The following is a 94,371-nucleotide window of genomic DNA, read 5'->3' as shown; positions in this document are numbered from 1 at the left end:
AGTGGTGATCACGATGCTCTGGAATGGGTGATCACGATCGCCTGGAATCGGTGATCACGATCGGCTGGAACGCGCACGTTGTCTTACCCGCGTTAGTCTGGCCCGTCATGGAGTACAGGAAGCGGCGCTGTAGGACCCCCTCGATCACATACTCCGGCGGCACGAAGTTTGAGATGAACTCACGACTACTGATGATCAGCGCGCGCCCCGGAGGCGGAGCAGCCTTCGCGCGGCTCTGATCTTCGGTAGTGACCCCAGCCTTGCTTTCTGAGCCGCCCGCCTGTGGCAGCTCAGCTGACGCGGCGGAAGTTTCCGCGCCCTTAGTGCTGAGGCTCGCCCGCCAGGCTGGATCGGCCTGGTGGGCGTGATAAAGCAGAGTGCCGATCGTCTTCGAGTAGCCGCCGGCGCGATTGATGCTTTCCCACTGCTTTGCCATCGCCGCCTGGCCCGGGTACTTCCTCCCCCTGCGTGACCATTCGTTCCACAGCTCAAAGCCGACATCGTCGCCCTGATCATTGAACAGGGCGCAGCCGATATCGAACCAGGCCTTGCGGTCGATGTCCGGGTCTACGGCGGCAAGGGCTGCTGCAATCTTATCCTTGCTAGCGCGCTGCCAGCTGTCTGCCGGGTCGGTCGAGACGCCCTTTCCGGCGTCGTCCAGTGCCATCGCTGCCATCCAGTCGGGCATCTTTGCGGGCCCGGATCTGGGCGGCGTTGCTGCACGTTGTCGCCCATTAGCGTCGTTGTCAGGCCGCGCCTTGCCCTTCGGCCGCAAATCCTCCGGCCAAGGCGGCAGGGCCGAGAAGTCCGACCCATTGACCCACTCATAGCCGGGACTTGGCGGGACGATGACGTAGCCGCCGTTGCCACGCGTGTCCACCCCGAGTGCGATGACGTCTGACGTGCAGTGCGGCGCTCCATCGGCTCTGAAGTAAAGATGCGCACCGCCGCTGCCCGTCTTGGCGATCACCGGGGACAGCTCTTGCCAGTTCGGGACGTTGGTATAGCCGTTTTTGCCGTTCTTGACGTCGAGGTCGAGCACCGCGATACCGGATGCAGCTCCGGTCGGCATCCCGATGAGGGCGTTGGGCCATCGATGCCACCAGCTCTCGATATCACCAGTGTCCGATGTCGCGTCCTTGAAGCCGTGCTTTGTGAGTGGTTTCTTATGCAGCTCCTTATCACCAGGCTTGTTTAGGCATGGGAAGATCGGGACGCCGCGGGCAGCAAAGTGCAGCGCCGCCTCTAATAGGCTCCTGTCGTCAGCAGCCCTGGCATCGTTCTCGGTTTGGCGGTATCTTTTACACATGGCGCCCTCCGCGGGTGCTATGGCTGTAAGCGGTACCTCCCTCGAAGGCGCCTCGGCTCTGCCGGCCGGGGCGCCTTGTCACGTTGATTTTCCGTCGCCACCTTGACGAAGTTTCGTCCTCCTCGACGAAGCTCCAGCCGTCACCGCGCGGGCGGAGGCGCGCCCATACTATCCGCGAACCACACTTTGGTAACCGCGGCCAGTCCTCGACCGTGAACCGGCCGTTGTAGGTGAGCGTTTCCTCGAAGTTGCTCCCTGTCTGCCAAACCGTCAGCGTCGGCACGTGGCTGGGCTCGACGTCGAACCACTGCTCGGTCCCGTCAGCGGCGACGTGGAGCCAGAGGCGCGGTACATCCGGCATGATGATCATCATGTCCCGCCCCCGGCGTACTCGGCAGTGGAGGCGTGGGTCCTGCTCTCCAGCCAGCGGATGACGTCACTCTTTCGGTAGCGAACCCGGCGCGGCGCGAGCTTAATGAACGGCGGGCCGAAGCCCTTGCAGCGCCCAATCTCTAACCACTGAGTTGAGACACCGAGCCAGCTCGCAGCCGTCGGCGTGTCCATCAAACTATCGGAATCGCCGGCAGGAGCCTGATGAGCGATCAGGTCGGCCTTTCTGTCGATGCGGTGATGATGTGGCTGAGCATCGCGAGCGTCGGCAAACTTCTTTGTGACCTTCTTCTTCGCGGTCTTCATTCGAGGGGTGTCCTCTCGGTCGGCCGAGGGGAGTCCTTCTCGAAAATGAGAAAGGGCCGCCCCGGCGCAAAGTGTCTTGCGCATGGGACGACCCTGTCGTGCAGGTTAGAGATCAAGCCCTGCAGCGGCCGCTTCACGTATCGCGGGCGCCAGTGTCGAGGTTCGCGTCGGAAATTTCGGCACTCTCTCCTGCTGGGCTTTCCGACGTGCCCCGGAGGCCGATGCTATCGACGGCGGGTTGATCTACCGCCGCATGAGGGTGGTGAAATTCTAACTTAGCTCTCCTAAAAGTCCAGGGGGTTCAGAACCCCAATTACGTTCTAGCTCTTCGCCTCCCTCAGCTTCGCGACATTCTCTCCCGCAATAGGCACGACGCCGCAGAGCCCCTTAAGCTCGTCGGCGACCCGCTGGGCGGCCCTGCGAAGGCGCTCGGTGCTCATGATGATGTAGCCGGCAGTCGTGTCGCTCTGGGACTGCTGCGGCAGCCTGTGGTTGATAAGGGCCTTGAGCGCGAAGGCGGACAGGTCGCAGCTCTCGGCGACGGTCTCGAACGTCCGCCGCAAGTCGTGCGGACTGACCTTGATCCCAGTTACCTTCTCGATAGCGTCGAAGGCGAACTTCGGCTCCTCGACGTGGCCGCTCTCACTGTTGGCCGGGAAGACGTAGTCGCCATCGGTACCAAGGGCGCGCCTCGCGACAAGAAGATCGTGGACGTAGTCGGACATCGGAAGCACGAAGTGGTCGTCGTTCTTCGTCTCCTCGCCCTGGAGCGTGATGGTCTTGGCTACGAGGTCGATCGCCTCCCACTTGAGGCCGGCCGCCTCGCTCCTCCGCATGCCGGTGAAGAGCACGAAGCGGATATAGTCGGCCACCAGCTGGTTCTCCAGCGAGCCGAGAGCATCGTAGAAGTTCTTAAGCTGATCGAACTTGACGAGCCGGGTGCGGCGGCGAACTCTGAACCACACTCTCTTCAGTCTTCGAACCGGGTTGTCCGGTAGCTCCGGGTCACGCTCGTGAGCGAAGTTGTAGACGGCGCGGAAGGCCCGCATCACCTGATTGGCAGTGGCGTGACCGGAGCGCGGCGTTTTCGTCTGCTTGGTCTTCTCGGCGATCTCGCTCGCGATCGAGGCGTGCCGGACCTCGACCATGTCTGGGGTGATTGAGCCCATCGGCGTGTCGAGCCAGGTGGTCAAGTACTTCTCGACCGAGTCGCGATAGCCGTCGACGCTTCGCGACCGGAGCGACTTCCTGCCGGCAAGGTAGAGGTCGAGCGCCTGCTGGAGCGACAGCCTCGTGCCCTTAAACTTCTTGGGATCGTTGCCGAGGTCGAGGTTAGCCAGGACCTCGCGGGCCTTGTCGCGCGCCTCGGCAACCTTCAACCTGTCGCAGCGACCCACGGTTACGCGACGGGTCAGCCCGCTGCCCTTGACCTTGGCCTGAGCGACGAAGGTCTTTGCGGTCGTCGTGCCGGAGCAGAGAACGCCGAACCCCTTCAGCTCCTCGTCCCAGAACAGTTCCTGTTTTTCCGAATCAGTCGGCGCTGCCAGCTTGGCGACGGAGCGTTCGGTCAGCTTGATGGTGGCCACGGGGTCCCCTCCAAATAACCCGGAATGGCCCTCGGCGGCTGCCCTATGGTCTTTTAGAAGCCAAAAGAGTCAGAGGGTGTATGCCTAAAAAGCCATGTAATTTCAATTATTTAGAGGATAGTGTAAAACTTATTAGAAGTCCATAGGGCTAGTGGGGCATAACTCTTAATTAGCCGCTCTTTCGGGAGTTTCAGATGCTTACGTCAAGGCGCTATCGATGCCCGATAGCGCGAGCGCCATGGCCAAGTGAATTCGACAACAGGGTTGCTCAATCGGTTCGTTTCAAGCTGCCCGTGACGCTCTTTTTCATTTGGAAACACCAACCAACCTATTGAAATTACTGGATCGGGAATCGACAATTTTTTCCAAATGCGCGTTGAAATCGTTGAATAATCAAGCTGATTTTGATTCCGCCATTCTGGCGTTCGCTCAAGGCATACGTTGGTGCGGAGCTCCTGGACTTAGCGCTCCACTCGGCTGTTCATTTGGAAACTAGGGATTTGGAAAGGCGCCGCGTTGCCGGCGGCCAGGACCTAGCCCGCATCCAACTATCTCAGATCTCCCGCAAGCCCCGTTCTCGTCCAGGACGCCGCAACGAATTCGCAACGAATTGGGTGAAACGACCGTGAACAGAACGCGACCAATGCGGTCCCCACATCAAGAAAGATCAATAACTTAGAAGATGCTCACTGCGTTCGGGACGCAGGGCATCCCTCAGTCAGATCGCAACTTGAACCGAATGTCGGTATCGGTGGTTGCGTCTCCCCGATTTGAACCTATGCGCGTTCAGATGACTCGCCACGCGATTTGGATGACGGGTTGAGTGATCGCTTATTTATCTTGCGGTCTCCCAAAAGGATAGCAAGCACGAATTTCGGTGCCGTGATTCGCAAGGTAGTCCCCGCACGCGCGTTGGCCCTCACTCCATCCACTCAAATGCTCGGACGAGGTACTCTCTGCCGTTCCGGAATTGGCATTCACCGTGCGCCATCACCACCATCGAAGGATCCCAGGACAGCATCTTTTCCCTGGCCACGCGGAGCACTTTCCGTCGCAGAAAAGTGGAGCGCCAATCATGAGGGGCATAACCTTTCCCTTCTGTAATGCCTGAAACATGGGCGAGCCAGCGTTGCCAGGGTTGCCAATGTTCGAAAAGCCACTCGTTCGAGAAGTTCTCTGAAAGATCCGCCAGTATTACCGTGCGAGATCTCCGGTGAAAGAAAACAATCTCATCCATCATAAACGAACCTCGGACCCAGCATTGGTCGATTTGGTCGGCCCAATGGCATGGTGGATCATCGACAAGGGCTAGCTCGAAAGAGAGATCAGGCCGCTTTCTCACGGTAGAGGCTGGCCCCCATAGTCTTGCGTGAGGGAATTCCTTCTGCCAGTTCTCCAAGTAGAGATGGTGTAGTTTGTTGGGGCTGACCAGGTGCATTGGCGGACCAATAGCGGTAACCTCCTGCCAAACATGATTGGTCAGCTTTACAGGTGACCAAATCCAAACGGTCCCATTTTGCAGCCTGATGACCACGCTCCGGGTTGGATATGGAAACCCGTAAAAGCTGACAATATCGCCTTCGATGATCCAGATATTCTCGCCGATTGAAACCAGGGAATTGTCCTCCATCAGTGAGCGTGAGGCCTGCTCAGCGCGCCTGGGCTACACCGACATGAGATAAATGATCCGGCCAAGAGCCCCCAGGAGCAGCGCGAGTGCCGCCATGGCTTGAATGAAGAAGCCCGGAAAACGCCGCTCAGCGGCCGACGCGTAGCCTGCAAAATAGATGACACGACCAAGGATCCATACGGTGCCGAAAGCCGCCGCCCATGGCGTGCTCCAATACATTGCGAACAACCATAGAGCAGGCAGGAAAATCGGCATCCATTCGAGCGTGTTCTCGTGGGCACGCACCGCACGTTCGAGTGCTGCATCGCCGGTCATCGCCGGTGGGAAAATGCGTGACTTGACGTGCGCTCGCGTAACGGCAATTCCCATGCCGGAACATAGCAGGCCCGACAGCAGCGTCACGATTGCGACGGGATAATAAGTGCTCATGATATGTCTTCTAGGAAAACTAGATTACGCCACGCCAAGGGGCTCGAGCCAGTACGTCAACGACGTGTGAGCGCGCCACCCCGTCGGCGACTGCTCGTCCCGTTTGGCGGAAAACTCAGCATACCCCTTCAGACCTTCGAGCTCGCCGGTCCCTGAACCGGCGACGACCTCCCAATGGCCGTGCACAACGGCGCCGGGCTCCATGGCGCCTTTGGCTTCGAGCAAGAACGAACCCTGGCGCCCGCCGACTGAACCCGTGATCCGTTCGTAACAAATTAGTGTGCCAGTCCCATCAAAACGTTCGAGCCTCAGGTGCGTGGCGTCGCCCTCGCCAATAATGCCACCCGCGAATTTTTCGACAAGGCGCGTTTCAACAATGGCAAGGCCGCTCGCGTCCGGCTTATTGAGAACCGACCTGTCGTACTTTTCGACTTCGACGTTGCTGTCCACAATGCGCGGCTCGGCATCCTTGTCGCCAGCAATGTTCGAGCCGCTTAGCGCGTCGGGCACGGATCGCATTATCCGGTCGAGAACAATAGCCGCCTCCCAGGCCTTTACCGTCGAGTATTCGGCGATCACATCGAGTGCTTCGTTGAGCTCGGCGCGAGTAATGCCCGCACCGGCTGCCATGCGAATGTGTGCAGCGAAAGCCTGCCCGAGCGTGCCGCCTGCGATATCGACAGCCAAGCTCGCAAACAGCCGCTCGCGATGGCTCAATCCAGGTCGGACCCAAAGCTCAGCGGACTGCTTTCCAATAGCCTCTGCGAGCTTGGGATCCGCAACCCGCAAGCTCCCAAGTGCATCTGCAGGATAGGGTGTGAGGGGATATGGCGCTGGCGTGCGCGTTGCAGCGCTGTCTGAGTCTTGGCCCAGTTCTGCGACGACTGCTGCCAAGCGCTCGAATGCGCGTGAGGTAGGGTTGAGACCGGCTGCCGGTGCGACGTGACGCAAGAGCTCACGAAGGTCCTCGACGGACATGTTGGCCTTGTTCAAGGCCATCGCCATATGCAGTTCGAACGGCAGACCGAGCTCTCGGACGGTAACATCTCCGGCTAAAAGCAGCACGGCCTTTTCACGCATCGAGAGCCGCGATGGTGACCATATTTTGCGACCGGCCTCGAGCCCCATCGCGCCGAACACTGGGTCAAGCCGCATGACGCGGTCAGGTGAAACGAGCTCCATGACAGTCTCCTTTCATTTGAAATGCGGCGCGATCTGGGACCGCGCACCCATCAGTAAACACCGGGCAGAAGGCGAGCGGTACCAGGCGATAGGTCCGGTATTCTTCGCCGAACGTGTCGACGAGCAGCGCTTCTTCGGCATTCATGCGCGCGACCACTGGAACGATCATGGCCACCGCGAGAGCCATTCCCGCGATCGAACGAAAGCTGAGTGCCCAGCCCAGGACGCAGATGAGCATGCCTAAGTAGCTCGGATGGCGGATATGCCGATATAGGCCGGTGGTCACGAGGCGGTGGCCCGGTTGGATGGCAACGAGCCCGCTGAAGCGATTGCCGAGCACGAACACAGGCCAGAGCCTCACCACTCCACCTATCGTGTAGATCACGACGCCGGTCCAGCGCACTCTATCGCCATCGACGGTCCCCCAGTTCAGGCGATCGGTCAATGCCGGAAGCCAGCCGATAAGAAGGCCGAGGATTGCGAAGGCGACCAGGACCCAGCGGTTCGAGCGATCTTCGCGGACGCCCGAGCTGAGGTTTCCACCAGAGAACATGGCCGCCACCGTCAGCACGGCCGTCACGACCGTTAGTGCCGTAAGTGGCGCATGTGAGAAAAAAAGCTGCAATCCACCCCAACCTAGAATGGCCAGAGCGAGAAAAGCGCTCGTGCCGAGCACGGCGGTGATCGCGAGGCGCAGCGCGTGCGCTTCGCCGGTTCGCCCTGCAGCTTCCATCGAATTTGCAACGCTAAGTGATCGCTCCCCACGAAATCCGACTATGACGGCGAAGAGGATTAGAACAAGCGCCAGCAGCGTCATGCCGGCGCTTGCGGCGTGAGCGTATTCCCATTGCCGGCGTGCAGCTTCGAACTGGCTCGGCATCTGCGTCCAGTTCTTCGTAAGGGAGTTCATCGGGTAGATGAAGGACCAGAAGATGACTTGCGTGCCGATAAGCGAAGCGAACGTTGCGAGCGACAGCCAGCGCGACAAAGGATTGCGCCACATTGCGACGGCATGACCGAGGGTGCAGCCGAGCGCAAGGGCGATTGCCATGCCGAAGAAGGCCCAACCGTCGTAGCTCCTTTGCACTGTCATGTAGTCGTCCGATGTCAGCTTCAATTTGTTGAACATCTCGAAGAAGTGAGCGCCTTCCGGGACGAGATAGATCGCGACAGATACAACGGCGAAGAGCCTCAACATGTCGAGTCGAGTTAGGCCAGTGGTGCTTTCACGCATCTGGAAGGCCCGTTCCCCATTCAACTGCTTTCGCGTTCCACTTCTTCGCAAACATGCTTCAGTTTGTCTGGATTGCGCACGACGTAGATGGCTCTGATTCTGTCCGAGACGAGTTCCAGGGCGATCGTGAGAATGTCTCCCCTCGCGAGAGTCGCCAGGCATCCCGGCAGCCCGTTGATCGTTGCGGGACGAAAGTCACCCAGAGGCTCCCGCCGCTTACGCGCCACGCCCGCAAGGAGGGCTAGAATCTTGGCGCGGCCGACGATCGGGTTGAGCGCCGCCCTTCGCTTGCCGCCACCGTCGGTGTGCAACACGGCGTCCTCCGCGAGGATATTCGCCAAAGCATCGATGTCGCCGGTCCGGTAAGCCTTCATGAATGCCTGAAGGATTTCGCCGCCTTTGTCGGGTTCAACCTTGAATCGCGGACCTGATCTGCGGATGTGAGCGCGTGCCCGTGCAGCCAGCTGGCGGCATGCTGCTTCGTTTCGTTCGAGAAGCTGCGCGACTTCGTCGAAGCCGACGTCGAAAACGTCATGCAGCAGGAAGGCGGCTCGCTCGAGCGGAGACAGTCGCTCAAGCGACAACATCAGTCCGACGGACAAGTCAGCTGCGTATTCGCTCGCCGTCTCGGCGCCAAGGGTCTCGGCATTCAACACCGGTTCGGGCAACCATGAGCCGACATAAGTCTCTCTTTTTGCCCGAGCCGATTTCATCTGATCAAGGCAGATGCGCACGACGATCTTGGCCAGGAAGGCGCGAGCCGAGCCGATGCTTCCCTTCTCGCACTCATGCCAGCGAATATAGGCCTCCTGCACGGCATCCTCGGCCTCGACCATGGAACCAAGCATGCGGTAAGCAACGCCGGTCATATACCGGCGGTGGCGCTCAAACTGGTCGGCCACTCCGAGCCCGTTCTCGCGAAAGTCTCCAATCGGGCCTTCTTGCGCGATATCGGTCATCATGCACTCCCACGATGTTGACCGCGTCAAATGGTCAGGCGGCCTTGCGTACGTCAGCGGGATGTTGCGCGCGAGCTCCGATCGCAAGCCGGTTGAAGGCATTGATCATGGCGATCGCGACGGAGAGCGCCACGATCTCGTCCTGCGAAAAATGTCGCCGCACCTCTTCATAAGTATCATCAGGAGCGTGGGTTTCCGCAATCCGAGTCAAAGCCTCAGTCCAGGCTAATGCCGCCCGCTCACGGTCCGAGAATAAGGCGGACTCGTGCCATCCATCCAGCAAAAGCAGACGGGAAGGGGTCTCACCGTGCTTGAACGCCTCGCCGCTGTGCATGTGCAGACAGAAGGTGCAGCCGTTAATCTGCGAGGCTCTCGTTTTGATGAGCCCCAGAAGCTTCGGCTCGAGCTTTGTCTGGGCCCATCCATCGGCGGCGCGCATGGCCTCGATCCCCTCATTTGGGGAAGCAAGATTGATGCGGGGTGTCATTCAATGTCTCCTTGGCGGTTCGACGACCGAGAGACGAGTGAGGAAATCCTTTCGTGACATGCTTTCTGATCAATTCTTGGGAGACAAAAACACATGGCTTGAACCCGGGCCGAAAATCGGTATCTGCGTCGCACATCCTTCCAAGGGAGGCGGTCCGTGTACGAGCGCGCGCATGGAACCAAGGTGGGTGTTCATCCGCGCCATCTGAGGCGGTAGCTGCATTGCTCGGGCCGACAGGCGAACGGCGGTGCGTCAGGATGCTCCGCCTTGCTGAAGGCCCTTGGCTGGAAGCCGATAATGACGGAGCGATCTGACCGGCCGCGGCGCTAGGCATCGATCTCGGGCATTGCAAGTTCGCAATCGCGAGAGCCACGCGTGGATGGTCCGCTGGCTTAGAACCAACCACCGGCGCTTACCTGAATCTGGATCAGCGATTTGACCTAACAGGATCTGCCGATATGCTAGGCAGGCTTCTGTCGTTTAAGGGAATGAAGAAGATGCTGACCGGCGGCTGCGCCTGTGGAAATATCCGTTATGAATGCTCAGGAGAACCGATCGTTCAGTTGATGTGCCACTGCCGAGACTGCCAGCGATCGAGTGGCACTGCATTCTCCGCGATGATGATGTTTGCCAGCGACAGATTTCGCTATCTGAAGGGCGAGCCGGTCTTCCATGAGATCGTTGCGGAAAGCGGCCGAATAATCCGAAGGGGCTTTTGCAATAAATGTGGAAGTCCGATTTCGGCTCACTGGCCGACGAGGCCCCAATCGCTAATCGTCACTGTTAGTAGCCTCGACGATCCGTCAAAGTTTGACCCAGCTCTCGAAACCTGGCTATCGCGCGCGGCGCCATGGCATCCTCTCCATCCCAGCACCGCCAAGTTCAGCGAAGGTTCCCACTGAGAGATTGCGTTGCCACGCCGTTGGCGGTGTCTGGCGTTCCCATAGGCGGTTGCGCTACAGCCTTTTTGATTCCGAGGTGCGCAGCACCGCGGCGCCGAGCACCAAAGCTGACCGGCCTATCATCGGCCCAAAACGTCGCATGAAAATGAGCGTGCGGATTTCTTTGAAAGCTCTGGCGAGCACTTTCCAGTGGCCGGGCAAGACAAACAAGACAGTGAGCGTGACCATCGCCGAAGCGGGGCTGACGAGACGTTGCTGAAGGACCAATTCCCATCATCGATATCTTCGGCAGGACAGCGCTCCGCCGCGTCGCGCCTAGGTTGCAATTTCCGAATGAACGCAGGTGGCGCTGAATCGATCGGGGAACATTTCCGCCGCGGCATGTCTCGGGATCGTCGTCGTGGCGGTCGCGCCTGATTTGCTGAGACTGTGCCGCTACTCGGAGCCATGTGGGTTTGCTGCCAGAAACCGCCAGAGCGCTTCGATTTAGGCGGGGCGGTTCAGGCGGCTTCCGTATCACGCAACCCGCGCATACTCTCCGCGTTTGGACGAGGGTACGGTGGGGAGCTTGGATAAGGCGGCCGTGCCGCCGTCAAGGTCGATCAACGCATCAATGGCTTCATCGAGCTGCGACTCCGCGCCCGATCGTATGCCGTCGGGCGCGGACACCACAAGGCGGTAACCGTCTAACGCCCACTGGCGGAGCAGATCTCGCTTCTGCTCCTCGCGCAATTTCGGGTCCTGCAGGACCTCACTTGGACGGGCATAGTCACTCGCAAAGTTGACTGAGACGCGGTCATCGCCCGCTGCGCCTTTTGCGGCCGCAGGTTGGGATGCGTTTGAGATCACGGCGTTCGTCGAAGTGCGTAGCGTGCCTCTCAGCTCGCTCACCTCGCATGGCCTGACGTCTGGAATCTGGTCAGACATGTAATCCTCCCGATACAGCGGGAGCAGGGTCCACCTGGCAATCGACTTGCGATACGCATTCCGTGGCGTTGCGCCGGCTACTCTTAGCCGAACGCCAGGGAGGGCGACGAGCACCTAGTGAGCCGGTTACGGAATTTCAAGGAGGACGACCGGCCCATTAGGTGCAGGTGCTGGGCTTGATGCAGCACCGCGGGAGAGCTTCGATGCCATCTCTGAGGCCGTGCTGCGCCTGCGCACGCCGCAGGCGCACGAGGTCGCTACGCTCTCGATGCCGTCATTCACCAGATGACGGCCTTATCCGACAAACCGGCCGGGCGGTGAGGAATACTTGAACTCTCCTTGACTGCATCTAAGTTATTTGACTAGCCGAATTGCAATTCGGCGAAGCGGAGCATTTGGTAAGGGAGAAAAACGCGCGTTGCGCGAAAGACAACTTGAGGGAAGTGACATGAGAAAGCTTGCTTTTGCAATGGTAGCGGCAGCAACGCTCCTCATCGGATCAGTTGCGCCGGCTTCTGCCCACTGGCGTCATCATTACTGGGGCGGCCCGGGACCAGGCCCCGGGCTTGCGCTCGGGCTGTTTGCCGGAGCATTGGCTGCCGCCGCGGCGCCCCCGGTCTATTATGGACCCGTCTACGGCCCACCACCCTATTACTATGGTCCCCGGGTGGTTCGCTACTATCCGCCTGCTTATCCCTATTGGTGGTGATGAGAACAGAGGCCCGGTTCCAGCCGGGCCTTTTGTTGTCCAACATGTCAACGCACGCTTGCTGGCGCTCGGGTCTATCAAAGCCTTCCTAACGCATGTCGCTTGCCGCTGAAACCAAACCTGTTCTCTTCAGTTGTTCCGGCCACAACTCGAGTTTGGTGCATGACCCAAAAGAGTCGGTTCAACCTCGCATATGCGGTTTTCGCTGCCTGCGCGCTGTTCTTCATTCAATACGTGATCACCACGGCAAACAAGATCGCCGTGATCCCCTACAGCGAGTACCAACAGCTGCTCCGCGATGGGAAAGTTGACAGCGTCGGCATTTCCGATCGCACCGTGCAGGGCCTCCTGAAGGAGCCGCTGCCCGGAGGACAGAAGCAGTTCGTGACGACGCGTGTCGACCAGGACGTCGCGCAGGAGCTTGAAAAATATCATGTCCGATTCACCGGACAGATCGAGAGCACGTTCCTTCGTGACCTGCTCTCATGGATCATGCCGACGCTCCTGATCGTTGGTATCTGGTGGTACATCGGCCAGCGCGTCGCACAGGGCGGTCTTGGCGGCGGGCTGATGCAGATTGGCAAGAGCAAGGCCAAGGTCTACGTCGAATCCAACACCGGCATCACCTTTGCGGACGTCGCCGGCGTCGACGAAGCCAAGGACGAGCTTCGCGAGGTCGTGGATTTCCTGAAAAATCCCACCGACTACGGCCGCCTCGGTGGCCGCATGCCGAAAGGAGTGCTGCTGGTCGGTCCGCCCGGCACGGGCAAGACATTGCTGGCAAAGGCGGTGGCCGGCGAAGCTCGGGTGCCCTTCTTCTCGATCTCGGGATCCGAATTTGTCGAAATGTTTGTCGGCGTGGGCGCAGCCCGCGTGCGGGACCTATTCCAGCAGGCTCACGAAAAGGCGCCTGCGATCATCTTCATCGACGAGCTAGACGCGCTGGGCCGAGCCCGCGGCATCGGCCCGTTTGCCGGCGGCCACGACGAGAAGGAGCAGACTCTGAACCAACTCCTGGTCGAGCTTGACGGTTTCGACTCACGCTCGGGCCTGGTGATCCTGGCTGCAACAAATCGGCCGGAAATACTCGATCCAGCCCTGCTCCGCGCCGGCCGCTTTGATCGCCAGGTGCTCGTCGATCGGCCGGACAAGAAAGGCCGTATCGAGATCCTGAACGTTCACATGAAGAAGGTGCAGGTCGCGAGCGACGTTGCTCCTGATGCCGTCGCCGCATTGACAGCGGGCTTCACAGGCGCCGATCTCGCGAACCTCGTCAACGAGGCGGCCCTCCTGGCGACTAGACGCGGAGGCGATGCGGTCAGCATGAGCGATTTCAACAATGCGGTGGAGCGCATGGTCGCAGGTTTGGAAAAGCGCAACCGGCTACTCAATCCCAAGGAGCGGGAGATTGTCGCCTATCATGAGATGGGCCACGCGCTGGTCGCACTCTCATTGCCCGGCGTGGATCCTGTGCACAAAATCTCGATCATCCCCCGGGGGGTCGGCGCCCTCGGATACACCATTCAACGGCCCATTGAAGATCGCTTCCTGATGACCAAGGAGGAACTCGAGAACAAGATGGCGGTCCTGCTGGGCGGACGAGCGGCGGAGTTGATCGTCTTCGATCATTTGTCGACCGGAGCGGCCGACGATCTGCGCCGTGTGACCGACATCGCCCGCAGCATGGTGACGCGCTACGGCATGTCGGAAAAGCTCGGCAGCGTCGCCTACGAGCGCGATCCTGGCAATTTCCTGGCGAGCGCGGACCAGCCTTACCCGGTTCGCGAGCATGATTACGCAGATGAGACCGCTGCAAGCGTCGACCGCGAGGTCAAGGATATTGTGGACCAGGTTCTGGAGCGGGCCAAAGGCATCCTGACGACACGCCGTCAGATCCTCGACCGTGCGGCCAAGAAGCTCCTGGAAAAGGAGACGTTGGAGCAGAACGAGATCGATGCGCTTATCCGGGAGATGCCCAAGGAGGGGCTGCGGGCTGTCTAAGCGGGAAGGGCGCGCTGGCAATGCGCTCAGCCAGCGCTGTTCCTGTCAAAACCTCGGCGCGTCTCAGTCGTGTTCTCATTTGCCGACGGCGCGTGTGAGATCAGGGCTGGTGACGCCCGAGGCGGTTGCGGTGGATCGAGCAACCGGCTTGCTGGTGCCGGGTAGTGCTCGATGTAGAGCTGCCCGGCCACCAACATGATGCCTGCACACAAGAGCGTTAGGCTTACAATCACGAGATCCCGATAGTCGTCCATCCCTCTCACCACAAGATCGATCCGCCGGGGAATATCGCCGTTTGCGCCTCCGTCCAAACGTGCCGGGCATGTGCTCTTCTGTCACTTATTCGGCCAGGACGCTGGATCGGGATCGCGGCGCTCGTTTTGCCGCGTCGCGTGAAGCGATCGTCTCGGCTGGACTCGAAGGCGTGCCACTGGGCGCGGGTTGATCCTCTGCCTTGCAGAGCCGTTCCGGTAACGCGGGCCTGACAAGGCGAAATGCAATTGCCGAGCCGGGGATTGGATCTTCGCCCGCGCGTTGGAGTAGCCCGCGCTCGATGAGGTGTTTCAAGGCGAGTGCCAGCTCCTTCGGCCGCCCCGCGACGCCGGCGGTGGCCGCCAGACTCTCGATCGTCATGGCTCGGCCATCGGCGGCATGACGTTCGAAAGCTGCAAGAAGCTTTCCCTCGATCTGCTGGAGGTTCGTTGACGTCCCGCGTTCCATGGCTTTTTTCCTGCGATGCCCGCCGAGAATCAACAGCAATCGCTATTCGGCCGGCGCAGCCAATATTCTTGCCCCCGCGCAAGGGGCGGCGCGGGGGAAAGCGGCAGCCGGAGAAGGCTCAGGCCGTCTGCTTGTGTTCGATCGTCTTCTGGTTGTCGTTGCCAGCCTGGATCGGAATCTGGCGCGGCTTCATAGCTTCGGGAACCTCACGTACCAGGTCAATCTTGAGCATGCCGTCCATGAAGGAAGCGCCCTTAACCTGTACGTATTCGGCCAGGTTGAACTGTCGCCGGAACGGGCGAGACGAGATTCCCTGATACAGGAACTGATGGGCGCCCTTGTCGGCCTTACGGCCCTCGATGGTCAGCACGTTCTGCTCCGCTGTGACGGTCACCTCGTCAGGCGAGAAGCCGGCCAGAGCGAGCGAGATCTGATAGTGGTCCTCATCGCTCCGCTCGATATTGTAGGGCGGGTAGTTGTCGCCCGTCCATTGGGCTGAATCTTCGAGCAGATCGAACAGGCGGTCGAAACCAACGGTCGATCGCCAGAGTGGGCTGAAGTCAAAAGTGGTCATAGCCACATCCTCCTGTCGAGCAATATGGTTACGAGCGCCCGGACACCGTATCCGGCGCCCGATAGCCGGGTCCTGAGAAGGCACCCGGATCAGCACATCATGCGCTGCACTCTTGGAATTAAAACGGGCAGAGCCATTTTCAAGGCCTCATACCTCGCAAACCGAACTCGGTAATGAAAAGCAAAGACAGCTTTTGCAGATCTGCAGGGCCCAGTTGCAGCTCGACGGCGGTTGACGCGTGTTCACATCTGCTGCTGAGCCCTACCTTTCAACACCCGGCGTCTGCGCGATCTGTGCCGCGAGATAGTCGACCAGCAGGCGCACTCGCGCGATGCCCGATCGCTCGGGGACAATCAGCATGTTGACCGGAACGGGAGGCGGCGAGAAGTCGGGCAGCACCACTTCGAGCCTCTTGGCGGCAAGGAGATCCTCGACGAGCCAGAGATGTGCCGGGGCTATCCCCCGTCCGGCGGCGAGCGCCTCGCGTGCGGCAAGCCCGTGATCAACCCGCAAGCGCCCCCCAAACGGCACCACGTGTTGGCCGCCGCGCCGCCCATGGAGCACGAGCAGATCGCTGCCGGCGATGTTGGACATCCTGACACCCTCATGGCCTGCCAGGTCTTGCGGGCGCGCGGGCTTGCCGCGCGCGTCTAGATACTGAGGTGCGGCAACCAGCACCCGCCGGGATTGGCCCAGCGCTTTCAGCTTCATCGAGCTGTCACCTGGCGGCCCGAGCCGAATGGCGATGTCGACGCCTTCGCGCACAAGGTCGATACGCTCGTCGGTGAGGCGAGATCAACCAGGATGTGAGGGTAGCGATCCTGGAAGGCGAACAGGAAACGGCTAACGTGCAGCACTCCGAAGGCCGCAGTGCAGGAGATGCGCACCGTACCCGCTGCCGCGCCGCGTGTACTGCGTGCCTCCTCGCCCGCCAGATCAACCTGGCGCAGAATCTGGACGCAGTGGCGATAGTAGCGCGCGCCCTCTTCCGTCATTGTCACCCGGCGCGTGGTCCTGCTGAGCAGCGGCACCCCGACCGCGTCCTCGAGCTCTCGCAAATGCCGCGTTATCGTTGACTGGCCGACACCGAGCTCGCGCGCCACCGCGGACAGATTGGCGCGCTCGGCGACCCGGACAAAGCTGCGCATGCGCTCGAGCGTGACTTCTGATTTATCCATTTCTCGGCATAATCATATTTATTGCCAACATCTACTGAATCCCGGCTTCGCACGCCACCTAGTCGATGTCACAACATCAGGAGGTGCTGCTCATGAAAGTCTTGATCGTCTTCGCCCATCCGGAGCGGCGCTCGCTGAACGGCGCGCTTGTTGACGTCGCTGTCAGAGAGCTCAAGCGGCTGGGTCACGAAGTGCAGGTGTCGGATCTCTATGCCCAGGCCTGGAAATCAGAGGTCAATCGCGCCGACTTTCCCTCACTGGCGGATGCTGAACGGCTCCAGCCGGCCGCGGCCTCCAAGCAGGCTTTTGAGGCCGGCACGTTGACGCCGGACGTGAAAGCCGAAATCGAGAAGTTGTTGTGGGCCGACGTCCTCATCCTGCAATTTCCGCTGTGGTGGTTCTCGATGCCGGCGATCCTCAAGGGTTGGGTCGATCGGGTCTTCGCCTACGGCTTCGCGTATGGGGTCGGCGAACACAGCGACAAGCGGTGGGGCGATCGCTATGGCGACGGAACCTTGAAGGGCAAGCGCGCGATGCTGGTCGTGACCGCCGGCGGCTGGGAGGAGCACTACTCGGCTCGCGGCGTTAGCGGACCCATCGACGACCTGCTCTTCCCCATCAATCATGGCGTTCTCTACTATCCCGGCTATGAAGTCCTCCCGCCGTTCGTGGTCTACCGCGTGGATCGACTAGACGATGCTGACTTTGGGTCCATTGCCGAGGGATTGCGTGAGCGGATGCGCACGCTCGCGACCACCGCGCCCATTCCGTATCGGCGACAAAATGGGGGCGACTACCTGGTCCCGAGCATGCAGCTCCGCTCCGGCCTGGAAAATCCGGGGACAAGCGGATTCTCGCTTCACCTCGATCGAGCCGGTAACAGCGGGCAGGGTGGTAAGCCCCGCCCGTTGAGCTCGTTTCCTCGTCATGCGGGTAGCGGCAGCTCGACAGTCGACGATCTTGCGACTTGACCGAGATTTTTCCGAATCTGCCACTCGAACTAGGAACAACCCATTGGTTTCGCGGTTCTTTTGGCGCCGCCGGGCTGAGTGCCGTCGGGCGCCCTTGGAGCGTGCCAAGTCAGGCGATACGGCGGTTCGTACCATTTTGCTCAATGGAGGATTTGGATATGAAAGCCACCTGTCTCTGCGTTTGGCAGTCCGCCAGCCTGGGCCCCGTCGGTGGGCTCTCGCGGCTGCATCTTCCCTCTGGCCGGTCATTAGGCCTCAAGAACGGCAATGGCTTCTGATGGAGGGCAGGTCATGTCAATCAGGTCAGCCCTACCTGCCATCCATTCGGAAGCCGGGTTGTCCCGGTATCTGCAAGAGATCCGTCGCTTCCCGCTGCTCGATGCATCCGAAGAAGTCATGTACGCAAGGCGTCTTCGGGATTCTGGGGATCGCGAAGCTGCGTACCGTCTGGTGACGAGCCATCTACGACTGGCTGCCAAGATCGCGTTGAAATATCGGCGCTATGGTTTGCCGATTGCCGACCTTATCTCGGAAGCCAATGTCGGACTGATGTTGGCCGTCAAGCGGTTCGACCCTGAAAAGGGATTTCGCCTTGCCACCTATGCCACGTGGTGGATCAAGGCGTCCGTTCAGGAATTCGTCCTGAGGTCATGGTCGCTGGTGAAGCTCGGCACGACCGCGGCGCAAAAAAAGCTATTCTTCAACCTTCGGAAGTTGAAGAGACGCCTTGGTGCGCCGGAAGATGGCGAGCTCTCGCCGGAGCAGGTGAAGCAGATCTCTGAGCATCTTCAGGTCAAGCAAACCGACGTCGTCGAGATGGACGGGCGGATCCGCGGCGACATGACGCTGAATGTGCAGCTCAGTGACGAAGAAGGCGAACAGTGGCAGGACAGGCTCGCCGATTCATCCCCTGATCCTGAAACCCTGCTCGTCGAGGCCGGAGACCGTGAACGGCAGAAGGCCGCACTCTCGGAAGCCCTGAGCGCTCTTTCCCCACGAGAACGCACGATCGTTGAGGCGCGTTACATGGCAGAAGAGCAAAGAACATTGGACGACCTTGCTGCCACGTTCGGGATCTCTCGCGAGCGAATTCGCCAGATCGAGCAGCGTGCTTTGAAACGTATCAAGTCGATGATCTGCGCTCGCCTGCCGGACCTTGAGACTGCCTCAGTGAGCGTACACTAGAAGCAGAACACAGAGGCAGCTGACCGGCTGCTGATCGAGGATCAGCAGCCGGTGCAGATATTCGGTACGATGGCTTCCGCTGAGAAATCACGATCCTTGCGGGTATCGGACTTCGTTCTTGCGGGCTTGCCACGCGGCTGATCGTTTTGATTGCTGACGAATTGCTTAACGGAGGCGCCCGAGTTCGTTAGCCCTCGCAATGATTCTGCTTCTTTGGCCTGCAGCGAAACCACCATGCCGAGTAGAGCAGCAGCTATCATTAAGGTCCGCATCTTTAGTCTCCTCCTTCCGACGATGCTCCAAATTGCTGCGTAGAGCCGCTCCGCAGCCGAGGAAACATCTCGGTGTGCTGCCTTAAATTTTCAACATGTGTGCAGTTAGCAAATCCGGAAGCTTGGGCAGACTCTCGGGGCGCCGGATCGCGACCGAAGCTTTCTATCTAGGCGCGAGCTTGAGAGAAAATTTTCGTGCTTCCTCTTGAAAGTTGATTCCTCGCTCCTAGGTGCTTTTTCGCCCCGGGGGCCGCTACGGACCCGGACTTTGGACATCGCTAATCTACCCAAGGAGAATGTGCATGCATTTCCGTCCCTTGCACGATCGCGTGCTCGTGCGACGTCTCGACGCCGAAGAGAAGACCGCCGGCGGCATCATCATTCCAGACACAGCAAAGGAGAAGCCGCAGCAAGGCGAGATTGTCGCCACTGGCACCGGCGCACGCAACGAACAGGGCCAGCTTGTTCAACTCGACGTCAAGCCCGGTGACCTTGTCCTGTTCGCGAAGTGGTCTGGTACTGAGGTCAAGATCGACGGCGAGGAATTCCTGATCATGAAGGAAAGCGACCTTCTGGGTGTCATCGACAAGGCAGGCACCGTCAAGAAGGCAGCATAGCGCACTGACAGTCATAGAGGAAAAGGAGAGATCAAAATGGCTGCCAAGGACGTGAAGTTCGCAACCGAGGCCCGGGAGCGCATGCTGCGGGGCCTCGACACGCTGGCTAACGCGGTGAAGGTCACGCTCGGTCCGAAGGGGCGCAACGTCGTCATCGAGAAATCGTTCGGCGCGCCACGCATTACCAAAGATGGCGTGACCGTCGCCAAAGAGATCGAGCTGGAAGACAAGTTCGAGAACATGGGCGCGCAGATGGTGCGCGAGGTCGCATCGAAGACCAGTGATGTTGCGGGCGATGGCACCACGACGGCGACCGTGCTCGCTCAAGCTATCTTCAAGGAGGGCAGCAAGTCCGTCGCCGCCGGCATGAACCCGATGGATCTGAAGCGTGGCATTGACCTGGCTGTCGACGCTATCGTCGACGATCTGAAATCCCACGCCAAGAAAATTACCGCCAATGACGAGATCGCCCAGGTCGGCACAATCTCCGCCAATGGCGACACCGAGATCGGGCGCTTCCTGGCCGATGCCATGAATAAGGTCGGTAATGAGGGCGTGATCACAGTCGAGGAGGCCAAAAGCCTACATACCGAGCTCGAAGTGGTCGAGGGTATGCAGTTCGACCGCGGCTACATCTCGCCATACTTCGTCACCAACACCGAGAAGATGCGCGTCGAGCTCGAAGATCCCTACGTTCTGATTCACGAGAAGAAGCTGTCCGGCTTGCAGACCATGCTGCCGCTGTTGGAGCAGGTCGTTCAGTCCGGTAAGCCGCTCCTGATCATCGCCGAGGACATCGAAGGCGAAGCACTTGCGACATTGGTCGTCAACAGACTGCGCGGCGGGCTAAAGGTCGCGGCCGTCAAGGCGCCGGGCTTCGGCGATCGTCGCAAGGCCATGCTGGAGGACATCGCGATCTTGACCGGCGGCAATGTCATCAGCGAGGACCTCGGCATCAAGCTGGAAAAGGTAACTTTGAAGATGCTCGGGCACGCCAAGAAGGTGGTCATCGACAAGGACAATACCACCATTGTCGGCGGCGCGGGGTCCAAGAAGGACATCGAGGCGCGCGCTCAGCAAATCAGGCTCCAGATTGAGGAAACGACTTCCGACTATGATCGCGAAAAGCTGCAGGAGCGCCTGGCGAAACTTGCTGGAGGCGTTGCGGTGATCCGCGTGGGTGGCGCGACGGAAGTCGAAGTCAAGGAACGCAAAGATCGTGTCGATGATGCCATGCACGCTACTCGCGCGGCGGTGGAGGAAGGCATTCTCCCCGGCGGCGGGGTCGCCCTTCTGCGCGCGCTCAAGGCTTTGGACGGCCTCAAGACCGCGAACCCTGACCAGAAGGCCGGCATCGACATCGTTCGCCGCGCCATCCAGATGCCGGCTCGGCAGATCGTAGAGAATGCCGGTGAGGACGGCTCACTGGTTGTTGGCAAGCTTCTTGAGCACCAGAGCTACAACTGGGGCTTCAACGCGGCGACCGGCGAGTACGAGGATCTCGTTAAAGCCGGCGTGATCGATCCCGCTAAGGTCGTTCGCACCGCGCTACAGGATGCCGCGTCGGTCGCTTCGCTGCTGATTACAACTGAGGCACTCGTCGCCGAGAAGCCAAAGAAAGCCGAAACAGCTCCAGCAGCAGCTCCCGCCATGGACTTCTGAACAATAGAGCCCGGCCGACCACGGCCGGGCTCCCAATGAGAGGAGAATACCGCTTTCAAACATGGAGCCTCGCATGAACAAGTCTAATCGTCGTCGGCTCAGGATGAGGCAGGACGCGATCCATTGGTTAATGTTCTCCCTGAGCTTTTTCTCCGTCGCCTGGATCTGCTTTCGAACAATTGGAGGAGTATAGATGATGAGCCATCGCCGTACATTCTCCGCCCGAACGGAGACCATCCGCCGTCTGCGACAACGACTGCTCGCGCTAGCAATGGGCGGCGCAATTTCCCTGAGCGCCTTCGGTGCCTACGGCGTGGAGAGCCCCCGCGATACACAGCTAGCGCAGGATGTCTTCACAGGATTGCCGCTACCGCCAATCCCGTATCTCGATACGATGCCCTGGCTGAAGTGGCAGCCGTCGGCGGCAACGATGAAGATCGACATCTTATTGCCGCCGACCTCCGCGCCGACCGGCATCTGGCCGCAGCCAACGACCCGTCCCGCCGGACTGGCGGCAACAAGCTGAACGTCAATGAGCGGCCCGCGAAGGCCGCTCATTACCTTATGCAAGATCGTCAAGAGCGAGCGACGACGATGTCCGGAGCGAATTTGGCGAGGCATTCCGTGCGCGGGACCTCCGACGTTGCCATGAGCGCAGCAGAAGGAACCGGCGTCCGCGACTTTCTTATTCGGGGCAGCCAGAAAGTGATCGGTCACTACGAGCGCCTGCTCTCAACTGCGAAGCGCGAGCAGGAGCGCCAGCTTTATCAAGCTCGGATTGAGCGAGAGCAGCGAGTAATTGATGATCTACGTCGGAGCGCTTTTCCGGATCGCTTGGCGGCGTAGTCACCGAGCGACCAAGCGAGCTTCGGGCAGAAAAAAATCTCGACCTCTTGAACTCACGAACGTCAGTTCTAGTTCGTTTCTCGACCGCGACAGCGGTGTGTCGAGCGCCGGGCGGGCTCGGCACGAGGCGCTGGACTGGAGTTTTTGACCCTATCCGAGGCTCCTATCCTGCCTTGCTTCGTATCCATATTGCTCTTTGGAGGACTTGGCTATGAGGACACTTGATTTTACGCCATTGTGGCGCACCAGCGTCGGCTTCGATCATCTGGCTGGCCTTGTCGACGGCATGTCGCGCCAGCCGGCTGAGGACAACTATCCTCCCTACAATATCGAACGTCCCGGCGAGGATCACTATCGAATCACGTTGGCGGTGGCAGGTTTCGGCGCCAACGATATCTCCGTGACGGCCGAGCAAAACGCGCTCACGATCGAAGGCAAGAAGTCCGATGGTGCTGCGCGCGAATATCTCTACCAGGGTATCCCGGCGCGCCCGTTCCGGAGAGTCTTCAACCTTGCCGATTACGTTCAGGTCAAGCAGGCATCCTTCCAGGACGGTCTCTTGATCGTTGATCTTGTTCGAGAGATCCCGGAAGCGATGAAGCCGCGCAAGATCCAGATCGGAAGTGGAACGGCTGCTTCGTCCCAAACTGGGCAGAAGAAGGCTGCTTAGGTAGCCGCGATCCATGGACCGGCTACGTCAACGGACATCTGTCCTGTTCATTTCAACAGTGGGTGGCGACATCGAATACGCCGCTACCCAAATCTCGAGCACCATCCCTTTGGAAAGGAGTCAATAGGGAGGCGAGCCATGACTAACATAAAAATCGCGGGCGGTGGTCTGCAACCATTCTTCCATCCCGCCGCTCACTACGTTTCTCCGGCAGAAGTCCTGGATGACAAGGAGCTCTCGACACCTGAGAAGCGGATCATCCTATCCTCGTGGGCGTCGGACATGTACGCTGTGGAATCCTGTCCCGGCCTGCGGGAGATCCCCGGAACGGGCCAGGCTGTAAAGCTGGCCGACATACTGGCAGCGTTGCGTCAACTTGACGGAGACGGCGATGATGATCCGCCCCGTGGCGGTGGCGTTCCCATGCGGCTGCGGCGGCCCTGGGCCGCCGCACAGCGGGAGTCGCTGTGATGATCACGGAAGCTGTCCTCGGCATCATGCTGCTTGGCCATGCCGCGGCGGCCTGGGCGATTCCGATAGCAGCATTGCAACGGGCGCTTCTGCCGCTGCCTGGCGATCCCATGCAAGGGTGATTGAAATGTTACGACAGCGAACAATATTGGCATGGCTTCTGTTTGTTGTACTCTCCGCGTCTCATCCGGCATTAGCTCAAGTGCCGGATCTGAAGACGGGCGGTTCTGTGCCAACATTGGCGCCGGTGGTTCGACAAGTGACGACGGCGGTTGTCAATATTTCCGTGCACGGCCGCGTTCGCGAGGACAATCCACTTTATCGCGATCCGTTTTTCCGCGAATTTTTCGACATTCCCAAGCAGGTTGAGAAGGAAGTTAATTCGACGGGTTCGGGCGTCATCGTCGATGCCAAGCGCGGCTATGTGCTGACCAATAATCATGTGGTCGAAGGCGCCTCCGCCGTTCAGATTACGACCAAGGACGGCCGCCAGCTATCTGCGAAGGTGATCGGACGCGACCCGCCCACTGACGTTGCAGTGCTGCAAATCCAGAATCCTGCCAGCCTTCAGGGGCTTCCTTTCGGCGACAGTGATGCGCTTGAAGTCGGGGATTTCGTGCTCGCGATCGGCAATCCCTTTGGTCTCGGTCAGACTGTCACGTCCGGCCTGGTCAGTGCGCTGGGTCGCACAGGCTTGAGCAAGGAAGGCTACGAAGACTTCATCCAGACGGATGCTGCGATCAACCCGGGGAATTCCGGCGGCGCATTGGTGAATCTCCGCGGCGAGTTGGTCGGGATCAACTCGGCAATCATTTCGCCGGGTGGAGGTAATGTCGGGATCGGCTTCGCAATTCCGGCAAATATGGCGCGGCTGGTCATGGAACAGATCATAGACAAGGGACGCGTCGAGCGCGGCCGAATAGGCGTGTCACTGCGGGACCTCCAACCGTCGACCAAGCCAGGCCGCAACGAAGGGGCAGTGATCGCGGAGGTCGCGCCGGAGTCTCCGGCTGAAAAGGCCGGCTTGCAGAAAGACGATATCGTGATCATGGCAGACGACCGTCCGATCCGCACCGCCTCGCAACTTCGTAACAAGATCGGCCTTGCACGTGTTGGTCAGGATGTGAGGCTTACCGTCGTACGGGGCGATCACACCAGTTCCGCAGTCGTCAAAGTCGCTCCGCCCGTCCAGGCAGGCAGCACACCCACTCGCCTGTTGCGCTAATGCGAACAGGTTCAAGACAATGTGGCCGGTCTGACGCAGCCAAATCCAAAGGTGAGCAATGCGCTGGCGGGCCGTCGGCTGCTTTTAGGGCAGCCATCTAACTTGCTCAACCTTGTAACTCTTGTCGCCGCCTGGAGTCTCGACGGCTACGACTGAACCTTTGGACCTGCCTATCAACGCCCGTGCGATCGGTGAGCTGACTGAGATCTTGCCTCTGGTCGGGTTGGCTTCCGGCTCGCCGACGATTTGGCAAACCGCTCCTCGCCCGTATCCTGGTCCGTCAGCGTGACCGTCGCGCCGAACTTGATGGTTTCGCCGGACAGTTTGGACACATCGATAATTTCTGCACGTGCAAGCTTGGTTTCTAACTCGGCTATGCGAGCCTCGTTGAGGGCTTGGTCGGTTAGCGCCGTCTGATATTCCGAATTCTCAACGAGGTTGGGTTCGTCGGCAATCGCTTGCTGAATGCGCTCGGCAAGATGCGGCCGCTTGATTCTAACGCGGTCGGCTAGTTCGTCATTAAGAACGGCATGACCGGCCGCAGTCATCGGGAGGGTTGGCATCGATTCGCTACCGACTTCTAAGAGCACTACCGAGAGCTGAAAGCGGGCCGCGCTGTCGTCTGCCGGCCCACGTACCTCGTCGTTATTGGGCTGGCAACTATGCTGACCCTCGCCTGTTCCAAGGAGGACCCGCGTCCATAGTGATGGCCAATGAACAAAGGAACTGACGTTCCGTTCGTGAGTTTTGCGGGCATCCAGAACGGACTCCGGCACGCTCGCCGGTCGAGCGCCCCGGAGCGTCGCTCGTTGCACACGACGATGAATATAGGGGTGTCGACCAATGTACCAGTATCCAGAATTCACGCCTCCGATGACGAGCGTGGCAATCCTCCTAACGCGAAAGCAGCACCTCATCAGCCGCCTAGAGGAAGATCCTGGTCCAAGGGAGCGCGAGGAGATCGAGCGTCTTCTCAAAAAAATTGACGCCGAACTGGACGCCGTCGATAGGCCGGACAGGCTGTAAGGACTGGGAGGGCATCCATGCCGACCCATTCGTGTTCCGACTTGGGCAGTGCCGCTCAAGACGAAGCGGCATACCTTGAATCACTGATCCGCCAAGATTTCGAGCGGTGCCATCCGGGCGAGACTCTCGACGATCTTAAGCGGCGGGCAGCTTTTTCTAAGGAGGACAGAGGCTTGCTGCGAGATTGGATGGCGATTGCGGCGAGCCGTGCAGCGGCTGAGCGGGCAAAGAGGAAGGGATTCAATTCGGCGGCCTAAGGGGCTTGATTTCCGCACGCTGTCGGAAATCCGATACATCAACCGAACCGACCATCGGCTGGCACGCCCGAGACAGTGCAAGCTCTATCGCGTCAGAGCGACCAGGGAAGGACGCCCTCACTTTGCCGGGCCGTGTGGCTCGGTCAGCGAAAACAAAGGCAGGCACTGGACGAGTCCTACCGGCTCACCAAGCCAGGCAGTTCGCTCTTGATCCCGGTCATGATAAAATTCACGGCGATTGCTGCGATAATGAGCGCCATCACACGCGTCATAACGTTGATGCCGGTTCGGCCCAGGAAGCGTTCGATCGCGGCAGCCATCCACAAGGTCAAGCCGATCAAGGAAGTCGCAACTACCGCTGCCGCGGCCAGGAACGTCTTCCCAAGCCATCCCGGGTTGTCGTTCGAGAGGGTGATCATGATGCTCAGCTCGGCCGGTCCGACCAGCAACGGAAACGCAAAGGGCGTGATGGCGAGGCCATGTATGTCGACCTCCTTAAAGTTCGTCTCATCAGCGCGAGGAATGAACTTTCCATATTGCGCCTGAAACATTTCGAACGCGATTACCAAGACGAGCAGCCCGCCCGCGATTCGAAAGTCATCGAGCCCCACATTGAAAAACGCCAGGATCTCCTTGCCGAACATTGCAGATCCAACAAAGAAGACGGCTACCGCTGTACAGGCCAAAACGATGATCCGGTGCGTCTTCAGCGCGCCTGCGCCCCCATCATCGCCAAGAACACTGGAATAGCTCCGACCGGGTTCGTCAGGGCGTAGAGAAGGATGGTGGTGCCGACGAACTGATTCCAGGCCACAGTCTTGCAGTCCCTGCTACTCGTCGAGCAGCAGTCGTGCTCGAGATCTTGCTTGGGAGCCGGGTAACTCCGACTTCCTATCCGGGTTCCGGCCCGCAGCAATTTCAGAGGCTTGACAGAACACCGGAAATTCGTGCGAAAATAGCGGTGGGAGATGTTTGGAACCTAGGTGCCTGCTCAAGGGCCTTGGTCTTGTCTTCGCGAAATCACGACAATTTATCCGAGCCATGCCGGCCGGGCGGGGCGACGCCTGCTTGCCTGCGCGCGCTTGAACAATCGGAAGACAAATGAGCACTCCTGAAGGTAGTACTAGAACGCAGGCGGTTTCCACGGGCGTCGGCGGCTTTGATGGCATCCTCGATGGCGGATACGCCTCGCACCGTGTGCACTTGATCGAGGGTCAGCCGGGAACGGGCAAGACGACACTCGCATTGCAGTTCCTTCTCGATGGCGTATCCAAAGGCGAGCGTTGTCTTTACATCACGCTCTCTGAGAGCAAAGACGAATTGCGACAGGTGGCTGAGACTCACGGCTGGACGCTCGATGGGATCGACATCTTTGAGCTTGTTCCCGCGGAGCTCAGCCTGGACCCCAAGCAGCAACAGACGGTGGTCTACGCCTCAGATCTCGAGCTCGGCGAAACTACCAAAATGACCTTCGACGAGGTGAAGCGGGTTGCACCTGCTCGGGTGGTTTTCGACAGCCTCTCCGAAATCAGGCTCCTCGCGCAGAACCCGCTGCGGTACCGCCGGCAGGTCATTGCTCTAAAGCATTTCCTGGCCCAGGAGGGTTGCACCGGGCTATTTTTGGATGATCTTACCGGTGAGTCCGATGATCTCAATCTCCACAGTCTCGTCCATGGCGTTGTCAGGCTTGAGCATAATGCGCTGCAATATGGTGCGGAGCGCCGCAGGCTGCGTATCTTCAAGATGCGCGGTCGCAGCTTCCGCGGCGGCTTCCATGATTTCGTCATTCGCAAGGGCGGAATTGTTCTGTTTCCACGGCTGATTGCGTCCGAGCATCTCGATGGCAAGCCCCCGGCAGAACCGCTTCGGAGCGGTATCAACGAGCTGGATCAATTGCTGGGTAGCGGTCTTGATCGGGGAACGAGTACCCTGCTCATGGGCCCATCCGGCTCCGGCAAATCATCGATCGCCATGCAGTTCGTCATGGCCGCGCTGGGTCGTGGTGAACGCGCCCTCTTGGTGACCTTTGACGAGACGAAAGCGATCCTGATGAAGCGTGCAGCGGGCATGGGCTGGCATTTGGATCAGCCAATAGCATCAAAGCAGCTTCTTCTCGAGCAGGTCGATCCCGCGGAACTGTCCCCCGGCGAGCTTACCGGGATGGTCCGCCGGTGCGTCGAGGCGGACAATGTCCGGGTCGTGGTGCTCGACAGCCTGAGCGGGTATCAGAACGCCATGCCAGCCGAGCAGTTCATGTTGTTGTTGATGCACGAAATGCTGACCTATCTCAATCACCGCGGTGTCGTGACGATCCTGACGCTTGCGCAGCACGGACTTGTCGGTTCGATGCAGTCGAGTGTCGACCTCACCTATCTGAGTGACACGGTCCTGCTGCTGCGCTTCTTCGAGGCCGCTGGAAAAATCCGTCGCGCGATCTCGGTTCTAAAGAAGCGCACAGGACGTCACGAAGACGAAATTAGAGAGTACCGTCTCGATAATCGGGGCATTCGTGTCGGCCCTCCGCTGGCGGAATTCCAGGGCGTCTTGTCGGGGTCCCCCATCTATACCGGCCAACAGGGCGCGTTGCTTACGGCGACAACCAATGGACGGTCGTGAGCCGAATCCGAGCGGCCCGGTGCTCGTCCTTGCACCGTTCGGCCGTGACGCTCGCGTCGTTTGCTCCGCTCTGCGTGAGGTCGGCATTCAGGCGCTGGAGCAGTCGAGTCTCTCGGAACTGGTGGCCAGCTTGAATGATGCAGCCGCTGCCGTCGTAGCCGAGGAAGCGCTCTTACACGAGTACCGTGGCGCATTGGCCAAATGGATCGCCAGTCAGCCACCGTGGTCGGATTTCCCCTTCGTGCTGCTGACATTGAGAATAGGCCAGAATGGACCGGCGCTTGCGGAGCTGCTCGGTCTGCTTGGCCACGTTACGGTGCTCGAGCGACCATTGGCCGCGACCTCTCTCAAAAGTGCGGTACTGGCGGCGGTGCGCGGTCGCAGACGGCAGCGACAGGCGGAGCAGTATCTAGGACAATTGAAACAGCTGGCCGATACGCTTGAACGGCGCGTGGAAGAGCGGACCCAGCAGCTTTCGGAAGCCAACAAGCGGCTGAGAGACGAAATGGTGGAACGAGAGCGCACGGAAGTCGCGCTCCGTCAGGCCCAGAAGATGGAGGCCGTGGGGCAACTCACTGGGGGCATTGCCCACGACTTCAACAATCTCCTGATGGCAATCATCGGCAATCTTGAGCTGATTGCCCGGCGAGTGGAGGATGAAAGCATTCAGCGATATGTCCGGAACGCCATGCACGGCGCGCAGCGCGGGGCCAAGCTCGTCGGGCAGCTGCTGACATTCTCTCGCAAGCAACGGCTCGCGCCGGAGCCGGTCGACGTCAATCAACTCGTGGGCAACGTTGCAGAGATGTTGTCCAGAACCCTTGGGGCCTCCATCCGGGTTGACGTAATCACAAACAGGGATCTTTGGCCTGCACTGGTCGATGCGACCCAACTAGAACTGATGTTGCTCAATCTTGCGATCAATGCGCGAGACGCGATGCCGAACGGCGGCGTTCTTTCGATAGAGACAAACGTGCTCCACCGCGTCCCCGAGGATCTTCAGACCGAGCTCAAGCCAGGTGAGTACGTCTCGATCGAGGTGAAAGACACCGGCACCGGCATGCCTCCGGAAGTCCTGGCCCGAGCCTTCGATCCATTCTTCACCACCAAGGAGCCCGGTAAGGGAACAGGACTTGGATTGTCGCAAGTCTACGGGTTTGCCCGCCAATCCGGTGGGACCGCGAAAATTGAGAGCCAGGTTGGTCGGGGGACGGTGGTGCGGATACTGTTACCACGGTCAACCGATGCCGTTGTAGGAAGCGAAGATCGCCAATCGGATGCTACACGTACAGGAGCAAAGGAGCACATTCTCATTGTGGACGACGACGCCAGCGTGCTCGAAACGACACGGAGCATGCTTGACGATCTCGGATATCAAGCGATCGCGGCTGGCAATCTGGATGCGGCGCTGGCAACACTTTCCGATCAAGCCATCGATTTGGCGATCATCGATCTCGCGATGCCCGGCGTCTCTGGACTGGACGTTGGACTTGAACTTCAACGCCAGCAACCCGGCTTGCCCATCGTGTACTGCAGTGGCTATCCGGATCTCATCGAGGAGACTGGCAAGCATATCAACGGCAGCATGCTCCTCAGCAAACCGTTTTCCTCCCGAGAGCTCTCGGCCAAGCTCGAGGCGATGCTACGCACAAGAGCCAGCCAACATTCTGCTTGAGTCGGTCGCACGCGAACGGAACCGGAATCCGTCGGGCTCAATCGAGACCGGTCCGCACCATAGCGCGAGCCAGCTCGAGTTCGCTGATTGCCTGGCGCAGCGATCGACGGGCCGCCGCCTTATCTCCGTTCGCACAGGGCACTTTCAGTTCCTTAATATGCTGAGCCGCGATCTCCGCATGCGCAACGACATCCGCGGCGCCAGCGAAACTGGATTTCCGTTTTGTGTCCATGTTTGGGCACGTCCCCCAAGACGGCTTACGCCATTAGAAGCGGGACGGGAGCGGGGGGCGCTCCCGTCGATTTGCCTCATTTCGAGTTGATCGCGATGCGCTTCACCTTCGATTCTGCTTGCGGCAGCTTTGGCATGGTGACCGTCAGCACGCCGTTCTTGAACGCGGCAGATATCTTGTCCTGGTCCACGTCGACGATCGGGATGCGCCGTTCAAACCTGCCATAATAGCGCTCACTGAACTTGCGATCCTTGTCTTCCGTCTCGGTCTTCTTCTCTCCCTTGATCGAGAGAACGCCGTTAGTTAGCTCGACCTGGACGTCTTTTTCGTCAAGGCCCGGCAGCTCCGCCGTGACCCTCACGTCCTTGTCACTCTCATTGACCTCAATGCTCGGCCAATTCATCGACTCGAAAAAGCTGCCGCCAAACGGCGCCACATCGAAGCCGCGGAAGACGTCGTCGAATAGCCGATTCATCTCCCGATGCAGGGTGAGAACTGGATTGTAGTTTTCGGCGCGGCGGGTGGTTAGATCGCGACCGCGGCCCCAAGGGATTAGATCATTGATAGCCATAGGGTTTCTCCTTTCTTTGTTCCAAAGGTTCGCGAGGCGGCGTGGATACGCCGCACAATTCAACTACGACCAGGCGGTGTTAGGCCGCTTGCTTGTTCTCGGCTTGCTGGTGATCGCCTGTGCTGATCGTAATCTGGCGCGGTTTCATCGCCTCGGGAATCTCCCGTGCCAAATCGATCTTGAGCATGCCGTTCTCAAACGAGGCGCCCTTCACTTCCACATATTCGGCCAGATTGAAGATCCGCCGGAACGGGCGCGAAGAGATGCCTTGGTAGAGATATTGATAGCTGCCCTTATCGGCCTTTCGACCCTCAACGGTTAGGGTGTTCTGCTCGGCCGTGATGGAAACCTCCTCAGGCGTGAAGCCCGCAAGAGCCAGCGAGATTTGGTAGTGGTCCTCGCCGACGCGTTGGATGTCGTAAGGCGGGTAGTTGTCCCCGCCGGTCCATCCGCCGGAGTCCTCGAGAAAGTCGAACAACCGATCGTACCCAACTGTCGATCGCCACAAGGGAGCGAGATCAAGCGTGGTCATAGCCATATCCTCCTTCGAGCAACATGGATAGGAGCGCCTCGGACACCTGCCGGGCGCCCGCGGACCGGGCCCTGCGGAAGGCGCCCGGTATGCCGTGCGATTACTCGCCCGGTCACCCATGAAATTAGAAGCAGCCTCGATCGTTTCAAGTCCCCTCGGTCCCTTGCGAAAACAGCCGTGCCGCACCCATGTTGTTGGCGGCCCCGGCTGAGACGATTGGAAGGAGTTTCTGCCGTCCTGCTGCACCTCGGCCGGGCCCTTCCAAGCGTACCTACCAACGAGTGTGAGTGACCATGGCACGAGCAGTCCAAAACGACGTGGTCGAGACAGCGCTTCTGGAATCATTTACTGCGAGTGATCCGCCGTGCTTCGCCGCGCTCGGCGTCAACATCGGCTCTCCAGGTCGGCTTGGTTCGCCGGTAGCGCAAGGGGCCGAGGCTAAGCGCGAACGCAAGAGCCGCTCCCCGGCGGCGGTGCATAATGACTTCCCGGAACGGCTGGCTCCGTCTGGGGCCGCAACGCCGCCGCGCATCGGCGCAGTCGTGGTGGCGAAGGCCGGCTAGACCTGAAGTTGTAAAGAGCATGAACCGATTGGAAGCACGGAGAACGGAATGAAGATCGCGCAGATTGCCCCGCTATTCGAGAGCGTACCGCCCCGGCTTTATGGCGGTACCGAGCGGGTCGTGCATTACCTGACGGAGGAGTTGGTCAGGCAGGGTCACAAGGTCACCCTGTTTGCGAGCGGGGATTCCATCACCTCAGCCGAACTCGTTCCGGGCACGCCGCGGGCCCTGCGGCTCGATCCGGATGTTCAAAATTCCATTCCGCACCAAATGGTGCTCCTCGACAAGGTCCGGGAGCGCGCTGCGGAGTTTGACGTCCTCCATTTCCATGTCGATTACCTGCACTTTCCGCTGTTTCGGACGCAGGCGGCACGAACAGTAACGACCCTGCACGGGCGGCAGGATCTGCCTGACCACCTGCCGTTCTACGCCCATTTCCCTGAGATGCCTTTGGTGTCGATCTCCGATGCTCAGCGCACGCCACTGCCGCGAGCCAATTTCATCTCAACTGTCTATCACGGGCTGCCGCTGGATCTGCACAAGCCGTCCTATCACCCGGGCGGTGGCTATCTCGCCTTCCTTGGACGAATTTCTCCGGAGAAGCGGCCTGACCGCGCCATCGCAATTGCGCGAGCGGCAGGCCTGCCATTGAAGATCGCCGCGAAGGTCGACCATGCCGACGAGGCCTATTTTCGCGACACTATTGCGCCGCTGCTTGACGCACCGGGGGTCGAATTCATCGGCGAGATCAACGAGAGCGAAAAGACGGACTTTCTAGGAAACGCCGCAGCGCTGCTGTTTCCAATTGATTGGCCGGAGCCATTTGGTCTCGTCATGATCGAGGCGATGGCATGCGGCACACCCGTTTTGGCGTTCCGCGGAGGATCGGTCGCTGAGATTATTGAAGACGGCATCACCGGACGCATCGTTGAAAGCGTAGACGAAGCCGTGCACGCGATGCCGAACTTGCTTTCGCTGGATCGAAAGGCCGTTCGCGCCCGCTTCGAGGATCGCTTCTCCGCAACGCGCATGGCAGCCGAGTACGTGAAGCTTTATCAGAAGATGCTTAGAATGCGTGCATCCGAGCATCATCTGTTGAGTATGGCTGGGCATTCGGTCCGCCGTTCCGATGCGGGAGCTGCAGTCGCAAATGAAGTTAATTGAGCATGCTAAATGGGGGAGATCTGGCGCGCTATATTGCCGGGCGCTTGTTGGAAGCGACCGAAGCTATGCGCGTGCGCGCACGACATAGTAGACCCACTTGCGCTAAAAAGATTCCGCAACAAGATATTCAGTGCGCGTTCGACCCCATCGCAGGTTGCCTCGGGCCGCCACGAAGGCGCCAAGGCGGAAAAGGCCGTGCCGTTCCCGACTGCCTGCGATCGGGCCGATGAAGTTCTCATTCGGCGGACACCATCCATGACTTAATCGGCGAGCTGACGTGTTTCTCGTCCATCAATCCGGCGATAGTGCATACCGTGCCCAGCGCGCTGCTGTTATTCGGCGCCCAATGTGGCCCCCGATCGGCTCTGAAGGTTCACCCACCCGGCGCCGGCGAAGCCATTGCACGATCATCAGAATGCGACGGGCTACGCTCGCAACGCGATCATTCATAATGGCCGCCTCGATAAGGGCGTGCTGCTGATCGTCAAGAGCTGCCGGATCAGCCGACCGAGGGCCACGATATCGGGTGTGCTGATGTGTCTCGCGCGACCGTCTCGGGAAGCCGCTCAGTCCCTGCCCCTCGCTGTAGCGAATATAAAGTTCTGCCGGCACCGGGAAGGCGCCGCAACAGCGCCGGCGGAATGGCACGCCGCTTGTCCCAAGCGCCAACCTCCCAGACCAGACCGACGGCGAGCTTCTGGAAATGGTGAAGTGGCCCCGCGGCTGCGTCCCCCGGAGGCAATGTCAGATAGGGCGCGCGCATCTCGACTGTTCCGCGCCCCGCCCTGATCGCGTGCGGAACCTCCATGATCTCGATATCCACATCGAACTCGGTGCGTTGCTGAAGGGCGCGCATGCTCTCGCCGCCGGGCGGCCGGCTCGTGGCGCGCTGCGTGTTCCAGACCGACCAGCGCGGATCCCGCTCGATATCGTCGAACGATTGTCCGGTCCGCGATGATCGCTTCCTTCGGGGGTTCTCGTCGTCATCGCGGAGGCGCCGATTTCTTGCCGTCAGTGCAAAAATCCACAAAGGCCGCAGCTGCGAGGTGGTCGCCCCTTTGCAGGAACGCTTCCAGCCTCGGTCGGTTAGCGGAAGGACTAACGGAGCTGAGCCATGACCGATTATCCCAAGCCCCCTTATCCGACTCAGCAGCAACCCATGCCGGGTTCGACTGGCGCGATGAAACCGCGTCCCGATCATGGTGAGGTAAGCTATAAAGGAGCGGGCCGCCTGGCCGGCAAGAAAGCCATCATCACCGGCGGTGACAGCGGCATTGGTCGAGCCGTCGCGATCGCTTACGCGCGGGAAGGCGCGGACATTCTCATTTCCTATCTCAACGAGGATGAGGATGCGGCCGAGGTGAAGACCTTCGTGGAGCGAGAAGGGCGGAAGGCTCTCCTCATGCCCGGCGATGTCCGACATCCCGATCATTGCCGTTCGATCGTGCGCCGTGCGGTCGAGCAATTGGGAGGCATCGACATCCTCGTCAACAATGCCGCCCATCAAGCCACCTTCAAGGACATTGAAGACATCAGCGACGAGGAATGGCAGCGTACATTCGAGGTGAACATCCACGCGATGTTCTATCTGACGAAAGGCGCTGTCCCTCACATGCCCCCGGGTTCGTCAATTATCAATACGGCATCTGTGAACTCCGATATGCCAAACCCGAGTTTGTTGGCATATGCCACCACCAAAGGAGCGATACAGAACTTTACTGGTGGGCTCGCCCAGATGCTGGCCAGCAAGGGCATTCGCGTGAACGCAGTCGCACCGGGGCCGATTTGGACGCCTCTCATTCCGTCGACCATGCCTGAGGAGACCGTCAAGAATTTCGGCAAGCAGGTGCCGATGCAGCGAGCCGGACAACCGGCTGAGCTCGCGACTGCCTACGTTATGTTGGCCGATCCGCTATCGAGCTATACTTCAGGCGCGACCCTGGCTGTTACGGGAGGAAAGCCGTTCATTTGACGGCGGAAACCGCAGCCTTGTCGAATAGGGAGCCGACCGGACCATCGAAGGGGACGCCACACTTCAACGTGCTGCGCAACCATCGGCCTTACGCGCGTCCTTGCAACAGTCGTTACGGCGCATCACCTAGACCGCAAAGACGACCGTCAACGCGATGGCTTCGCTCGTGGTTCATTGGCTTCCGAGACGAGCTCGGCGACCGATAGACCGTAGCGCCGATACTTCAGCTCTATTTTGGCAGCCAGTCTTAGATGGCTCGTCACCAGATGTAAGCAGCTTCCGATCTCCAGTCTCCCGAAGGCGCCTCGCATACGTCGTTTCCTGGGACGCGGTGAGCAGTGGGAAGTTGCGGATCTGTGGCAGATATCGTGATAACCCGCCTTCCGAGTTGATCGTGGGGAGGGCTGACGGGATTGACATGGCTTGCCCTCCTTCAGCAGCCGGCGCCATTCTTGCGGTCGAACGGACTGCCAGAGGGAGGCACGCGCGAGGGCCGCTCAACGCGGGCCAAGCCGGTTGACGGCCCAAATAGGAGACAGGTGGTTTTCATATCCAAATTCTCCATGGAGCAAAATGGTACGAACCGCCGTGTCCGGATTTGGCTGGGCCCTTGAGGCGCCCGACGACACTCAGGCCAGCGGCGCCCAAAGAACTGCGAAGCCAACGGGTTGTTCCTTGTTTCGACGGTGCAATAGGTTGGAAATGGTTTCAATCAACTCGGTATGGAGATGAAGGCCACCGTGGTTGGGTTTTTTCGCTGTAAATTACAGGATATCCAATGTTTGAATTTGAATCTCGTTGGGAAAATTCTCTTGGGAAATCAAAGCCGATAGCGTGTCTCCTAATTAGCCGCTCGGTCGGTACGCACAAAGTCCTACGACGCGTTGGTCGTGTGTCTTGCGCGGCTTCCGGAACAGACCTCCGGATGAGAATGGCTGAGGCATTGTGCTGAGGGCGACCGCGCAGCATGTAGTTGGCGAACCTCGGAGAGGCGCTTCCTTATTTGGAAATTCCTGCTAAGCAATTGATATCACTAGAGGCGAATTGGCCCGTTTTTCCAAATGCGCTTTGAAATCATTGAATAATCAAACTGATTTTGATTCCGCCATTCGGCGTCTGATCTGTTGTGGCTAAAACGACGCTCAAGGTCTTGAGTTCGTTACGTACAAAGCGCCGGTAGGCGTAGGTCCTTAGTACGTGTTTGGAAAGGGTGCCATCCGGTCACCTGACACGCCGACGGCTGAAGTCATGCGGCCTTCCGAGTTCTTTCTTGCTCCTCGCCCAGAGTGTTTGGCTCTAATCGGAATTGGGTCACGGCTCTTCGGCTGGCTCTGTGGCCAAGCCAATTGATCAGAACTTGCTCTTCTGTAAGCGACTTACCCAGTGCGGAAAATACGACGGTGCTGATAGCTTGTTGTTGGCTGCGCAGGTGGTCTTCAACCAGCTTGTGTCGGGTGACATAGCCAGCGTTCACACCAGGGATAGAATGGTTCATGAGGAGCTTGGCATCGAACTCGGAAACGCCGGCAACGGTGGCAATCGTCCGAAATGTTTGACGAAGGTCATTGCCCCATTTTGATAGAATATCTCGACCTTCCTTTGTTTCCGCCAAGTGCCCTGAAGCGCTCTCAGCTGGGAATAGCCATTTTTGCGCCTGAGACGGATGCATTTGCCTGCCGAAACGAAGCACCCTGGTGAGGCTCAGGATCATTTCCCGAGATAGCGGGATGTCGAACGCTCGCTTACTGCCTCCCTTAGGCTTTGGGATGTGGAGCGTTCGCCTTCGAAAATTGATGTGATCGGGCTTGGCCTGCTGCAATGCGGTGGGCCTCGAGCCACAGAGTAATGTGAAAAGATGGAATTCGCGCCGGATCGGATTGTCCAGACCAGCCAGCTCTAAGAACCATTCTTTCAAATCACCGGTGCCCATACCAGTGTTCCTGCGCTCTTCCTGATTCCAATCGACTGCATCTGCCGGATTGTCACGTGGCAGCGATCGATTGGTCTTCCGAGCATGATTGTAGATGGCCCGCAGCGTCCGCATGCTGCCATTCGCCATATACGGACCGTTCTCCTTGGTAAGCTGATCATGCTTTTCGGCGACGCGGCCGGGATCGTTCGCGAGATCGAGCAGAGGGGTGTCAAGCCATTCCGAAAAGAGACGTTCGACGTGATCCCGATAGCCACTTATCGTTTTCTCGCTACGGCCTTTTCGGATCAGGTGAGCTTCCAGATAGCGTTGCCAAGCCTGCTTTAGGGTAGCGGCCGCTACGGCACTATTCCCATCGGTCTCAGCCCGTCCGGCCTTTCCGTCTGGTCTCGTTTTCGGGTGCTGTCCTTTGCTGATCTGAGCAAGATATTCTTTGGCAATCGCGCGGGCTGCTCGGGTCGTCAACTCGCTCGCATCTCCAATCGACACTCTGATGGATGAGGCTCGCTTTCCCCGTTGTCGAAGATCACCTTGAACAGTGAACGTCCTCTTCCGCTTCCCCACAACCACGAAGAAGCCTTTCAACTCGGTGTCGCGAGCCAGATACCAGCCATCTTCGGGCGTGGGTAGCTGAGCGATGGCCTTGTCGCTGAGAGCAATGCGAATGTCGGTCATGGGGGCGGCGTGAACTGCTAAAACGGTTTTCAAACGGTTTTGGCGAACTGAGGTGTTTGAAGGTGAGGGTTCGCTGGAGTGCGAAGCTATGCGACAAGTCCCTATAAATAAAAGACCTTCTTGGACGCCGTCGTAGTGTGGCGCAGATTCAGAAATCGCAGCGAGGCGCCGGTTTTGAACTCTTAATCAGCGGGTCCCAGGTTCGAGCCCTGGTGCGCCCACCATTTCAATGACTTAGCCAGCAAAGCCGTTTGAGCATCTAATTTTTCAAACGGCCATTTTCGACCGACGGCCCGCAGCGGCCGATAGAGGCTTGCGTCGCGCGACACCTCAGCACTTCTTGTGTGATTAAGAGCTGACTGCCATCAGCGCATGGCGAGATCCACGAGTGGCGCTCCGGCTTGTCCAACGATGGATCGGAGCGAGAGTTCAAGTTTTCAATTGGATAGGCGGCGGCGTGTGCACGACATGTGCACCGGGAGATCAAGAAAAATCTCACCACGGCTAACGTGAGCAGGCTTGCTGCGCATGCGCATGATCTGAATTTGCGAGGCCAGGAGGCGGTGAGTTCTTACGCTGCAGTCTCGGCTGTTCGAGGCGGCGTGCGCGGCTCACGGGGACGGGATGGACGAATCTTTCTTTCAATGGCTTCAATCGGACATCGACCGCTGAGGCTGAATCAAACTTGACCATGATGGTCGGGAGGAGCCGGAGGCGGCACTGCCATTCTCGCCTGCCGGCGAAAGGCAGCAGCGAGCCTCACGCTTGAACGCATCCATTTCCTTCGCGAGATCGTTCAACAGCTGACGCTGCTCATCGTGACTAATCGCACCGCTTGCTAATTTGCGATAGCGATCGCGATTCGACTGGCTGAAGAATCTTGACATTCCTGGTGCCGGCTTCCGCATCCTGATACTTTGGTGCGATCTGCTCATTGCAATCTTGCTCCATCGATCGAGGGATCTCGCGCGAACACTTTCATCATGTCCATTCTGTATCCGTTCAAAGCTCAGAGCACACAAACGAATTGTGTTGACGTTTCAATGCAAGGCGATTGCACGGTGCGCGATGGATTCTCGCGATTCGCAACGATGAGGAGGACGATTCGAACCGATGATGATGTTCTGCCGCCTACTTGAAGCGTCCCGTCCATCGAGCTTTCATTTGCTATCTTCCGATGAGAGGACTGCAGTACAATCGGGCCGTTCCGCGACCAAGGGAAACTGACCCTCTTTAATCGGGTTTGCGAAGACTACTTAGCTACCTCCAAATATATTGATATCGAGCGGCATTTCTACTTCCGGCCGAGCGTCTGGCTCGATCCGGACCTGTCGTCCTGGACGGGCGGAGTTGGCCTGCAACCTGGTCGGTCTACATTTGGCCTTCTTCGGGTTTTTCGACCTTTTCTTGCGGCCATGGACGGTCCGGCAGACGTCCTCCAGCTGGCGCCGTTCGGTAGAGGTTGGCGGACATAAACTGATTGCCGGCGATGGGCACGCGGTGACGTTCTTTGATCTTGCCGGCGGTCGGCCGATGGATCGCGAGCCTCTAGCAAGAACAACTGCTTAGGATCGGGATAGCGAGGCTATCCTGCGGCGGCGCGCTTGTGGAACGTCGGCCAATTCGTCACCGCCAGTTGCCAATCCGTTGTGTCGACCGGGCAGCCATGGGGAATGACGGCTTGGCCGAAGGTCTAATCCGATATTGCACGAACAAGCAGGAAAGCAAATTCAATTGACATTTTGCTGCAGCAATTATGCTATGAAACGATGGATATCGAACTCGCCAGAACTTTCATCGAGATCGTGTCAACCGGTAGCTTCATCAAAGCTGCCGACCGTTTGCATGTCGCGCAGACCACGGTCAGCGCACGTGTGCGTCTCCTCGAGCAGCAGCTTGGGCGGCCGCTGTTCGTTAGAAACAAGGGCGGTGCGAGCCTCACCCCGGCTGGCGAACAGTTCCTCCGTTTCGCGCCGAGTTTCGTGCAATTGTGGCAGCGCGCAAAACAGCAAGTGGCGGTGCCGGAAGGACACAGCGCTGTCTTGACGATTGGAAGCGAAGTCAGCTTATGGCGGCCGCTTTTAATCGAGTGGGTCAGGACGTTGAGGCAATCACACCCAGACATTGCGCTTCGCGTTCACGTCGACGTTCCTCAGGATTTGATTACGCACGTTGCTGCCGGGCTTGTAGATATCGCGATCATGTACGCTCCCCAACATCGACCAGGGTTGGAGGTCGATCTGGTCATGGAGGAAGAACTTGTTCTCGTGACAACCGATCTCGCGAAGTATCATGAGAACGATCCTCGGTATGTTCACGTCGAATGGGGTTCTGAGTTCGCTCTTCATCATGCGGTGAGCTTTCCGGAAACCGTGCCGAGTCTCGTAACAAATCTCGGTCCGCTTGCGCTGAGCTATATCCTCCTGGAGGGAGGTTCAGGATACTTCCGAATGCATGCGGTTCAGTCATATCTTGCCGAGGGCGCACTTCACCTAGTTCCTGGCGCGCCTCGGTTCTCATTCCCCGTCTACGCCACACACGCGACAAATGTCGACGCCTCAGCGTTGGAGGCGGCACTCGTCGCGCTGCGCAAGGCTGCAAGCGTCGGGAAGTAGCTCGACCTGCAATCGCGTCAGCATTGGCGAGGCGCTAATGGCGACGGTCGCCAAGACCGTCACCATGCATCGATACGCTGTGTCGCCGATCAGGTCGGCGGTGATACTCCGCTCGCTCGCACTTCAAGCACCGCGAGGCTTCGTTCCCTGCCACGCTCAGTCCAATGAATTGTCTGCCCAGGTCCGAGTCCAATGAGGGCGATGCCAAGCGGACTTAGAACCGAGATGCAATGAATGGTTCTGGTTTCGTCCGGAAGAACGAGACGACCGCGACGAAGATGTGAGGTTCCATGCTCGACGAACTTCACCTCGCATCCGAGTCTGACGGCTGAACTCCATGCGGCGGTGTCTGAAATCAGATCGGCGCGATCAATCTCCTCTCGAAGAAGGCAATCGGTATCGACGCTCCTCGTTGGCAAGTCTCGAAGCAGCCTGAGCAGCTTTTGTCGGTCCATTTTCGTTAGAACTATGGACGGTCGGTCAGGACGTCTCTTTCCAGCGTTGGCCATGGTACTCGTCTCCCGGAGAGGAGCACCTTCCCATCGGCCGCCTTCGACGACAAACGAGTTAATTTGCCCGTTCGGTGCAATGAAAACGCTGGGCTAAGCGACGCAGATCTAATGCGGCAGCGTGGCGAAAGTCGCAGCGATAAGAGCCACTACGCGCGCTGTGCAATTGTCGCGGGGCAACGTTCAAGCCCGTATCTCGTCGCGTTTTCAATCCGCGGAGGATCGGAAGGTGTCTAAGTACGAAGGTACGAAGCATTTCGCGACAAAACGGCGCGGACCAACGGAGTATCTTGATTTCGCGGACCGTCGCGCCAAGTATGTTGGCATGATTATCATCGCGCTCGATCAACAATACTCCGTCGAGGGCCACCTGCAAATTGGCAGGTGACCCGGGTAGCCTTAATGGCTGTCCGGGCATAACTAATTTTGCAGCAATCTTTCCTGCTCTGTCACGAAGTGCGCAGCACGCGCTGCGCGCTCGTTTGATATGAGCATGTCGGCGAAGGTGCGCCGCAATACGAAGCGTGGTCAACTGGCGACCGGCAACCTGCTGCACTATCGAGCTAATATCGAAGGAGTTCAAGCGATGACAGAGGCGAGAGAGATCGGGCGGGTGTACATGAACGCCGCGAGCGATGTAGTTGCGACCATTGCAGAGCATAGTCGCAAAACCGTGCAACTGGCCGGCAACAACACGTTGCAGTCATTTGCATATCTCGCCCGCCTTGCAGGCGCCAGAACCGGCATGGAAGCGATCGAGGTTTCAGACGCGTATTATCGAAATCAGATAGGTGCGCTGGGGCAGCACGCGAACAATCTGATCGATCTAACCCGGAGGATGCGAAGCATATGTCTAGCCCCCTCCGAGCGCCAAGGGGCGGACAAAGGCGTCTTACCGGCTCGTGAAAACTGAGGAGTATTGCGCGATGTCAAGCATCCAATTCGATTCCACCGAGCAATTGCCCTCGATCTTCATAGCGCGACGAGACCATGCGCGCCTTGAACGGTTAGCCGATGATGCCGTGAAGGAACGTCATCCGGTTGGCAGATTCCTGATGTCAGAGATTCGTCGGGCCGCCGTGTTCGATACGAACCAGGTACCGGATGGTACTGTGCGTCTCAACGAGTGGGTGACCTACAGGGTCGATGGTGGTCGGCAGTCCGAAAGCAAAATCCTGGTGTGCCCGCCAGATCTTAGAAACGGGCTGATGGAACTATCGGTCCTCTCGCCGCTTGGTGCCGCCCTTCTCGGAATGAGAGTTGGGCAGCGTATGAAGTTCTTCAGTATCGAGGGCGGGCTTCATTCCGTCATTGTCGAAGGCGTCCTGGCACCGGCGGGAGCACCCCTGTTGTTTCCGGCAAAATCCCGCCCCAGCTCCGGTCGGGCTTCCACTAGCTCTCCGGGGTCCGATGACGACGGCCCTCAGGCGGCTTAGGAGCGGATGTGTTCGCAGAGAGCTGGATCGCTCGATAAGACTTGAGGAGTGGGAAATGCAGCGCGACAGAGTAGCTGAGATGAGACCGCCGATTGCCATTGATGCTGATCATTTCGCCAGACTATCGGCGCTCTCGTCGACGGCTAGCGGGCCGATGGCCGAAGTATGCGAATATCTTCGGGAGGAACTCGAGCGAGCGCATGTCCTGCCGGCAGATAAATTCCGTCCCGATATCGTCACTTTCGGCAGTAAAGTGAAATTTCGGGATGAACAGACCGGAAAGGTTCAAGAAGTAGTTCTAGTTTATCCACCTGATGCCGATATTGCATGCCGACGTGTATCGGTGCTGACGCCGGTTGGCGTCGCACTTCTGGGACTTTCGGTCAATCAGACGATTTCGTTCCGCACCAGGACCGGCGAAAGGCGCGAGCTAACCGTGCTCAAGGTCGGCCGCGAAGACTAGTCGGGCGCCGAAGAGAGAACGTGGACGCGACGGGTGCCGTCGCGCCCACTTTGATCCAATCAGCTCGTTGCTGGGCTGCGGTTGGCTATACCTAATCCGACCGATATCTATCGTGTCGCGGATTCGCATCGTGGTCGATCTCCCAAAGGGTCCACACGAGGGCAATGCCCAGGCAGACAATAATTGCCAAAAGTAGCAATGTCAGTTGGGGCGCTGTGAGCGCGTGGGTGCCCATTGCATGCTTGGCGAAAGTTTCGAGCGGCAGAGGCATTGCATCCGTTGTGATAGTCCGCGTTCGGCGTCCCCATGGAGCCTCCTGAGTTGTCGTCCATTGTGCGAGTCTTGCAAACGAAAAATGTTGTCAGTTCTCATCGACGAGAATGTTAGGTGCAACGCCCGGCAAGTCGTGCGTCCATGGTCGTTTAGATTGAAGAATTCTCGCCCCATTTTCCTTCGGTCAATCGGCATCAACCGATGATGGTTTTCGTTTGTCGAATGTTGGTCGACGTGCAGGGTGACCTCAGCGTGATCCGCACCAGGAGCGAGAGAAATGCCGACCGACCATGCCCTCGAGGAACCATTGCGGTGCCGTCGACGTTCCGAGCTTCAACGTATGTCGAACCAAGGACTCTGATGTACAGAAGGATTCTCCTGGCTTTTGATGGATCACCGGAAGGCCGCGACGCACTCGTTCATGCCCAGAATGTGGCGGCCGCGTGCGGTTCGATAGTTCATCTCGTTGCGATCGTTGAATCGCCCGAGCGAATGCTCACCGTCGAGGCGGGGGCATCGTCCTTCGTGAATCAGGGAGTTGAGACCCAGGCAGTGCTCGACGAGGCTGTGAGGCAGCTCACGGGCACCGGATGCGCGGCAGCAGGTAAGCTGCACTACGGGAAGCCGGCGGAGCAGATAATGCTCGCCGCCGTTGAGACAGGCGCGGATCTGATTATCGTCGGTCGCCGAGATCACGGAGCGCTCGCCCGCTACTTCAATGGCCTGGCAGATGGGTCGACCTTGTCTCCACTGCCATGCAGCGTGCTTGTAGTGGCGAAGTCTGAGCGCACGCAAGCAGCTTAACGCCCATGAGGCGCAGACGAGGCTACCGGGCGCGCAGCCTCTTTTGTCGAACCCCGGTGCGCCACCAATCCCTCCTGGTCTGACGGCGGCTGATGATGCTCGCCTGAATCGAGTTCGCAGCAGTGTGACTGTGCGGCAAAAGTCCGCAGCTGCCTTGGGATCCCGTCTTTAGACCATACATGAGAGCAATGATGTTTAATCGAGTTTCCAAGCATTCTCCTCGCAGCCCGGGGTATCGACAAATCCGCTCGTGAACCGGGCGTGCACCGCATCGCGTGCTCGCGCCCGGAGGTCCGAAGCCCCCAAATCTGGTCCCGCATTGAAGCAGGGGCCTCGTCTTGCGGTCGCAACCCCTTGCCGCAGGAAATCCATTCGCCAACCACGCATTCAGCGCGGTCGCGGAGAAGGTCAACAGGTTTGGTTGTCCGCCGAGATAGGAGAGATTAGTCGTGACAAGAGAAATTGAGACCCGAGAACAGCGCGAGAGACGGGAACTGGATGAGGAATTGGACAGGCAGCTGGAACAAACATTTCCCGCGAGCGATCCGCCGAAAATCACGCGCTCTGCTCCAGCTAGGGGAGGCAGGTAGGGCAGAACGGTCCGGCCCGCGGGGCTTCTGCGACCGCGGATCATGGACGCCCTGACGGGTCTTTCCCCATACTCTCCCCGCAGACAATACGGGCGCGCGGGCGCTGCGATTAGGTGTTTTTATATCCGCGGCGCGAACTTGGCCTTGATCCATCGAGAGCGCGAGAAATGTTGCTAATCACGAGATAGTCAAGTCTCGCATCGCGCTCGGTTACCGGCCGATGCGAGGCTAAGGCGCTCCGGAGGTGCTCCGGCCGAGCAAGATTTCCCTAAGAACGACGGCATCGTTGTGAGCAGCATCATGCGCTGCGAAAACGAGCGTAATACGCCCCCGTTGGGCAAGGGCGCGTAGCTCGTCAAGCCGCTCGCGGTGCTGGCGCATCTCTTCCGAGTAGCGGCGGCGAAACTCGGTCCAACGATCGGGATTGTGTCCGAACCACTTCCGCAGCCCGGTGCTAGGCGCGATGTCCTTGGCCCAAAGGTCGATCGCCGCGTCCACTTTCCTGACGCCGCGGGGCCAAAGACGGTCTACCAGAATTCGCGTGCCGTCACCGGAGTGGACTTCATCGTATGCGCGCTTCAATTTGATGTTCTCCGCGATAATCTTGCGTCCCATTGATGCCTCTCCCTTCTCTCGACCGGTTCGTTCTATTCGGAGCGACGCTCTAATCCGTTCCGATTCGACTCGACGATCGTGTGGCCGTATCCCGCCCGTGCAGTCTTGCTGACGACGTTGATCGGCTCGCCGGAGTCCCTGGTCGAATTCCGCACGCTGTTTCCCGAAATGGCGATCGAGATGAATAGCGCACCGAGGACCACCCACACCGTCAACCCGCCGATCCCATCCTCTGCCCAGGGCGCTGCCGATGAGGGACGGCCATGCGACGGCAACAGATCGATCAAGGGACCAGCCAGCACGATTGCCTCCGACGGAGACCATTGCTCGCTCTTCGATCGTGAAATCGTCGCAGCAAAGCTCTGTATTGCTTGAGCCTTTGGCAGGCTCGTTAGGCGAGCCGCCTCTTGCCAGGGATCGACGTCTTGACGTGCGAGTAGTGACAAGACGCTCAAGTTGCTCTGATCTGTCTCGCCTATCGAGGCAAACAGGAAGGCGTCGTATTGAGGGTCGAGACCGCACAGCCCGGCCATGATATCCTCCCATGACCTCATTGCTTCATCGGCGCTGCGGCGTCCTACGCGCCGTCGGCGGATTTTGATTGAACATCACAAGATTGATCGGTGCTTCATTCGCAACTTGGGCACACGGGCGCCCTGCCGTGTATCGTCCGGGGCGCCATGCGACTTCGCGGAAAAGCGAGTAATCTTGGGTGGATCGCTTGCCGGAAATGTGCCCTCCAGCTCATCGTTCAGTCGACGATCGATCTCTCTCTTCTCCCACTGTGCAAAAGACTCTCTGGCGGTCACGACAATCTCCCTTCGTTTCTGCATGTGCCGCGCGACACGAAAGACCTGCTGGCCCCACGTGGGCTATGCGGCGATGGCTTCAAGCTGCTCGACCTGTTTGCGGTGTAGCAGCAGCAAGTAAATGAGCTTCGCATTCAGTTTGGAGTCGAATATGTCCACGACAGCATCCTCGATCATGTCGGCCAGCATGGCCTGATTGCGGCTTGCAAATCTGATCCGGCTTCGGAGACTGCAATCGATATTGGGAATGGCGTCCGCCGCCTTTGCGCGAAGCATGCCGGTCCCGCCTCTCGCGGCAATCTCCTTTCTGAGCAGGATGCAAATCGCTCCTTGGCCCATTTCGGCCTCTAAAGCCAGGTCTGCAAGATGGGTGCAGGCCGCACGACCGATCGCTGCGTATGCGGTCAGGCCGATGTGTTCGCCGTCAAGCAGATGCTTGAGAAAGCTCAGTATCTCCTCTTTGGACCAATAGCCAAAGTAGCTGGAGCCGAGCGCATTTGCCTTGAGAGGAGAGGGCGCAAACTGCCGGATTGCGACGTCCGCGTTCGTTTGTTGGGGTACCCGGGCTTTCCGCATGATGTCGTTTCCCTGCGAGAACGAGAAGGATCTGCAGTCCTTGGCTCATTGGGCCATCGATGTCTTGGGCTGCCGCGCACCAGTACCGGCTATTCGGTCGAGTTCGACAAGCGAAAAGTATTGCAAGTTTGCATCAAGAATGTTGTTGGCTCGTGGGAGCGCGACGGGTGCGCTTGCGCCAAGCTCCTGTCGCGCTTCCTTGCGACCGCGCAGCGTAGAGTCGAGCGGCTATGACCGCCGAAGTCAGGCCGCGCGTGTTGCAGAACGCTCTCGCTCGACGCGTTCGGTGACGTCGCGGGCCATGGCGACCGAGCCAAGCACGTCGCCGTCGACACCCTTCACGAGGGCAAAGGTCATCTCGACGTAGAGCTTGCGTCCGCTCTTATGCAGGGCTCGCGTCAAAGTCGGACGACCTTGTAGCTTCAATAAGCCGGTTGACATAGCTGCGTCGAACCCCCGCCAATGCGGAGCGCGCAGATGCTCTGGAATGATCAGATCGAGACGTTGGCCGAGCGCCTCTTCCGAGGGGAAGCCGAACATGGCCACCGAAGCGCGATTCCATCGCGCGATCTCACCCGATCGGTCTGCGTAGATGACGGCGTCGGCAATTTGATCGAGAATTATCTCAGACAAGAGGTCGTTTTCCATGGAGCCCTCTAGTAAACGATATCCTCTGGCCATGGTGGGGCGTTCCGTCGTCAGGGGGCGCCGAAGTTCACGTTGCAGCGCTTGAACCGTCGAGTACATCGGAAACGACGCTCAAGCGTAAGAGTCGCAGAAGGATAGATCAATTTTCTTGATCATGACGCGCAATGTTTTTCGCTTGCGGATAGCAAGCGGTGAGCGAAAATAGCGAGGTTCGACCCGCCAGGAGTCCGCCATGAATACGCCCGACGACCATCCGATTGCACTTCCTCCAGTCATGCTTTCAGAAGCGGATCGAGACAGGCTATACGCCATCGCTATCTCCGCGCTGACGAACAGCCGTATGGCGTCGTCCGCATCGAACGTACTACGGGAGATATCTCGGGCGAGAATCGTCCCTGATGACGAGCTCCCAGAGAACGTCGTAGCAGTCAACTCGCATGTGGACGTGCGCGATAATGTTACCGGCACGACAAGGCAGGTCGTCCTCGTCATGCCCCACGAAACGTCGGAACAACCGAACGCGGTTTCGGTATTGAGTCCCCTGGGAGCAGCCTTGATCGGACTATCGGAAGGCCACTCGGTCGATTGGTGTTCAGCAAGCGGCGAGCCGAGCAGCGTGACGGTCCTCCGGTCGACAGCGAGTTCGGCAAGATCGCCAGCCCATGCCGATCGGCATGTATCGCGCGGTCAGTCCCGTTCATGAAGGATTGGGTCCCATGTGGTACAATTTCACGGCCGCGCACGACGTCCGTGCTGTCGAGGTCGAGTTTCACATCCGATTGAGCGGCGCTTCGTTCCGGCCGAGCTCGCGGTGCTCGGCCGGTCTCTTCGGCCAGTTCTGATATCATTGCCCCTCGCGCCGGCTAGAATGGATCGCCGCGACGAGCAGCGATCCTCTGTGCTCGTTGTCTGCCTCGAAGGTCAGGAGAACTTCTCGGCAAATTGCTTTGCCAGAGCGTCAGCGGTGGCATCCGCGATCTGATAGATGTGATTCTTCATCTCTTCCCAGGTTTGAGCCTCGGCGTCGTACTGGTGATCGGTTAATTGCTGGATCTGCTGGATGTGATGACTACCGTGGGCCTGGAGCAGGCCGTTCACGGCATCCTTCTGCAGATATGGGTTTGCCTTGCTCAGGAAGCTTGCAATTTCCTCGGCGTTCGAAGTTAGAGACTGAGTTGCCGCGCCTTGCCTGGTGGTGTCGCCTGCGACCGTCGCTGCAAGATAGGCTTTTACGGCACCATAGTGTCCCGCAAGGAGCTTGAAGAAGGCGTCCTTGGCCGCTGCGCCGTAGAATGGCTCTATGGTTGCGGCGATGGACTGAGCGTTGGCGACGGCTTGTCGTTCTGCCGTTTTTGCGATCGCTCCCTGTTTTTCGATCGTCGCGAGCGAGACGGCTCTTACCCAGAAAATGTGTCCGATCCAAAGATCGCGAAGCGTGGCCGCCGTCTCGGAAGTCTTGTCGGTTCGAGTGCTTCCCTTGTTGGGGCGCGAGCGCCTGGCGGCCGCGAACCCACTGTTGGAGAGAGGCAGAAGACCGGCGATAGCGGCGCCGACGGTGAGAAGCTCACGACGATGGGCAAGCTGCCGTACTACGTCTCGCGACATCGAAACCTCCTTGGGCGGACCTGAGCCGCTTTGTTGTGTGCTTGAGAGAACTGTATTCATCCGTGGTTGAACGGCGCAAACGAAATTCGTTGCCAGTTCAGTGCAAGTTCGATGCAGGTGGATGTTTGATGGGGCAGCGTCGAATCCTTTGTCGCTTCGTCACATCTCACACCTTCGATCATTCTCAAAATTGTGCGTTGGTGCCACGCGATATCAGGTAGCAACAAAACCGATATCAAGTGTTGATACTTTTCGTTTGTCAAACTTGATCCCCGACATACGTTGATGACGGCTTAATCGTGCAGATCGTTGCGCCGAACGGCGTGCTGCTGAGGAATGCCGAGATGACGCGAACTTCCGCAAGTGTTCTTTTCGAAACGCTTCGGCTGGCCTTCGATGGTCGGTGGCGTCGACACCGTCCTGAAGGCTCAATGGCTATCGGCCATCTTTGCGCCAGCAGCTTGAGCGTATCGATGAAGGTGCCGGCCGCTCGCGCCGTCTATTGGGCCAAGATTGCCAGATGCTCGGCGGTCAGGCGTGTCGCTGCTGGCCGCGCACGTAAGTACGGAAAGGAAACCCGCAATGTATAAGAAAATCCTGTTGGCTTTCGACGGCTCGCCCGATGGCCGCGAGGCACTGGCGCAGGCGGAGACGTTGGCGTCAAGGTGCGGTGCGACGGTTCATCTTCTGGCGATCGTCGACGCTGCCGAAAGCATGCTCATCGGCGAAGCGATGACTTATATCCCGCAGAATCAGCAGTTTGTGATGCAGAAGGTGCTCGAAGAGGGCGTCAAGCGTTTCCAGCGCGCTGGATGCATAGCGACCAGCGAGATCCGGCATGGGAGGCCGGCCGAACAGATAGTGGTTTGTGCCCGCGAAATAGGCGCCAAGTTGATTGTTGTGGGCCATCGAGATCAAGGGACCCTTGCGCGCTGGTTGAACGGATCGGTGGGCGAGTCGATCTTGCATCAGCCGCCCTGCAGCGTTCTCATCGCCATAAAGCCCCAGCGGACGGCGAGCAGCGTCGCGTCGTTACCGCAATCGAAGGCGAGGAGGGGAGCATGAGCTCCGTGTTCAGAATCTCCCGTCTGTCGGCGCTCCTGCTGTTTGCCGCTGCCGTCGCGATGCCGTCGGGCGAGGTTCTTGCAAAGGAGATCGTCTTGGGAGCGTCGGTACAACTGACGGGACCCGTCGCCAATACCGGCCGCTACTATCGCGACGCTTATCAGCTCGCGGTCGATCGCATTAATGCCGCGGGGGGCGTCAAGATCGGAAATGATTCATACAAGCTCGCGCTCAAGCTGTACGACAATCAGTCCGACGTGAACTTGAGTGTGCGTCAGTACACGCAGTTGGTTTCGCAGGACAAGGTCGATTTCCTCCTGGGGCCGTTTGCGAGCAATTTCGCGCTGGCGGATTCGGCCGTGTCCGAAAAATACAGAGTTCCAATGGTGCAGGGGGGCGGCGCGTCCGACCAGATCTTCTCGCGCGGCTTCAAGTTCATCTTCGGGACGCTGGCGCCGGCCAGCAACTACTTTGGCTCGACGATCGAGATGTTGAAGGGGCTCGATCCTGCGCCCAAATCGGTCGCGCTGCTGTACGCGGACGATGCCTTTGACGTTTCGGTGGCGGAGGGGACTCGACCAAAATTAAAGAAGGCGGGTCTGACGTTGGTCATGGACGAGCGATACAGCACGAACGCCACGGACTTCAGTTCACTTCTGTCGCAGATCAAAAGCAAGAACATCGATGCGGTGCTGGTCGCTGGTCATGAGACCGAGATCCTGAATTTCGTGCGACAGGCGAGGAGTCTGGCGGTCGCTCCAAAGATGTATTCCTTCACTGTGGGCGTTCCCAGCGAGGATTTCCGCAAGGCGCTGGGCACGGATGCCGATTACGCCTTCGGCATGACAGCCTGGCTGCCTTCGGCAGACCTGAAGGACCGCTGGTTTGGCGATGCCGCGCAGTTCGCGGCCGTCTACAAGGCGAAGTTCGGCTACGACCCCGATTATCATGCAGCCTCCGGCGTCGCCGACGTGGAAGTCTTGGTGCAGGCCGCGGAAATGGCAGGCTCGACGGATCCCGCGAAGGTGCGCGACGCGCTCTCGAAAGTGAAGTTCGACAGCCTGTACGGTCCGGTTGAATTCAATGAGAGCGGCCAGATCGATCTGCCCCAGACGGTCATTCAGGTTCAGGGTGACCGCTTGGTCGCGATTTTCGGCGGCAATGGCAAGATCGCGCCGCCGAAATATCCCATGCCGGCTTGGGACGTGCGCTAGGCAGACTGCGAACGGGCCTTCGGTTGAGAAGAGGAAGATGTGGACCTGCTCGCGCAAGTTCTTGTCAACGGAATGCTCCTGGGCGGTCTGTACGCCGTGATGGCGCTCGGTCTCGCCCTGGTCTGGGGCGTCCTCAATATCGTCAACCTTGCGCATGGCGCGTTCATCATGCTCGGCGGCTATGTGTCCTGGTACCTCTACACTTATGCCGGCATCGACCCGTTTCTGGGGCTGCCGCTGACTGCCGTGGTGATGTTTGCGGTGGGATACGGCGTGCAGCGAGGCCTTTTGAACCTGATCGTCAGGGCCCCGATGTTCAACACTCTGCTGGTGACCTTCGGGATCGAGGTCGTGCTCACCTACCTGGCTCAGTTTGCGTTTTCAGCCGACTTTCGCACCATCAACCCGTCCTATGTCGGCGACAGCATCGCCTTGGGAACGGTGGTACTGCCGGTGTCGCGTCTTCTGGCGTTCGGCATTGCAATCGTGCTGACGGTCAGCATGTGGCTCTTCTTGCTGCGCACACGGCTCGGACGTGCGATCCGCGCCACCGCGCAAAATCTGGTCGCGGCCCGGCTCTACGGCGTCGAGCCCCGGCACCTCTACGCCATGACGTTTGGGATCGGGATTGCGCTGGCTGGCGCCGCCGGAGGCCTCTACGGAACGGTGTCGCAAATCAATCCCTATATCGGCGCGGCGCTGACGGCCAAATCCTTTGCCATCTCGATCATCGGCGGACTGGACAATCCGTTCGGTGTGATCGTCGGCGGCTTATTCCTGGGAATCCTGGAGTCCCTGACAGCACTCTATATCGGATCGACCTTCTCCGACGTGGCAAGCTTCGGCGTACTGGTGTTGGTGCTGATCGTTCGCCCCAACGGTCTGCTCGGGAAAGCGGCATGAAGGCGGCACGCACCATGCTACTTCTGGCCGCGATTGCCGTCCTGGCAGCGGTGCCGTGGTTTGGTTCGGACGTGCTCATCCAATTTGGCATCAATGCCCTGCTTCTGGCCGTTCTGGCGCAAGGCTGGAACGTCATTGGGGGCTATGCGGGCTATGCCTCCTTCGGAAATTCGGTTTTTTACGGGCTCGGTAGCTACGGAGTGGCCATCGCGATGGTGCAGTGGCAATTGCCTTTCGGGGTCGGCCTCCTGTTCGGCGCGGCGCTTGCGGCCGTGTTTGCCGTGCTCATTGGGATACCGGTGCTGCGGCTGCGGGGGCACTACTTCGCGATCGCGACGCTGGCGCTCGCCCAGGTCATGGCCGCGATCGTCTCCAACGTGAAACTGGCCGGGCGGAACATCGGACTCGTCTTGCCGCCCCTCAACAACGACCCGCTGTTTTACGAGTTGTCGCTGCTGCTGCTCGTGCTCGCGACCCTGACCGTCTACTGGCTGACGCGCAGCCGCTTCGGCTTTGGATTGATCGCCATCCGCGAAAATGAGGAAGGCGCGGCGGTGATGGGTGTCAATACGACCCTCTACAAAACCGTGGCTTTTGCCATGTCGGGCGTATTCAGCGCGCTGGCGGGCGGCATTCACGCCTACTGGGTTACGTTCATCGACCCGGAAAGCGCATTCGATATCGGCTTGAACGTCAAGATGATCATCATGGCGGTATTTGGCGGACCTGGGACGGTTTTCGGCCCCGTCGTCGGGGCGCTTTCGCTTTCGGCGGTCTCCGAGCTTCTGTCGAGCGAGATCACCAGTCTCGCGGGCCTGTTCTTCGGCGTTGTCGTTGTCGTTGCGGTCGTCGTGATGCCGCGCGGCCTGGCCGACGTGCTGCGGCGCTTTCGCAGCACGGGCTGGCGATATTTCGCCGAAAATATTCGGAGCCACCAACTATGACGGCGATGCTCGAAATCAGCCACGTCACCCGGCGCTTTGAGGGTCTGGTCGCCGTCGACGACGTCAGCTTCATGCTGCTGCGTGGCGAGATCCTCGGCCTGATCGGTCCGAACGGTGCAGGCAAATCAACGCTGGTCAGCCTGATAAGCGGAACGCTGGCTCCCAGCTCCGGCGACATCCTCTTCGAAGGAAGGTCCATTGTCCACTTGCCTGCATATCGCCGTGCGAGACTGGGCATAGGCCGCACCTTCCAGATCATGCGTCCCTTTCCCGGTTTATCGGTCCTGGACAACGTCGCCGTGGGCGCACTGTTCGGACGGGGAGGCGGACAGGCCCAAATGGCGAAAGCCCGCGAGCAGGCCCGCGCTCAGCTGGAGTTCGTTGGACTGGCCAGAAATATCGATCAGCGCGCCGACGAATTGGGGGGGCCCGGCCGCAAGCGGCTCGAGCTGGCGAAGGCGTTGGCAATGAAGCCGAAGGTTCTTCTGTGCGATGAGGTCATGGCGGGTCTCAATCAGGTCGAGATTGAAGACGTGATCGAAGTGATCCGCAAGGTTCGCAATGAGGGGATCAGCGTCCTCGTCATCGAGCACGTCATCAAGGCCATCAGGAGTCTGTCGGATCGGCTGCTGGTGCTGAATCATGGCGTGAAGATCGCCGAGGGCGATCCGGGCCGCGTCCTGTCAAACCAAACGGTCGTCGAGGCCTATCTCGGCAAGAGGCGGGCATGAAACTGGACCCGGCAGCCAAAGCGGTCCCGCTGCTTGACGTGCGCGGAGTAAGTGCGGGCTACGGCGGAATGCCGGTCTTGCAGGACGTAACCCTGAAGATCTACGCGGCCGAGGTCGTGGCGCTGGTCGGCAGCAACGGGGCGGGCAAGACCACTCTGCTGCGCGCGCTGTCGCGCGTGCTTCCCTGCCAGGGCAGCATGACCTTGAATTCCCGGGATCTCCTGTCGATGACGTCCGACGGTGCCTTTAGAGCCGGCCTCGTGCAGGTTCCTGAAGGTCGTCAGCTCTTCGACCGCATGAGCGTACGGGACAATCTGTTGATGGGCGCGTTCGTACGCGCGGACAAGTCTGGAATAAGCCGAGACCTGAACAGAATGTACTCTCTATTTCCGCGCCTGGCGGAGCGCCGGCGTCAGCTTGCCGGCAGCTTGTCGGGAGGCGAACAGCAAATGTGCGCGATGGCCCGCGGATTGATGGCCGCTCCGATCCTCTTGATGATCGACGAGATGAGCTTGGGACTGGCACCCGTAGTCGTGGAGCAGTTGATCGATGCGCTGGTGGCGATCCGCAGCGAGGGCGTGACAGTTCTGTTGGTCGAACAGGACGTCAATCTGGCTCTGTCGGTTGCCGACCGAGGTTACGTCATGGAAAGCGGACATATCGCTCGCAGCGGGTCCGCCAAGCAGCTCATCGACGATCCAGAAGTCCGACGCGCTTATCTCGGGCTTTGAGACCTCGGCCTGCGACGGACCGACGGTATCGAGGAAGGTCAATTCGATGTGAAGGCGCGGTGGAAAGACAGTTTCGTGCCATGCCGGAAAGGGGGAGTACGTTGAAATGCCGGCTTTGCCCAAACCGCAATTCGAGCACACCGCAATCAAGCATGACACGATCGCTAAACTGAAATCGCTGCAACGGAGCAACGACGGCTGCAACGTGCACGAAAGCGCGGAAACGGTGATCTGCGACTTCCTCGACGCAGTCGGCTACGAAGAGATCGCACGCGAATTTCGAAAGGTTCACGAGATGTATCCGGTGGTGGTTCCCAGATACTCGAGGCCTTCCTGGCGATCTTAGACGAGTCATACGAGCGGCGGGCGCAAAGGCTCGCTTGGTCTTAAGCGGACATGGCGCTCCGCTGCCGGCGTAGAGGTCGGTCTCGCTCCTTTCTGGCCCAAGTCTTCAATCGCCAGAGAACCACGTGGGACATCGCGCGATCGATGATTGGCGCCTTCCAAATGGAGCGTGGACTGCAACGTCTCTGACGTCGGCCTCGAAGAAGGACGCGAATTTCAACGATCAAGAATCATGCATTTAAGCTGCAATTAAAATCGATTGCCGCTCGGCTGCCTTGATGGAAGATAGAAGCAGCCACTTGCTTTGAAGGCCGTGAGGCGAGCAGGTCTAACCTTTCAATGCTTGATCGGAATTGGCGATGACAACCATGTCGACAGTCGGTGACGCTCACGAAGCGGAACAGGCACATCCCGGCGGCTGGCGTCGCTATCTCTATTCGACCAACCACAAGGACATCGGCACGATGTACTTCGTGCTCGCCATATGTGCAGGCTTTATCGGTGGGATCTTTTCGGTTTTGATTCGGATGGAATTGCAGCTTCCCGGTCTGCAGATTTTCACGGACCCGCATGTCTACAACGTATTCGTGACAGGCCACGGCCTGATCATGATCTTCTTCACGCTCATGCCTGCGATGATGGGCGGATTCGGCAACTGGATGGTGCCGCTCATGATCGGCGCGCCGGACATGGCGTTTCCGCGAATGAACAACGTTTCATTCTGGCTGCTGCCGGCGTCGTTTGCTCTGCTCATCATTTCGATGTTCGTCGAAGGCGCGCCTGGAGCGGACGGCGCCGGCACCGGGTGGACGCTCTACGCCCCGTTGTCGACCGCTGGTCATCCGGGACCGGCAGTCGATTTCGTGGTCCTGTCGATGCATCTCGCGGGTGCGTCGTCGATTCTCGGCTCGATCAACTTCATCACGACGATCTTCAATATGCGAGCGCCCGGCATGACGATGCATAAGATGCCGCTGTTCGTCTGGTCGGTCCTCGTCACGGCTTTCCTGCTGCTGCTGTCTCTGCCTGTACTGGCCGGCGCCATTACCATGCTTCTGACCGACCGTAATTTCGGAACGACGTTCTTCGCGCCCGAAGGCGGCGGAGACCCGATCCTGTATCAGCATCTGTTCTGGTTCTTCGGTCATCCCGAGGTCTACATCATGATCCTGCCGGGTTTCGGCATCGTGAGCCATGTCGTTTCCACGTTCAGCCGCAAGCCGATCTTCGGCTATCTGGGGATGGTCTATGCGCTGCTTGCGATTGGGGTCATCGGATTCCTCGTCTGGGCCCATCATATGTACACCGTCGGCATGTCCAGCAGCGCGCAGGCGTATTTCGCCTTGGCCAGCATGGTTATCGCTGTGCCGACGGGCATCAAGATCTTTTCCTGGATCGCGACAATGTGGGGCGGCTCCATAACCTTCAGGACGCCGATGCTGTGGGCTATCGGATTCATCTTCGTATTCACGATCGGTGGGGTCACCGGCGTTGTGCTTGCCAATCCAGGCATCGACCGATCGCTGCAGGACACCTACTACGTCGTTGCGCATTTCCATTACGTCCTGTCGCTTGGCGCCGTGTTCGCAATTTTTGCAGGCTGGTATTATTGGTTTCCGAAGATGACCGGATACACGTTTTCGGAAACCCTCGGCAAACTGCACTTCTGGCTGACGTTTGTCGGCGTCAACATTGCGTTTTTCCCTATGCATTTCCTCGGACTGTCGGGAATGCCGCGACGAATAGCAGACTATCCGGACGCATTCGGCGGCCTGAATCAAATTGCCTCCATCGGGTCCTATCTCTCCGCCGCCGGTCTGATCACGTTCTTCGTAACCATGGTGCATGCCTTCGTCCGGAAGGAGACGGCAGCGGGCAACCCGTGGGGGCCCGGCGCGACTACGCTGGAGTGGACGCTTTCGTCTCCGCCGCCGTTCCACCAATTCCAAGTATTGCCTCGGATTTCGGGAGATCATTAGGAACCACTGCGCAGGTTGGCGCGAAAGAAGCAAGCGGCTCAGATCGCCGCGGAAGCAAGAGGCATGACAGGACGAAGAGCGCTCTTTATCGATGGAGCCAATCTGGATCGGACAGCGAGAAACCTTGGCTTCGAAATCGATTACAAAAGATTATTGCTGGAATTCGAGAAATCCGGGGTCATAGTCCGTTCTTACTTTTACTTGGCGATAAGAGAGAGCGCGGCCGGCGGCGTTCAGCGTCTCAGTGACTGGCTCGAGGTCAATCGGTTCACCGTCCGTACGAAGTTGATGAAGCGCCATGAGGATGAGGGTAGGAGGTCAAGACGCAGCATTGGTATAGACCTTGCCATTGACGCCCTCGAGATCGCCCCGCAACTGGATGAACTGTTCCTTTTCTCTGGCGACGGCGATTTTCGTGCCCTCGTCGAAGCGGTTCAGCGTTTGGGGGGCAGAGTCACGGTCGTGTCAAGTGTACAGACCACACCGGCGATGGCGTCCGAAGAGCTGAGACGGCAAGCAGACGAGTTCCTCGAATTGGCGACGTTAAGGAATTCAATCGAGAGATAGAACGCGCTGGTCGAATTGAGGAGTTTGCAGCGCAGAGTCGGTGCAATATCCAAGTCATTTTCGGGGCTTTGAAACGCCCCTACTGGCGGCCCGCGAGCGCGGCGGAAATCGGCGTATAAGGTGAAGCCCGATGGACGCTATCTCGTCGTGCGCAGTCACCTATGGAGGATGGCCAATCCGGATGTCGAAGATGACGAGCGCTTAACGTGCGTCAAGCGCCCTATGACCGCCAAGCGGCCGGTCCGGGATGCCAAGGGCGCGACAAGGACCAGAATGCCGAGGCTCCCGCGCATCGAGCCGTGAGCGAGATAAAGCAAGCACTGGGTGGCGGGGCCGGTCTAGTGGATGAACAGGGCGCCCGACCTCAATTGGCATAAGGCGAAAAACAGGCTCTATCAGGTCTGCGTGAATAGCACTCCATGCGATGCGCGAGTGGGGCGAGATAGAAGCGGCGCTTGAATGGGTCTTGTGGGACCGCGATCGCCGATCGAGCCGCGCCGCCGCGCACGGGCACGGGCACGGGATAGGCTGCAGCTTTATAGAAAGGCGGGGGCATGGCGTGGGTGACCGGCCTAATGCTCCCGCGCAAAGCCTGGTGTACGGGACGTTATAACCGTCTACGTCAGCTCGCTTTGCGGATCGCGATCCCCTTGGAGTTGATACGGCCCATTAAATCTTTCCAAGACTTGACGAAAGACTGGGCGCCGTCGTTCTGCAGCTTGGCAGCGAGCACGTCGATATCGATGCCGGCCTTCAGGAATTCGGCGAGAACCCTCTCGCAGTCTCCTCCGTCAGGATCGAGGGTCGTGTCGACCTCGCCGTGGTCTTCAAAGGCCTTGAGGGTAGCGTCCGGTATCGTATTGATCGTGAAAGGTGCCGCGAGTGCTTTGATGTAGAGGATATCGGATGCGTGCGGATCTTTGGTGCCGGTGCTTGCCCATAGCAGGCGCTGAGGTAGTGCGCCGGCGTTGGCGGCGCGCAGGAAGCGCGGGGAGGCCAACAAATCTCGATAAGCCTTGTAGGTCCGCTGAGCGACGGCTATGCCGAGCCGGGTTGTCAGCGCGCCCGGAACCTTGCCGGCGACTGCGACATCCCAGCGGCTGACGAAGAGCGAGGCAACCGAGGCCACTGCCGGATTCAGCCCCGCCGCGATGCGCCGCTCGACGCCGCGCAGGTAGGACTCGGCAGCCGCGACGTATTGCTCGCGCGAAAAAAGCAGCGTGACGTTGATGGGAACGCCGGCAAAGATAGCCGCCTCGATGGCAGGCAGCCCTTCCGCAGTGCCGGGAATCTTAATGAACAGGTTGGGCTTGCCGCCACGCCGGTGAAGCTCGCGCGCCGCCTCGACGGTTTTGTCGCTGTCATGAGCTAAGGCGGGCGAGACTTCCAGCGACACCCAGCCGTCGATCCCATTTGTCCGCGCGAAAACAGGTTGAAACAACTCGGCGGCGCGGGTCAAATCTGCCAGAGCCAGATCGAAAAAAAGATCCTCAGCCGATTTCGTCGGCAACGCCTGCCGGCAAATGTCGACGTCATAGGTTGTACTGCTGTTGATCGCATGATTGAAGATTGCGGGGTTCGACGTCAGTCCCGTCACCGAGAGCTCGTCGATGTAACGTTGCAAAGTGCCATCGTTGAGCAAATCGCGAGTGATGTTGTCGAGCCACAAGCTCTGACCGAAATCGTGAAGCGTTCTTGTCGGATTCATCGCGCTACCTCCGTGTTGAATGCGACGGGCATAGACGCGGCGCGAGACGACGGATGTGCTCCGGTCGTCCGGCGACGGGATTGGATGACGCCGTTGTTTACACCGAAGCACCTCAGATATCCAAAGACCGCGCTTAACGTCACGCCATTAGTTTTGTCTCTTGTGCGCATTTGACAAGCGACAAATATTGCGCGTCAACTTCAGAAAAGATGATAGGTGCGGATACATAACTCTGAAACTCGTTCATTAGTTGGTACCCGGTCAGCAAAGTCAGTGCATGCAAGGCAATTGCAACAGCCCCGACTGGTGGCCGCTCAAGAGCGCAGGCGTAGCCGGTAGGAAGTACGATCAGGCGCTGCGCGCCACGGGCAACTGCTACGGCGACCGGGGTGTTGCTCGATATCGCTCCATCAGCAAGATATAGATCGTTGACATCATCGGTGCAGCCGACCACCACGGTGGCGGCTGTCCGGCCGTCATGAGGGGCACGATACGACTATCTGACCTCTGTCCGACGGAAGGGGGGCGCCATATCGTCGTGACCGCTGCGACTGCTGAAAAACATCAGCGCCATCAGCCCGCAACCGACTAGCAGGGAGAAGAATGTTCCGAGGCCAAGGGCTATCCAGCCATGCTTTCCGATTTCCATACCGGTGGTCGCTCCCCACGTAACAACAGCTCCAGCGCCGGTGAGCAACAATATGGCTGTTAGAATGGTCAACAGAGCGATTTCCGCGCCTTTAATCTTCCTCATATCCTGCTCTCGTTCTTCGGCCCGACGAGGTTCCAAGTGCGTACGGCTGCAAGTTTGCGGCGGCCTGACTGGTCCGTTACATGCACGAGGGGACAACGTGCTCTAAGCCGCGCTCGTATGGTGGTTCTGCATAGCCGATCGACCGACCTGTCCGGCTGTCATTCCGAAACCGATAGAAAGATCAGACCTTTTGTGCGCCTGCCGGGTGTCTCGAAGTCGATCCGATGACGCCTCTCGGCTTCGAAATTGGCCATCGATTTCTCCTATGCCGCAGATGGTCCTGGGTCATCATCAAGTGGCTTGCTCTGCCGACGCGCCGCCTTGGGCAGGAGTGGCACTGCCTTGGCGTCCGACTGGGCCACGTTTTGCACCCTGACAACGTTCAAACAGCCGGCAACGAAGTATGGCATTTGGTCGCCGACCTGAAGCCCGATCAAAGCCGCACCTAACGGTGTCAAAACTGAAATGCGGGCAAGATCCGCTTGACACTCCTCGGGCCAGACCAGTTGGACCCTTCGCGGAGGAACGCCCCAGTTTAGGGAATAGGTGACCCACGATCCTATGGTCACGAATGAGGGGAGATCCTCCGACTCTTCGGGTACGATCTCAGCCCTGTTGATCTCGCCCATAAGGAAGATCCCGTCCAAGTCTCCTTGTCGGGCGGCAATGTGGGCGAGCTGTTCAAGCCGTGGATAGTCAGATGCGGTGAGCGCGATTTTTGGAAGAGGCAGCATGATAAACTCCTTCTGCTTCAATTCGATCTCTCGGGTGGAGATCACGAAAGCTGGAAAAGAGCCCGGACGGCGCGCACACCGTCCGGCTAACCGCCTGCATGAAGGAGCCCGGCGTGAAGATCAAAGCGCGCCGCGCGCGTATCAATGTCGATGCTATAAGCCATACTACAACTAATATGGTGTCCTTAGCCCGTCGGCGACATTGCGGCGAAACCGCACAGTCGCTTGCACTGAAGCCGAGTGAAACCCCTGCTGGGTGAAGTAGGCGGCGGCCATACACAATTGTGCACGCACATAGTACGCTGAACATACGTCGGTCCGCATCTGAGGACCCTAACGTTCTGTCGCCCGAATTGGGCCGGGCCGGCCTTTGACGTGAATGTGAGCCGCAATTCCGCAGCACGTCGTTATATTGGGCTGGACTCACCTGCGTGGAACAACGAATGGCATCGACGACATGCGACGCCGCTCAGAGTTCAGTGAAGCCAAAGACGGCGAGGCCGTTGTGCTAAGCGCCTGGCGGGTGGTCGCGCTCTGCGGATTGTACGCGTTTCTTGGCGCGCTGGCGGCCGCAATTGCTGCCTTGGTAGGCACTTTTCCTCATTGGATCTGAACCGTTCGATTGTGAATGAGGGCTGGCCAGTGGCCCCGGGGCATGCCGGTCGACCCGCAGAGCGGCGCCAAACCTTACAGTGGCGATACGCGTCTGTCTCGGCTAAGCAAGCTGGGTCGCGAAAACATACCCTCCATCTAGCAGTTGGGGCAGCGAAGGCATGTTCCTCCTTGCCGTTCTCGTCCTTCCCTTCGTCGGAAGCTTCATTGCGGCGCTCCTGCGGGTCCATGCCCGCAATGCTGCGGCATGGCTCGCCGGAGGAGTTGCACTTGCAGCCTTTTGCATCATTGCTGTGGCCTATCCGAGCGTGACGCACGGCGGGGTCGTCGGCTGGCGCACGGCGTGGATCGCCGAACTTGGTCTTTCGTTCGCTCTGAGACTCGACGGCTTCGCCTGGGCGTTCGCCATGCTGGTCACCGGCATCGGATTTCTGGTGGTGCTGTACGCCCGCTATTACATGTCGCCTAGCGACCCCGTTCCGCGGTTCTTTTCTCTCCTGCTCGCATTCATGGGGGCGATGCTCGGGATCGTGCTCTCCGGCAATCTGCTCCAGCTCGTTTTCTTCTGGGAGCTGACCAGCCTGTTTTCGTTCTTGCTGATCAGCTATTGGCATCACAATTCGGCTGCGAGGGACGGCGCACGGATGGCGCTGGTGATCACCTCGAGTGGCGGACTCTGCCTCTTTGCCGGCGTCCTGCTGATCGGTCACATCGTCGGCAGCTACGACCTGGACAAGGTGTTGGCGTCAGGAGAGGCGATCCGTTCGCATCCGCTCTATGTTCCCGCGCTCGTGCTGATCCTGCTCGGCGCCCTGACCAAGAGCGCTCAATTTCCATTCCATTTTTGGCTGCCGCACGCGATGGCGGCTCCGACTCCCGTATCCGCCTATCTGCACTCGGCAACGATGGTGAAGGCGGGCGTGTTTCTTCTGGTCAGACTCTGGCCCGCCCTCGGCGGATCGAACGAATGGCTGTGGCTGGTGGGATCGGCCGGCCTGATCACCTTTCTGCTGGGCGCGTTTCTCGCGGTATTCCAGCAGGATCTAAAGGGCTTGCTGGCTTACTCGACCATTAGCCATCTCGGCTTGATCACGCTCCTGACTGGACTGGACACGCCGTTCGGGCAGATCGCGGCGATCTTTCACATCATGAACCATGCCACCTTCAAGGCCTCGCTGTTCATGGCTGCGGGCATCATCGACCACGAAACCGGCACGCGCGACATCAGGCGCTTGAGCGGTCTCTACGCGTTCATGCCGATCACTGCGACGCTGGCCATGGTTGCGGCCGGATCGATGGCCGGCGTGCCGCTGCTGAATGGCTTCCTCTCGAAAGAGATGTTCTTCGCCGAGACAATCGAAGTCCATGACAATTCATTTGTCGATCAGGCGCTTCCCTACATCGTCACTGCGGCAAGCACTTTCACCGTTGCCTATTCTCTCCGGTTCATTCGCGACGTGTTCTTCGGTCCTGCCCCTGTCGGCCTTCCGCGCACGCCTCACGAGCCGCCCCTCCTGATGCGGCTTCCAGCCGAGCTTCTCGTGCTTGCATGCGTCGTGGTGGGCATCGCTCCGGCGTTGACCGTTGCACCGGTCCTCGACACCGCCGCTGGCGCCGTGCTTGGCTCCAACATGCCGGAGTACAGTCTCAGGATCTGGCACGGCTTCACGCCCGAATTGCTGATGAGCGGCCTGGCGATGGTTGGTGGCGTCGGCGTCTATGTGATGCTGCGCTCCTACCTTCTCGTTAACGAGGGGCCGCCTCTGCTCGGCCGCTTCAGCGGGAAGCAGATCTTCGACTGGACGATGGTGACGCTATCTTGGCGTCTTGCACGCTGGCTCGAGAGCAAGCTCGGAACGAGACGTCTCCAGCCACAATTGAGAGTCCTGGCCGGTACAGCGTTCCTCTCTGCCTTGCTGCCGATCTATTCGCGCGGCGTCCCGCTTGCGGATCCCCTGCGCACTACATTCGACCTTGCGTTCGCTTTGCTTTGGACGGTCGGCGCCGCCTGCGCGGTCGGCGCCGCAATCCAGGCCAAATTTCATCGCGTCGCTGCGCTGATCCTGCTCGGGTCTGCCGGTCTCGTGACCTGCGTCAGCTTCGTATGGCTATCGGCTCCCGATGTGGCGCTGACGCAGATCGTCGTCGAGACGGTTACGACAGTCCTCCTTTTGCTCGGCTTGCGGTGGTTGCCAAAACGTATCGCCCCGGCCGGGGCGGACGCGCCAACCGGCACGATTCGATGGCACCGCGTGCGTGACTTCGCGATCGCGCTCTCCGTCGGCGTCGGCTTGGCGACGCTCGCTTTTGCGGCCATGCAGCACCCGGATACGAACAGCATCTCGCAATACTTCATCGAAAACGCCTATACAAAAGGTGGCGGAACCAACGTGGTCAACGTCATCCTGGTGGACTTCCGCGGATTCGATACGATGGGTGAGATCACGGTGCTCGCCGTCGTTGCGCTCACCGTCTACGCGCTGTTGCGCCGCTTCCGTCCGGCACCCGAGAGCATTCCCGTTCCCGAACAGCAGCACGCCCAGGACACCCACGACGAGGCGCATCCCGACCGACAGAAGGGTGACACCGCCAAGGATACGACGGAGACGGCGGCGCTGATGATGAGGCTGATGTTTCCCGTGATCGGTGTCGTGGCGATCTTCCTGCTGTTGCGCGGGCACGATCTTCCGGGCGGAGGCTTCGTGGCCGGCGTCGCCATGGCGACCGCATTCATTCTGCAGTACATGGCGCGCGGCACGACATGGGTGGAAGCTCATCTGAACGTCATGCCGGTACGCTGGATGGGGATCGGGCTTCTGCTCGCCGGGTGTACGGGGGCCGCCGCCTGCGTTTTCGGATATCCGTTCCTGACCTCGTACTTTGCCTATGCCGAGCTGCCGCTGATCGGCCGGGTCCCCACGGCAAGCGCATTCCTGTTCGACGTCGGCGTGTTTTCGCTCGTGATCGGCGCCACGGTGCTGATGCTCATCGTGATCGCGCACCAATCATTGCGTCGCTACGCGGTTCCGCCTCAGAGCGGCAGCTCAGCCAGCAAGACATCGAGGGAGGAACTGGTCTGATGGAGCTCGTGCTGGCGATCGGTATCGGTACGCTTGCGGCGTCCGGCGTTTGGCTGATCCTCCGGCCGCGCACCTTTCAGGTTATCATTGGGCTGTCGTTGCTTTCCTACTCGGTCAATCTCTTCATCGTGGCCATGGGGCGAGTGAGGACGGGGGCTCCAGTGCTCATCGCAAAGGAGGCCGCAGAATCTGCGCCGTATGCCGATCCGCTCCCGCAGGCGCTGGTGCTGACTGCAATCGTCATCAGTTTCGCGACCACCGCGCTCTTCCTCGTGGTGCTGCTGGCATCCCGCGGCCTCGCCCGGACCGATCATGTCGACGGCCAGGAGCCGGAAGCGTGAGCGGCGCCTCTGGTTTGATCATTGCCCCGATCCTCCTGCCCCTGCTGGCAGGTGCCTGCATGCTGCTGCTCAACGGAGAGAGGCACCGGTGGATCGTCGCCGGCCTCAACGTCTGCGCAACCCTTGCCCTCGTTTGCATCGCCACGATCCTGCTCGGTATCTCCGATACCGGCACGAGCGACGTCTATCGTCTGGGCAATTGGCCTGCGCCGTTCGGAATTGTCCTCGTTCTCGATCGGCTGTCGGCTCTAATGCTGTTGCTGACCAATATCCTCGCGCTGGCCTCAGTTGTGTACTCCCTTGCACGCTGGCACCGGGCAGGCGCGCATTTCCATTCGCTGTTTCAATTCCTGCTGATGGGCCTCAACGGCGCCTTCCTCACGGGCGATCTCTTCAACCTGTTCGTGTTCTTCGAGTTGTTGCTGGCGGCGTCATACGGCCTTCTGCTGCACGGATCCGGCCTTGCACGGGTGAAGGCAGGTCTGCATTACATCGTCGTCAACCTCGCCGCCTCGCTGTTGTTTCTGATCGGGGTCAGCCTGATCTACGGCGTGACCGGAACGCTCAACATGGCGGATCTCGCGGCACGCGTGCCGGCGATCGCCGCCGAGAGCCGCGGCTTGCTCGAAGCAGGTGCGGGCGTGCTTGCGATTGCCTTCCTGCTCAAGGCGGGAATGTGGCCCTTGAACTTCTGGCTGCCGACCGCCTACGCCGCCGCAAGTCCGCCGGTGGCGTCGATCTTCGCGATCATGACGAAAGTCGGCGTCTATATCGTGCTGCGCCTGTCGCTCTTGCTTTTCGGCGAGAATGCCGGCGCATCGGCCGGCTTCGGCAGGGAGTTCTTGTTGTTGGCCGGCTTGGCAACGATCCTGTTCGGAGCCATCGGCACACTGGCCTCGCAAGATACCGCCCGACTCGGCGGTTTTTCGGTGCTCATATCCTCTGGAACGGTGCTCGCCGCCACAGGGATGGGACAGGTCGGCGTCACCAGTGGAGCGCTCTTCTACCTGGTCAGCTCGACGCTCGGCATCGGCGCATTCTTTCTCCTGGTCGAGCTCATCGAGCGCGGCCGTGAACCTGGAGCGGACATGATCGCTGTCACGCGGGAAGCTTATGGAGAGGAGGTCGAGACAGACGAAGCCGACGGAGCTGTGGGCATCGCGATCGTGGCCACCATGGGATTGCTCGGCGTCGCTTTCATCGGCTGTGCGCTGGTTATCGCCGGCTTGCCGCCGCTGTCCGGATTTATCGCCAAATTCGCGCTGCTCGTGGCGGCGCTGCATCCAGCCGATCAGCCGGGCGGGGCCATCCCCGGCGGCGGATGGGCTCTCCTCGCGGTGCTGATCCTCTCGGGTTTCGCGACCTTGGTCGCGATGGCACGCGCGGGGATCCGCATCTTCTGGGCCTCGCGCGATCGCACTGTGCCGCGCGTGCGCGTGATCGAGATGGCGCCGATCATGTTCCTGCTGTTCATCTGTGCTGCGCAAACCGTCTGGGCGGGTCCCGTGATCCGCTTCATGCAGGCCGCGGCGCATTCCCTCCACTCGCCGGCGGACTACATCAGCGACGTACTGGACACCGGCTCTAGCAGCCGACAAGGGGAGGGCAAATGACACGCTTGCTGCCCTTTCCCATTGTCAGCGTCTGCCTGCTCGCGCTGTGGCTGCTGCTCAATCAAGCGGTCACCCTCGGGCACATCCTGCTTGGCTGCGTGGTCGCGCTCGTCGGCGGACGGATTCTGACCGTACTGGAATTACCGAGCCTGCGGGTCAGGCGACCCGGCGTCATTCTGCGACTATTGGCACTGGTCACCGTCGACATCGTCCGCTCGAATCTAGCGGTGGGGCGGATCGTTCTCGGCTTTGGACGGCGACAACGAGCGCCGGGCTTTGTGGAGATTCCCCTCGACATGCGCGACCCCTACGGGCTGGCCTCGCTCGCCTGCATCATTACGTCGACCCCGGGGACTCTGTGGGTGAATTTTGACGCCCAAAGAGGCGCGCTGACCATCCACGTTCTGGACCTTGTCGATGAAGAGGAGTGGGTCCGCACCATCAAGGAGCGTTACGAACGTCATCTGCTGGAGATATTCGAATGAGCCAGCTCATGCTGACCTACTCGCTCCTAGTCGCGCAGGTGTTGCTGGGATTGGCGATCGGCTGCGGTGCTTTGCGCATCTTCCTCGGACCGCGCGCGCAGGATCGCGTTCTCGGTTTCGACACGTTGTCCGTCAACGCGATGTTGTTGCTTCTGACGGTTGGGATTCGAACGGGCGAGGCGCTCTATTTCGAGGCCGCTCTGGCCATGGCCCTGTTCGGCTTTGTCGGTACGGTTGCCCTGGCCAAGTTCCTCCTTCGCGGCGAGGTGATCGAATGAACGGCATCGAGCACTTGCCGCCTTGGGCTGCCGTCCTCACAGCGGTCTTTCTATTGACCGGCGCTGCCGTCACGCTGATCGGCTCGCTGGGCCTTTTGCGGCTCGGCACCTTCTACGAGAGGGTCCATGCGCCGACGCTCGGAACGACGCTCGGCACCGTCTTCATCGCCGCCGCTTCGATGATCTGCTTCTCGGTTCTGCAGACCAGACCGGTGCTGCACGAAATTCTCATCGTCGTACTCGGCATCGTGACCACCCCGATCGCACTGACCATTCTCGTCGGCGCAGCCCGCTTTCGTGACATCGCCGAACGGGCGCAGGTGGATGAACCACAGGATAGGTAGGCCGGAGCTGCTCACGCGCCGGTTCCAGATGGCGCGCCGCCGCGCAAGGCCGGCTAAATGTCGCAATTGATCTCCCGCGGCGCATGCCTAAGTCCATTGTAGGCAGGATGCTGAGCTGTGCGCGTTCTCCGCGACTTCAGCCGGCCGATCATCGGGCCGTCGCCGGCTTGATTATGTGGATTCCGTTCGGAGATCTGCGGCATCGCAAATAGAGGACGTGATGACCAAAGTGCAACCAGACATTCAGGAGAACCGGCTGCAAATCGGCATGTGACCCGGGCGATTTTGTAATCGCCCGGGCACGGCAACTCAACGATTCTGACCAAGCTGGGAGTTCTTATGTCTGTCTTTTTGGCACTGCTCGTCCTGACCTCGTGGATCCTATTCATCTGGATTTATGATCCCGACGGATTCCGTGCGGCCTTCGCTCGCCGTCCGCCGCCGATCCCGCATCACCCAGAAGGGTGACGCTGGAAGGTGCTTTGTCACCTCGCGCTGCCGCCCACACGGCTTTCGACCGCGACATGCGTCTGCGCTTTGGATCTCGGGGCCGCCTGTGTGCGGCCGGGCCACGAGCCGCCCTTCAAGCAATCAAATCGCCGCCTTGCCGAGATCGCCTCGGCGAGATTGGCGCCAATATAAGGGTTCTGACATGATCATCGTCGCTGCGACGGATTTTTCTACGCGTTCTCATCGCGCTTTGCGGCAAGCCGGCCTTCTGGCTCGCGCCCTCCGTGCCGAGCTGCACCTCATTCACGTCGTTGATGAAGACCTGCCAGCCGATCTGGTTCGCATGGAAGAGCGCGAGGCTCAGCGGGTCCTGACAGAGCAAATCGGGTCCATCCCCGAGCTGCCCGACGCGCGTTGCCATGCGACCGTGATCAGGGGGCACCCCTTCGACGGGATCTTGCGCGCGAGCGCCGCGGTCGGCGCCGATCTCATCGTGATGGGGGCCCATCGCAAGCAGTTTCTGCGCGATATCTTTACGGGGACCACTATCGAGCGTGTCATTCGCGGAGGAAAGTATCCCGTTCTGATGGTGAACAACGAGGCGCAGCGGCGCTACGAACGGGTTCTGGTGCCGGTCGACATGTCGGAAACATCGGCCCACGCGATCCGCTTCGGTCAGTCTGCCGGGCTGTTGGAAGAGGGAGCGACGCTTCTTCACGCCTTCTCGCCGGTAGCTAAGAGACGATTGCTCAGCTCTGGTGCGAGCCCCGACGTCATCAGTGGATATGTCGATAGCGAGCGCCACGGGGCGATGGAGGAAATGAGCGCTTTTCTCGTGGCCAATGAGCTAGGCACCCAGCGATGGTCGCTTAGGGTCGACGAGGGCCTTCCCATGCACGTGATCTCGCGTGCGGTTGCGGAAAAGCGGCCGGACATGCTCGTACTGGGTACTCACGGCCGATCTGGGTTGCTCCGAGCGTTGATTGGCAGCGTCGCTGAAGAAGTTCTGCGGTCCGTGAACGTGGACGTTCTCATCGTTCCTCCCACTCGCCCTGACCTCAGACCTCCAAAGGTGGCCGCGGTTGCCTCCTCTGAGGCGTGACGTGGAACGATCGGGAGCTCGCCGCGCAGGTCTCATCCAGCTCTAGGCTCGGAATACCCTACGCAGCAAGCATGGCGTCCGCAGGCAATCGCATTCCGCGGATCGCCATGCACCGCGTCCTTCCGAAATGACTCAGCGGCGGCTTCGCCCAGTGTCGCGAACAGATGATTTCCGGCGGGTTCGTTTGGCTGGTCGCGTGATTTTTGGGGGATCGCTGGCCGGAAAAGTTTCCCGCAGTTGCCGGTCCAGTTCCTCGTCCAGTTCTCGCTTTTCTCGCTGCTCCGATGTTTCGTTTTCCTTTGGCATTATCAATCTCCGCGTTTAGCAGTCGATCGGCCGTCTTTTGCCAGAGAACTTCGTGGCAAACGCACATGGTACTACCAAAAAACAAGCGGAATTGAGGTTTTGCTTCAGAAGGGCTTTGAATACTGCCCGCGGAGCATGTTTGCCGCAAGCGCGCAGCAAGGCAGGCCACGCCGTCCTCTTCTGCTCACCTGAATTTGGTGTGCCGGTGAGACGCAAACTGCGTGGCAGGCGTAGCTCTTACTGTACTTATCGCCCTGCAGGAGGGCACGTATTCGGCGCAGGAATCTTCGGCGCTTGACGAGTGAGTGACTGCGATCCTCGCTGCGAACGATTAGTTCATTTCTAGCAAAATCGGGTCGCCTGGACCGAGGCGATCAATCACTGAAAGCTACTGGCAGAGAGAGGCCCGCGCCTTCTTGCGCAGGAGAGGAAGGGCACCTCCTTCGGTCTGAGAAGGGTCTTCTGTTCTTCTTGAGGCGCTATGCGTTCCTGACGAAATGTCGCATTTGACTTTACGCCAGCAATGCCCATTTGAACTTTATCATGTTGAGCTTGGCAACATTCTTTCAGGGCCTGTGTCTCGCAGGTTATCCGATCGCGGGCGAATAGCCCCGAGCTCAGCGTGCTTGTCCGCTCCGAGCTCGGGGCGCTCTCAGCAGGCAAACTAAAGCGCATCGCGCTCGGTCGAGCCCAAAACGCCTGCAAGCGTGTCGGACCGCGCCGTACGTACAGGGCGTATGCATCCGATGAGCACCCGAATTCCGCCAGCCCAGATCGGCCCAGAAGCTCGGGCCGCTTCATTTCGTGGAACGAACTCTCCTCAAACTGGCGCGGCGACGGGAGCCACACCACCAGACAAAGCAACGTCTGCGGCCTGAATCGCCCCAAGACGATCTTGTCGGGCCACCACCCGAACGCAAAAATGGAGAAGAGCACGATGTCAACAACATCAACTAATACGACCATGCGCAGCGAGATCAAGCCGCCGATAACGCTCACAGCCGATGATTACAAGCGGCTGTCGCTGCTCGCGCGAGCAGCGGCGAACAAAATGCCTGATGTGGCCTCTGTACTAACCGAGGAGCTGGAGCGGGCACACGTGCTTGCGGATGGTCATCCTGCGCAGACTGTTTGCATGGGCTCTGAAGTGCGATTCCGGGACGACGCGAACGGGACCGTTCGGACCGCGACGCTCGTTTATCCGGACGATGCGGACATCTCCCGACGAAGGATTTCGGTCCTGACGCCCGTCGGCGCCGCACTGATTGGCCTTAGTGCCGGTAACTCGATCACCTGGGAGACGCGGACCGGCGACCTTCGGCGATTGACCGTCCTTGAGGTCCGCGTACACAGAGTGCCTGAGGTTCCGAAGGGATAATGGTAATGGCGATGTAACAGCGCGGGGCAGTACTTATTCTGCCTCGCGGTGATGACGTCCGCGCTCGGCCCCCTAGAATCTAATGCGCAACAAGCAGAGACGGGTGAACAAAGCAATGTTGAGTACTTGCCTCCATTACGTAGATCCAGGGGACGAAGCTGAGCGAGACTTCCTTGAGAGCTTGATCCGGGAAGACTTTGCGCGCTGTTATCCCGACGATACAATTGAAGATCTTCGGCGCCGGGCCTCCCATTCGAGGCATGACAAGGGGCTTCTTCGCGATTGGATGAGCTTAGCGGAAGCGCGAGCCGGGACGTTTTCGGCCCCCATGCGATCTACTCGCGCCGCTTGAACGGATGGCTAATCTGCGGACGAAGAGCGTGGGCTTTTGTGAATACAGTCGCATCAGCCGAATTACGTTGAACTGTTTTGTGCCCTATTCGCCGCAGTGGTCGCAATGTCAGTAAGGACTATGTTGGCGTTGTTATGATTCACGCGATTGAGCCAGATACGCACGTTGCGCGGCGTTCTCTGCATGGCGGACGCTTGCAACTAGGCATTTAGCCGGACGGTAGCCTCGCCCGTCCGGACTGTCTTTCGATCAAACAGGTTGTTCCAGCGCTTCGTTGCGGGACCGCCTCCCTTTACCTTGACAACTGAGTGTAGCAATAATGCCTCTGCCTTCCATCGCCCTAACCGCGTCCGACCATCCGCGCCTATACACACTCGCGCGCGTAGCTGCACAGCAAGGAGACACGGGTGGGGCGTTTCTGCTCGCTGAAATCGATCGAGCAAGTATCGTCTCGGATAACGCTCCCGAGGTCAAATCGCTCGTCGCGATCGGCTCGTGGGTCGAGTTCTGGACGAATTGGGGTATTCGCAGACGCACCGTGCAGTTGGTCTGGCCTTAAGACGTCACGTCCAATCCGGCTCAGCTTTCCGTTTTGTCGGGGTCGGGCGCCGCGCTTGTCGGCCTTCGGGTTGGAGATCACATGCCATACTTCGTCGCGGAAGGAATGGATGTCCTCAGAATCGAGAGCCTGAATCAAGCCGAGTGACATCCCTCGTCCAACGCTGCGCTCTTGTGCGTTGCGGACCAAGTGCACCGTCTCTGCGATGCCGCCCTTACTCATGCTTCGCCCGAGCCGGAGAAAAGCAAGATCGGCGGCGTTGCCCTTGGCGCCGGAGCGCGTCAGTAGCTTGATCCGCTGCTCTTGAGATCCTATCGCTTGGCCAGGTCGAGCAGCCGCCGCTTCGTGAACGGGTCCGCATTCTCCGCCAGATCGCGCGCCCGCTGCGCGAAGCCTCTGTCGAACTCTTCCACGACGCCACTCACTGAAAGCCGGATTTCACTATCGGCCAGCGGAGAGGTCAAGATCTGAGGAGATCGCGGACAACTTTAGGCGACACTGTTGCACCGACGTCCAGCGAGGAAACTACGCATGCGGGCGGCAGGAAAGATCTGAAGACTGTGCTCTACGCGAGCCGAAAGCTGTGCCCGTCGTGCGGCACCGCGATGACCGGCTGTTCCCGGCGATGCCGCGGCCCCTGCGGCAGCGCTATGGTCTGCCTAAACGCGCTCGCCCGGCGACAATGAAATGGCGCTCGTACCGCAGCGACGTAGCGTAGGTGGTGGCGACCGCCGCGGTGATGAGGGAGGAGGGGTATCTCTGTGCCTCTTCGACTCGAATTGGACGTCGATTGCTGGAGTTAGCTCAAACTTGCCCATGATGGATTGGACCGCATTCATGCGGCTGCTTAGAGCGTCAAATTCTCGAATCCTGGTCCAGATTGATCGTTGTTTAATGTGAGCGGCCGATCGCCTTGTTCTGTGTCTGTGGCCAAAGCGGCTCTTTGGTTTACTTTCCGCCTGACACCCCTTCCGAGCCAATCTCGCAGCACAACGTCTGCGGCTATTGATGTGCCCAGCGCAACAAATACAGCATTGCTGATCGCTTGCTGTTCACTCCGCAGATGATCTTCGAGAAGCTTGTGTCGCGTAATGTAGCCCGCGTTTACTCCGGGAATGGCATGGTTCATCAGGAGCTTGGCATCGATCTCGGAGACGCCGGCCACTGTCGCTATCGTACGGAAGGTCTGGCGAAGGTCATTGCCCCACTTCGGCAGTATGTCACGGTCCTCCTTTGCCTCCGCCAAATGACCCGATGCGCTGTCGGCCGGAAACAACCAGTCTTGCGCTTGCGAAGGATATATCTGTCTACCGAAGCGGATTGCGCGGATGAGGCAAAGGATCATTTGACGCGACAACGGGATATCGAAGGCCTTCTTCTTGCCGCCCTTTGGCTTGGGAATGTGCAGCGTGCGGCGCCGAAAATCGATGTGCTCCGGCTTGGCTTCTTGGAGCGCAGTAGGCCTGGAACCGCAAAGGAGAGTGAAGAGGTGGAACTCTCTGCGGACCGGGTTGTCGAGGGCGGCTAGTTGCACGAACCAGCTCTTCAAGTCGGTGGATCCCATTCCAGTGTTGCGGCGCTCCTCCTCATTCCAGTCGACCGCATCGGCTGGATTATCTGACGGCAGTGACCTGTTTGTCTTCCGAGCATGATTGTAGACGGCCCGCAGGGTCCGCATGCTGCCATTGGCCATGTATGGCCCGTTCTTTCTTGTGACTTCGTCGTGCTTTTTTGCCACCCGAGCCGGATCGGTTGCGAGCTCATGAAGGGTGGTGTCTAGCCAGCCCGCAAAAACTCGTTCGACGTGATCGCGGTAGCCCTCGATGGTTTTTTCGCTACGGTTCTTCCGGATCAGATGCGCATCGAGGTAACGCTCCCAGGCCTGCCTGAGAGTGATGCTCGCGACCGCCGCACCAAGTGCCATCGCTGGAGCGGGATGCGGTTCTTCGGCTCGTTTATCGTCCTTAGGATGTCGTCCGCGGCTAATTTGAGCCAAGTACTCCTTGGCAATGGCGCGCGCAGCGCGGGTCGACATCTGACTAGCATCGCCAATGGAAACCCTAATGGATGAAGCCCGCTTGCCACCCTGCCTGAGGTCACCTTGGACGGTAAAGGTCCTCCGTCGCTTTCCGATGACCACGAAAAAGCCCTTCAATTCTGTATCACGCGCGAGGTACCAACCGTCCTTCGGAGCCGGCAATTGAGCGATCGTCTTGTCGGTGAGAGAAATTCGAATATCGGTCATGACGAGAGTCCACGGCCGCCAAAACGGTTTTCAAACGGTGTTGGCGGATTGAGCAGTTGGAGGGTTTGAGTTCGACGAAGCGCGAAACTATGCGAGAAATATCTATAAACAAAGAGTTTCTCGAAGACTCGTCGTAGCGCGGCGTGCGTTCGGAAACTGCGGAGAAGCGATGGTGTTGAACTCTTAATCAGCGGGTCCCAGGTTCGAGCCCTGGTGCGCCCACCACCCTCAAGAGATTGGCCCGCAAGGGCCTTTTTAATTTTTCCGATGGAGCAAAACTGGTCTCGTGCGACGCTTTTTGTGGTCGTACGTCGCACGCCATGCGACGAGATATGATTTCCTGGACGTTTTTGATGGGATCCGATATCTGCCCTCACTACCGCCAAGACGATCCGATGGACTGCTGCCGCCCGGGCGGCTTTGCCCTACCGAGATACACCACGATCTCGTGCGGCCGATGATGTACACGTCACCGTGACGGGGCGCCTTGTCGTGGATCTGTTCGGCCATACCATTGAAGTCATTAGACAGGGCTCCGATAGGTAGTTCCCTAACAGTGCCGACGCTTGCGGCACTATGTCTGGACCCGCCACTGGCAGGTCCTTTGCCGCTATCGCCATCGCTTTACGTGGTCGACCAAAGCCCGCAGCTTCGGCGCGAGATTCCGACGATTGGGGAAATGGAGAAAGAAACCTGCGAATGGCGGGCAATAGTCCTCGAGGAGAGGGACCAACTGACCGGAGGCAACATAGGGCCTGAAGGTCTCCTCCATGCCGAAGGTGATGCCTCCCCCCGCGCAGGCAATACGGATCATCAGCCACATATCGTTGGTGGTGATCTCAGGATTGACGGCGACGTCGTACTCGCGTCCTTCTTCGCCAAACTCCCAGCGGTAAGGCGCTGTCCGGGGTGCAGGACGCCAGCCGATGCAGCGATGCTGCGCCAGCTCAGACGGATGCAAAGGCTTGCCGAAGCGCTCGATATAGGCGGGCGCGGCAACCACGGTCTGGCGCTGCTCGCCCGACACCGGGATGGCGATCATGTCCTGGTCGATCACCTCGCCAAGCCGCACCCCCGCATCATAGCCCTCCGCCACGATGTCGAATTCCTCATCCGTGACGGTCACGTCGATCTGAATTGCAGGATAGGCGTCCGCAAAGCCGGCCAGCAGCGGTCCTGAGATGAACCGTTCTGCGATCGAGGACACCGCCAGCCGCAGAAGGCCGCTCGGCGCGGTGTCCCGATCCGCGACGGCGTCGAGGGCCGCGCCGACCTCGCCGATGGCCGGCGCCACGCGCTGGAAAAGCTGCTCGCCGGCCTCGGTCAGGCTGACGCTTCGTGTCGTTCGCTGAACCAGCGCGACACCAAGGCGATCTTCGAGTCGACGGAGGGTCTGGCTGACTGCTGGCCGCGTCACGCCCAAATGCTCAGCGGCCGCGCGGAAACTTCGCATCTCCGCGACCGCCAAAAAGACAGAGATTCCAGCGAGATTAATGGCCATTGGTAAGATCACATTACCAACCTGGTCACGATTGGGCAAGTTGTCCGCTCTGCTGTCGGCCTCTAGTTTTTGGTCAGAGAATTGAGGAGGTCCGAAAAAATGAAGCTCACCGACTACAAGTTGCTGGGGCGCTCGGGTTTGCGTGTTTCGCCGTTGAGCCTGGGCACCATGACGTTCGGATCGGATTGGGGCTGGGGCGCGGATAGTAACGAGGCTCGCCGCATCTTCGATCTCTACATCGATCAAGGCGGCAATTTCATCGATACCTCGGTGAACTACACTAACGGGGCGGCCGAACGCTTCCTTGGGGAGTTCGTCGACGACAAGCGAGAGCGGCTCGTCCTCGCGACGAAGTTCACGATGGCCCGTGAGCTCGGCAACCCCAATTCGGGCGGCAACCACCGCCTCAACATGGTGCGCTCGGTCGAGCAAAGCCTAAGGCAGCTCGCCACCGACCGGATTGATCTCCTGTACCTCCATGGGTGGGACATGACGACCCAGCCGGATGAAGTGATGCGGGCCCTCGACGACCTCGTCCGGTCCGGCAAGATCCTATACGTCGGCATTTGCAATACGCCCGCGTGGCGGATCGCTGAAATGCAGACCCTTGCCGAGTTGCGCGGGTGGTCGCCCTTCGTCGCGCTTCAGATCGAATACAGCCTGGTGGAGCGCACCGTCGAGCATGAGCTCATGCCGATGGCCCAAGCCATGGGGCTCGGCGTGCTTCCGTGGTCGCCGCTGGGTGGCGGCGTGCTGGCCGGCAAATACACCAAGGCGGACGTTCAGGATTCACGCGATGCGGCGGTGTCTCCCAGTCGCATGGGCGTCATCGCCTCATCAGGGCATCTCAACGAGCGCTCGATCGAAATTGCGCGGGAGGTTCGCGCAGTGGCCGAGGAAGTGGGATCGACGCCGTCCCAGATCGCGCTGGCATGGACGCTCATGAACCCGACGATCGTATCGCCGATCATGGGCGCCCGCACCCTCGCCCAGGCGGAGGAGAATCTGGGCGCTCTGGATGTGGCGCTGTCGCCAGAACAGCTCGATCGCCTGAACCTGGCGAGCGAACCGGCTGCGATATTCCCAGCGCGCTTCGTCGATCGCCCATTGGTTCAGCAACTCTTTTTCGGCGGAGCCGCGGTAGCGCGTCGCGCCTGAGCGCCGCGGAGGGCGACCAACGACGTTCGTGATGGCGGCTCCGCAGACGCCGGGCTTTCGTCCGCTTCAGCAAACGGAAAGGAATATGCAATGAGCATGATCCAACTGACCGACCGACTTATCGGCGCCAGCCGCGCATTCGTGCTCGTCTCAGCGTTTCTGGTCACAATCGAACCGGCGGCCCCGGCCCAAACCGGAGCGCCCACCCGCACCGAGCGCCGCGACGCCACTGTGGAGACGCGCAATAAGGCCATCGTCCAAGCAGCCTTTGAAAAATGGCGTGCAGGCGGCAACGTCTTTGCGGAGCTTCTCGCGCCCGACATCGTCTGGACGATTCACGGCTCCGGCCCGGTCGCCGGCACTTACCGCGGTCTCCAGGATTTCATTCAACGCGCCTCTGCGCCGCTGGTCAGCCGTTTGACCGGGCCCGTTATGCCGGAGGTCCGGAGTATCTGGGCGGATGGAAACGTGGTCATCGTTCGTTTCGACGGATCGGCCACTACCACATCGGGAGCGCCGTATCGCAACCAGTTCGTCTGGATATTACGGATGAACGGCGGCCGAGCCGTCGAGGCGGAGGCCTTTCTGGATCTCGTTGCCTATCAGCAGGTCGTCGAGAACAACAAGCCGCGCGCGCAATAACCCGGCGACAGGATCGGCTACGGCTCGGCCTCGCCATGGTCATCGCCAGACAGCAGGCTGAACACCCTCAGAACGTCAATCACGCTTAGGAGACGATCATGCGCCGCGCACTTGCGATCGTGATGACCGCCATATTTTTGAGCCAGTCCGCGCTAGCCCAGGAAACCAAATTGCAGACCGACCATCCTTATTCCGGCATGTGGATTACCGACGACGGCCGCGTTCGCCACGAGCTCCTGCCCACCGGGCGCTACGTCGAAGCGCGTGGGACTCGCGAACGCGCCTATGAAGGGCGTTATGAAGTCACCGGTACGCATATTGAATATTGGGACGACACCGGCTTCACCGCCGACGGCGACTTTGTCGACGCAAACACCCTCCACCACGGCGGAATGATTTTGCGCCGGTCTGCGGACAGTAGCGGCGTCCCCACCGCCACGAAACGGCAGTGATGCCCGATGGTAGAGGGGAGTGGGAGGCCGGGATTTCGGCGACCGGTTGGAGATCGAGAGAGGCTCTTGGCAGCCCGTCGCGGAGTAAACCCCGACAGCTTCGCCGATCTTCGGGCGATACTGGATAGCGAAGTTTACGCCAGTCGCGCCAAACCGCATCGGTTTGCCGTGATCTCCGACTGGCGCTTCATTGCGACGCGGGCGCGTTGAGATGGTGGCGTCTAGCCCTCCAAGCCGCGCCGCAGGACAATTGGGCGGCTTAGCCAGTTCTCCCGACCAGAGAAGTCGCCGCGGCCACAATCGCCTCGCGAGGCTCGCGTGGTGTCCAGCCGAGCATTCGCTGCGCCTTGTCGTTCGAGGTTTTCTTGGCGTAGCCGAGGTCGGGTACGAAAGGACGCATCTCGGCATTGAAGCGCGCAGCGATGCGTACCACGAAGTCGGGGAGTGCGCGCGTCGGGACCCGCTTGGCCGCATCCCCAAGGGCAGCCTTGATGATGGCGCCGATCTCCTTCAAACTGAGCGCTCGGCCGTTGGAGAGTAGGAACCGCTCACCCGCCGCAGCCGGGTTGGTCATCGCCATGACATGCGCGCTGGCGACGTCGCGGACATCGACCACGGGTATGAATAGGTTCGGGACGACCGGCATCGCGCCGTCGAGCATGCGCTGGACGATGTGGTTTGAGCCGGATACGTCCTTGCCCATCACCGGTCCGATGACCGCGACCGGCAACATCGTGGTCAGATCCAGGCCGCCGCCCTCGGCGGTGATGAAATCCCAGGCCGCGCGTTCGGCAAGGGTCTTGCTCTTGCCGTAAGCATCGACGCCGGGCCCATCGAGAATCGTCCAGTCGGCTTCGGTGAACACATGGTCGCCATACGGATGCCCCCAGCTCACGGCGTGGAATGCAGAGGTAAGCACGACGCGCTTTACCCCCGCGTCGCGTGCCGCGCGCAGCACGCGCAGCGTGCCTTCGCGCGCGGGGACTATCACCTCGTCCTCGTTCGCGACCCTCCCAGGCTGGACCGGCGAGGCGACATGCAGGACGATGTCCATGCCGGCGACGGCCTCTGCCCAGCCGTCGTCGCGCAGGAGATCGGCCGCGACGAAGCTCAGTCTGTCGGAATGAACCATGCCCGCGTCCTTGAGGACGCCCCGCGCCGCCGCCTCCTTGGCCAGAGACCGGATGGTGGAGCGGACGAGATGGCCTTGCTCCAGAAGCTGGAGGATGCAGTGCCCCGCGATGAAACCGGTGCCGCCGGTGACGAGAACGCGGTGCCGAATCATGACGGGGTTCCTTTGTGAATGCGATGCCCGTCGACCAGTTGGTCACGCCAGCGGGTCGGAGTTGTCCGCTCCCAGTGACGGAAGGCTCGGGCAAATGAATTGGGCTCGACGAAGCCGACCAGCATGGCAATGGCCGCCGCATCGAGGTCGGTGGCTACGAGCAAACGACTGGCGGTGGTTCGCCTCACGCCCGCGAGTCGCTCTTGAAAGCTCGTCCCGAGTTCGTGGAGCCGGCGTTGAAGCGTGCGGGTGCTGAGATTGAGGCGCCCGGCCACCGCCGCTACGCTCGGCTGGCGTCCCTCGCTCAGTTGCCGCGCAATGGCGACGCACACCTCGCCCACAAAAGCGGGGAAGCCCTCTCCGTCGCGGATGCGCTGCTCCAGGCCATCTAGCACATGCGCGAAGGCGCCGCCGTCCGCGGTGAGAAACGGAACGTCTAGTGCTGCGCGATCGAACACCATTGCGTCACTTGCGGCCCCGAAGACGATCGGGCAACCGAAGTGGCGTCGCAGAAGCTGCTCGTCGATCGCGCGCCGCGTCAGTTCGAGCCGTATCGGCGTGACCTTTCCGCCGGTGCCTCGCCAGGCGAGCTGGCGCAGCGAGGCCATCGTCATATCGACGAGCAGGCGTGGAACCGGTCCGGTCGCCTGGAGCCAGCGGTAACGAACGACGGCTTCGCCGCCCTTTGCTTCAACCTCCACAAGTTCGGGGCAGGTTAGGCTTTTATACCGGGAGAGCGCAGCGAGCGCGCTGCGAAAGTCGGGTGCGTGCAACGCGACGATCGCCGCGACGCCGTAGCCGCGCGCGATCCCTTCGTCACCAAAGCGAATGCCTGCCCAGGGATCGGGGAATTCTTCCTCGGCCGCCACCCAGAGGCGGAAGAAATCGCTCGTCACCCACGCGTTGGACGGCGCCACGCCTGCACGCGCGCACAAGCGTTCGATCGGCACGCCGAGCTTCGACAGCACGCCGATTGACAGCGAAAAGGTGTTTGAGCCTCGCATGGAGACTACATAGGCACGCGGACATTTCACAACAAATCCGATCGCGCCAATCGACCAGCGGGCGCTTCAGGCGGCCATCCGCGATGCAGAAGCGGCTTCAAAGTGGCGAACGCCCCAGGTCTCCTTCGCCTGGCTGACAGGGCTACAGCACTGGTCGCCGTCGCGGCGTCATCGAGTCCGGTCCACTTTCCGCAATAGATCGATGAAGGCCCGTAAGGGGGACGGCAAGTGTCGGCTGCGCGGGTAGTAGAGCGCCAGACCAGGCGTCGGCGGACACCACTCATCAAGTACGGTCACCAGTTGGCCGGACGCCACAAACGGCCGCGCAAAGTGTTCGGGCACATAGGCGATGCCACGTCCGTCCACCGCTGCCTGCGTGAGAAGATCATTGTCATCGAGGGTGAGGTTGCCCGGCACGTCGATCGCGACTTCGGCGCCGCGTTTCGAGAACTCCCAGCGATAGCGCTTTCCGCTCGGCAGACGTTGGCGGATGCAGCAATGTGCATAAAGATCGTCGGGTGTATGCGGTCTTGCTTTACCGTCGAGGTAGCACGGCGCTGCCACGGCGATGAAACGCACGTCGCCGCCGAATTTCACTGCGACCATGTCTTTCGGAACAGCTTCCAGCAGGCGTATACCGGCATCGAAACCCTGTTCCACGATATCGACGAGCCGGCCTTCCGACACCAGATCAAGCTCGACGTCGGGATAAAGATCGAGAAAGCGCGGAACGACGTCAGCCAGCAGTATGCGGGCACCGCTCTTGTTCGCATTGATCCGCAGCGAGCCGCTTGGGGCGCCGCGTTCCTCCGAGAGCGTATCGAGCGCCTGATCGAGATCCTGAAGAACGGGGTCGAGCCGCGCCAGCAGGCTAGCGCCAGCGTGGGTCAGCGACACGCTGCGTGTGGTCCGGTTGAATAGCCGCACGTCCAGTTTTGCCTCCAAGCCGATGATTGCGTGGCTGAGAGCGGAGCGCGAAACGCCCATCACGTCGGCAGCTCTGCGAAAGCTCTGGTGACTGGCCACCGCAGCGAAAGCGGCAAGATCGTTCAGACTGGGACGTGCCATTGGTGAGTTTTTGTTACCTCCTCATCTCAAATTGAAGACCTTATATCACCAATGTCGCTGTTTTATACCGGCTGTTGAACAGACCAGGAGTTCACATGCCGAAGACATGGTTCATCACCGGCGCTTCCTCGGGGCTGGGTCTCGAGATGACGCAGCAGCTGCTCACTCAGGGGCACAATGTGGTCGCGACGATCCGCCGCGCGGGGGCGCTGACGAAACTGGCGCAGGAGTACCGCGAACGCCTGGATATCGTTCAGCTCGATCTGGTCGAGCCGGGGAGCATTGCCTCGGCCGTCAAAGATGCATTCCAACGACGCGACCGGATAGACGTAATCGTCAGCAATGCGGGCTATGGCCTGTTCGGCGCTGCGGAAGAGCTCACGAACACCCAAATCGATCGACAAATAGCCACCAACCTTATCGGATCGATCCATCTGATTCGTGCCGTACTGCCCTTTCTTCGAAGGAAAGGCGGCGGACGGATCGTCCAGGTTTCTTCCGAAGGTGGGCAGATCGCTTATCCGGGCTTCAGCCTCTATCACGCGACCAAATGGGGTATCGAAGGCTTCATCGAATCCGTTGCACAGGAAGTGGCTCCCTTCGGCATCGACTTCATCATCGCCGAACCGGGGCCGACCGGCACGAATTTCGGGGCCAACCTCGACCTTGCAGAACCCATGGCCGCCTACGAGGAAACCCCTGCCGGCGCCGTTCGCCGCGCGATCAGCGACGGAAGCTTCGAGATAAAGGGCGACGCGGCGCGGACCGTGGCCGCAATTATCTCGGCCGCAGAGAGCGACGCACCGCCATTTCGGCTGGCGCTGGGCAGCACAGCCTATTCCTCGATCTCACAGACGCTTCTCGCGCGCATGAAGGCCCTTGAGGCGCAGCAGGAGCTGGCGAATTCCGCCGATCGACAGGCTGGGTGAGTTGCGGCGACGGCCGGGAAGTCGGCGTTCAAGAAGCGGGAAGGAAACACCATGTTCGTCCGACCAGTTATACTGGCTCTTGCCCTCAGCATGTCGATATCGCCAGCGTTCACGCAGACCGCGGCGGAAAATCAGGTGATAGGCACCTGGAGGCTGGTGTCGGCGACGATTGATCCAGGCGGGCAAAACATCCCGGCCTATGGAGAACACCCTAACGGTCTTCTCGTTTTCACTCCCGACATGCACTTCGTGGAAGTTCTTGCCGACGCCGATATCCCGCGGTTTGCTTCCAATGCTCGCGGTGGGGGGACGGATAATGAAAATCGCACGGCCATGGCACGCAGTATCGGGTTTTTCGGGACCTACACAGTTGATGAAAAGGGCGAATTCAACGGAAACCGGGTGGAGGGGGCGACTTTTCCAAACTGGGTTGGCAGCGTCCGAACTCGTAACGATCTGAGGTTGGTCGTCGACGGCGACCGCATGACCGAACAATTCCGTAGGCCGGAAGGCACTGAAATCAGGATTGAATGGCAGCGCGTCAAGTAAGCCAAGTAGACTGCTGCCCGGAGAAACGCGCCATCCAGGGAGCTTCGAATTCGCCGAAAGGTTGGCTGCGCCTCGCAGCGGCATCAAGAATTGCTAGCCCATCAACTCATAAAAGCACCGATCCAGGAGAAACCGAGCGGTTCAGCCTCCGGGCAGAGATGCTGGTCAATCGACACGATGCCGATATGGGGATTTTTGCGCGGATGGCTTGGGCTTGCAGAATTCTCCACTGCAACAGGTGGGCCAGTTACGGAGTGCAACCCGCATGACTGCAGTCCACCCAGCAACTGGCGGCGGTGGTAGGAATGAGCTCAGGCGTTGAAGCCAGCGTCCACATTGAGAATCGTACCCGTAATCAGACTTGCTGCGGGACCGGCGAGAAACGCGACGGCGCTGGCGATTTCACGGGGCTCGCCAAATCGACCCAGCGAGGTCAGACTGCGCTGATAATCAGCGTTTTCGCCATCGGCCGGGTTCATCTCCGTGTCAGTTGAACCCGGCAAAACCAGGTTCACGGTAATACCTTGAGGGCCGAGTTCGCGCGAAAGGCCTCGCGTGAACGACAGAAGCGCTGACTTCGACATGGCGTAGGCCGTTACCCCCGGGAACGGAACACGCTCGGCCAATGAGGAGCCGATGGAGATGATACGGCCTCCCGATGAGAGATGCGGTATCGCTGCCTGGGCGAACAGAACCGGCGCGCGAACATTGACGTCGAGCATGGCTTGCAGATCGGCTAGTGACAGGTCCGCCGTCATCCCAGCCGTTCCGATGCCCGCGCTGTTGACCAGAATATCGAGGCCTCCAAGCGTGTCGACCGCCTCGGCGACTGCTCGGCTTATGGCGTCGGGATTGGCGCTGTCCGCCTGAATGGCGATCCCGCGCCGGCCTTTCTCCTCGATTGACCGAACCACTGTCGCAGCCCGGTCCGCTGAGCGGTGATAGGTAAAGGCGACATCAGCCCCATTTCCGGCGAGCGCAATCGCGATCGCGGCGCCTATTCCCCGTGAGCCCCCGTTCACCAGAGCGCGCCTTTCAAGCAGATCCATGATCGTTTCCATTATGCAGTGATCGATGTATAAATCAGTAAGTTCATTGCAGTGCGCGGTCAACTGATTTATGCAGTGATTGATGCACAATGATTTTCCGGCACCTCCAGCCTGTCCGGCGCCGACACGCCCCGCGCGCGGTCGGCCGAGGGAATTCGATCGCCAGGAAGCGCTCGCCGCCGCGATACGACTATTTTGGATCAGGGGATATGAGGCCGCCTCGATCGCCGATCTGACGGAAGCGATGGGGATCGGGACAAAGAGCCTCTATGCCGCCTTTGGTTCGAAGGATGCGCTCTACGCCGAAGCGCTGAAATTCTATTGCACGACCTATGAGGGACTGGTCTGGACCCGTTTCCGGAAGGCTACGACCGCGAGAGAGGCGGCGCTGGCGTTCCTTCAGGACTCCGCCATCGCCATGACGGGTGGTGACTGCGATCTGCCGCATGGCTGCATGGCCACGCTCGCCACAGTCGGCAGCGAAGGACATGCCGAACTCGGCGAACTCATGCGAGCCACCCGCGCGGGAGGCTTTGATCTCCTCAAGGCGCGCTTCGACAAAGCAAAAGGCGACGGGGATCTCCAGGCCACGGCGGACACGACCAAGCTCGCAAGATTAGTCCAGACGGTACAAAGCGGCATGGCGATTCGCGCCCGCGACGGAGCGGACCGCGCTGAACTTGAGGCTGTCGCGGAAATGGCATTAGCCGGCTGGGACCACATCACTGCCCCCATGGATAATGGGGAGTGAGATAGGGCTAGTCCGCAGGCGACCAGCGCGATGAAGACGGCGGGGTGCCTAAGGAGAGATGGTGCGGGCGGTCGGAATCGAACTGACACTTCTTTCGGAACCGGATTTTGAATCCGACGCGTCTGTCAGTTTCGGCGTTTTCAATGTGGCGGCTTATCATTGGCCGCGATGAGCTCCGCGGTTGGGGTGGGGCGCCGCGTGCCCACCCGTGTCGCTCGTCAATCACGGCCTGGTGCCGGCAAACTCACCCATTTGAGACGTCGAAAGGCGGCCCATCGCTCTGTCCCTTTTGCCCCTCGCTCAATTCCTGCTTCCGACCTGCGTCAAATTAATGCACTCAGTGCAGTTTTTGTTGACAGGAAGAGCCTCGACCTTTACCGAATTGGCTTCGCCCAGAGCTGCGAATGCTCGGCGGGAAATAGCAGGATTGATTTTCATGAGAAGCTGGTTGGCTGCTTTGGCGTTGGCATGTGCCGTCGCGACGGTGCTGCCTATGGGGGCGAATGCACAGAATGCCCAAGTACAACAGGAGCATGCGGCATTTCATGCGATCGACTTCGATTGGAAAGATGCCTCTCGGGGTCGCGTAGTTCCTGCTCGCCTGTATTGGCCGACTGGGACTTCGCTCGGACGGGTGCCGCTGATCGTCTTCTCGCACGGCATGGGCGGTTCGCGAAACGGTTACACTTACCTCGCTGCCCGGTGGGCCGCTCACGGCATCGCGAGTTTGCATGTCCAGCATATCGGAAGCGATGCTGCACTCTGGCGTGGCAATCCGTTCGAGCTTGTGGGGCGGCTGCAAGCGGCCACACGGGATGACGAAGCCGCGGCACGTGTCGGCGATCTTCGGTTCGCGCTCGATCAAATGCTACTATTTTCAACCGGACCGTACGCGCGATTCATCGATGTGCGACGCATCGTCGTAGCTGGACATTCCTATGGCGCGAATACCGCATTGTTGACCGTGGGGGCGCGGGTCATTCGGGATGGCCGTTGGCTCGATTTCCGCGACCGGCGCTTCAAGGCGGCGATAGTGATTTCAGCCCCACCTTTTTACGGTGAAAACGACTTGTCGAACGTGCTCGCTAACATCTCCGTGCCGACGCTTCACGTGACGGCTACACAAGACGTCATCAAGATTCCCGGCTTCTATTCGAATGCACGCGATCGAGTCGCAATTTTCGAGGCGATCGCCAATCGGCGTAAGCTACTGGTCATGTTCCGAGGAGGATCCCATAGTATATTTACAGACCGCGCTTTGACCGGGGGGCCAGGACTAAATCCGAAGGTCAAGGAAGCCACCGGGGAATTGACGCTGGCATTCTTGGACTATGCGTTTGCCGGGGATTCCAAAGGTTTGGCGCAGTGGAGCGTCGATTGGCAGGATATTCTCGCCCAGCCAACCATGCGGAACGCAATGCCGATCTCGGGCGCGTCTGGAAGGGCAGCTTGGCAAGATAACATGCCTGCGACTGCGGCCGAGAAAGGCGGTGCTATCACCGGTGAGCGGCAGAACAGTTATTCTCTTGGGGTCGGTGCTCGTCGAGCGGCGGCAGAAATCGACGGGTCGGCATCCGCATTGCGTCGATAAACCCGATGCACCGGTTCCTGCTTATAGCGACTGTGTGTCTACTGAGCGCCGGGTGCGCGAACTGCGCCGCTGAACAGCGCGGGCTCTCTTGCCAGTTATGATGGTCTGAAGCCATCCGACGGCGTTTTGACGAAGTCGATCGTTCGCATCGACAAGGAGGACGTTCTCGGCGCAAAGACCGTGCGGCTCGTAGAAACTCGATTTTCGACAAAATCAGCGGCAGAGGTATCCTTCTCGCCCGATCAGCGCAGGATCCTCGGCAACGCCATTGACCGTGCTCTGTGCTTCGGATTGAGCGAGAAGTTCGAAATTGTCGGTCCGGCGGATCAGGCCGACCTGACGATTCAGGCCGTCATCACCCATGCGGCGGCGACGGATCCTGCAGCGGCAGGTGCGTCGGGGTGTCGCGCGGGTCGCCAAAGCCGTACTTCTGCCTGATGTGCCAGTGCCTATTCCGCGTATTCCGTTGGGGCTTGGCAGCCTGTCGGTCGAAGGCGAGGCGAGGGACAGACGGGGGAAGCAGAAGGCCTCTATGGTGTGGGGCCGCGGGGCCAATTCTTTCACAAGTTCTCCCCGCGTCTCGCCTGATGTGAATACATACGACCTCTCCACGGCATTTGCCGCCGACTTTAGCCGGCTATTGGTCACGGGGAGTACGCCTTTCGGAACCCTTCCAGCACTGCCGTCGCTCGAGAGCCTGCACACGTCGCTGGGCGGTGCGCCGAAGCAATCCGCGTGCGACGTGTTCGGAAGAGCCCCGGGAATTGCTGGATTTGTCGGCCAAGGGCTTGGAGCTCCCCCAAGTTGGACAGACAAGGGAGCAACGCCTCCGGTCTCCCCGGCTGCAGCACCGTTAGTGGTTTCCGCCGATCCGATCTGGCCGTCGATAGAATCATCTCGGAGATAACGTCTGTAGGCGAACAGACGCGGCAATTGGCGGGGCGCTACGAGGGTCTATTCCTCGAATTGCGCCGCACCCTGAAAGACGAGCTCTCGCGTGCCTCCAGCCTCGCAGACGCTGCGCTCATAGCTATGGCGATTGCAGATGCGGCAGCCTCTGCCTTCACTTCGCACTTTCCACATCAGCCGAGGCGCGACTGCCGTGCCGGCTGTGATGCTTGTTGCCATCTCTACGTGACGATTCCCCCCGGCGTCGCTGAGGTGATCGTGGATTTCCTGACCGAGCGTCTTGACCCGGCCGCTGTTGCCGCGTTGCGGGTTGAGTTGATCAAGGCCGCTGCCGCCGCCGACGCGTCTACAGATCCGACGAGACTGCGCCATCCTTGCCCACTGCTCGATTCGAATGGTCTTTGCATGATCTATGACGTGCGGCCGCTGACGTGCCGCGCGTTCACGTCGAAGTCTGCAGCAGCATGTCGCTCGCTCGTGTTCGATCCCAATGGGACGGTGGCCGCCATTGCGCAGAGCCCATCGCAGTTCCGCGTCTATATCGAAGCGACGGATGCATTAGAGCAGGCTGCTTCTTCTCGAGGGTTGCCGGCGCAGCAAACGGGACTTGCTAAGGCGCTTCTCGCGCGTTTGTCGGAGCAGGCGAGTTGGCAGGCGGGTCATGGTGGAATAGACGAGGAAAGCAGCTGCTGATGTCGGACGTTCTTTCCCTACTCGGGGCGCTAGTGGTCCTTTCGGTTTGTCTATCACGGCTCGTGTTTCAAGGTATCATCGGCGTCCCCCCGCTATCGTCAAATGTCGCTGAGGCGGCTGACATTGTTGCTCTGCTGAGGCAGGCCGGCTCGGCGAAGAGGGCGATTGCTTACGAGTTGGGCTGCGGTTGGGGTTCGCTGGTGATCGAGCTGGCGCTCGCTTTTCCGGAAGCACAGATTCGGGGTATAGAATTGTCTCCCTTTCCGTATTGGGTTGCCCGGGTTCGGGCTCGAAAACTGCCGAACGTAGTCTTGCACCGAGGCAGTTTTTACGACTGGGATATTCGAGACGCATACGCGGTCGTTTGCTACCTGATGATCAACCCAATGCCGAAATTGGCGGAGTCTTTCGATCTCTCGCTTGCATTTGGAGCGCCGGTGGCGTCGCTCACCTTCTGGTTTCGCAACAGGGAAGTTACCGCGGTTCGAGAAGGCCCGGGCCTGCGCGGAGCCGCTGCACTGTATTACTGGCCTGCGCGGAAGGTAGGGCGGCTGAAGCCGCCCAACGCCATCGCATAAGCTGGCGATCGGTTTGTGGTGATACGTGCCTTCAATTGGGATCTATCACTGCCCTGAGCGGACTACCCGATCGAGAGTCGGGACGGCGGGCGATGTCACCCTTTTCTCAGCTTGTTCTTTCCTTCACAGCACGCTCTGCAAATTTGCGAACGATTCGCGGAGATAAGCCGCGGGTGGTCGTTTTCCCTTGTCGTTGCCCCAGGCGTCGATCGCCAGTCGAAACGCTCCGACCGAGACCATGGCAACGTACCGAAGAGATTTCCGCCGCTTGGCTTGAGGCCATTTCACGCACAGAGCTTCGAATATGGCTTGTTCCTGGGCAATATACTTAGCATGACTTGCGGACATCAATGCTTCGCTCGAACGGATGACCCGGTCGAGAGCAATGCTTTGATCCGAATCATAACTGCCGGTCAACTTCAGCAGCGCGTTCTTGACGGTGTCGATCGGAGATTGGTCGGAGGGCTCTGCGATCACGGCAGCTCGGAGGAGCTCGGTGAAGTGGCTCTGCCACGCCAGGAGGATTTCCTCCTTGGACTTGAAATAATAGAAGAAGGTCCGCCGCGAAATACCTGCCGCTTCTGCGATGGCCTCGAGCGTCGTCTGTTCGTAGCCATTGGTCATGAACAACCGGAGCCCAGCTTCGGCGATCCGAGCCAGCGTCTCACGTCGTTTGCGCTCGCGAAGACCCTCATCCGCAGCTTTGCCGTCCGCTATTACGCTTTTTCGCAAGGGAAATGCCCGTCGTTCTAAAATTGCACCGAGTGCAATACTCTACACTTGGCTTAAAAAACGTGCAAGAAAAAACCAGTCCGTCTGCGCGTGACTGAGGCCGTTGTATGACCGTGGATAGCTCGTGCGGCACGTGGATCCTCGCCGCGCCCGCGGCTAGGCGTCGCACATTCAGCCTTTCCCGGAACCTTGTGAAATTACACTTCGTGCAATAAAAAATGCACTCGATGTAATTATGGAAGGGCGAGCCCATGCTCAGCTGGAAGATACTTGCGACGGTCACCATCGTGTTTGGACTGGTCTTAGCCGCGCCGGCGGCGCGGGCCCAGCCGGCTCAACCCGACGATATCGTTGGGGCTTGGGAGTCCGAGTCGCTGAAACTGGAGTTCTTCAAAGTGGACGCCGAGTATCAGGCGCGAGTCCTGTGGGGCGACCGGATCGTCGAGAGCGACGGTGTCACCTTCAAGAAAGATACTTTGAATCCCGATCCCTCGCTCCGCAGCCGGTCCTTGCAGGGAATCGTGATGGTGAAAGGGCTGACCTATCAGAATGGCGAATGGAGTGGTGGAACGGCGTACGATGCGTCTTCCGGGCGCACCGTCAACTGCAAGGCGGAGATCACCGAGGGCAAGCTCCACATGCGCGGCTATGTCGGAGTTTCACTTCTAGGGCAAACGGTCGTCTTCCAGAGAGCGGCGATGAAGACTTCGGTCAGTCCTGTGAAGTCTCCGGCTGCGAAAAAATAGTCGATCCGATGTTGCGCCGGCAGCTCGATGGCGGATTGCAACGAAACCGCGGTTGCAGAGAGCGAAATGGGTTTCCAGTTCGGCCGCATGAGGCCGGCCGCCGATTGCAAAATTACACTTAGTGTAATATTAGAAGTGTACACCAAGTGTAATTTTCTGCAGAGGAGAACCTTTCCATGCCTGATTGGACCATCAAGGATATTCCGTCCCAGCTGGGACGATCTGCCGTCGTCACGGGAACCGGGGGCATCGGATTTGAAGACGCGTTGGCGCTGGCTCGAGCCCGCTGCGAAATCATCATCGCGGGCCGCAGCCCGGAAAAAGGTGGGCAGGCCGTGGCACGGATCCGAGCGGCCCTTCCGGACGCCAAGGTGCGCTTCGAAGAGCTCGATCTCGCCAGCCTGAAATCGGTGAGAGACTTTGGCTCTCGAATGCGTGCCCAGCGAACCAGCCTGGACATCCTCATCAACAATGCCGCCGTGATGGCCCCTCCGGTGCGGAAGGTGACGAGCGATGGGTTTGAGTTGCAGTTCGGGACCAACTACCTCGGCCACTTCGCGCTGACGGCGGAACTCCTTCCACTTTTGCGCAACGGCGAACAGCCGCGGGTCATCAGCATTTCGAGCGTCGCGGCCCGGAGCGGGGCGATCGACTTCGAGGATCTTCAAGCGGAGCGCGGCTACAAGCCCATGCCGGTCTACAGCCAATCCAAGCTCGCGTGCCTCATGTTCGCGTTCGAACTTCAAACTCGAAGCCAATCCTCCGGATGGAAGATCGCGAGCATCGCCGCGCACCCCGGGGTTTCGCGCACAGAGCTGATTCCGAATGGCGCTGGTTCCCGAAGTCTGGCGGGCTTCGCCCGATCCTTCCTCTGGTTCCTATTTCAACCGCCGGCTCAAGGCGCGCTGCCGACGCTGTTCGCGGCGACGTCTCCGTACGCCGAACCTGGAGGGTACTATGGTCCCAACAGGCTGAGCGAAACCCGCGGTGCGCCTGCGTCCGCGCGAATACCTCCGCAAGCCAAGGATGCGGCCGGGTCAGCGCGGCTCTGGGAGGTTTCCGAAAAGCTGACCGGCGCCCGCTTTGCATGAGCTGTTCGACCACGAAAGCTGGCCGCAGCAAAATGGCGAGGCCGCAGCCCTCGTCATCGATGATGGTGGCTTCCCCCCTGCGGCGCGCCAACCACGACTGTCGTCCAAATACCAACATGGGGTATGCGCTCGAGAGTCTCCTGGTGGGCTCGCCGCGCATGTCGAAAAGGATCTCTGCAATGTTCAGTCGGAGCGCCTTCTCGATTTACGCCGTCGTCTCACTCGCTCTGACAGGGTGCGGCACACCCCTGGTCGGCGCGGATCCGGCACCGTCCGCAACGAGTCGAGATGTCGCTCGGCCGGAGCTGGAGCGGAGTGCGGACTTTGAGACTGTCAGCGTCGAGACCGACATCCAAGCACCTCTGGCTTCCGTAACGAATTGGTTCGCCGATCGCGGCGCCGCCGCATTCGGCTCGTTCCTTACCGGAACGGATAGTGTGCCCGGCGTAGTAAGCACCGAGATGATAATCGGCAACTGGAGCAAGCCCGGCGACCGCCGACGAATCGTGTTCTCGGACAATAACAGTGCGCTGGAGGAGATTACGGAGCGCAGACCAGAGCTTCTGCAATACCAGATATGGAACCTGACCAACCGCACAGGGCGCTACATAAGATACGCGCTGAGCGAGCTGGACTTCACGAGCAGAGGCCAGGCGACCCGCGTGCGCTGGACGTATTCCTTCCGACCGAAAATCTGGCCGGACGGCTATCTCATCCGGCCCTACGTCCAGAACGACTTTCGCCGATTTATGGAGGTCGGCCTGGCAGCGATGCGCGACAAGGCAATGACAGACATCGCTTCGAAACGCAGCATGCGATCGTCATAAGTTAGGGAATGAAGTTCGTGAGTATCCGTCAGAGAAATATAGACCCGATGTCCCATCCGAACGATGTCGTGTCCGCACGCCTTTGTCTCGCCCTCGCTTCCTTGCTCGGCCGCAGCCGCCCCGGTTCTGGACCGGGAACGGTCGCTCGGGCTCATGTTCGGCTCCTCGATGCGTTAAGCACCGCGCTTCGGCCGAAGCGCAAGAGCAACCATCCAAGCTCCAGGGCAGGGCGCGCGCTTGCCATCCTCGGCTTGGCCGCTTACGGCGTCTCCGACGCGAGCGCGGCAGATGGAGACGTGCGCGCTTCCTATGCCGTACGGTTCGCGGGCCTGCCGGTGGCTGACGCCAATTTGTATGTGGCGCTCCGTGGCAGTACCTACACTGCCAGGGTCGACTATCGCGTCTCCGGAGCGGTCCGGCTCTTGAACAATGCTGCAGGTGTGGCGTCGTCCACCGGTACTCACAAAGGAGGACGCTTTGTCCCGACCGATTTCGATCTCGAACATCGGAGCGGCTCGCGGCGGCACAGAGTAAAGCTCGGCATGGCTGACGGCGTCGTCAAGACAATGCTGGTCGATCCGCCGCCGGTATCGGGATCGAATCAAACGCCGATCGAACCGAAGCATCTCACCGCAATCGTCGATCCCTTGAGCGCCTTCTTGATGGCTGCAACCAGGATTGACGGAAGAACGCAAGGGGGAGCGTGTGATCGGGTGCTATCGATCGTCGACGGTTTGAGCCGATATGACGTCAAGCTTGAGCAACAAGGCATGGGAACAATCGCGCAAAAAGACCTTGCCGGAAGCACGACCGTCTGCCGGGCAGTCTTCAAGCCTGTTGCGGGGCAGATCGTCGAAGGAGATGGGGCACGCGCCGCGTCCTCGAATTCCGACGTCGATCAAATCCTGGTCACATTCGGGCGTGCCAGCACGATTGATCTCCACGTCCCGGTCTACGTCCAGGCGCAGACCCGGTTCGGAGCTGCCAGCGTGGCCCTGACGGAGTTCAGCGCGGACCCTGCGAGGTCGACCGCATCCCGGTGAAGACGCGAGCCAGAGGCTGCCGTCTTGGTAATTCCCCGCTCACCCGTGTTCGGCCCGAGAGCGTCGATGTGACGTCGTCGCCGGTGACGACGCGGATGAAAGCCGACGTCCTGAGAAGTCGAACTGATGATCATCGGCGCCAAATAGTCGCACCAAATTTCCGGAGTCCGTGCTTGCGTGTTGCACCGAGTGCGATAATATTTTTACACCAAGTGTATAAATTAGGAGCGGAGAGCTGGACGTTCGAACCAGGCGAAGCGTGGCGGTCCCTGACGCTTCGAACTTGAACAGCCTCGGTTCGCGGGCATGAGCCGCGTCCAACACCCATTTCGACAGACCGGAGCAACGCATGTCGCACGATTTCCTTTCGTTCTTCCTTGCCTGGATGGCAGCCCCTGGCCGGGTAGGCGCCATCGCGCCTTCCGGCGATGCGTTGGCCGAAGTCATGACGCGCGAGCTAAGCTCATCGACGGGACCCATTATCGAACTCGGGCCGGGTACCGGTGCATTCACATACAAGCTGCTCGATCGTGGGGTCCGTCAGGAGAACCTTACGTTGGTCGAGTACGGCTCGGACTTCGTCAGAAAGCTCCAGATACGCTTTCCAGGAAGCCGAGTTCTATGGATGGATGCTGGCCGGCTGCGAGAAGGAGTGCTGTACGACGACAGAGTCGTGGGAGCCGTCGTTAGTGGTCTACCGCTTCTCAACATGTCCACCCGCAAGGTCATGTCTGTCTTGGACGGCGCCTTCAGCTACATCCGGGCCGGAGGCGCATTCTATCAATTCACTTACGGGCTCGGTTGTCCGGTGCGGAGACCTATCCTCGACAGGCTGGGTCTGAAGGCGACTTTGGTCGATCGAGCAATCCTCAACGTCCCGCCGGCCGCGGTCTACCGCTTCACCAGGCGGACACCGCGAGGCGCGGCATTCCGCGCCGGCAAAAGCCACAGCGCGACCGCTGATGCCGCGGAGAGCGGCCATGAAGCTTGACCGCCTCGGCATCATCCGCTGCTTTGCAATGGCTCTCGTCAATTTCCAGTCAATCACACTCGCGCATGCACCAGCGGTGTGCGCGGAACTCACAACACGAGATGTCGCCATCATTTCCCAAGACGACGTATCCGATGCAAGCGATGGGCGATGAATGCCCCGGATGCTTCGCAGGATGATGACTCTTCCTGACCTGCATGAAGCCGCAGGGCATGTCGGGTTCGGGCTCGATCGGGACTTGTTTGTCGAGGTGCTGGTGTTCGTTGGACGGGCCAAATGGCGGCAATAATTCGCTTCACAAATGACTTGAAAATTACACTCAGTGCGATATATTTCCGTGTGCACTGAAAATATGAGGCTCGTCGATGAAGCTTAACGTCAATGGCGAGGATCGGGATTTCGATGGCGATCCGAATATGCCGCTACTCTGGGTCCTTAGAGACCATCTGAACTTGAGCGGCACGAAGTTCGGCTGCGGGATCGCTCAATGCGGAGCGTGCACAGTACACTTGAACGGCAAGGCTGTGCGTTCGTGCTCCGTGCTTGCGGTTGAGGCGCAAGGCATGAAGATCAGAACAATCGAAGGCGTCGGTGCACGTCATCAATTACTCGTCGCCTGGGTCAAGCACGACGTTCCGCAATGCGGCTATTGTCAGTCCGGGCAGATCATGCAAGCGGCGGCGCTTCTCGATGAAAAGCCGAAGCCTACGGATGCCGACATCGATGCTGCCATGAGTGGCAACATATGCCGTTGTGGGACTTATCGGCGTATCAAAGCGGCGATCAAAGATGCCGCCGGAGTGGCGTGATGTCGAAGCGTAAGGTCGGAGAGGAAGAGCAACCTTCACCTATTCTCACCCGCCGCCGATTGGTTTTGGGTGGAAGCTTGCTGGGTGGAGCTTTGGTGGTTGGCTATGCGGCGACAAATTTGGGGGTCATCGCCGCCGGCGCGCTGAGTATTGGCGCTCGAGATATAAATCCGAGCGTGTTCGGGCCGTTCATTAAAATCGACGAAGCCGGATGGGTCACGCTCGTCAATCGATTTCAAGAGATGGGCCAAGGTACCCATGCTGGCCTGGCCGCAATCGTCGCAGAGGAGTTGGACGCCGACTGGGAGATGGTGCGATGCGAGACGGCGCCCGCGAATGCTGCCGTGTATCGGGACGCGACCCTCGGGATTCAGGGGACCGGGGCCTCACAGGCAATTGCGGGCTCCTGGGACCAGCTCCGCAAGGCCGGCGCTGCCGCGCGCGCGATGTTCGTCGAAGCCGCTGCTCGGAAGTGGGCTCTGCCGGTCGAGTCGATCGCCGTGCGGAACGGGGTCTTGTATCACTCGGCTTCGAAGCGCAGCGAGACGTTCGTCG

Annotated in this window: 99 protein-coding genes and 3 pseudogenes (1 of these 102 only partly in view); 59 read left to right on the top strand and 43 right to left on the bottom strand. The window is 59.6% G+C overall.

Annotated elements, in window-relative coordinates:
- Positions 1-31: 31 nt before the first annotated feature.
- The 10 genes from AC1RQP_RS37700 to AC1RQP_RS37655 all read right to left on the bottom strand — a co-directional run bounded on the left by AC1RQP_RS37700 (position 32) and on the right by AC1RQP_RS37655 (position 9,512).
- Entirely contained in the window at positions 32-1,309 is a 1,278-nt protein-coding gene (locus tag AC1RQP_RS37700; RefSeq protein ID WP_492942566.1) for a bifunctional DNA primase/polymerase, read from the bottom strand.
- Positions 1,302-1,682, bottom strand: coding sequence for a hypothetical protein (locus AC1RQP_RS37695; protein WP_492942564.1), 381 nt, complete (start codon positions 1,680-1,682; stop codon positions 1,302-1,304). Before AC1RQP_RS37695 ends, AC1RQP_RS37700 begins: the two co-directional genes overlap by 8 nt.
- Complete coding sequence (locus tag AC1RQP_RS37690; RefSeq protein ID WP_492942562.1) at positions 1,679-2,005, bottom strand: helix-turn-helix transcriptional regulator; 327 nt, start codon at positions 2,003-2,005, stop codon at positions 1,679-1,681. Before AC1RQP_RS37690 ends, AC1RQP_RS37695 begins: the two co-directional genes overlap by 4 nt.
- A 320-nt stretch (positions 2,006-2,325) precedes the next feature.
- On the bottom strand, positions 2,326-3,591 hold the full coding sequence (locus tag AC1RQP_RS37685; RefSeq protein WP_492942561.1) for a tyrosine-type recombinase/integrase: 1,266 nt from the start codon (positions 3,589-3,591) through the stop codon (positions 2,326-2,328).
- A gap of 919 nt (positions 3,592-4,510) precedes the next feature.
- Positions 4,511-5,221, bottom strand: a complete 711-nt coding sequence (locus tag AC1RQP_RS37680) for a DUF4336 domain-containing protein (protein WP_492942559.1) — start codon at positions 5,219-5,221, stop codon at positions 4,511-4,513.
- A 33-nt stretch (positions 5,222-5,254) separates the two neighbouring features.
- Positions 5,255-5,650 (bottom strand): MAPEG family protein, encoded by a 396-nt coding sequence (locus tag AC1RQP_RS37675; RefSeq protein WP_492942557.1) that lies wholly within the window; start codon positions 5,648-5,650, stop codon positions 5,255-5,257.
- 24 nt (positions 5,651-5,674) lie between these two features.
- On the bottom strand, positions 5,675-6,832 hold the full coding sequence (locus tag AC1RQP_RS37670; protein WP_492942555.1) for a DUF3224 domain-containing protein: 1,158 nt from the start codon (positions 6,830-6,832) through the stop codon (positions 5,675-5,677).
- On the bottom strand, positions 6,813-8,066 hold the full coding sequence (locus tag AC1RQP_RS37665; RefSeq protein WP_492942554.1) for a methyltransferase family protein: 1,254 nt from the start codon (positions 8,064-8,066) through the stop codon (positions 6,813-6,815). Before AC1RQP_RS37665 ends, AC1RQP_RS37670 begins: the two co-directional genes overlap by 20 nt.
- A 20-nt stretch (positions 8,067-8,086) precedes the next feature.
- Positions 8,087-9,025, bottom strand: a complete 939-nt coding sequence (gene sigJ, locus AC1RQP_RS37660; protein ID WP_492942552.1) for an RNA polymerase sigma factor SigJ — start codon at positions 9,023-9,025, stop codon at positions 8,087-8,089.
- A 34-nt stretch (positions 9,026-9,059) separates the two neighbouring features.
- Positions 9,060-9,512 carry a carboxymuconolactone decarboxylase family protein gene (locus AC1RQP_RS37655; RefSeq protein WP_492942550.1) on the bottom strand — a complete coding sequence of 151 codons (453 nt, stop codon included), beginning with the start codon at positions 9,510-9,512 and terminating at the stop codon, positions 9,060-9,062.
- A gap of 458 nt (positions 9,513-9,970) precedes the next feature.
- Here AC1RQP_RS37655 and AC1RQP_RS37650 point away from each other — a divergent pair, with 458 nt between their 5' ends.
- Complete coding sequence (locus tag AC1RQP_RS37650; RefSeq protein ID WP_492942548.1) at positions 9,971-10,414, top strand: GFA family protein; 444 nt, start codon at positions 9,971-9,973, stop codon at positions 10,412-10,414.
- A 54-nt stretch (positions 10,415-10,468) separates the two neighbouring features.
- Here the strand turns inward: AC1RQP_RS37650 and AC1RQP_RS37645 are convergent, their stop codons facing one another.
- Both AC1RQP_RS37645 and AC1RQP_RS37640 read right to left on the bottom strand, forming a co-directional pair.
- Positions 10,469-10,681: a hypothetical protein gene (locus AC1RQP_RS37645; RefSeq protein WP_492942546.1), complete on the bottom strand. Its 213-nt coding sequence runs from the start codon at positions 10,679-10,681 to the stop codon at positions 10,469-10,471.
- Between the two features lie 249 nt (positions 10,682-10,930).
- A complete protein-coding gene (locus tag AC1RQP_RS37640) occupies positions 10,931-11,341 on the bottom strand; it encodes a hypothetical protein (RefSeq protein WP_492942544.1) in 411 nt (136 codons plus the stop codon).
- Between the two features lie 448 nt (positions 11,342-11,789).
- Between AC1RQP_RS37640 and AC1RQP_RS37635 the strand changes: the two genes are divergently transcribed.
- The gene (locus AC1RQP_RS37635) at positions 11,790-12,050 is read left to right on the top strand and encodes a hypothetical protein (protein ID WP_492942542.1); all 261 of its coding nucleotides are present in this window, start codon (positions 11,790-11,792) and stop codon (positions 12,048-12,050) included.
- Between the two features lie 162 nt (positions 12,051-12,212).
- The gene (gene ftsH / locus AC1RQP_RS37630) at positions 12,213-14,051 is read left to right on the top strand and encodes an ATP-dependent zinc metalloprotease FtsH (protein WP_492942540.1); all 1,839 of its coding nucleotides are present in this window, start codon (positions 12,213-12,215) and stop codon (positions 14,049-14,051) included.
- A 339-nt stretch (positions 14,052-14,390) separates the two neighbouring features.
- Here the strand turns inward: ftsH and AC1RQP_RS37625 are convergent, their stop codons facing one another.
- From AC1RQP_RS37625 to AC1RQP_RS37615, 3 genes and pseudogenes are all read right to left on the bottom strand, one after another.
- The gene (locus AC1RQP_RS37625) at positions 14,391-14,810 is read right to left on the bottom strand and encodes a hypothetical protein (protein ID WP_492942538.1); all 420 of its coding nucleotides are present in this window, start codon (positions 14,808-14,810) and stop codon (positions 14,391-14,393) included.
- Between the two features lie 79 nt (positions 14,811-14,889).
- Positions 14,890-15,345, bottom strand: coding sequence for an Hsp20 family protein (locus AC1RQP_RS37620; RefSeq protein ID WP_492942536.1), 456 nt, complete (start codon positions 15,343-15,345; stop codon positions 14,890-14,892).
- 261 nt (positions 15,346-15,606) lie between these two features.
- Positions 15,607-16,523: pseudogene (locus AC1RQP_RS37615) on the bottom strand (LysR family transcriptional regulator).
- Positions 16,524-16,615: 92 nt separating this feature from the next.
- On the opposite strand from AC1RQP_RS37615, the gene AC1RQP_RS37610 reads away from it, so the two are divergent.
- Both AC1RQP_RS37610 and rpoH read left to right on the top strand, forming a co-directional pair.
- On the top strand, positions 16,616-17,494 hold the full coding sequence (locus AC1RQP_RS37610; protein WP_492942534.1) for an NAD(P)H-dependent oxidoreductase: 879 nt from the start codon (positions 16,616-16,618) through the stop codon (positions 17,492-17,494).
- Positions 17,495-17,785: 291 nt separating this feature from the next.
- Positions 17,786-18,679 (top strand): RNA polymerase sigma factor RpoH, encoded by an 894-nt coding sequence (gene rpoH / locus AC1RQP_RS37605; RefSeq protein WP_492942532.1) that lies wholly within the window; start codon positions 17,786-17,788, stop codon positions 18,677-18,679.
- 41 nt (positions 18,680-18,720) lie between these two features.
- Here rpoH and AC1RQP_RS37600 read toward each other — a convergent pair whose 3' ends face one another.
- Positions 18,721-18,951, bottom strand: coding sequence for a hypothetical protein (locus AC1RQP_RS37600; protein ID WP_492942530.1), 231 nt, complete (start codon positions 18,949-18,951; stop codon positions 18,721-18,723).
- A gap of 302 nt (positions 18,952-19,253) precedes the next feature.
- Between AC1RQP_RS37600 and groES the strand changes: the two genes are divergently transcribed.
- The 7 genes from groES (at position 19,254) to AC1RQP_RS37565 (ending at position 24,442) form a co-directional block, all read left to right on the top strand.
- Entirely contained in the window at positions 19,254-19,568 is a 315-nt protein-coding gene (gene groES, locus AC1RQP_RS37595) for a co-chaperone GroES (RefSeq protein ID WP_492942528.1), read from the top strand.
- 36 nt (positions 19,569-19,604) lie between these two features.
- Complete coding sequence (groL, locus tag AC1RQP_RS37590) at positions 19,605-21,230, top strand: chaperonin GroEL (protein ID WP_492942526.1); 1,626 nt, start codon at positions 19,605-19,607, stop codon at positions 21,228-21,230.
- Between the two features lie 408 nt (positions 21,231-21,638).
- Positions 21,639-22,076 carry a hypothetical protein gene (locus AC1RQP_RS37585; RefSeq protein ID WP_492942524.1) on the top strand — a complete coding sequence of 146 codons (438 nt, stop codon included), beginning with the start codon at positions 21,639-21,641 and terminating at the stop codon, positions 22,074-22,076.
- Between the two features lie 211 nt (positions 22,077-22,287).
- Positions 22,288-22,746 carry an Hsp20 family protein gene (locus AC1RQP_RS37580; protein ID WP_492942522.1) on the top strand — a complete coding sequence of 153 codons (459 nt, stop codon included), beginning with the start codon at positions 22,288-22,290 and terminating at the stop codon, positions 22,744-22,746.
- A 138-nt stretch (positions 22,747-22,884) separates the two neighbouring features.
- Positions 22,885-23,217, top strand: coding sequence for a hypothetical protein (locus tag AC1RQP_RS37575; protein WP_492942520.1), 333 nt, complete (start codon positions 22,885-22,887; stop codon positions 23,215-23,217).
- Positions 23,217-23,339: a hypothetical protein gene (locus AC1RQP_RS37570; RefSeq protein WP_492942518.1), complete on the top strand. Its 123-nt coding sequence runs from the start codon at positions 23,217-23,219 to the stop codon at positions 23,337-23,339. Before AC1RQP_RS37575 ends, AC1RQP_RS37570 begins: the two co-directional genes overlap by 1 nt.
- A gap of 5 nt (positions 23,340-23,344) precedes the next feature.
- The gene (locus tag AC1RQP_RS37565; RefSeq protein WP_492942516.1) at positions 23,345-24,442 is read left to right on the top strand and encodes a trypsin-like peptidase domain-containing protein; all 1,098 of its coding nucleotides are present in this window, start codon (positions 23,345-23,347) and stop codon (positions 24,440-24,442) included.
- 84 nt (positions 24,443-24,526) lie between these two features.
- Here the strand turns inward: AC1RQP_RS37565 and greA are convergent.
- The 3 genes and pseudogenes from greA to AC1RQP_RS37550 form a co-directional block, all read right to left on the bottom strand.
- Positions 24,527-25,005, bottom strand: a pseudogene (gene greA / locus AC1RQP_RS37560) (transcription elongation factor GreA).
- An 896-nt stretch (positions 25,006-25,901) separates the two neighbouring features.
- Positions 25,902-26,369, bottom strand: a complete 468-nt coding sequence (locus AC1RQP_RS37555; RefSeq protein ID WP_492942514.1) for a MarC family protein — start codon at positions 26,367-26,369, stop codon at positions 25,902-25,904.
- 62 nt (positions 26,370-26,431) lie between these two features.
- Positions 26,432-26,539 carry a MarC family protein gene (locus AC1RQP_RS37550; protein WP_492942512.1) on the bottom strand — a complete coding sequence of 36 codons (108 nt, stop codon included), beginning with the start codon at positions 26,537-26,539 and terminating at the stop codon, positions 26,432-26,434.
- A 287-nt stretch (positions 26,540-26,826) separates the two neighbouring features.
- On the opposite strand from AC1RQP_RS37550, the gene AC1RQP_RS37545 reads away from it, so the two are divergent.
- Both AC1RQP_RS37545 and AC1RQP_RS37540 read left to right on the top strand, forming a co-directional pair.
- On the top strand, positions 26,827-28,341 hold the full coding sequence (locus tag AC1RQP_RS37545) for an ATPase domain-containing protein (protein WP_492942510.1): 1,515 nt from the start codon (positions 26,827-26,829) through the stop codon (positions 28,339-28,341).
- A complete protein-coding gene (locus AC1RQP_RS37540; protein ID WP_492942508.1) occupies positions 28,328-30,016 on the top strand; it encodes an ATP-binding protein in 1,689 nt (562 codons plus the stop codon). Before AC1RQP_RS37545 ends, AC1RQP_RS37540 begins: the two co-directional genes overlap by 14 nt.
- Before the next feature lie 37 nt (positions 30,017-30,053).
- Here AC1RQP_RS37540 and AC1RQP_RS37535 read toward each other — a convergent pair whose 3' ends face one another.
- The 3 genes from AC1RQP_RS37535 to AC1RQP_RS37525 all read right to left on the bottom strand — a co-directional run bounded on the left by AC1RQP_RS37535 (position 30,054) and on the right by AC1RQP_RS37525 (position 31,351).
- Positions 30,054-30,248 (bottom strand): hypothetical protein, encoded by a 195-nt coding sequence (locus AC1RQP_RS37535; RefSeq protein ID WP_492942506.1) that lies wholly within the window; start codon positions 30,246-30,248, stop codon positions 30,054-30,056.
- Between the two features lie 76 nt (positions 30,249-30,324).
- Positions 30,325-30,819 (bottom strand): Hsp20/alpha crystallin family protein, encoded by a 495-nt coding sequence (locus tag AC1RQP_RS37530; protein ID WP_492942504.1) that lies wholly within the window; start codon positions 30,817-30,819, stop codon positions 30,325-30,327.
- A 79-nt stretch (positions 30,820-30,898) separates the two neighbouring features.
- Positions 30,899-31,351, bottom strand: a complete 453-nt coding sequence (locus AC1RQP_RS37525; protein WP_492942502.1) for an Hsp20 family protein — start codon at positions 31,349-31,351, stop codon at positions 30,899-30,901.
- 293 nt (positions 31,352-31,644) lie between these two features.
- On the opposite strand from AC1RQP_RS37525, the gene AC1RQP_RS37520 reads away from it, so the two are divergent.
- From AC1RQP_RS37520 to AC1RQP_RS37510, 3 genes are all read left to right on the top strand, one after another.
- Positions 31,645-31,914, top strand: a complete 270-nt coding sequence (locus AC1RQP_RS37520) for a hypothetical protein (protein ID WP_492942500.1) — start codon at positions 31,645-31,647, stop codon at positions 31,912-31,914.
- A 48-nt stretch (positions 31,915-31,962) separates the two neighbouring features.
- A complete protein-coding gene (locus AC1RQP_RS37515; protein ID WP_492942498.1) occupies positions 31,963-33,078 on the top strand; it encodes a glycosyltransferase family 4 protein in 1,116 nt (371 codons plus the stop codon).
- Between the two features lie 1,114 nt (positions 33,079-34,192).
- The gene (locus AC1RQP_RS37510) at positions 34,193-35,050 is read left to right on the top strand and encodes an SDR family oxidoreductase (RefSeq protein ID WP_492942496.1); all 858 of its coding nucleotides are present in this window, start codon (positions 34,193-34,195) and stop codon (positions 35,048-35,050) included.
- 171 nt (positions 35,051-35,221) lie between these two features.
- Here the strand turns inward: AC1RQP_RS37510 and AC1RQP_RS37505 are convergent, their stop codons facing one another.
- The 3 genes from AC1RQP_RS37505 to AC1RQP_RS37495 form a co-directional block, all read right to left on the bottom strand.
- A complete protein-coding gene (locus AC1RQP_RS37505; protein ID WP_492942494.1) occupies positions 35,222-35,470 on the bottom strand; it encodes a sigma-70 factor domain-containing protein in 249 nt (82 codons plus the stop codon).
- Between the two features lie 826 nt (positions 35,471-36,296).
- On the bottom strand, positions 36,297-37,655 hold the full coding sequence (locus tag AC1RQP_RS37500; RefSeq protein WP_492942492.1) for an integrase arm-type DNA-binding domain-containing protein: 1,359 nt from the start codon (positions 37,653-37,655) through the stop codon (positions 36,297-36,299).
- Between the two features lie 650 nt (positions 37,656-38,305).
- Positions 38,306-38,542 (bottom strand): hypothetical protein, encoded by a 237-nt coding sequence (locus AC1RQP_RS37495; protein WP_492942490.1) that lies wholly within the window; start codon positions 38,540-38,542, stop codon positions 38,306-38,308.
- Between the two features lie 882 nt (positions 38,543-39,424).
- Here AC1RQP_RS37495 and AC1RQP_RS37490 point away from each other — a divergent pair.
- Positions 39,425-40,270 (top strand): LysR family transcriptional regulator, encoded by an 846-nt coding sequence (locus tag AC1RQP_RS37490; protein WP_247973803.1) that lies wholly within the window; start codon positions 39,425-39,427, stop codon positions 40,268-40,270.
- An 89-nt stretch (positions 40,271-40,359) separates the two neighbouring features.
- On the opposite strand, the gene AC1RQP_RS37485 is transcribed toward AC1RQP_RS37490, so the two are convergent.
- The gene (locus AC1RQP_RS37485) at positions 40,360-40,725 is read right to left on the bottom strand and encodes a GreA/GreB family elongation factor (protein WP_492942578.1); all 366 of its coding nucleotides are present in this window, start codon (positions 40,723-40,725) and stop codon (positions 40,360-40,362) included.
- A gap of 283 nt (positions 40,726-41,008) precedes the next feature.
- On the opposite strand from AC1RQP_RS37485, the gene AC1RQP_RS37480 reads away from it, so the two are divergent.
- The 5 genes from AC1RQP_RS37480 (at position 41,009) to AC1RQP_RS37460 (ending at position 43,755) form a co-directional block, all read left to right on the top strand.
- On the top strand, positions 41,009-41,167 hold the full coding sequence (locus AC1RQP_RS37480) for a hypothetical protein (protein ID WP_492942488.1): 159 nt from the start codon (positions 41,009-41,011) through the stop codon (positions 41,165-41,167).
- Between the two features lie 105 nt (positions 41,168-41,272).
- Positions 41,273-41,692 carry a hypothetical protein gene (locus AC1RQP_RS37475; protein WP_492942486.1) on the top strand — a complete coding sequence of 140 codons (420 nt, stop codon included), beginning with the start codon at positions 41,273-41,275 and terminating at the stop codon, positions 41,690-41,692.
- Between the two features lie 13 nt (positions 41,693-41,705).
- Complete coding sequence (locus AC1RQP_RS37470) at positions 41,706-42,215, top strand: GreA/GreB family elongation factor (protein ID WP_492942484.1); 510 nt, start codon at positions 41,706-41,708, stop codon at positions 42,213-42,215.
- 55 nt (positions 42,216-42,270) lie between these two features.
- Positions 42,271-42,678, top strand: a complete 408-nt coding sequence (gene rnk / locus AC1RQP_RS37465) for a nucleoside diphosphate kinase regulator (RefSeq protein WP_492942482.1) — start codon at positions 42,271-42,273, stop codon at positions 42,676-42,678.
- 495 nt (positions 42,679-43,173) lie between these two features.
- Positions 43,174-43,755 carry a universal stress protein gene (locus AC1RQP_RS37460; RefSeq protein WP_492942480.1) on the top strand — a complete coding sequence of 194 codons (582 nt, stop codon included), beginning with the start codon at positions 43,174-43,176 and terminating at the stop codon, positions 43,753-43,755.
- Between the two features lie 818 nt (positions 43,756-44,573).
- On the opposite strand, the gene AC1RQP_RS37455 is transcribed toward AC1RQP_RS37460, so the two are convergent.
- From AC1RQP_RS37455 to AC1RQP_RS37440, 4 genes are all read right to left on the bottom strand, one after another.
- Positions 44,574-44,960, bottom strand: coding sequence for a DUF488 domain-containing protein (locus AC1RQP_RS37455; RefSeq protein ID WP_247973809.1), 387 nt, complete (start codon positions 44,958-44,960; stop codon positions 44,574-44,576).
- 32 nt (positions 44,961-44,992) lie between these two features.
- Positions 44,993-45,493, bottom strand: coding sequence for a hypothetical protein (locus AC1RQP_RS37450; RefSeq protein WP_492942478.1), 501 nt, complete (start codon positions 45,491-45,493; stop codon positions 44,993-44,995).
- 339 nt (positions 45,494-45,832) lie between these two features.
- Positions 45,833-46,345, bottom strand: a complete 513-nt coding sequence (locus AC1RQP_RS37445) for a hypothetical protein (RefSeq protein ID WP_492942476.1) — start codon at positions 46,343-46,345, stop codon at positions 45,833-45,835.
- Between the two features lie 243 nt (positions 46,346-46,588).
- Positions 46,589-46,993, bottom strand: coding sequence for a PAS domain-containing protein (locus AC1RQP_RS37440; protein WP_492942474.1), 405 nt, complete (start codon positions 46,991-46,993; stop codon positions 46,589-46,591).
- Between the two features lie 232 nt (positions 46,994-47,225).
- On the opposite strand from AC1RQP_RS37440, the gene AC1RQP_RS37435 reads away from it, so the two are divergent.
- A complete protein-coding gene (locus AC1RQP_RS37435; protein ID WP_492942472.1) occupies positions 47,226-47,696 on the top strand; it encodes a GreA/GreB family elongation factor in 471 nt (156 codons plus the stop codon).
- 218 nt (positions 47,697-47,914) lie between these two features.
- Here AC1RQP_RS37435 and AC1RQP_RS37430 read toward each other — a convergent pair whose 3' ends face one another.
- Positions 47,915-48,598 carry a hypothetical protein gene (locus tag AC1RQP_RS37430; protein WP_492942470.1) on the bottom strand — a complete coding sequence of 228 codons (684 nt, stop codon included), beginning with the start codon at positions 48,596-48,598 and terminating at the stop codon, positions 47,915-47,917.
- 582 nt (positions 48,599-49,180) lie between these two features.
- Between AC1RQP_RS37430 and AC1RQP_RS37425 the strand changes: the two genes are divergently transcribed.
- The 8 genes from AC1RQP_RS37425 (at position 49,181) to AC1RQP_RS37390 (ending at position 57,077) form a co-directional block, all read left to right on the top strand.
- Positions 49,181-49,663 (top strand): universal stress protein, encoded by a 483-nt coding sequence (locus AC1RQP_RS37425; RefSeq protein WP_492942468.1) that lies wholly within the window; start codon positions 49,181-49,183, stop codon positions 49,661-49,663.
- A gap of 59 nt (positions 49,664-49,722) precedes the next feature.
- Positions 49,723-50,877, top strand: a complete 1,155-nt coding sequence (locus tag AC1RQP_RS37420; protein ID WP_492942576.1) for an amino acid ABC transporter substrate-binding protein — start codon at positions 49,723-49,725, stop codon at positions 50,875-50,877.
- 39 nt (positions 50,878-50,916) lie between these two features.
- Positions 50,917-51,780, top strand: coding sequence for a branched-chain amino acid ABC transporter permease (locus AC1RQP_RS37415; protein WP_492942466.1), 864 nt, complete (start codon positions 50,917-50,919; stop codon positions 51,778-51,780).
- A complete protein-coding gene (locus tag AC1RQP_RS37410; RefSeq protein WP_492942464.1) occupies positions 51,777-52,724 on the top strand; it encodes a branched-chain amino acid ABC transporter permease in 948 nt (315 codons plus the stop codon). Before AC1RQP_RS37415 ends, AC1RQP_RS37410 begins: the two co-directional genes overlap by 4 nt.
- A complete protein-coding gene (locus tag AC1RQP_RS37405; protein WP_492942462.1) occupies positions 52,721-53,455 on the top strand; it encodes an ABC transporter ATP-binding protein in 735 nt (244 codons plus the stop codon). Before AC1RQP_RS37410 ends, AC1RQP_RS37405 begins: the two co-directional genes overlap by 4 nt.
- A complete protein-coding gene (locus AC1RQP_RS37400) occupies positions 53,452-54,186 on the top strand; it encodes an ABC transporter ATP-binding protein (protein WP_492942460.1) in 735 nt (244 codons plus the stop codon). The genes AC1RQP_RS37405 and AC1RQP_RS37400 overlap by 4 nt, the downstream gene beginning before the upstream one ends.
- 704 nt (positions 54,187-54,890) lie before the next feature.
- Positions 54,891-56,510, top strand: a complete 1,620-nt coding sequence (gene ctaD, locus AC1RQP_RS37395; RefSeq protein WP_492942458.1) for a cytochrome c oxidase subunit I — start codon at positions 54,891-54,893, stop codon at positions 56,508-56,510.
- Positions 56,511-56,573: 63 nt separating this feature from the next.
- A complete protein-coding gene (locus AC1RQP_RS37390) occupies positions 56,574-57,077 on the top strand; it encodes a LabA-like NYN domain-containing protein (RefSeq protein WP_492942457.1) in 504 nt (167 codons plus the stop codon).
- Between the two features lie 622 nt (positions 57,078-57,699).
- Here AC1RQP_RS37390 and tal read toward each other — a convergent pair.
- From tal to AC1RQP_RS37370, 4 genes are all read right to left on the bottom strand, one after another.
- Entirely contained in the window at positions 57,700-58,785 is a 1,086-nt protein-coding gene (tal, locus tag AC1RQP_RS37385) for a transaldolase (RefSeq protein ID WP_492942455.1), read from the bottom strand.
- A gap of 139 nt (positions 58,786-58,924) precedes the next feature.
- Entirely contained in the window at positions 58,925-59,242 is a 318-nt protein-coding gene (locus AC1RQP_RS37380; RefSeq protein ID WP_492942453.1) for a hypothetical protein, read from the bottom strand.
- Between the two features lie 39 nt (positions 59,243-59,281).
- Positions 59,282-59,539 carry a hypothetical protein gene (locus AC1RQP_RS37375; protein WP_492942451.1) on the bottom strand — a complete coding sequence of 86 codons (258 nt, stop codon included), beginning with the start codon at positions 59,537-59,539 and terminating at the stop codon, positions 59,282-59,284.
- 263 nt (positions 59,540-59,802) lie between these two features.
- A complete protein-coding gene (locus AC1RQP_RS37370; RefSeq protein ID WP_492942449.1) occupies positions 59,803-60,294 on the bottom strand; it encodes a GreA/GreB family elongation factor in 492 nt (163 codons plus the stop codon).
- A gap of 752 nt (positions 60,295-61,046) precedes the next feature.
- On the opposite strand from AC1RQP_RS37370, the gene AC1RQP_RS37365 reads away from it, so the two are divergent.
- The 9 genes from AC1RQP_RS37365 (at position 61,047) to AC1RQP_RS37325 (ending at position 71,173) form a co-directional block, all read left to right on the top strand.
- The gene (locus AC1RQP_RS37365; protein WP_492942447.1) at positions 61,047-63,965 is read left to right on the top strand and encodes a monovalent cation/H+ antiporter subunit A; all 2,919 of its coding nucleotides are present in this window, start codon (positions 61,047-61,049) and stop codon (positions 63,963-63,965) included.
- Positions 63,965-64,306: a Na+/H+ antiporter subunit C gene (locus AC1RQP_RS37360; protein ID WP_492942445.1), complete on the top strand. Its 342-nt coding sequence runs from the start codon at positions 63,965-63,967 to the stop codon at positions 64,304-64,306. The genes AC1RQP_RS37365 and AC1RQP_RS37360 overlap by 1 nt, the downstream gene beginning before the upstream one ends.
- Positions 64,303-65,919, top strand: a complete 1,617-nt coding sequence (locus AC1RQP_RS37355; protein WP_492942443.1) for a monovalent cation/H+ antiporter subunit D — start codon at positions 64,303-64,305, stop codon at positions 65,917-65,919. Before AC1RQP_RS37360 ends, AC1RQP_RS37355 begins: the two co-directional genes overlap by 4 nt.
- Entirely contained in the window at positions 65,916-66,404 is a 489-nt protein-coding gene (locus tag AC1RQP_RS37350) for a Na+/H+ antiporter subunit E (RefSeq protein ID WP_492942441.1), read from the top strand. The genes AC1RQP_RS37355 and AC1RQP_RS37350 overlap by 4 nt, the downstream gene beginning before the upstream one ends.
- The gene (locus AC1RQP_RS37345) at positions 66,401-66,682 is read left to right on the top strand and encodes a K+/H+ antiporter subunit F (RefSeq protein ID WP_122400504.1); all 282 of its coding nucleotides are present in this window, start codon (positions 66,401-66,403) and stop codon (positions 66,680-66,682) included. Before AC1RQP_RS37350 ends, AC1RQP_RS37345 begins: the two co-directional genes overlap by 4 nt.
- On the top strand, positions 66,679-67,026 hold the full coding sequence (mnhG, locus tag AC1RQP_RS37340; RefSeq protein ID WP_492942439.1) for a monovalent cation/H(+) antiporter subunit G: 348 nt from the start codon (positions 66,679-66,681) through the stop codon (positions 67,024-67,026). The genes AC1RQP_RS37345 and mnhG overlap by 4 nt, the downstream gene beginning before the upstream one ends.
- Positions 67,027-67,678: 652 nt before the next feature.
- Positions 67,679-68,578, top strand: a complete 900-nt coding sequence (locus AC1RQP_RS37335; RefSeq protein WP_492942437.1) for a universal stress protein — start codon at positions 67,679-67,681, stop codon at positions 68,576-68,578.
- A gap of 1,243 nt (positions 68,579-69,821) precedes the next feature.
- Positions 69,822-70,262 (top strand): nucleoside diphosphate kinase regulator, encoded by a 441-nt coding sequence (rnk, locus tag AC1RQP_RS37330; protein ID WP_492942435.1) that lies wholly within the window; start codon positions 69,822-69,824, stop codon positions 70,260-70,262.
- 671 nt (positions 70,263-70,933) lie between these two features.
- A complete protein-coding gene (locus AC1RQP_RS37325; RefSeq protein ID WP_492942434.1) occupies positions 70,934-71,173 on the top strand; it encodes a hypothetical protein in 240 nt (79 codons plus the stop codon).
- Positions 71,174-71,391: 218 nt separating this feature from the next.
- Here AC1RQP_RS37325 and AC1RQP_RS37320 read toward each other — a convergent pair.
- From AC1RQP_RS37320 to AC1RQP_RS37310, 3 genes and pseudogenes are all read right to left on the bottom strand, one after another.
- Positions 71,392-71,586: pseudogene (locus AC1RQP_RS37320) on the bottom strand (hypothetical protein).
- A gap of 434 nt (positions 71,587-72,020) precedes the next feature.
- A complete protein-coding gene (locus AC1RQP_RS37315) occupies positions 72,021-73,418 on the bottom strand; it encodes a tyrosine-type recombinase/integrase (RefSeq protein ID WP_492942432.1) in 1,398 nt (465 codons plus the stop codon).
- A gap of 610 nt (positions 73,419-74,028) precedes the next feature.
- Entirely contained in the window at positions 74,029-74,919 is an 891-nt protein-coding gene (locus AC1RQP_RS37310) for a LysR family transcriptional regulator (protein ID WP_492942430.1), read from the bottom strand.
- A gap of 99 nt (positions 74,920-75,018) precedes the next feature.
- Here AC1RQP_RS37310 and AC1RQP_RS37305 point away from each other — a divergent pair, with 99 nt between their 5' ends.
- The 3 genes from AC1RQP_RS37305 (at position 75,019) to AC1RQP_RS37295 (ending at position 77,171) form a co-directional block, all read left to right on the top strand.
- Positions 75,019-76,077, top strand: a complete 1,059-nt coding sequence (locus AC1RQP_RS37305; protein ID WP_492942428.1) for an aldo/keto reductase — start codon at positions 75,019-75,021, stop codon at positions 76,075-76,077.
- 90 nt (positions 76,078-76,167) lie between these two features.
- On the top strand, positions 76,168-76,719 hold the full coding sequence (locus AC1RQP_RS37300; RefSeq protein ID WP_492942426.1) for a nuclear transport factor 2 family protein: 552 nt from the start codon (positions 76,168-76,170) through the stop codon (positions 76,717-76,719).
- Positions 76,720-76,817: 98 nt separating this feature from the next.
- Positions 76,818-77,171, top strand: coding sequence for an Atu4866 domain-containing protein (locus AC1RQP_RS37295; protein ID WP_492942424.1), 354 nt, complete (start codon positions 76,818-76,820; stop codon positions 77,169-77,171).
- A gap of 259 nt (positions 77,172-77,430) precedes the next feature.
- On the opposite strand, the gene AC1RQP_RS37290 is transcribed toward AC1RQP_RS37295, so the two are convergent.
- The 3 genes from AC1RQP_RS37290 to AC1RQP_RS37280 form a co-directional block, all read right to left on the bottom strand.
- Positions 77,431-78,456, bottom strand: coding sequence for an SDR family oxidoreductase (locus AC1RQP_RS37290; RefSeq protein ID WP_492942422.1), 1,026 nt, complete (start codon positions 78,454-78,456; stop codon positions 77,431-77,433).
- Positions 78,453-79,460 carry an AraC family transcriptional regulator gene (locus tag AC1RQP_RS37285; protein ID WP_492942420.1) on the bottom strand — a complete coding sequence of 336 codons (1,008 nt, stop codon included), beginning with the start codon at positions 79,458-79,460 and terminating at the stop codon, positions 78,453-78,455. The genes AC1RQP_RS37290 and AC1RQP_RS37285 overlap by 4 nt, the downstream gene beginning before the upstream one ends.
- Before the next feature lie 168 nt (positions 79,461-79,628).
- The gene (locus tag AC1RQP_RS37280; RefSeq protein WP_492942418.1) at positions 79,629-80,528 is read right to left on the bottom strand and encodes a LysR family transcriptional regulator; all 900 of its coding nucleotides are present in this window, start codon (positions 80,526-80,528) and stop codon (positions 79,629-79,631) included.
- Between the two features lie 95 nt (positions 80,529-80,623).
- Between AC1RQP_RS37280 and AC1RQP_RS37275 the strand changes: the two genes are divergently transcribed.
- Together AC1RQP_RS37275 and AC1RQP_RS37270 are read left to right on the top strand one after the other, a co-directional pair.
- Positions 80,624-81,457, top strand: coding sequence for an SDR family oxidoreductase (locus AC1RQP_RS37275; protein WP_492942416.1), 834 nt, complete (start codon positions 80,624-80,626; stop codon positions 81,455-81,457).
- 51 nt (positions 81,458-81,508) lie between these two features.
- Positions 81,509-82,006, top strand: a complete 498-nt coding sequence (locus tag AC1RQP_RS37270; RefSeq protein WP_492942414.1) for a lipocalin-like domain-containing protein — start codon at positions 81,509-81,511, stop codon at positions 82,004-82,006.
- 311 nt (positions 82,007-82,317) lie between these two features.
- Here the strand turns inward: AC1RQP_RS37270 and AC1RQP_RS37265 are convergent, their stop codons facing one another.
- Positions 82,318-83,055, bottom strand: a complete 738-nt coding sequence (locus AC1RQP_RS37265; protein WP_492942412.1) for an SDR family NAD(P)-dependent oxidoreductase — start codon at positions 83,053-83,055, stop codon at positions 82,318-82,320.
- An 82-nt stretch (positions 83,056-83,137) separates the two neighbouring features.
- Between AC1RQP_RS37265 and AC1RQP_RS37260 the strand changes: the two genes are divergently transcribed.
- The 5 genes from AC1RQP_RS37260 to AC1RQP_RS37240 all read left to right on the top strand — a co-directional run bounded on the left by AC1RQP_RS37260 (position 83,138) and on the right by AC1RQP_RS37240 (position 87,577).
- Positions 83,138-83,806: a TetR/AcrR family transcriptional regulator gene (locus tag AC1RQP_RS37260; RefSeq protein WP_492942410.1), complete on the top strand. Its 669-nt coding sequence runs from the start codon at positions 83,138-83,140 to the stop codon at positions 83,804-83,806.
- A gap of 436 nt (positions 83,807-84,242) precedes the next feature.
- The gene (locus tag AC1RQP_RS37255) at positions 84,243-85,397 is read left to right on the top strand and encodes an alpha/beta hydrolase family protein (protein ID WP_492942408.1); all 1,155 of its coding nucleotides are present in this window, start codon (positions 84,243-84,245) and stop codon (positions 85,395-85,397) included.
- Between the two features lie 126 nt (positions 85,398-85,523).
- Complete coding sequence (locus tag AC1RQP_RS37250) at positions 85,524-85,835, top strand: DUF3313 family protein (RefSeq protein WP_492942406.1); 312 nt, start codon at positions 85,524-85,526, stop codon at positions 85,833-85,835.
- A gap of 366 nt (positions 85,836-86,201) precedes the next feature.
- Positions 86,202-86,999 (top strand): YkgJ family cysteine cluster protein, encoded by a 798-nt coding sequence (locus AC1RQP_RS37245; protein WP_492942404.1) that lies wholly within the window; start codon positions 86,202-86,204, stop codon positions 86,997-86,999.
- A complete protein-coding gene (locus AC1RQP_RS37240) occupies positions 86,999-87,577 on the top strand; it encodes a class I SAM-dependent methyltransferase (protein ID WP_492942402.1) in 579 nt (192 codons plus the stop codon). Before AC1RQP_RS37245 ends, AC1RQP_RS37240 begins: the two co-directional genes overlap by 1 nt.
- Before the next feature lie 123 nt (positions 87,578-87,700).
- Here AC1RQP_RS37240 and AC1RQP_RS37235 read toward each other — a convergent pair whose 3' ends face one another.
- Positions 87,701-88,309 (bottom strand): TetR/AcrR family transcriptional regulator, encoded by a 609-nt coding sequence (locus AC1RQP_RS37235; RefSeq protein ID WP_492942400.1) that lies wholly within the window; start codon positions 88,307-88,309, stop codon positions 87,701-87,703.
- A gap of 251 nt (positions 88,310-88,560) precedes the next feature.
- Between AC1RQP_RS37235 and AC1RQP_RS37230 the strand changes: the two genes are divergently transcribed.
- From AC1RQP_RS37230 to AC1RQP_RS37195, 8 genes are all read left to right on the top strand, one after another.
- Positions 88,561-89,055 carry a DUF2147 domain-containing protein gene (locus AC1RQP_RS37230; RefSeq protein ID WP_492942398.1) on the top strand — a complete coding sequence of 165 codons (495 nt, stop codon included), beginning with the start codon at positions 88,561-88,563 and terminating at the stop codon, positions 89,053-89,055.
- Between the two features lie 176 nt (positions 89,056-89,231).
- Complete coding sequence (locus AC1RQP_RS37225; protein WP_492942396.1) at positions 89,232-90,146, top strand: SDR family oxidoreductase; 915 nt, start codon at positions 89,232-89,234, stop codon at positions 90,144-90,146.
- Between the two features lie 179 nt (positions 90,147-90,325).
- Complete coding sequence (locus AC1RQP_RS37220; protein WP_492942394.1) at positions 90,326-90,973, top strand: SRPBCC family protein; 648 nt, start codon at positions 90,326-90,328, stop codon at positions 90,971-90,973.
- An 8-nt stretch (positions 90,974-90,981) separates the two neighbouring features.
- Positions 90,982-92,016: a DUF3108 domain-containing protein gene (locus tag AC1RQP_RS37215; protein WP_492942392.1), complete on the top strand. Its 1,035-nt coding sequence runs from the start codon at positions 90,982-90,984 to the stop codon at positions 92,014-92,016.
- Between the two features lie 349 nt (positions 92,017-92,365).
- The gene (locus AC1RQP_RS37210) at positions 92,366-93,007 is read left to right on the top strand and encodes a class I SAM-dependent methyltransferase (RefSeq protein WP_492942390.1); all 642 of its coding nucleotides are present in this window, start codon (positions 92,366-92,368) and stop codon (positions 93,005-93,007) included.
- A complete protein-coding gene (locus AC1RQP_RS37205; RefSeq protein ID WP_492942388.1) occupies positions 92,997-93,161 on the top strand; it encodes a hypothetical protein in 165 nt (54 codons plus the stop codon). Before AC1RQP_RS37210 ends, AC1RQP_RS37205 begins: the two co-directional genes overlap by 11 nt.
- A gap of 211 nt (positions 93,162-93,372) precedes the next feature.
- Positions 93,373-93,816, top strand: a complete 444-nt coding sequence (locus AC1RQP_RS37200; protein ID WP_492942386.1) for a (2Fe-2S)-binding protein — start codon at positions 93,373-93,375, stop codon at positions 93,814-93,816.
- On the top strand, positions 93,816-94,371 hold the 5' end (the start) of the coding sequence (locus AC1RQP_RS37195) for a xanthine dehydrogenase family protein molybdopterin-binding subunit (RefSeq protein WP_492942384.1). It continues 1,631 nt past the right edge of the window; only the first 556 of its 2,187 coding nucleotides appear in the window; it begins with the start codon at positions 93,816-93,818; its stop codon lies off the right edge, out of view. The genes AC1RQP_RS37200 and AC1RQP_RS37195 overlap by 1 nt, the downstream gene beginning before the upstream one ends.

Source organism: Bradyrhizobium sp. GW821-FHT13H06, assembly GCF_058803975.1.
The sequence above is the reverse complement of the archived record's forward strand: the minus strand, read 5'-3'. Positions and strand labels throughout refer to the sequence as shown.

Coding starts and splice junctions, on each gene's coding strand:
- sigJ (WP_492942552.1), bottom strand. CDS start 9,025: ATGACCGATATCGCGCAAGAAGGCCCGATTGGAGACTTTCGCGAGAAC.
- AC1RQP_RS37695 (WP_492942564.1), bottom strand. CDS start 1,682: ATGATGATCATCATGCCGGATGTACCGCGCCTCTGGCTCCACGTCGCC.
- ftsH (WP_492942540.1), top strand. CDS start 12,213: ATGACCCAAAAGAGTCGGTTCAACCTCGCATATGCGGTTTTCGCTGCC.
- AC1RQP_RS37400 (WP_492942460.1), top strand. CDS start 53,452: ATGAAACTGGACCCGGCAGCCAAAGCGGTCCCGCTGCTTGACGTGCGC.
- AC1RQP_RS37215 (WP_492942392.1), top strand. CDS start 90,982: ATGAAGTTCGTGAGTATCCGTCAGAGAAATATAGACCCGATGTCCCAT.
- AC1RQP_RS37655 (WP_492942550.1), bottom strand. CDS start 9,512: ATGACACCCCGCATCAATCTTGCTTCCCCAAATGAGGGGATCGAGGCC.
- AC1RQP_RS37650 (WP_492942548.1), top strand. CDS start 9,971: ATGCTAGGCAGGCTTCTGTCGTTTAAGGGAATGAAGAAGATGCTGACC.
- AC1RQP_RS37350 (WP_492942441.1), top strand. CDS start 65,916: ATGACACGCTTGCTGCCCTTTCCCATTGTCAGCGTCTGCCTGCTCGCG.
- AC1RQP_RS37500 (WP_492942492.1), bottom strand. CDS start 37,655: ATGACCGACATTCGCATTGCTCTCAGCGACAAGGCCATCGCTCAGCTA.
- AC1RQP_RS37575 (WP_492942520.1), top strand. CDS start 22,885: ATGACTAACATAAAAATCGCGGGCGGTGGTCTGCAACCATTCTTCCAT.
- AC1RQP_RS37665 (WP_492942554.1), bottom strand. CDS start 8,066: ATGCGTGAAAGCACCACTGGCCTAACTCGACTCGACATGTTGAGGCTC.
- groL (WP_492942526.1), top strand. CDS start 19,605: ATGGCTGCCAAGGACGTGAAGTTCGCAACCGAGGCCCGGGAGCGCATG.
- AC1RQP_RS37470 (WP_492942484.1), top strand. CDS start 41,706: ATGTCAAGCATCCAATTCGATTCCACCGAGCAATTGCCCTCGATCTTC.
- AC1RQP_RS37435 (WP_492942472.1), top strand. CDS start 47,226: ATGAATACGCCCGACGACCATCCGATTGCACTTCCTCCAGTCATGCTT.
- AC1RQP_RS37425 (WP_492942468.1), top strand. CDS start 49,181: ATGTATAAGAAAATCCTGTTGGCTTTCGACGGCTCGCCCGATGGCCGC.
- AC1RQP_RS37295 (WP_492942424.1), top strand. CDS start 76,818: ATGCGCCGCGCACTTGCGATCGTGATGACCGCCATATTTTTGAGCCAG.
- AC1RQP_RS37255 (WP_492942408.1), top strand. CDS start 84,243: ATGAGAAGCTGGTTGGCTGCTTTGGCGTTGGCATGTGCCGTCGCGACG.
- AC1RQP_RS37525 (WP_492942502.1), bottom strand. CDS start 31,351: ATGACCACGCTTGATCTCGCTCCCTTGTGGCGATCGACAGTTGGGTAC.
- AC1RQP_RS37240 (WP_492942402.1), top strand. CDS start 86,999: ATGTCGGACGTTCTTTCCCTACTCGGGGCGCTAGTGGTCCTTTCGGTT.
- AC1RQP_RS37475 (WP_492942486.1), top strand. CDS start 41,273: ATGTCGGCGAAGGTGCGCCGCAATACGAAGCGTGGTCAACTGGCGACC.
- AC1RQP_RS37405 (WP_492942462.1), top strand. CDS start 52,721: ATGACGGCGATGCTCGAAATCAGCCACGTCACCCGGCGCTTTGAGGGT.
- AC1RQP_RS37455 (WP_247973809.1), bottom strand. CDS start 44,960: ATGGGACGCAAGATTATCGCGGAGAACATCAAATTGAAGCGCGCATAC.
- AC1RQP_RS37445 (WP_492942476.1), bottom strand. CDS start 46,345: ATGCGGAAAGCCCGGGTACCCCAACAAACGAACGCGGACGTCGCAATC.
- AC1RQP_RS37460 (WP_492942480.1), top strand. CDS start 43,174: ATGTTGGTCGACGTGCAGGGTGACCTCAGCGTGATCCGCACCAGGAGC.
- AC1RQP_RS37555 (WP_492942514.1), bottom strand. CDS start 26,369: ATGTTCGGCAAGGAGATCCTGGCGTTTTTCAATGTGGGGCTCGATGAC.
- AC1RQP_RS37345 (WP_122400504.1), top strand. CDS start 66,401: ATGAGCCAGCTCATGCTGACCTACTCGCTCCTAGTCGCGCAGGTGTTG.
- AC1RQP_RS37490 (WP_247973803.1), top strand. CDS start 39,425: ATGGATATCGAACTCGCCAGAACTTTCATCGAGATCGTGTCAACCGGT.
- AC1RQP_RS37260 (WP_492942410.1), top strand. CDS start 83,138: ATGCACAATGATTTTCCGGCACCTCCAGCCTGTCCGGCGCCGACACGC.
- AC1RQP_RS37545 (WP_492942510.1), top strand. CDS start 26,827: ATGAGCACTCCTGAAGGTAGTACTAGAACGCAGGCGGTTTCCACGGGC.
- AC1RQP_RS37495 (WP_492942490.1), bottom strand. CDS start 38,542: ATGTCAAGATTCTTCAGCCAGTCGAATCGCGATCGCTATCGCAAATTA.
- rpoH (WP_492942532.1), top strand. CDS start 17,786: ATGTCAATCAGGTCAGCCCTACCTGCCATCCATTCGGAAGCCGGGTTG.
- AC1RQP_RS37485 (WP_492942578.1), bottom strand. CDS start 40,725: ATGGACCGACAAAAGCTGCTCAGGCTGCTTCGAGACTTGCCAACGAGG.
- AC1RQP_RS37675 (WP_492942557.1), bottom strand. CDS start 5,650: ATGAGCACTTATTATCCCGTCGCAATCGTGACGCTGCTGTCGGGCCTG.
- AC1RQP_RS37280 (WP_492942418.1), bottom strand. CDS start 80,528: ATGGCACGTCCCAGTCTGAACGATCTTGCCGCTTTCGCTGCGGTGGCC.
- AC1RQP_RS37205 (WP_492942388.1), top strand. CDS start 92,997: ATGAAGCTTGACCGCCTCGGCATCATCCGCTGCTTTGCAATGGCTCTC.
- ctaD (WP_492942458.1), top strand. CDS start 54,891: ATGACAACCATGTCGACAGTCGGTGACGCTCACGAAGCGGAACAGGCA.
- AC1RQP_RS37285 (WP_492942420.1), bottom strand. CDS start 79,460: ATGCGAGGCTCAAACACCTTTTCGCTGTCAATCGGCGTGCTGTCGAAG.
- rnk (WP_492942435.1), top strand. CDS start 69,822: ATGTCAACAACATCAACTAATACGACCATGCGCAGCGAGATCAAGCCG.
- AC1RQP_RS37225 (WP_492942396.1), top strand. CDS start 89,232: ATGCCTGATTGGACCATCAAGGATATTCCGTCCCAGCTGGGACGATCT.
- AC1RQP_RS37600 (WP_492942530.1), bottom strand. CDS start 18,951: ATGCGGACCTTAATGATAGCTGCTGCTCTACTCGGCATGGTGGTTTCG.
- AC1RQP_RS37315 (WP_492942432.1), bottom strand. CDS start 73,418: ATGACCGATATTCGAATTTCTCTCACCGACAAGACGATCGCTCAATTG.
- tal (WP_492942455.1), bottom strand. CDS start 58,785: ATGAATCCGACAAGAACGCTTCACGATTTCGGTCAGAGCTTGTGGCTC.
- AC1RQP_RS37580 (WP_492942522.1), top strand. CDS start 22,288: ATGAGGACACTTGATTTTACGCCATTGTGGCGCACCAGCGTCGGCTTC.
- AC1RQP_RS37540 (WP_492942508.1), top strand. CDS start 28,328: ATGGACGGTCGTGAGCCGAATCCGAGCGGCCCGGTGCTCGTCCTTGCA.
- AC1RQP_RS37365 (WP_492942447.1), top strand. CDS start 61,047: ATGTTCCTCCTTGCCGTTCTCGTCCTTCCCTTCGTCGGAAGCTTCATT.
- AC1RQP_RS37420 (WP_492942576.1), top strand. CDS start 49,723: ATGCCGTCGGGCGAGGTTCTTGCAAAGGAGATCGTCTTGGGAGCGTCG.
- groES (WP_492942528.1), top strand. CDS start 19,254: ATGCATTTCCGTCCCTTGCACGATCGCGTGCTCGTGCGACGTCTCGAC.
- AC1RQP_RS37440 (WP_492942474.1), bottom strand. CDS start 46,993: ATGGAAAACGACCTCTTGTCTGAGATAATTCTCGATCAAATTGCCGAC.
- AC1RQP_RS37680 (WP_492942559.1), bottom strand. CDS start 5,221: ATGGAGGACAATTCCCTGGTTTCAATCGGCGAGAATATCTGGATCATC.
- AC1RQP_RS37640 (WP_492942544.1), bottom strand. CDS start 11,341: ATGTCTGACCAGATTCCAGACGTCAGGCCATGCGAGGTGAGCGAGCTG.
- AC1RQP_RS37635 (WP_492942542.1), top strand. CDS start 11,790: ATGAGAAAGCTTGCTTTTGCAATGGTAGCGGCAGCAACGCTCCTCATC.
- AC1RQP_RS37430 (WP_492942470.1), bottom strand. CDS start 48,598: ATGTCGCGAGACGTAGTACGGCAGCTTGCCCATCGTCGTGAGCTTCTC.
- AC1RQP_RS37505 (WP_492942494.1), bottom strand. CDS start 35,470: ATGTCAATCCCGTCAGCCCTCCCCACGATCAACTCGGAAGGCGGGTTA.
- AC1RQP_RS37390 (WP_492942457.1), top strand. CDS start 56,574: ATGACAGGACGAAGAGCGCTCTTTATCGATGGAGCCAATCTGGATCGG.
- AC1RQP_RS37610 (WP_492942534.1), top strand. CDS start 16,616: ATGAAAGTCTTGATCGTCTTCGCCCATCCGGAGCGGCGCTCGCTGAAC.
- rnk (WP_492942482.1), top strand. CDS start 42,271: ATGCAGCGCGACAGAGTAGCTGAGATGAGACCGCCGATTGCCATTGAT.
- AC1RQP_RS37310 (WP_492942430.1), bottom strand. CDS start 74,919: ATGGCCATTAATCTCGCTGGAATCTCTGTCTTTTTGGCGGTCGCGGAG.
- AC1RQP_RS37360 (WP_492942445.1), top strand. CDS start 63,965: ATGGAGCTCGTGCTGGCGATCGGTATCGGTACGCTTGCGGCGTCCGGC.
- AC1RQP_RS37270 (WP_492942414.1), top strand. CDS start 81,509: ATGTTCGTCCGACCAGTTATACTGGCTCTTGCCCTCAGCATGTCGATA.
- AC1RQP_RS37200 (WP_492942386.1), top strand. CDS start 93,373: ATGAAGCTTAACGTCAATGGCGAGGATCGGGATTTCGATGGCGATCCG.
- AC1RQP_RS37275 (WP_492942416.1), top strand. CDS start 80,624: ATGCCGAAGACATGGTTCATCACCGGCGCTTCCTCGGGGCTGGGTCTC.
- AC1RQP_RS37530 (WP_492942504.1), bottom strand. CDS start 30,819: ATGGCTATCAATGATCTAATCCCTTGGGGCCGCGGTCGCGATCTAACC.
- AC1RQP_RS37375 (WP_492942451.1), bottom strand. CDS start 59,539: ATGAGGAAGATTAAAGGCGCGGAAATCGCTCTGTTGACCATTCTAACA.
- AC1RQP_RS37290 (WP_492942422.1), bottom strand. CDS start 78,456: ATGATTCGGCACCGCGTTCTCGTCACCGGCGGCACCGGTTTCATCGCG.
- AC1RQP_RS37510 (WP_492942496.1), top strand. CDS start 34,193: ATGACCGATTATCCCAAGCCCCCTTATCCGACTCAGCAGCAACCCATG.
- AC1RQP_RS37230 (WP_492942398.1), top strand. CDS start 88,561: ATGCTCAGCTGGAAGATACTTGCGACGGTCACCATCGTGTTTGGACTG.
- AC1RQP_RS37220 (WP_492942394.1), top strand. CDS start 90,326: ATGTTCAGTCGGAGCGCCTTCTCGATTTACGCCGTCGTCTCACTCGCT.
- AC1RQP_RS37450 (WP_492942478.1), bottom strand. CDS start 45,493: ATGGCCGGGCTGTGCGGTCTCGACCCTCAATACGACGCCTTCCTGTTT.
- AC1RQP_RS37670 (WP_492942555.1), bottom strand. CDS start 6,832: ATGGAGCTCGTTTCACCTGACCGCGTCATGCGGCTTGACCCAGTGTTC.
- AC1RQP_RS37305 (WP_492942428.1), top strand. CDS start 75,019: ATGAAGCTCACCGACTACAAGTTGCTGGGGCGCTCGGGTTTGCGTGTT.
- AC1RQP_RS37700 (WP_492942566.1), bottom strand. CDS start 1,309: ATGTGTAAAAGATACCGCCAAACCGAGAACGATGCCAGGGCTGCTGAC.
- AC1RQP_RS37410 (WP_492942464.1), top strand. CDS start 51,777: ATGAAGGCGGCACGCACCATGCTACTTCTGGCCGCGATTGCCGTCCTG.
- AC1RQP_RS37265 (WP_492942412.1), bottom strand. CDS start 83,055: ATGGATCTGCTTGAAAGGCGCGCTCTGGTGAACGGGGGCTCACGGGGA.
- AC1RQP_RS37210 (WP_492942390.1), top strand. CDS start 92,366: ATGTCGCACGATTTCCTTTCGTTCTTCCTTGCCTGGATGGCAGCCCCT.
- AC1RQP_RS37565 (WP_492942516.1), top strand. CDS start 23,345: ATGTTACGACAGCGAACAATATTGGCATGGCTTCTGTTTGTTGTACTC.
- AC1RQP_RS37620 (WP_492942536.1), bottom strand. CDS start 15,345: ATGACCACTTTTGACTTCAGCCCACTCTGGCGATCGACCGTTGGTTTC.
- AC1RQP_RS37515 (WP_492942498.1), top strand. CDS start 31,963: ATGAAGATCGCGCAGATTGCCCCGCTATTCGAGAGCGTACCGCCCCGG.
- AC1RQP_RS37690 (WP_492942562.1), bottom strand. CDS start 2,005: ATGAAGACCGCGAAGAAGAAGGTCACAAAGAAGTTTGCCGACGCTCGC.
- AC1RQP_RS37570 (WP_492942518.1), top strand. CDS start 23,217: ATGATCACGGAAGCTGTCCTCGGCATCATGCTGCTTGGCCATGCCGCG.
- mnhG (WP_492942439.1), top strand. CDS start 66,679: ATGAACGGCATCGAGCACTTGCCGCCTTGGGCTGCCGTCCTCACAGCG.
- AC1RQP_RS37335 (WP_492942437.1), top strand. CDS start 67,679: ATGATCATCGTCGCTGCGACGGATTTTTCTACGCGTTCTCATCGCGCT.
- AC1RQP_RS37535 (WP_492942506.1), bottom strand. CDS start 30,248: ATGGACACAAAACGGAAATCCAGTTTCGCTGGCGCCGCGGATGTCGTT.
- AC1RQP_RS37325 (WP_492942434.1), top strand. CDS start 70,934: ATGCCTCTGCCTTCCATCGCCCTAACCGCGTCCGACCATCCGCGCCTA.
- AC1RQP_RS37300 (WP_492942426.1), top strand. CDS start 76,168: ATGAGCATGATCCAACTGACCGACCGACTTATCGGCGCCAGCCGCGCA.
- AC1RQP_RS37520 (WP_492942500.1), top strand. CDS start 31,645: ATGGCACGAGCAGTCCAAAACGACGTGGTCGAGACAGCGCTTCTGGAA.